The organism is Stutzerimonas kunmingensis (genome assembly GCF_002929225.1).
In the GTDB taxonomy this organism is placed as follows: domain Bacteria; phylum Pseudomonadota; class Gammaproteobacteria; order Pseudomonadales; family Pseudomonadaceae; genus Stutzerimonas.
Window position 1 is genome coordinate 172,201 of record NZ_PISM01000004.1, and the last position, 114,086, is coordinate 286,286.

Genomic DNA, 114,086 nt, shown 5'->3' on the forward strand with positions numbered 1-114,086 from the left:
TCGACAAGGAGCTGGCGAAGAAGATCGTCGCCTACATCAAGGATGCCAAGCTCAAGGTGCAGGCCGCCATCCAGGGTGAGCAGGTACGCGTCACCGGCAAGAAGCGCGACGACCTGCAGGAAGCCATCGCCCTGCTGCGTGGCCACGAATTCGGCATGCCGCTGCAGTTCAACAACTTCCGCGACTGATCCTCCCTCCGCGCCTCGGCGCGTGCATTCCCCCGCTTTCCGTCGGTGCTCGCGCTGCGGGCACCGATCCTCACAAGGAGTAATCCATGGACCTGAGTGTCGACTACCTGGTCGATCTTTCCGAATCTTGGCTGCCTGTGGTGCTGCAATACGGTGCCCAGGTGACCCTGGCGATATTGACCCTGCTGTTCGGCTGGTGGTTGATCAACACCCTGACCGGGAAGGTCGCCAGCCTGCTGCAGCGTCGTCATGTGGATCCGACCCTGCACGGTTTCATCGGCAGCCTCGCCAGCATCGTGCTCAAGGTGCTGCTGCTGGTCAGCGTGGCCTCGATGATCGGCGTGGAGACCACCTCGTTCATCGCCGTGATCGGTGCCGCCGGCCTGGCCATCGGTCTGGCGTTGCAGGGCAGCCTGGCGAACTTCGCTGGCGGCGTGCTGATTCTGCTGTTCCGTCCGATTCGGGTCGGCGAGTGGATCGAAGCCCAGGGCGTAGCGGGCACCGTGCATTCCATCCAGATATTCCATACGGTGCTCAAGTCTGCCGACAACAAGACCATCGTGGTGCCCAACGGCAGTCTGTCCAACGGTCATATCACCAACTACTCCCGCGAACCGCGGCGTCGTGCCGATATCAACGTCGGCATCGATTACGGCGCAGACATCAAGCTGGCGCGGCAGATACTGCTGGACATCGCGCAGGACGAGCGCGTGTTGCGCGACCCCGAGCCGGTGGTATTCGTCACTGGGCTGGGGGACAGCTCGGTCAATCTGTCGTTGCGGGTCTGGGTCGCGACCGGTGATTTCTGGCCGGTGACCTTCGGTTTCACCGAACTGGTGAAGGAGCGTTTCGACGAGGCGGGGATCGGCATTCCGTTTCCGCAGCGCGTGGTGCACCTGGTTCAGAGCTGAGGTCTTGCCTGAACGAAGCGAAGCCGGCATTTGCCGGCTTCGTCGTTTCTGCTTGTCGCCTCAGGAATGTTCGGAGGCTGTTTCGTGCGGCGTGTCGTCCGGCTGCTGGCGGGTTCTGCGCCACTGCCAGACGATCAGAATCAGCGTCGGCACACCAAGCAACGCGGTGACCAGGAAGAAGTCGCTGTAGCCGAGGTGTTCCACCATGACCCCGGAGTAGCCACCCAGCAGACGGGGCAGCAACAGCATGAGCGAACTCAGCAGGGCGTATTGGGTGGCCGAGAACTTCAGGTTGGTCAGGCTGGACAGATAGGCGACGAAGGCGGTGGAGGCGAGGCCGCCGCTGAAGTTGTCGCAGGAGATGGTGACGATCAACATGTTCAGATTCGCGCCCATCTCGACCAGCAGCATGAACATCAGGTTGGTCGCTGCCGAGGCGACTCCGCCGATGAACAGGATCGGCAGGATGCTGAAACGCACGATAAGCAAGCCGCCGAAGGCCGCGCCGAGCAGCGTCATCACCAGACCGAACAGCTTGCTGACGCTGGCGATCTCGTCCTTGGAAAAACCCTGATCGATGTAGAACACGTTGGCCATCACGCCCATCACCGTGTCCGACATTCGGTAGGTGGCGATCAGCCCCAACAGCAGCAGCGCCTGCCAGCGGTAACGCAGGATGAAGTCGGTGATCGGCGTCAGCACCGGCCCCATCAGGATGCGCCCGGGTGCCGACAGGCAGCCCCAGCAGATCAGCAGGTACATGGTGCCGCGTGGCCAGTAGCCGCCCCAGTAGGACTGGAACATGCCGGTGGTGGAGACCATCAGGATGATCAGCACGATCACTGACACCGCCTGGTGGGCGAAGTCGAAGCGCGCCGGGCGCTGGCGTTGCTTGGCTTGGCTGAAGATATGGCGTACCGGTACGAACAGCGCCCGGCCCATCGGCGAAATGCTGCCGAGAATGAACAGCGCATACAGCGTCGCTCGTGGCCAGGCCTGGGCGATCAGCGCGTTGATCATCGCCGGTATCGAGATCAGCAGCACCAGCAGCAGGCCGACTGCAGCGAGCTGGTGATTGAAACTGTAGCGCGAGGGCTCGTTGGGCAGCGGCGCGGCGGCGTCCGGCTCGCGGATCACCAGGCTGGTGATCAACCCGGGAAGGATCAGCAGGGCGAAGGCGAGATAGGTCGTGGTCCAGGCTGCCTGGTTGTAATCGAGGCTGCTCGAGCCCAGCCATTCGGCAAGGAAGAGCGCACCGGCACTGGCGAGCAGCATGGCGATGCGATAGCCAGTCATGTAACTGGCAGCGAGGGTCGCCTGCAACTTGTCCTCGGCGATCTCCAGGCGATAGGCATCGATGGCGATGTCCTGGGTAGCCGATGAAAACGCCACGACCACCGCCAGCGCGATGAGCATCGTGAGGTTGTATTGCGGATTGCACAGGGCCATGCCAACCAAGCCAATGGCGATCAGCGCCTGCGACAGCACGAGCCACGAGCGTCTACGCCCGAGCGCGCCGATCCAGGGCAGTCGCCACTGGTCGAGCATCGGCGACCAGACCCATTTGAATGCATACGCCAGGCTGATCCAACTGGCAAAACCGATGGTTTCCCGTGAGACGCCCGCTTCACGCAGCCAGACCGACAGCGTGGAGAACACCAGAACGGCGGGAAGACCCGCAGCGAAACCCAGCAACAGCAGGGCCAGCGTAGCGGGGCTGGCGTAGGCGGCTAGCGCATCGCGCCAGGTTTCACGGGACATACATCGAGAATCTGTGCAGTTTGGACGAAGCGCGCACTCTAACCGCTGTGCTCCGTCGAATGCCAGCCGTGCCGACGCATGTCCACCCGGTCGTTGATGATGGTCAGCCCTTCGGCCCGCAGGCGCATGCGCTGCTCGTGACCGGCCACCGTGCCGGCCGGCAGGCTGAGGCGTCCGCCGGAGGCGATCACCCGGTGCCAGGGCAGGCTGGTGCCATCGGGCAGCTGAGACATCAACCGGCCAACCCAACGGGCTGCGCGACCGAGTCCGGCCATGGCGGCCAGTTCGCCGTAGCTCACCACCTTGCCGGGGGGTATCTGCGACATCACCAGATAAACGGCGGCACGCCGTGCATCGGCGTCGGCAGCGGGTGGCAGCAGCGGTGGAAGGTCGGTCATGACAGGTGCTCCGGTGCAGGCAGACATACTGCGCGCTGAACTAGCGCTCCATTCGGCGGTCTTTGCTTGCTGTAGCTAAACGCATAGGGATAATGCCAGCCTTTCAACCGCCTTCGACCAGATTTTCAGCACATATATGTTCTCCAGAACCCTGCTTTGCGTGACCCTTTCCGCCATTGCCCTGCCTTCGTTCGCCGACACCGTGTGGTTGAAGAATGGTGATCGCCTGACTGGCAAGATCAGTGTGCTCGACGGCGGCAAGCTGCTAATCGAAACCGAATACGGCGGCTCGATTCCGCTGAAGTGGAGCAAGATTGCCACGCTGGAAAGCGACCAGAAGCTGCTGATCAAGCAGAACGACGTGACCGGCGAGGTCGCTCAGTCGTTGCAGGCAGCCGACGAGGGCAAGGTCGTCATCGCCAACGGTGCCGCGCCGCGCACGGTGGAATTGGCAAGCATCACGCAGATCATCCATCCCAAGCCGTTGATCCAGGATTTCACCTGGAGCGGCAACGTGGATGTGGCAATGGATTACAAGCGTGCCGAAACCGATACCGATGACTATGATGTCTCCTTCGACACCAAGGCGCGGCATGGGCTCTGGCGCCACAACGGCACCGGTAACTACAACCGTGAGTACCGCGACGGCGTCACCGTCACCGACAACTGGGATGCCGAATACGCGCTGGACCGCTTCCTCGACGAGCACTGGTTCTGGCAGGGGCGCCTGAGCTACAAGCGCGACCAGATCGAAGATGTTCGTCGTCAGCGCACTATCGGTACCGGTCCGGGTTATCAGTTCTGGGACAACGAGCTTGGCGCCTTCTCGCTGGCCGGGCTGATCAACCGTAGCGACTACGAGTTTGCCGACGGCGACAAGGAAAACTTCTATCTGGCGGCGATGAAGTGGGACTACAACCGCTATCTGGTGGGCAAGACCTTCGAGCTGTTCAGCACCGGTGAGCTCGGCAAGCCGCTGGAAAATGTCGCCGACTATGCCCTGGATGCCGAGGTTGGCCTGCGTTACAAGGTCACCGACTGGGCGTCGCTGAACATGAAGGCAGAGAAGGACATCATCAGCGGTGCCGACAACGACCTCGACGAGACCCGCTACAGCATCGGGTTCGGTGTGGGCTGGTAAGCGAATTCCGTCCGTTGCGCATATAAAAGAAAGGCAGCCAGATGGCTGCCTTTTCTTTTTGGCGCTGACGACACGCTCAGAGGCGCAGGCCGCCGTCGAGTTCGAGAATGCGTCCGGTGTAATAGTCATTCTCGAAGATGTAGGCCACCGAGTGGGCGATCTCGGCCGGCTTGCCCATGCGCCTGAGCGGGATGCCGGAGGTCATCTTTTCCAGCGCTTCGGGTTTCATGCTGGCAACCATCTCCGTCTCGATGAAGCCCGGCGCCACGCCCGCAACGCGGATGCCGTAACGCGCCAGCTCCTTGGCCCAGACCACGGTGGCCGAGGCCACGCCGGCCTTGGCGGCGGAGTAGTTGGTCTGACCCATGTTGCCGGCGCGGGAGATCGAGGAGATGTTGATGATCGCGCCCTCGCTCTTCAGTTCGACCATCTTCGCCGCGACTTCGCGGGTGCAGAGGAACACCCCGGTCAGGTTGACGTCGATCACCGCCTGCCACTGCGCCAGGCTCATCTTGCTGATCTCGCCGTCCTTGACCTTGAGCAGCAGACCGTCGCGCAGGATGCCGGCATTGTTCACCAGGCCATGCAGGTCGCCGAAGTCCTCGGCCACGCGCGCAACCATATCGCTGACCTGCTCTTCATTGGCGACGTTGCACAGGTAGGCGCGGGCGTCACCGCCAGCGGCCTTGCAGGCCGCGACTGCCTCATCCAGACGCTCCTGATTCAGGTCCACCAGTGCCAGCCGCGCGCCCTTGCTCGCCAGGTACTCGCCCATGGCGCGGCCGAGGCCCTGGCCGCCGCCGGTGATGATGATGACTTTGTCTTGAAGCTGCATGCCTATCTCCATGTGGTCGTTCTGCTGCGGGAACGACGCCCGCCGGGGAAACCGTTATGCTGAGCGCCCGTCGATCCGGACCCGTCTCGAGGAGCCTCAGGTGAGCGCCGAAGCCAGCAAGCATGCCCGACAACTCCTGCTCAAGGAATACCGCGGCGTGCTCTCCACCCATTCCCAGGCCATGCCCGGCTTTCCGTTCGGCTCGGTAGTGCCTTACTGTCTGGACGCCAATGGCTGGCCGCTGATCCTGATCAGCCGCATCGCCCAGCACACGCGCAATCTGAAGGCCGATGGGCGGTGCTCGCTGCTGGTCGGCGAACGCGCCGCCGAGGATGTGCAGGCGGCCGGTCGACTCACGCTGCTTGCCGAAGCCCGTCAGCTCGCCGAGCCCGCTGCAATCGAGTCGGCGGCACAGCGCTACTACCGCTACTTTCCCGAGTCGCGCGACTACCATCGTGTGCATGACTTCGATTTCTGGGTGCTGGAGCCGGTGCGCTGGCGCTACATCGGCGGCTTCGGCGCCATTCACTGGCTGGACCACGTCGCGCTGGCCAATCCCTTCGCGATCGAAAGCGGCGAGGTGGAGCAGGGCATGGTCGAGCACATGAACGATGACCACGCCGCTGCCATCGCCCGCTATGTCGAACAGGCGGGGCTGCCGCAGAGCGCGCCAGCGCAAATGGTCGGGATCGATAGCGAGGGCTTCCATCTGCGTATCGGCCAGGCACTGCATTGGCTGGCGTTTCCGGAGCCATGCGAAACGCCAATGGCGGTGCGCCAGGCGCTGGCTGCCATGGCGCGAGGTTGAGGGGATTCAGTTTCGCTTCAGCCGTGTCGCGCATAATCCGGTTACAGGCCAATTGTCACCCGGGTTGAATTAGACCCCTCCTGCCGCCATCTACAGAGGACTGGAAGCTGATCTTCCGTCAAGGACCATCGATGCGAATCTTCTTTGTACTGTTTCTGTTGTTTCCGCTGGCCGAGCTGTATGTGCTGATCAAGGTCGGCGGCTCCATTGGCGCGCTGGCGACCATCCTGCTGCTGGTGCTCAGTGGCATCGCCGGCATTCTGCTGCTGCGCCTGGCGGGTTTCGCCACCGCCTGGCGCGCCCGCGAACGTCTGGCGCGCGGTGAACTGCCCGAGCGCGAGATGCTGCAGGGGCTGATGATGGCCATTGGCGGTGGCTTGCTGTTCCTACCCGGTTTCATCAGCGATGTGCTGGCGCTGGTTGTGCTTTTCCCACCGACACGCAACTTCCTGTTCCGCCAGATCAATCGGCGGATCGAGGCGCAGGTGCGCCGCCAGCGTGCTTTTGCCGACGATCTGCAGGCGCGCTCCAACCCGCAGCGGCCGAACGTGATCGAAGGCGAGTGGGAGCGCAATGACCGCGACCGCTAGGCTGCTCAGCCGACAATCCGGCATGCCATCAGGCATGCCGGTTTCGTTTGTGGCCATGAAAATTTCATCTGCGCCCCTTGAAATGCACTTGAACGCCCGCATGTAGCGGACACCGCAAGGTCGCTGTCGTGTTCGACAGTCCGTCTTCTGCGGCTCGCATCGCGGGCCGCAACCGGCACAGCCGGATTTGCCCAACCCGCCGATGAAGGTCATCGGCATGGAACAACTCTACTAGGAGAGATCGACAATGAAGCTTCGTCCTCTGCATGACCGCGTCGTGATTCGTCGCAGCGAAGAAGAAACCAAGACCGCAGGCGGCATCGTCCTGCCGGGCTCCGCTGCCGAGAAGCCGAACCGTGGCGAAGTCGTTGCTGTGGGTACCGGCCGCGTGCTGGACAACGGCGAAGTACGCGCCCTGGCCGTGAAGGTCGGCGACAAGGTGGTGTTCGGCCCTTATTCGGGTAGCAACACCGTCAAGGTTGACGGCGAAGACCTGCTGGTGATGAGCGAGAACGAAATTCTCGCTGTCGTCGAAGCCTGATCGCCCCGCGAATCTCCGTAAATAATTCAAGAATTGAGGATCAATCAACATGGCTGCTAAAGAAGTCAAATTCGGCGACTCCGCACGCAAGAAGATGCTGGTCGGTGTGAACGTCCTGGCTGATGCCGTTAAAGCGACCCTCGGCCCGAAAGGCCGCAACGTCGTGCTGGAGAAGAGCTTCGGTGCTCCGACCATCACCAAGGACGGCGTTTCCGTCGCCAAGGAAATCGAGCTGAAGGACCGCTTCGAGAACATGGGCGCCCAGCTGGTCAAGGACGTAGCGTCCAAGGCCAACGACGAGGCCGGTGACGGCACCACCACCGCTACCGTTCTGGCCCAGGCTATCGTCAATGAAGGCCTGAAGGCTGTCGCTGCCGGCATGAACCCGATGGACCTGAAGCGCGGCATCGACAAGGCCACCATCGCCATCGTCGCCGAGCTGAAGAACCTGGCCAAGCCGTGCACCGACTCCAAGGCCATCGCTCAGGTTGGCACCATCTCCGCCAACTCCGACTCCTCCATCGGTGACATCATCGCCGAAGCCATGGAGCGTGTAGGCAAGGAAGGCGTCATCACCGTCGAGGAAGGTTCGGGTCTGGAGAACGAGCTGTCCGTCGTAGAAGGCATGCAGTTCGATCGCGGCTACCTGTCGCCGTACTTCATCAACAAGCCGGACACCATGGTCGCCGAGCTGGACAGCCCGCTGCTGCTGCTGGTCGACAAGAAGATCTCCAACATCCGCGAACTGCTGCCGGTGCTGGAAGCTGTTGCCAAGGCCGGTCGCCCGCTGCTGATCGTTGCCGAAGACGTCGAAGGCGAAGCCCTGGCGACTCTGGTGGTCAACAACATGCGCGGCATCGTCAAGGTTGCTGCAGTCAAGGCCCCGGGCTTTGGCGATCGCCGCAAGGCCATGCTGCAGGACATCGCCATCCTGACTGGCGGTACCGTGATTTCCGAAGAAGTCGGCCTGAGCCTGGAAACCGCTACCCTGGAGCACCTGGGTAACGCCAAGCGCGTCGTGCTGAACAAGGAAAACACCACCATCATCGACGGTGCTGGTCAGCAGGCCGATATCGAAGCCCGCGTTGCGCAGATCCGCAAGCAGGTCGAAGACACCACCTCCGACTACGACAAAGAGAAGCTGCAAGAGCGTCTGGCCAAGCTGGCCGGCGGTGTTGCCGTGATCAAGGTCGGTGCCGGTACCGAAGTCGAGATGAAAGAGAAGAAGGCCCGCGTTGAAGACGCCCTGCACGCGACCCGTGCTGCCGTCGAAGAAGGCGTGGTTCCTGGCGGTGGCGTTGCCCTGGTGCGCGCTCTGCAGGCCATCTCCGAGCTGAAGGGCGAGAACGAAGACCAGAACGTTGGTATCGCACTGCTGCGTCGCGCTGTCGAAGCACCGCTGCGCCAGATCGTCTCCAACGCCGGCGGCGAGCCAAGCGTAGTGGTCGACAAGGTCAAGCAGGGTGAAGGCAACTACGGCTTCAACGCTGCTTCCGACACCTACGGCGACATGATCGAGATGGGTATTCTCGACCCGGCCAAGGTGACCCGTTCGGCTCTGCAAGCTGCAGCGTCCATCGGCAGCCTGATGATCACCACCGAAGCGATGATCGCTGAAGTGGCTGAAGACAAGGCCGCCGGCGGCATGCCGGACATGGGTGGCATGGGCGGTATGGGTGGCATGGGCGGCATGATGTAAGCCGAACGGCCCTTAGCTACAAAAAGAACCCCGCCTCGTGCGGGGTTTTTTTATGCCTGCTGAACAGTGACGTCACAGGCCGTACATACCGTTCGTCCAAAATTGCACAGGAATTAAACAACTGAACTACGGTCAGTTAACTACTCGCTTAATCAAGGGCTTACGCCATGAAGCTGGAAATAGCTCGAGGATTGTTTCTGGTTGGCGCTCTGGGAGTGACCACGCTGTGCGTGGCGGCCTGGAATGAGCCCGGAGCGACGCTGGTGCAGAGCAGCGAAAGCCGCAGCTATTGTCCGGTGCCGCCTGGTGGGCGCCCGCAGTTCGAGGCGATGCGTCCTGATCAGGATTTGCTGTTGTTGCTGTATGGCTTGTCCCAGGGCATGCGGTGAGCTGGAGGCTATCCTCGCAGCCCACACCGCACTCAGCCGGCGCTCGGTACGGCCGCCGCGGACGGGCTTTGGTCGGGCTTGGCCAGCAGGTCATAGACCGCCGGTAGCACGAACAGGGTGAACAGCGTGCCCACCGACATGCCGGTGGCAATCACCAGGCCGATGTCGAACCGGCTGACCGCGCCGGCCCCACTGGCAATGATCAGCGGCACCATGCCGAACACCGTCGCCGCTGTGGTCATCAGCACCGGCCGCAGGCGAATCGCCGCCGCTTCTTCCACCGCTTCGCGTCGACTCAGGCCCTGTTCGCGGCGCAGCTGATTGGCGAACTCGACGATCATGATGCCGTGCTTGCTGATCAAGCCGATCAGCGTCACCAGGCCCACCTGGGTATAGATGTTCATGCTCGACAGGCCAAGGAACAGCGGCACCAGCGCGCCGCAGACCGACAGCGGCACGGTGACCAGGATCACCAGAGGATCGCGGAAGCTCTCGAACTGCGCGGCCAGGACCAGGAAGATCACCGCCAATGCCAGCGCGAAGGTCAGGTACAGCGCGTTGCCTTCCTGGATGTACTGGCGCGAGGCGCCGGCGTAATCGAAGCTGAAACCTTCGGGCGCTTCTTCGCGGGCGATGGTCTGCAGCGTTTCGATCGCCTCGCCCATGCTGACGATCGGAAAGCCCTGGATCATCGCGGCGTTGAGTTGCTGGAACTGCTTGAGCTGAGTCGGTCGGGCGCGATCGTGCACCTGGATCAGCGTCGACAGCGGCAGCATCTGGCCATGCCCATTGCGCACGTAGTAGTTGCTCAGCCAGTCCGGGTTGTCGCGGTAGGCGCGCTCGACCTGGGCGATGACCTTGTAGCTGCGGCCTTCGATGGTGAAACGGTTGATCTCGCCTTCGCCGAGCAGGGTGCTCAGGGTCAGGCCGAGGTCTTCCATGGAGACGCCCATCTGCGCGGCCTTCTCGCGGTCGATCTCGACCACGATCTCCGGCTTGTCGAAGGCCAGGTCCACGTCGAGGAAGGCGAACTTGCCGGACTCCTCGGCGCGCTTGCGGATGCGCTCGGTCACCTGCAGCAGCGTCTCGTAGTCGTTGGCGGTGTTGATCACGAACTGGAAGGGCAGGCCTTCGCCAGTGCCCGGCAGCGAAGGCAGGTTGAAACCGAAGATCTGCAGGCCCGGCAGGCGATCGAGTTTGGCCTGCACCTCGGGAAGGATTTCCATCTGCGAGCGCTCGCGCTCGTCCCAGGGTTTGAGCAGGAAGCCGCCGATGCCGCTCTGCACGCCGTCGAAACCGTTGATCTGGAACCAGGAGTAGTACTCCGGAAAGCTCTTGAAGATCTCCAGGAACTGGTCGGTGTAGGCGTTCAGGTAGTCCAGGTTGGCGGTCTTCGGTGCGCTGGCCATCATGAAGACGATGCCCTGGTCCTCCTCCGGTGCCAGTTCGCTCTCGGTGAACATCAGCAGCACCGGAATCAGCGCCAGCACGAGCACGGCGAACACCAGTACCACCGGGCGGGTATTGAGGGTGCCGTGCAGCGCGTGCTGGTAACGCTGCTTGAGGCGTTCGAACAGTTCGTCCAGGCGATGGGCGAAGCCGCTGGGGTTCTCCTCATGACGCAGCAGCTTCGAACACATCATCGGTGAAAGCGTCAGCGCCACGACTCCGGAAATCAGCACCGCGCCGGCCAGGGTCAGGGCGAACTCCTGAAACAGCGCGCCGGTCAGCCCCTGCAGGAAGCCGATGGGTGCATAGACCGCCGCCAGGGTGATGGTCATGGTCACCACCGGCATGGCGATTTCCCGTGCGCCGTCGATGGCCGCCTGGAACGGTGACTTGCCCTGTTCTATATGCCGGTGGATGTTCTCCACCACGACGATGGCATCGTCCACCACCAGGCCGATCGCCAGCACCATGGCCAGCAGCGTCAGCAGGTTGATCGAGTAGCCCATCGCCTGCATGAAGAACAGCACGCCGATCATCGACAGCGGGATGGTCACCACCGGAATCAGTACCGTGCGCAGCGAGCCGAGGAACAGGAAGACCACGACGATGACGATCACCGCGGCCTCGGCCAGGGTCTTCACCACCTCGTCGATGGAGGCCTGGATGAACTCGGTGGCGTCATAGGCGATGGTCGCCTTCAGGCCCGGCGGCAGCTGTGCCTCGATCTGCGGCATGATCGCGCGCACTTCCTTGATCACGTCCAGCGGGTTGGCGCTGGGTGTGCCCTTGATGCCGATATAGACCGAGGGGATACCGTCGAACGAGCTGATCGAGTTGTAGCTTTCGGCGCCCATCTCCACCCGCGCCACATCACCCAGCAGAACGCGACTGTCGCCCTGCGTGCGCAGCGGGATGGCGGCGAACGCTTCCGGCGTCTTCAGTTCGGTGTCGGCGTTGATGCTGGTGACCACATACTGGCCCTTCACTTCGCCGGCCGCCGAGAGGAAGTTGTACTTGCGCACCGCCTCGTTCACGTCGCTGGCGGAAACCCCGTAGGCCGCGAGCTTCACCGGGTCCAGCCAGAGGCGCATGGCGAACACCTGGTTGCCGAGAATTTCCGCTTCGGCCATGCCCGGCAGCGTCGCCAGCTTGGGCTGGATGACCCGCGACAGGTAGTCGGTGATCTGCGGGTTGCTCAGCTGGTCGCTGTAGAAGCTGATGTACATCAGCGCGGTGGAGTCGGCCGCCTGCTTGTTCAGCACCGGGTCCTCGGCATCCTGCGGCAGCTGGTTCTTCACCGAGTTGGCCTGGCTCAGCAGCTCGGTGTAGAGGCGATCGGTGTCGGCACCGATGCGCGCATAGACGGAGATCACCGAGGCGTTCTGCTGGCTGACCGAGGTCATGTAGTCGACGCCTTCGGCGCTGGCCAGACTCTGCTGCAACGGCTGGGTGATGTAGCCCTGGATGGTCTCGGCGTTGGCGCCGGGGTAGGCGGTGGTCACCGTGATCAGCGCACTTTCCATTTGCGGGTACTGACGGATGGTCAGGCTGTTGAAGGCCTGGATGCCGAGCAGCACGATCAGCAGGCTGATGACGCTCGCCAGCACGGGGCGGCGGATGAAGGGGTCGGTGAACGCCATGGGAAGTCCCTGGAACCTTGTCTGAGTCTGCTGTGCGTCGGCCTGCCGCGTGAGGAACAGGCTTTTTCTATTCGGTCGCCGGCTGCTGAGAGCCTTCCAGCTTGAGCGTGCGGCTTTCGGCGATGGCGACATGGGTGCCGCTGTCCAGCTTGAGCTGGCCGGCGGTGATCACCTGTTCGCCGCCCTCCAGGCCGTCGAGGACGACCGTCAGTCCGTCGCGCCGCTCGCCGGTGGTGACGAAGCGGCGCTCAACCACCAGGTAGGGCTCGTCGCTGCTGACGCCTTCCGGCGGCGTGCCCTCGGTCACCAGCAGCACCGAGTTGCCATACAGGGTGTAGGTGATGGCGGTTTCCGGGACCACCACCTGGGCGGTCTCGGTCGGCAGCAGCACCTGCAGGTCGGCAAACATGCCGGGCAGCAGACGTCCGTCCGGATTGCCCAGTTCGGCGCGCACCTGAACGTTGCGGGTAGTGGTTTCCACCTTCGGGTTCAGCGCGCTGATCACGCCTTCGAAGCGTTCGCCGGGATAGGCGGCGACCTTTAGCTGCACTCGCTGGCCGAGCTTCAGCAGCGGCACATGCTGCTCGGCGAGGAAGAAGTCGACATACAGCGTGGACAGGTCCTGAAGCGTCGCGATTGGCGTGCCGGCGGCAATATAGTCGCCGACATCCACCTGACGGATGCCGATGGTGCCGGAGAAGGGCGCCAGGATGCGCTTCTTCGACAGACTGGCGCGCAGCTGCGCGACGCTGGCCGCGGCCTTCTGCGATTCGGCATTGAGCCGGTCGTACTCACTGCGCGAAATGGCCTGGCGATCCAGCAGGCTACGCGCGCGCTGGAATTCCAGGCGCGACAGGTTGAGGTCGGCTTCGGCGCTGGTCAGGCTGGCCTGCTCCATCTCGCTGTCGAGCAGCACGATGGCCTGGCCCTTGCTGACCTTCTCGCCGGACTGGAACTGCACGTCGGTAATCGTTCCGGCGATCTCGACGCTGAGGTCGATGCCCTGCGACGCCTTGAGCGTGCCGATGGCTGGCAGGCGGCTTTGCCAGTCCATGCGGCGGGCGAGCTCGGTTTCGACGTCGATCGCAGGCTTGGGCGCCTGGAACTGTTGAATCTGCTGATAGATCGAGTTGAATTTGAGCGAGGCAAGAATCGCAACGACGACGACAACCGCGCCCAGCATGAACAGCATGCGGCGCAACATTTTCCGATTTCCTTGGAGATGTGAGCCGGCTGTCTACTGCCGTGATCGAGGCAGCCGTTCGAACGGTCCGGTCGCCAGCTTCGGCGACCTGCTGGCACCTGACTCAGCAGGACCGGAGAGCGAGGAACTTAGCCCCGAAACGAGGCCAAGTAAAGGGGGAGCGGGGCGGAAAGCAGCGCAGGTGTGGGGCGGGCGACAGACTGTCGGCCCGCCCGCAGATCATCAGCCGGCAAGGCGTTGGGTGACTTCGGTAAGTTGCGCCGACAGCCCGTGCAGGTTCTGGCTGGCGGTTTCGGTGCGCTCGACGTTCTGCTGGTTGATGGTGGCGATGGAGGTGATCTCGGTGATGTTGCGCGAAATGTCTTCGGCCACCGCCGTCTGCTCTTCTGCGGCCGTGGCGATCTGGCGGTTCATGTCGCGGATCGCCTCGACCGCTTCGGTGATGCGCTGCAGCATCTGACCGGCCTCGGTCACCTGGCCGAGGCCCTGTTCGCTGCGCGCCTGACCGCTCTCGATGGCGCGTACGGCATTGCTCGCGCCGGTCTGCACGGTGTCGATGATCTGGTGAATCTCGGCGGTGGACTCGGCGGTGCGCTGAGCCAGGGTGCGCACCTCGTCGGCGACCACGGCAAAGCCGCGGCCGGCGTCACCCGCTCGGGCCGCCTCGATGGCGGCATTGAGCGCGAGCAGGTTGGTCTGATCGGCGATCCCACGGATCACCTCCAAGACCTTGCCGATGCGCCCGCTATCACCCTCCAGGCGGCGGATGACGTCTGCCGTGCTGGCGATCTCGTTGCTCATGTCGGTGATGGTGGCGATGGTGCCGCGCATCACCGCTTCGCCCTGCTGGGCGGAATGGTCGGCGGCGTCGGCGGCCTGCGCGGCTTCGGCGGCATGCCGCGAGACTTCCTGAGCGGTCGCGGACATCTCGTGCATCGCCGTGGCGACCTGATCGGTACGCGAGAACTGCTCGCGGGCGCCGTCGGCCATCAGCCTGGCGATGGCGTTCAACTCGCCGCTGGCACTGTCCAGATTCGAGGTGCTCTGCTGCAGGCGGGTGAAGGTGTCGGCGAGGAAGTCGCGCAGCACGTTGGCGGCAGCGGCAAGGCGGCCCAGTTCGTCGCTGCGGCTGGCATCCACGCGGTCGGCGAACTTGCCCTGGCTGAGGCGGGCGATGTGCTCGATCAGGTTGCGAATCGGTTCGATGATCCGGCGATTGACCAGCCACAGGCTGAACAGCGCCACCACCACACTGGCGAGGATCATGATGATCGGGCCGAAGGACGCGGTGCTCTGAGCGTCGGCACGGATGGTCTCCGAGCGCTGCGCGGCGGCGTCGCCCAGCTGTTTGACCAGCTCGCTCAGCTGAGCGCTGGTCGCCCGGTCGATACCGGCTACCGCGGCGTCCCCGGCGAGCGGGTCGCTGTCGGCGGCAATGTAGGCATCCAGGCCCTTGCGATAGGCAACGCCGAGAGTGCGGTGCTCGCTACGCAGGCTCTCGATCTGCTTGGCCAGCTGCGGTTCGTCGGCGGTCAGTACCAGTAGATCGCCCAGAATCTTCTGCACCTTGGCTTCCTGGGCCTCGAACTGGCTCCAGTAGCGGTTGCGAGAGTCCGGCTGTTTGCCACGCAGCAGCACGTTCTTCCATTCCTGGACCTGCACCTTGAACTCGAGGTTGGCCTCGTCGATCAGTTGTACTTCGGCCAGCGGGCCGTCGAGCAGCGCCTGGAAGTGGTCGATGTTGTTGCTGAGCAGGCGAATGCAGGCGAGGGCGATGAGCAGCGTCAGCAGCAGGCTGCCGCCGATCAGCGCGAGGATCTGCGCGCGCAGGGATTTCTGGAGCATGGGCAAAGTCTCGGCATTTGAGAAAACGTAAATGAGCATCCCTGCCGTTGCCCAGCATCATCGGCCGGGGGACGTTTTTCTTGAGCTAGACGATGCGCAGATGGTTGTCCCAGAGCCCCGCCGGCAGGTCCAGCGGTGTGCTGGCGATACGTTCGCCACGGCAGTCGAACAGGCGGCAGCGGCCCTGCCCGGAGCTGACCACGAAGCCCTCGGTGACTGCCGCGACGCCCGCGCAATCGGGCACATGGGCTGCCTGCCGCAGCTCGGCACTGTCCAGGTCCCAGATGAACACCTTGTTGCCGCGCGGCGCGGTGACAGCCAGCAGCCGCAGCTCGTCGTGGATGGCGAGGCTGGCGGTGTACTGGTTCATGATCTGCCGCTGTGCCTCGCCCAGCGGAAAGTGCTGGAAGGCCTGCCCTGGCCGCTTGATCGCCAGCAACGGGATGCGGTCCATGGCATCCCCTTCGTACTGCTGGCCGCTGACCACGGTACCGTCGGCGGCCACGGCGAGGTGACGCACGCTGTTCATCTGCTCCGGCAGCTGTTCCTTGCTGACCAGCGTACCGTCGCGGCGTAGCAGCACCAGGCTCGGCTCCATCGCATCGAGATTCATCATCTCGCGGCTGTCGGCTTCGGTGCGGATCCCGCCATTGGCGATGACCAGGGTTTCGTTGTCCGGCATCCACAGCAGCTGGTGCGGGCCGATGCCATGGGTCGCGTGCTCGCCGACGCGCACCAGCTGTCGGCCTTCCAGTCGATAGACGCCGAGCACGCCACGGCCGGCATCGGCGGTGTCGTTTTCGGTGGTGTAGAACCACTCGCCGTCCTTGTGAAACACCCCGTGCCCGTAAAAGTGGCGGTCGGTCGGCGAGGCCATGACCTGCAGCAGACGCCCGTCACGCGCATCGATCAGGTAGCTCTCGCGGCTCGGGCGACGGCCGACGAACACCGCCAAGGGCAGGTACGGGTGCGGGTAGACGTCATGGCAGCGCTCGGCGACCGGTGTGGCAAATACCTGGCTGCCGTCGAGGCGGTAGCCGACGGCGTAGTGTTGCCCGTCGGCGCCATCACGTGCGGAGAGCAAAACCTGTTGCCCGTCGTGACGCGTCAGTGACCAGCCTGCGATGCCGCTGGCGGCAAGCATGGCGCCGGTCAGGCCAAGCAGGGTGCGGCGCTTCATGATCAGTCCCCGTCGTGCGCGTTGAAGCCGATCTGTACGCCGAGGGCGCGCGCCAGCTCGAGCTGGTGCGGGCGATGCAGTTGGTCGATCCGCTGGTACAGCGCATCGAGCTGCGCCCGACTCTCCTCGTTGGCGAGCATTTCGCCGAACGGCTCGGGCATGGCTTTCAGTTGTTGCAGCAGATCGGCGTAACCGGCGTCGATGCGCTTGGCCAGATCAGCCTGCTCAGCGCCGAGCAGCGCGCGCAGACCGTCCTGGTCGGCACCCAGCCAGAGGCTTTCGGCGCCTTTGACGGTGGCAGCGATATTGCTCAGGGTCGTGTCGCTGCGCCAGCCGTCGGCCTGGTACGGCTGCGGATGGCCCTTGGTCTGGCGGCCGAGCGGCGCGCCGAGCTTCTTCTTCAGGCCGTCGAGGGCCGTGACCTGAACCCGCAGCAGTTCGGCGATGGCTTCGCTCGGTTCGGCATAACGCTCGTTGGGAAAGCTGCGCAACTGATCGGCCATGCCGTCCTTGTCCTGCCATTGCTGCAGGACGCTGGCTGCAAGCTGCTGCTGGTGCTCGCCTATGGCCGTCAGCAAGGGGCAGTAGCGCGTCCTGGTGGCGGGGTCGGCGAGGTCGATGCTGCTGTCGAAAAGGACGTACTCGTAGGCGCTCAGGCCCTGCACCACGACGCTGGCGTTATCCAGATCGGCCTGGGTCAGCTCGGGCTTGGTCTTGAGCAGTGCCGTGACCTGGCGTGCAACGAGGTTCTTCTTGTCCGGCCAGAACTGGACCTGCCAGGCCAGATTGCCTTCGCCCATTGGGCCGATCAGCAGCGGCTGCAGGCCGGCCCAGGCGGTTTGCGCATGCACGAAGGCAGCATGCGCTTCGTCCAGGGTCTGGTTGTCGGCACAGAAGGCGATGGCACTGGCCGCCAGGCGGCGGTCGGCTTCCGACCACTGTTTATAGGCTGGCAACAATACGCCATCAGCCAGGGTTTTGCTGGTCTCGGCCTGCGGGTCGGCGGGCGTGCAGGCGCTCAGCAACAAGGCGGTGAGCAGAGCGCCGCTGGCGATGCGCAGGGTGTTCGAACGGATCATGGTGTCCTCATCGGCAAGGCCGGTTGCAGCGCTTTCGCGCCGGGAAAGCATGGTGAATAGCATGGGCATTCAGAGCGACTCGAGGAAGCTCAGCAGTGCGGTACGTTCGTTCTGGTCGTAGCCGAGCACGATCTGGCGCGCCTTCTCGGCCTCGCCGCCGTGCCAGAGTATGGCTTCGAGCAAATTGCGGGCGCGGCCGTCGTGCAGGAACTGGGTATGCCCGCTGACTGCCTGGGTCAGGCCGATGCCCCACAGCGGTGGCGTGCGCCATTCCCGGCCGTTGGCCTCGAACTCGGCGCGGTCATCCGCGAGGCCTTCGCCCATGTCATGCAGCAGCAGGTCGGTGTAGGGGCGAATCAGCTGATTGGCCAACTCCGGTTCCGCGGCGTCGGCAGCGGTGGTGAACTGTGGCACGTGGCAGCTCTGGCAGCCGGCGCGGTGAAATAGCGTCTTGCCGGCGAGTACCTGTGGGGCGTCGACGTTCCGTCGCGCAGGTACGCCGAGATTGCGGGTGTAGAACAGCACCTGGGCGAGGATGTCGTCGCTGACTTCCGGCTCGCCACCGTCCGGCATCGCGCGACACTCGGTCTGCCGGTCGGTGCAGCTGCTGCCACTGAGCAGGCTGGTGGACAGGCCCATATCGTTGAAGAAGGCGTCGGCGTTCTGCTGGTTGAGGCTCGGCTGTCCTGCCTTCCAGCCGAAGCGGCCAATCACGGTCTGCCGGCTGGTCTGGTCGAAGACCCGGTTCGGGCGGCCGGAGATGCCGTCGCCGTTGCGGTCATCGGGGTCGGCATTGGCCAGCAGCGCTTCTTCGGGAATGGCTTCGAGCAGGCCCAGGCCGATCATCGGTGGCGCGATGCGCAGCGACATCCGGGTATCCGGATGCATGTCACCATAGGCCAGGTCGTTCAGTTCGATTTCCGGCCTGCGCAGCTCGACTTCGGTGCCATCGGCGAAGCGCACCTGCTCGGTCGAATAGCGCAGCCGTACCTTGCCTTCCGGGGCGACGCCGGGAATCGCCATGTCCTGCAGCTGGCCGCCGTAGCTTGGCTCCGGTGCGATGCCACGTTCTCGGACGACTTCGGCATGCTCGGGCCCGGCTGGAATGGACAGCCGTACCAGCATCGACACGGCGCTGGTCGCATCGGGTGCCGGCGGATGGCCGCGGCCGTCCTTGATATGGCAGTTCTGGCAGGCGTTGGTATTCAGCAGCGGGCCAAGACCATCGCGAGCGGTGGTGGATGCCGGGGCGATGACCCAGGGATTTCGGAAGAAGCTGTTGCCGACGCTGAAGTCGAGTCGACGCATCGGTGCCAGATTGGCCGAAGGCATGGAGTAGGCGTTCTGGTCGAACTTCATCACCGTGGTGCTGCCGCCGGAGAGCGCCTCACCAGGTTCGGGCTGGGAGAAAGTCGGTGTTTCAACGTTATCGCAGGCGACCAGGGCCAGAGCCAGCAGCGGGAAGAGGCGGCGAAACAGCGGGCGCATCGGAAGTACCTGCGGGGCGGTGAATTAAGCCGCGCAATCTTAGCAGGCTAATCGTAATGGAATAAGAGGGATTTGCATTTGCGTGCGAGGAGCGCGCGCTCTGGGCCAGGCAGGGGAACAGCGAAAAGCCCGACACGGGCGCAACAGCTGCGCCCGTGTCGGCGCTGATCAGAACTCGTGATCGGCGGTGTCAGGGTTGAGGTCGCTGATGCCGAGGGCACCGGCCGCCTGCTCGATCGCGGCGGTCTGCTTGACCAGTGCGCCGATGGCATCGCGTACTTTCTGCTGGCCTTCGGTGTTGTCCGAGGCGATCAGCTGATCGAACGCTTCGCCGTTCTCAGCACTTTCCACCAGAACCTGCAGCTTGGCTTCGGTAGTTTCCAGGTCGGTCTTCAGCGTGCTGTCCACCTCCGGGCTGACGCCCTGAACCAGCGATGCCAGGCTTGGACCGGTCAACGTAGTGCCGTCGACGCGCTTGTACTCGCCGAGATAGACGTTGCGAACGCCACGGGCATTGAAGAAGTGCGAGTTGTGGGTGTTGTCGCTGAAGCAGTCGTGCTCGTCTTCGGTGGAGTTGGCTTCCAGAGCGACTTTCATGCGCTCGCCAGCCAGTTCGCCGAGGGACAGGCTGCCCATGCCGAAGAACATCTTGCGCAGGCCGTTTTCCGCGGTATCGGCTTCGAGGCTGGCGCGGTAGTTCTCGGCATTCGGCTGCCACTGCTCGACCATTTCCTGCAGGTCGCTGACCAGCAGTTCGGTCGCGACTTTCAGGTAGGTACGGCGGCGGTCGCAGTTGTCGCCGGTGCAGCCTTCGCCTTCCACGTAGTCGGTGTAGGGCCGCTCGCCGGCACCTGGGCCTGTGCCATTGAGGTCCTGGCCCCAGAGCAGGAACTCGATCGCGTGGTAGCCAGTGGCGACGTTCGCTTCGGAGCCGGCCAGTTCGTTGAGGCTGGCCAGCAGCTCGGCGTTGATTTCGCTGGTGTCGACCTTGTCTTCGCCAATCTGCAGTTCGCTGTTGGCGATGATATTGGCTGTGGCGCCCGGGTTGCCGAGGGCGTGCTGGTAGTCGCCCTCGATGTAATCGATCAGGCCCTCATCGAGCGGCCAGGCATTGAGCTGACCTTCCCAGTCATCCACCACGGCGTTGCCGAAGCGGAAGACCTCGGTCTGCATGTAGGGAACGCGGGCCGCCAGCCAGGCCTGACGCGCGGCCTGCAGGGTCTCTTCGCTGGGGTTGGCGAGGAGGGCGTCGACCGCTTCCTGCAGTTTCACGCCGGTGGCGTGGGCATCGCTGAATACCGCCAGCGCCAGATCGGCATAGTGGCTGACGACTGCCTTGGCCGCTTTCTCATCGGGCGCCTGCGCCTTTTCGGCTGGCACGCTTTCGGTAGTGCTTTGCGGGGCGGCAGTCTGGTTCGCGGGGGTCTTGTCCTCACCGCAACCGGCGAGTGAGATGGCCACAGCGAGGAGGCTGGCGGTTGCCCAGATGGGGGTGCGTAGCATGTGCGGGTTCCTTTGCGTGCGAGTGAACGAAGCCGAGGGCTGCTCGGAAGCCGTCAATAATGCGAAAGATTTTCATTTTGTGCAAAGCCAATGCGTGCACAGGCTCTCTCTTCCGTTTAGGTGCAGCCGGTAGAATGGCGGCGTTCTGACGGCCTTTGTCCCTGGAGATGCTATGAGCCTGAGCGCTGTGGTTGTGCTGGTTGTGCTGTTTCTCGTCGCCGCTTACGCGGTGATTCTCTACAACGGGCTGGTGCGTCTGAAGCATGGCGTCGGCAAGGCCTGGGCCAATATCGACGTGCTGCTGCGTCAGCGCCATGAAGAGTTGCCCAAGCTAGTGGAGACCTGCCGGCAGTACATGCAGCATGAACGCAATACGCTGGAGCAGGTGATCAGTGCGCGCAATGCCGTGTCCAGCGCGCGGGAGCAGGGCGATGTGAGTGCGCTGGGGCAAGCCGAAACCGGTCTGCGTGCCGGCCTCGGGCGGCTGTTCGCGCTGGCCGAGAACTACCCCGAGCTCAAGGCCAACGAGAGTTTCCGCCATCTGCAGCAGCGCATCAGCGGACTGGAAAGCGGAATCGCCGATCGCCGTGAGCTGTACAACGAGGCGGTCAACCTGAACAACGTGCGCATCGAGCAATTCCCCGATGTACTGCTGGCGCGGACGTTCGGTTTCAAGGAGGCTGCCCTGCTGCAGTTCAGCGAGGCGGAGAAGGCCGACGTCGATCTCAAGGCGCTGTTCGGCTGAAATGCATCCGGGCCAGGTTTTCACACTCATTCTCGCCGCCGCGCTTAGCGTCGGCGGGGCGTGGATCTGCATCGGTCGCTGGTCGCGTGCCCGTCATTTGCTCGATACCCCGACTTCTCGCATTCGCTCGGCAGCCCAGGGGTATGTCGAGCTGGTTGGTGTGCTACGCGAGCTGATGGTGCCGCAACCGATGGCGCCGCTGACCGGCGAGCGCTGCCTGTGGTGGCGCTACCGTATCGAGGAGTACCGTTCCAACGGCAAGCGCAGCAGCTGGAGTGTGGTCGAACGCGGCGTCAGTGAAGCCTGGCTGCGCCTGGCCGATGCCACCGGCGAATGCCTGATCGACCCGCGTGGCGCGGAGGTCCACCCCGCCTTCCGCAAGGTATGGACCGGCGATCTGCGCCACCCGCGTGGTGTCGCTCCGAGTGGCTGGCTCGGCGTGTTCAGCATCGGCAAGCGTTATCGCTACACCGAGGAACGTCTGCACGAGGGTGAACCGCTTTACGCACTCGGTGATTTCCGCACGAGCGGCGGCGGGCGACAGGGCCTCGACCTGCAATCCGCCAAGCGCGACGTGATCCGTCAGTGGAAGGGGGATTTCGCCGGCCTGCTGCAGCGTTTCGACAGCAACGCCGACGGTCAGCTCGACGAGCAGGAGTGGAGTCGCGTACGCCTGGCGGCGCGCCTCGAGGCGGAAGATCGGCATCGCGAGAGCAGCGCCGCGCCGGCATTGCACCAGCTGGGGCAGCCAAGCGAGGCGCTGCCTTTCGTACTGTCCAGCCACGGTGAGGAAGTGCTCACGCAGCGCTTCTACTGGCAGGCCGCCGGTGGTGCACTGATGTGCCTGGCTGGCGCCGTCTGGCTGGCGTCGCAGCTGGGTGTGACGGCCTGGTAAACCAGCCGGCTCAGCGCTTGCGTTTTTCGGCGATCCAGATGGTATGCCGGGTGCCGCGATTGCCGTGGGCGAACACCTGCACTTCTTCGGCCTTGAAGCCGGCCTTGGCGAGCTTGTCGGAAAAGGCGCGGTCGGCGCTGGCCGACCAGACCGCGAGGATGCCGGACGGGCGCAACGCGCGGGCGCAGGCGTTGAGGCCGTCAGCCGAGTACAGCCAATTGTTGCTCTTCTGCGTGAGTCCCTCGGGACCGTTGTCGACGTCCAGCATGATCGCATCGAAGCCCTGGGCTTGATCCCGCAGTAACTCGGCGACGTCCTGGTTCAGCACCCGGGCGCGGGCATCGCGCACCGGATTGCCGGACTTCTCGCCGAGTGCACCGCGGTTCCACTCGATCACCCCTGGCACCAGTTCGGCGACCAGCACCTCGGCGTCCGGCCCGAGATGGCGCAACGCAGAAGCGAGGGTAAAGCCCATCCCCAACCCACCGATCAGCACGCGGGCCTGCGACCGTGCGGCGATCCGTTTGCAGGGAATCTCCGCCAGCGCGTCCTCTGAGCCATGGGTGCGGGTGTTCATCAGCTGATTGCCGTTTCCGCCCTGGATCTTGATGACGAAGTCATCGCCATATTCGAACAGGCACAAGGCGCCGCCAGTGGGAATGGCGGCGGTATCCAGGAGTACGAAGCGTTTCATCGGGGACTCGTTGTAGGCGCGGGCGATAAAAGGCTGGAAGTGTGGCCCATGTGCTCATGACTGGCCAGCGCCAGGGGGCAAGTGCGGGTGGCGATTCGAGGCGGCGATGCGCGCCAGCGGCGCGCTGTCGGGCTAGCGCAGCTCGGAATTGACTGCCCGATCGAATGGTGTCGACTGGCGCAGCAGCAGGTCGAGATCGCGGGCGGGCAGCGGCTTGCTGTAATAGTAGCCCTGGCCTTCCTGGCAACCTTCGGCGATCAGATAGGCTTCCTGCTCCGGTGTTTCGACGCCCTCGGCGATCACCGTCATGCCGAGGCTTTTGCCCAGCTGGATGACCGCGCGCACGATGGTCGCGCCCTCGTCCTGGCCGATGTCCTGGACGAAGCTCTTGTCGATCTTGATCTTGTCCAGCGGCAGGCTCTTGAGATAACTCAGCGAGGAGTAACCGGTACCGAAATCGTCGATCGCGATCAGCGCGCCGGAGCGCCGCAGGCTGTGCAGGTTGTGCGCTGCCGCGTCGATGTCTTCCATCAGCCCCGTCTCGGTCACCTCCAGTTCGAGGGTTTCGGCTGGCAACTGGTGCTTCTGCAGCAGCTCGCCGATCATCTGCGGTAGCTGCGGGTGGCGCAGTTGTACGGTGGAAAGATTCACCGCAACGCGCAGTCCGGTGTAGCCCTCGGCATGCCACTGCCGCAGCTGGCTGCAGGCCTGATCAAGCACCCATTTGCCGATCTCGATGATGCTGCCGTTCTGCTCCGCCAGCGGGATGAACAGATCCGGTGGGACCAGCTTGCCCTGGGGGTGTTTCCAGCGGATCAGTGCCTCGACGCCGGTGATGCGGTTCTGGCGGTAGTCGACCTGGGGCTGGTAGACCAGATGGAACTCGTTGCGCTTGAGCGCTTCGCTGAGATCCTTTTCCAGCTCCCGACGGGCGCGCATCTCGCTATCGATGCTGGCGACATAGAACTGGTAGCGGTTGCGCGAGCGGCTCTTTGCCAGCGTCATGGTCTGCTCGGCCTTTTGCAGCAGCTTTTCGGTATTGTCGCCATCTTCTGGGTACAGCGTGATGCCGATGGTGGCGCGCAACCGAATCGGGTCGCCGTCGAGCTCGATCGGGGTTTCCAGATCGTCCAGCAGCGCCTGGGCCAACTCGGCGGCATCGTAGGGCTGCTCGATGCCGCTGAGTACGAGGACGAACTGATCGCCGCCCAGTCGTGCCAGCGCACCGAGACGGCCAGCGGAGCCGCGCAGGCGGTCTGCCAGGGCCTTGAGCAGGCAGTCGCCGGCCTGATAGCTGTACTGCTCGTTTACACCCTTGAAGTCGTCAAGCCCCAGACAAAGCACTGCGACGCGCCGCTGCATGCGTCGAGCCTCGTCGAGAATGTGGTCGAGCTGACTTTGCAGCTGCTGCCGGTTCGGCAGACCGGTCAGGGAGTCGTACTGGGTCATGCGATACAGGCTGCTTTCAGCCTCCTGACGCAGGTGCATGTTGTGCTCGATAGAGGCGAGCAAGCCGTTGGCCGTTTCCACCCACAGGCCTAGCTCGTTGCGCTCATGCCCACGGATCATCGGCAACTTGTGCTCGCCGGGCCGGTCGGGGTTGATCCGCGCCAGATGCTCGATGAGCTTGGTCAACGGACGGGTCAGCAGCCACTGGTAGATCAGGAAGAGCACGAAGCCCAGCGTCAGCGCACGCAGGATGCCGACGATGAAGATCACGATGGAGTCGTTGATGAATTCCTGGCCGTATTTGGCGGTGTCCAGGGTTATGCGCAGCTCGCCGTAATATTCGTTGTAAGGCGGTTTGCCGATCAGCGGAATCGAGAACTGTCGGTCGCGGTGGAGAATCGGATCGGTCAGCCAGCGTGTCGGCAGGTCGATAGGTGGTCTGATCTTCAGCGCCAGCATGCCTTCGTCCGGATGGCCGATGGATGCCATGCGAATCGATTCGTGCTGGAAGAGCCCCTCCATAACCTGGGCGCCCATCTCGCGGTCGAGGCTGTAGATCGCCTGAGTGGATGGGTCGCGGGTCATGCGCAGGATGCGTTGGGCATCGGCTTCGATCAACTGGCGTGTCTTGTAGGCACCGAAGATGATCTGTGCGCAGCTGAGCACCAGCCCTACCGCAAGCGCCGATAGCAGGACTACACGCAGGAGCTTACGCGACAGGCTATTGCGCATTTCCAGCTTCAAATGAAGGTCCTTTTCCGTGCCGACGCTCGGTTGCGGAAGTATTGTTAGTCATTCGGCAATCGTCAAAGGCAATTAAACCAGTAAGTCAGCAAGCTCCGACTGTGCCGGCAGTACGTCTTAGGATGCAAGCCCAAAGGCGTAATCCTAAGGAAACATTGCGCGTCGATTACCGATACCGTAAGGCGACTTTTTTCCGGGCTGCAAATGTATAGCGGCAGGCGACACCGAACCCTTAAATGAAAATGCCCGCAACAAGTGCGGGCATTTCGTTAGCGCTGGGTGGCTCAGCCGGCGAAGTTCTTCGCGACGAAGTCCCAGTTGACCAGGTTCCAGAATGCTTCGACGAACTTCGGACGAGCGTTGCGGTAGTCGATGTAGTAGGCGTGTTCCCAGACGTCACAGGTCAGCAGTGGCTTGTCACCTGCAGTCATCGGGTTGCCGGCACCGATGGTGCTTGCCAGGCCGAGGCTGCCGTCGGACTTCTTCACCAGCCAGGCCCAGCCGGAGCCGAAGGTGCCGATGGCGGTCTTGGTGAACTCTTCCTTGAACTTGTCGAACGAGCCGAAGGATGCGTTGATGGCATCGGCCAGCGCGCCAGTCGGCTGACCACCGGCGTTCGGCGCCAGGCAGTTCCAGAAGAAGGTGTGGTTCCAGACCTGAGCGGCATTGTTGAAGATGCCACCGGAAGAGGTCTTGATGATGCTTTCCAGATCCTTGCCTTCGAACTCGGTGCCCGGGATCAGGTTGTTCAGATTGGTCACGTAAGCAGCGTGGTGCTTGTCGTGGTGAAACTCGAGCGTCTCGGCGGACATGTGCGGCTCGAGAGCGTTCTTTTCGTACGGCAGCGGCGGCAATTCGAAAGCCATGATGTATCTCCTACTCAGGTGTCGAGGGTTGATGCGGCCAGCTGGAAGGAGCGTGCGAGGCGTGCCGGCGATACCGGTGAGCAGGAGCGAATGTGCGTCCCACCCTGACCTCTGTCGTTCCCTTCGCTCGCTACATGCTTGCGCAATCTCTGGCCGTTCACGGTCGGCCGAACAGACAGACTGAAGCCTTCCGCTCCATGTCTGCGAGCCAGCGATCATAGCACCCGACCTGCGGCAAAACCACGCGGCAACTGTATGGAATATAGGTTCCAGAGGGGTTGGCGAGGCGAAGCAGCGGATGCAAACAACTGGCTGCGCCTTGCGTGGACCGCGCCGTCGGGCCGGGCGTTCCTTGCGACCTGCAAAAATGGCGCGCGGCCGGTTGTCGTGCGCCAGGGCGTCAGCTGGCGAATGCGAGCTGTGCGGCAATCGCGAACATCATGGCGGCGACGCCGAGGTCGATCAGACGCCAAGTCAGCGGGCGGGCCAGCCAGGGTGCAAGCCAGGCGCCACCGAGCGCAAGGGTCATGAACCACAGTGTCGATGCACTGGCAGCGCCCAGTGTGTAGGCGCCTGGCTCGGGCTGCTGTGCGCCGAGTGAGCCGATCAGTACCACTGTATCGAGATAGACGTGCGGATTGAGCAACGTCACCGCCAGCGCGGCCAACAGCACCGCACGCAGCGGTCGCGGCTGCGCATCAGCGCTGCGCAGGCTCTGTGGCTTGAACGCGCGACGCAGCGCCAGGGTGCCGTACCAGAGCAGGAAGGCGACGCCGCCCCAGCGGGTGATCTCCAGCAGTAGCGGGTTGTCCGCCAGCACCGCTGCCAATCCGAATACACCGACGCTGACCAACAGTACGTCACAGAGGATGCACAGCGCCGCCACTGGCAGATGGTGCTCCCGGCGCAGGCTTTGCGCGAGCACGAACGCATTCTGCGCGCCGATCGCCATGATCAGCCCCGCCGCGACCAGAAGGCCGTTGATATAGCTTTGCCAGATTGCATTCATGCCGCACGCCTCGTCCGATTTACTGGCGAGTCTGGGCAGTGGGGCGCTATAAGAGAAACAAATTCTCTTCAGGGTGCATTAGGAATACTGATGTTCGATTACAAATTACTCGCGGCGCTTGCGGCGGTTGTCGAGCAGGCGGGTTTCGAACGAGCCGCGCAGGCGTTGGGGCTTTCGCAATCGGCCATATCCCAGCGGATCAAATTACTCGAGGCGCGCGTCGGCCAGCCGGTGCTGCTGCGCGATACGCCGCCCCGGCCGACCGAGCTGGGTCAACGATTGCTCAACCATGTGCAGCAGGTGCGCTTGCTCGAGCGGGACCTGCAAGGGCAGGTCCCGGCGCTGGACGAAAATCGCCTGCCCGAGCGATTGCGTATTGCCCTGAATGCCGACAGCCTGGCGACCTGGTGGGCCGGCGCGGTGGCGCCGTTCTGCGCCGAGCATCGGGTGCTGCTCGATCATGTGGTGGAAGACCAGGCGGTCGGACTCAAGCGCATGCGCGCTGGCGAGGTCGCAGCCTGCGTGTGCGCGGCGGAACGGCCGCTGGCAGGCGCGCGCAGTCAGTTTCTTGGGGCGATGCGCTATCGCGCGCTGGCCAGTCCGGTCTTTGTCAGTCGGCATTTCCAGCGACCGGCAGCCGCTGCGGATCTGGCTCGGGTGCCTGCCGTGGTCTTCGGCCCGGATGACCAGCTGCAACACCGCTACATGGCAGCAGTCGGCGGGGGAGAGGCGTTCGTCCATCACCTCTGCCCGTCGTCCGAAGGTTTCGTACGCCTGCTGCAGAGCGGGCTTGGCTGGGGGTTGGTGCCGGAGTTACAGGTGCGCGGCGAACTTGCGCGCGGGGAATTGGTCGATGTGCTGTCCGGACCGCCGATCGACGTGCCTTTGTATTGGCATCACTGGCGTAATGGCGGGCAATTGCTCGACGAGCTGACCCGGCATCTGGTGCGTTGCGCCAGCGACTGGTTACTGGTTGATTGAGCGCTCAGGCGAGTACGCGCTGGCCTCGGTAAATGCGTACCGTGGCGCCGCTGCTGGCCGCGCGTGGTGGAGGTGGTGCCGGCAACCGATCACTGAACGCGGCGAGCTGGCGTCCGAGTTCGCGGGTCAGCTCATCGTTGGAGTTCATGCACCCGGCAAGCATTGCCGTAACCGCATCCGGTTGGTCGAGATGGATGTCGAGTTGCTGCTCATCGCGAAGTCTGCGTCGCAGGCTGCGCATGCAGTCGATAACCGCCTTGTTCAGCTCCATGCTGTGTTCCTCGTGAATTGCCCTAAGGCCCAACATCCCTGTCGGAAGTGTCTATCCGCTGGCAAGAGAGACAGAGCAAGTGGCGTACCAATTTCCGGCGTTGCTGCGCGGTTTTTGCATCTGGCAGGCGAAGCGCCCGGCTGGCGAGGCCTGCAGACTGCCCGTAGGCGATGGTCACCGCTGTGGTGCCTGTTCGCGGGGCTGCCGAGTGCGCCATTCGATGCACCGTGATGCGTATCACAAGCGGCGCACTGCTCTACCACGGTGCATCTGCTCCACCGGCGCGCCGTCACTGATGGGCACGCCCTGAATCGTTATACTGCGCGCTGTATTTCGCACCGCGCCATTGAAGGTACCCCATGCGCAACGATGCTCACGACGAACTGGACAACATTCCCAGCCTGACCGCAGGCCGTGACCGCGTGGAGCCCTATCCGGCGCCGGATCTCGAGCCGATCCGCAGAACCGCCGATGAGCCTGTGGATGACGGGCGCTCCCGCCAGAAACGTCGCCCTGCAAGCACTGCTGGCAAGGTGAGTACGGCGCCGCTGTGGGTCATGGTGCTGGCCTTGCTCCTCAGCCTTGGCGCGCTCGGTTGGTGGAGTTATCAGAAGATCGCCATGCTGGAAATGCAGCTGGTCGCCACCCAGGAAAGCTTCGCGCGTATCAGTGAGGATGCCGCCGGACGACTGCAGGACATCAGCGGGAAAGTCGTTGCGACCGAGTCCAATGTGACTACGGAAAGCGAGGCGGTGAAACTGCGCATCAAGCAGCTTGAGCAACAGGCCATCGATCTTGACCGCAAGCAGCAGGCCTTTGCTACCGAACAGCAGAGTCTGACTGGCAAACAGGGCAATCAGGATCGACGCATGGACGAGCAGGGCAAGCGCCTCGAGCAGCTGGGTGCCGACCTGCAGGCTCAGCAGGGGAGTACTGCGACACTGGCAGAGAGCGTCAAGGCGTTGGGCAGCGAGCAGGCGTCACTCAAAACGACCCTGGACGAGCAGGGCAAGCTGGCCGGACGGGTCGACAGCTTGAGCAAGGACATCGCGGCGCTGAAGCAGGGCGGTAACCAGAGTCAGGCGATCAGCCGGCTGGAGCAGGACATCCTGGTGCTGCGCAGTGAGCTGGACAATCGGCCGGCGCCCGCGCCAAACGCGATCAACACCGCCGAGTTCGACTCCTTCCGGGCTCAGGTCACCCGCACCATCAATTCCATGCAGGGGCAGATCGCCAATCTGCAAGGTCAGCTCGACGGACGTTAACCGCGTAAGAGCCGCCGCGCGTATTCGCGACGGCGGCCTTTGCGCTCTACGAACCTTACAGGTCCCAGGCCAGTGACAGCCCCACTCCGTGGTCGCGGTTATCGTTGCCGCGGTAATGGTAGTTGGCGCGCAGCGCCAGACCGGGCGTCAGGCGGTGCGTCAGGCCCACGCTGAAGCGCGTCTGGTCGCCGGTCGGTACCGCGCCCGGCAGCTCGAAGCTGTTGCCCGACACACTGTTCAGCGACATGCGCAGGTCACGCCGATCCTCGTCCTCGCGCTCCACCTCCCGCGCCACCTCGCCGAATAGCCGCGTGCGTTCGCTCAGCGCATAGTCGCCGAACAGGCCGAGTGAGAGGCGCAGCGAATCCAGTTCCTGATCGTCATAGCTCAATGCAGTGGAGCGCTCGCCCTGCTCGCTGTAACCATCGACTTCGACCTTCTGATAGCTGGCACCGACGAATGGGCCGAACTGGAGTTGATCGCCTGGCTGCATCAGGTTGAAGCCAGCCTTCGCCGCCGCACCCCATAGCGTGCCTTCGGTGTCACCCTTTTCCGTGCGCTCGCTGATGCCAAGGGCGAACGTACGCTTGAGGTCGTGGTAGTCCAGATACCCGGCGCTGAGGCTGAAGTCGGCGAACAGACGCTGGTATTCGTAACGGGCGAAGGCCGTGGCCAGGTAGCTGCGCATGTCGTACTCGGAGTCGTTTCTGCCCAGTTCCAGCGAGTTTTCCGCCAGGCCCAGGCTGACGCCGGCCAGCCACGTCTCACTCAAACGCTGGGTAACACCAAGCGACAGACTCAGGCCCGCTACCGTCACCGCCACCGTAACCGTCGTACTCAGGCCGGTTGTAACCACCCTGGACGAAGGTGCGCCAGGCGCCGACCGCCTGCCAGTCGCCGCGCCGCGCAGACAGTTCGTTGTCCAGTTGCTGCAGGTGAGCGCGCAGTGCCGAGCGGCCCATTTCCGGTAGCAGGGATACTTCCCACGGCGCGGAAATGATCGAGTACAGGTAGTCGGCGCTGATCTGATGAACAGCGGTGGTTGGATGGACGGCGTCGTTGAACAGCAGGCGGTTAGGATCAGGTGCTGTGCCGCCGAGGCTGTAGGTCGGGTCCGGCAGGCAGGTGCCGCCCGACGCATCGAAACACACGGCTGTCTGTGCCACGTTGGGGTCGAAGCCGAAGGCGGCCAGGTCAGCACGTACCTCGGCCAGCAACAGGCGGTTGTTCACCAGCACGTAGTTGCCACCCTGGGCTTGCAGCTGGCTCGCCAGCTCGGTGTTGAACTGGTCGCTTAGAAAGTTGAATGTGGCGGCCTGGCCAGTGATGAAGCCCAGTGGCGTGGTGCCGACGTCCGGCAGATCGGAGACGATGATGTAGCGCGCGCCCGCGGTCTGTAGTGCAGCGACGCCAGCCACCAGATTACCGGCGGCGTCAGCCATCGTGACCGGGTTGGTGCCGAGCTGGAAGATGTCGTTACCGCCGCCGTTCAGGTAGTAGAGAGCATTGCTGTCGACGCGTGGGTTCTCGACCAGATAGCCGGGCCGGGTCCGGGTAGAGCCGCCCGCGGAAACGGTCGAGTCGAGGGTGATCGAATCGAGAATCTGGTCGGTGCGGTAACCGCCGACGGCATAGTTGGTGCCGTCCGGATTGCCTGTGAGGACTGCCGGTAACAGCGGCGTGGAGGGTAACGATTGAAGGCCCAGCATGCTCGCCAGGCGTTGCGTACCGACCTCGCCAATATATTCGCCGGCACCGTAAGTGGGGCCGGTTCGGTTGGTGAAGCGCAAGCCTCCGGTAGGGTTGCCCCCGAGGGTCGGGCTTTGCAGGTCGGGAAAGTTGCCAGCATCGCTCAGCGAGTCGCCGAATACGACGAACTGACTGAACGGGCCGTCATCGGCGATGGCCGCGTCTGTCGCGCAGGTGAGTAGAACGGCTGCCGCAAGCGGTTTGAGGGCGCTCTGCACGGGTAACTCCTTATTGTTCTTTTTGTTTGGATGCATCGCTCGCACATGCGCGGGCGATCCGGCCACGCTATTGGGAGCCGCCAGCGGGTATAAGCGCCCGAAAGGGCGATTTTTCCGAACGGTAGATCGTTCTTAGGAGTTACTTGCAGCTTTGATTTCATTGTCCTGGCTCAAGGGTTTTTGATGGCCAACTGATACCATTCGCCGCGCTTGCGCTTCTGTGGACGCCCAATGCGCCGCCGAACGGTGATGCGTTGAGACGGATATTGAAAAGCAGCGAGCGGCAACCGGAGCCGTCCGCTGTGTAAAGAACCTTCCCTGCCTGGGAGCACAATAATAAATGCCATCGATTCTCGACCTGCTGCGCAGTCGCCTGAGCTCGTTGCTGCCCAGCGAGCTCAAGCCCAGCGAGCTTCGCCATCTGCTGAGCCCGCGACGCCATCCACTGCTGCTCTGCCAGCGCCGCGCGACCCTGATTGTCAACCGCGTTCGCCTGTTCGCCTTTCTGTTCGCAGTGCTCACCCCGCTGTGGAGTCTGATTGATCTGATGGTGTTCGAGCCCAGGCTGTGGGCGGCGCTGGCCGGTTTTCGGATGATGGCGTGCCTGGCGTTCACCTGCCTGCTGCTGTTCTACCGTCCAAGCGGCAATCTGCTCGATGCCTATCGGGCGATCGCAATCCTGTTCGCCATCCCGACGATCTTCTACATCGCCTCGCACACCTTGCTCGGCAGCTATCAACTGGCGCAGTTCTCCGCCGTGGTCGGCGCCGGCTACGCCTTTCTGCCGTTCGTGCTGATGGCCGGGCTGACCATCTTTCCCCTGACCCTGGTGGAGAATCTGGTGCTGTCCAGCCTGTTGTTGCTGGCCCAGGCGCTGGCTGGCTATCTCAGCTGGGCGACGCTGAACTGGCCGTCGTTCGCCGGTGCCTTCTGGCTGCTGATCCTGATCGCCGGCGTCGCCAGCCTGGCCAGCATGAGCCAGCTGGCGTTCATGTTCGCGCTGGTGCGCCAGGCCATCCGGGACCCGCTCACCGGGGTCTTCTCCCGCGGCAGCGGCGAGGAGATCCTCCGGCTGCAGTGGGACAGCGCACAGCGCAAGAATGGTCCGCTGGCGCTGGCATTCATCGACCTCGACCACTTCAAGTCGATCAACGACAACCATGGCCACGAATCCGGCGATCAGGTACTGCGCGAGGCGGCCAGGCGTCTGGTGGCGACGCTGCGTGGCTCCGACAGCCTGCTGCGCTGGGGCGGCGAAGAGTTCCTGCTGATCATGCCGGAGACCGACATGCAGCAGGCGCACATGGCGCTCGAGCGCATCATTGGCCAGGGCCTCGGCGTGCGGCCGGACGGTGCGCCGCTGACGGCGAGCATCGGGCTGGCCGAACGCCGTTGCGATCAGGTCGCGGACTACCGTGACCTGCTGGAGCTGGCGGATAAGCGCATGTACTGCGCCAAGACGAGCGGGCGCAATCGCCTCTGCGCCATGGAGCCGGAGGCTGTGCAGCCGCCCCAGGCATTCGCCGTGGGAGGCTAGTCGTCAGCCATTGGCCAAGCCGAAGACGTGTCGCATGTAGCTGACGAATGCCTCGTCGCGGCACATGGTCTTGCCCGGCGAGTCGGAGATTTTTGCCACCGGCTGACCATTGCAGGCGGTCATCTTGATGACCATGTTGGTCGGCTCCACGCCCGGGATGTCGCAGGTCAGTCCGGTGCCGATGCCGAAACTCGGATTGCTGCGCCCGATCAACGCGCGATGGAGTTCCAGCGCTCTGGCCAGGTCCAGGCCATCGGAGAAGATCAGCTGGCGGGTTTTCGGATCGATACCCAGGCGCTGGTAATGCGCGATGGCCTTCTCTGCCCACAGCAGAGGGTCGCCAGAGTCATGACGCAGGCCGTCGAACAGCTTGGCGAAGTACAGATCGAAATCGCGCAGGAAAGCATCCATGGTGATGCAGTCGGTGAGCGCGATGCCCAATGCCCCACGATATTCGCGAACCCAGCAGTCCAGCGCCGCAACCTGGCTGTCGATCAGCCGCGGGCCGAGTTGCTGGTGCGCCATGATCCACTCATGGGCCATGGTGCCCATCGGCTTCACATTCCGCGTGCGTGCCAGATGCACATTGCTGGTGCCGGCGAACCGGCCGGGAAAATCGCATTGCAGTCGGTCCACCACCATCGCCTGTACGGCAAAGGAGAAACGACGGCGTGTGCCGAAATCCGCCAGGGTGAAGCTGGCCAGTTCGTCGCTGCTGGCCTGGCTGCGTAGCCAGTGCAGCTTCTCATCCAGTCGGTCGCGCGCCTGGGCCAGCGTCACCGCCGGGTAGCGCGCGCGGTTGCGCACCTCGCTGACGATGGCCAGCAGCGGCACTTCGAACAGGATCACATGGAGCCAGGGGCCGCGCAGGTGCATCACCAGCTCGCCGTTCTCGATGCTCACCTGCAGATAACGCAGATCGAAACGGAACAAACCGAGGAAGCGGATGAAGTCGGGCTGCATGTAGGGGATGCGCTCGAGGTAGGCCAGCTCCTCGGTTGTCATCTGCAGCTCGGCAAGCGCCTCGATCTGCTGGCGGATCTCGTCGAGGTAGGGCGTCAGGTCCTCACCGGAGCGGCTGCGGAATGCCCACTCCACCTCCGCGTTCGGATAGTGATGCAGCACCGCCTGCATCATGGTGAGCTTGTAGAAATCGGTATCCAGCAGGCTCTGGACGATTCGTTCGGAAAAGGCGCTGCTGTTCATCGACCGCTCCAGCTTGAAATGCCTGTCGATGATATCGACAAACGGCAAGGGATGCAGGTCATCGTTATAAGTTAGGAATGAATAAAATAACCGCAGATATCAGCTTCTGCTTGGCCGTCGCTTTGCGCAAAAGGCTTATAAATATAATTCTGCCGGCTATATATCGATCGGATAGCAATATCACATTACTTTTGCGATGTCGTTTTTGATTATTCGCTTAACGGATTGAATGAAGAAATGAAGAAGGGCAGGGCCGTACGGCGCCTGCCCTTCTTCATTTCTTCAGCTTTTAGCTGCTGCGGCCACCGCCGTGGCTGTTCTGGCCACCCTTGCGGCCGGCCTCGGAGGCCTTCTCGCGGTCGTTGGCGAAGTTGCCGCCGCTGTTGTGACCACCCTTGCGGCCGGCCTCGGAAGCTTTCTCTCGATCGTTGGCGAAGTTGCCAGGATTACTATTTGCCATGTGTTTTTCTCCTCAATTGGATAGACACGTTCACAAACGGCTGAAAGAGAGAGATCAATCAGCCTCACAGTGTCAGAGGAAGACTTCAGACAAGAGTTTCGGTGAATTCAAAAGTGTAGACGAATGGTTTTCCCCATGTTGCGTATGACTATGGCGGACTGAAATTACAGGCGAAGCGGCAAAGTTGCAGGAACGAATTACGATTATCCGAGAGCGGAATTATCCAACCGCGCCTCAGGCCGCAAGTTTCGTCTTGCGCTCGGCCAGAAGGCGCATCACGTAGCCGATCTTCAGCGCCGTGGGGCCGAGGATGACCAGCGCATGGGCCGCGATGATGCTGCCCATCGCCAGATGTCGATCGAACAGGTAGGCGCCGCTGATGCCCAGCAGCAGGAGCAGTATGCCTGCGACCATCAGCGCATTTGCGGCGCCCATCAAGCGTTGTGGAGAAGCTGAGTGATAAAGCATGACTGAATCTCCTTCGGGGAGAGGCTCGCGCCGGGCGAGCCTCCGAATGGATCAATCGAGTGCCGAAGCGGGACCGAAGAACTCGTAGCGGGTTTGCTGTTCCGGCACACCGAGTGACTTCAGCTGACGGCGGACGGCAGCCATGAAGGGTTTCGGCCCGAGGAAATAGGCGTCCACGTCGCGGTCTTCCGGTAGCCACCTGCCAAGCTGTTGCTCGGTCAGGCGGCCAACGGCATCCGGCGCGGCATCTGCGCCGTCGTGCTCCTCATAGCAGTAGAAACGCTTGAGCTGGGCGTGACGCTCGGCCAGCGCGTCCACGCTGCGGCGGAACGCATGCACGCCGGCATTGCGCGCGCAGTGGATGAAGTGCACTGGTCGTGCGCTGGCCAGAGCCTGTTCCAGCATCGCCAGGGTAGGCGTGATACCGACGCCGCCGCTGATCAGCACCAGGGGCTTGTCGCCCGGTTCGAGGGTGAACTCGCCAGCCGGCGCGAACAGCTCCAGCACGGCACCTTCGGGCATGGCATGCAGCGCGTTTGAGGCGACGCCGCCGGGCTCGCGCTTGACGCTGATGCGGTATTCGCTGCCATTGCTGGCGGCGGACAGCGAGTAGTTGCGGCGCACCTCCTGGCCGTCGACCTCCAGGCGCAGGCCGATGTACTGGCCGGGCAGAAAGTCCATCAACGCGCCGCCATCTTCCGGCTGCAGGTGAAAGGAGGTGATCTCTGCGCTTTCGACGGTCTTGCGCGCAATGCGAAAACGCCGCGCCCCCCGCCAGCCTCCATCCGCCTCGGCCTTGGTCTGGTAGAGATTCTCCTCCTGACCGATAAGGATGTTGGCGAGTTGCTGGTAGGCGGCGCCCCAGGCGTCGATCACGGCGTCGGTAGCGATCTCGTCGCCGAGCACTTCGCGGATCGCCCGCAGCAGGCAGGAGCCAACCAGCGGGTAATGCTCGGGCAGTACCTGCAGCGCGACATGCTTGTTGATGATCTGAGCGACCAGCGGGCCGAGGGCGTCGAGCCGGTCGATGTGTTTGGCATACATCAGCACGCCGTTGGCCAGTGCACGCGGCTGTTCTCCGCTGGCCTGGTGGGCCTGATTGAACAGCGGGCGCACTTCGGGATGTTCACTGAGCAGCAGGTTGTAGAAATGGGTGGTCAAGGCCTCGCCGCCGCTTTCCAGCAGCGGCACGGTGGCTTTGATAAGGGCAGTCTGTTCAGCGCAAAGCATTGCTAACTCCTCTGATGGGAAAGTCGTCCTGTATTCGCGGGGCGAACACGAAACGTTCTGCCATAGAGGCTTTCAACAATCGTTCCAGGTCGAAAATTGACTTGAATCAAGGTTTGCAGGATGTGCGAGGTAAAAAGAACCTTGGCTTTCCATGGTGATATGGACCTTTAATGGTCGAAATCACCTTGGCGGTGACGATCGAACCTCGCCCGCTGGCAGCTTTCTTACCAGGGGCGATCCGCGATATTTCATTCAACAGCAGGAGAGAGGGCCATGGAGATCTATCACATCACTCACGAAGATGACCGCTGGGTGTTACGCGAAGAAGGCGATCAGCGCGCGTTGCTCGAAGCCGGGAATCGACAGGACATTCTCGATGAGACGCGCGACTACATGAAGCTGCGTACTGCGCTGGTGAACGTCCACGGCGACGACGGCAGCATCGAGGAGGAGCATCGCTACCCGCAGGAGCAGAACCCGCTGGAGACCAGGGGCTGACAGCTTGGCCATTGTGCGCTGGGTGGGCTGCCAACCTAGTCGAGGACTTCGATACGCAGCGTGTTGGTGGTGCCAGGTTGGCCGAGCGGCACGCCAGCGGTGATCAGCACCGTGTCACCACTGCCGGCCATGCCCTGGGCGCGCGCCAGCTCGAGGGCGTGGCTGCTGACCTGCTCCATATCGCGCATCGGTGCATCCACCACCGAATACACGCCCCAGGCCACCGTGAGCTTGCGCGCGGTGGCGGTGCTCGGCGTCAGGCTTAGGATCGGCGTGGCCGGGCGCTCGCGCGAGGCTCGCAGGCTGGAGCGGCCTGATTCGGTGTAATTGACCAGCACCGCAATCGGCAGGATGCCACTGATGCGGCGGATCGCGCAGCTGATGGCATCCGGCAGGGTGGCCTCCGCGTTTGGTCGGTGCACGTCGAGTTGGGCCTGGAAGTCTGGGCCGCCTTCGACCTGGCGGATGATCTTGCTCATCATGCTCACCGCTTCCAGCGGGTAGTCGCCCGAAGCGGTTTCCGCCGACAGCATCACCTCGTCTGCACCCTCGGCGACCGCGTTGGCCACGTCGGTGACCTCGGCGCGCGTCGGCGCCGGGGCGAAGCGCATGGATTCGAGCATCTGCGTCGCCACCACCACCGGGCGGCCGAGCTGGCGGCAGATGCGCACGATGTTCTTCTGAATGCGTGGCACATTCTCCGGCGGCACCTCCACGCCGAGGTCGCCACGCGCGACCATGATTGCGTCGGACAGCCGCGCGATCTCGCGCAGGTGCTGCACCGCTGAAGGTTTCTCGATCTTGGCCATGAGGAAGGCGCGCTCACCGATCAGCTTGCGCGCCTCGTGTATGTCCTGTGGGCGCTGGACGAAGGACAGGGCCACCCAATCCACGCCCAGCTCAAGGCCGAACGTCAGGTCGCGGCGATCCTTCTCGGTCAGCGGGCTAAGCTCCAGCACTGCTTCCGGCACGTTGACGCCCTTGCGGTCGGACAGCCCGCCGCCGGCGACCACGCGGGTGTCGATGGCATCGCTGTGGCGCGCGGTGACCGTCAGACGCAGGCGGCCATCGTCGATCAGCAGCTGCATGCCCGGCTCCAGCGCGGCGATGATCTCCGGGTGCGGCAGGTTCACGCGTCGGTTGTCGCCCGGCGTCGGGTCCAGATCCAGACGGAAGGCCTGATCGCGATCCAGCCGCACCTTGCCCTCGGCGAAGCGGCCGACCCTGAGCTTGGGCCCTTGCAGGTCCATGAGGATGCCGATCGGTTGGTTCAACTCACGTTCCACCTCGCGAATCCAGGCGAAGCGTTCGGCATGGTCGGCGTGCTCGCCATGGCTGAAGTTCAGGCGGAACAGGTTGACCCCTGCCGCGACCAGCGCCCGTACATCATCGATGCTGCGGGTGGTGGGGCCGAGGGTGGCAAGTATCTTGACCTTCTTGTCGGGTTTCATGGCGGGCTCGCTGGCAGGTGAGCGTCCTCGGTCTAGGCCGAGGGCGGCAGAATCAGGATGGCGCGGAAATCGTTGACGTTGGTACGCGTCGGACCGGTAACGATCAGGCTGTCCAGCGCGGCGAAGTAGCCATAGCCGTCGTTGTTGGCCAGCGCATCGGCGGCACGCAGGCCCTGTGCTTCGGCGCGGGCGAAGCTGTCCGGGGTCATCAGTGCGCCGGCGTTGTCCTCGGAACCGTCGATGCCATCGGTGTCGCCGGCCAGGGCGTAAACGCCGGGCAGGCCTTGCAGGCTTTCGGTGAGGGCAAGCAGGAATTCGGCGTTGCGTCCGCCACGGCCGTTGCCGCGCACAGTCACCGTGGTCTCGCCGCCGGAGAGAATTACGCAGGGCGCGGCGATCGGCTGGCCGTGCAGCACCACTTGGCGGGCAATGCCGGCATGCACCTTGGCCACCTCACGCGCTTCGCCTTCCAGGTCGCCGAGGATCAACGGGGTGATACCGGCGGAACGGGCTACTTCGGCTGCCGCATCGAGCGACTGCTGCGGCGTGGCGATCAGCTGGAAGTGGCTGCGCGAGAGCATCGGGTCGCCCGGCTTGAGGGTTTCCGAGCGCGGGTCCTTGAGCCAGGCGCGCACGTTGGCCGGCACCTCGATGTGGTAGCGCTCGAGGATCTCCAGTGCCTGCGCCGATGTGGTCGGATCGGCGACGGTCGGGCCGGAGGCGATCACCGTGGCTTCGTCGCCGGGCACGTCGGAAATCGCATAGGTGTATACGCTCGCCGGCCAGCAGGCCCTGGCCAGGCGGCCGCCCTTGATCGCCGAGAGATGCTTGCGCACGCAGTTCATCTCGCCGATGTGCGCGCCGGAACGCAGCAGCGCCTTGTTGATCGCCTGCTTGTCGGCCAGAGAGATGCCCTCGGCTGGCAGTGCCAACAGCGAGGAACCGCCGCCGGAAAGCAGGAAGATCACCCGGTCGCTTTCCTCGAGGTTGCTGACCAGCTCCAGTACGCGGCGTGCGACGCGCTCGCCGGCATCGTCCGGGACCGGGTGCGCGGCCTCCACCACCTCGATGCGGCGGCAGTCGGCGTGATGTTCGTAGCGGGTCACCACCAGGCCGGACAGCTCGCCTTCCCAGACCTGCTCAATGGCTTCGGCCATGGCCGCAGCCGCCTTGCCGGCGCCGATGACGATGGCTCGGCCGCTGCGGTCTTCGGGCAGATGGTCGGCGAGCACATGGCGCGGATGGGCGGCCTCGATGGCGCTATCGAACAGCTGGCGCAGCAGGGCTTGGGGATCGATGGGCATCTCTGGCTCCTTGGGTCTTGTTGCAGAGGCCGATTGCAGACCTTAGGGCTCGGCAATGCAAGCGCTAAGGGTTGAAATCGACCCGCCCGGCAGTCGGGCCGTGACTCCTTGTGCCGGGCGAATCGAAAAGGTGCCGTCCGCAGACGGCGGTTGGCGTTTAGGCGCGCGGGGCCCTGGTCGTGGGGGAGACGCGATGATTCCGACCCCGCGTACCTGCACACCAACCCTTTGAGCATCACTGGTGCCGAGCGTTGCGCTGACCCCACCACCTGGTCTGTCTGTCCCTGAAGATGGGGGCGCAGGCCCGACTCAGTGCGCTCGAAGGCTTTACTCCTTGCGGATCGAGAAATTGGCCATGTGCTCCAGGCCCTTGATCAGTGCCGAGTGGTCCCAGCCGCTGCCGCCGATGGCTGCGCAGGTGCTGAACACCTGCTGGGCGTTGGCGGTGTTGGGCAGGTTGAGGCCCAGCTCGCGGGCACCGGCCAGGGCGAGGTTGAGGTCCTTCTGGTGCAGGCTGATGCGGAAGCCCGGATCGAAGGTGCCCTTGATCATGCGCTCGCCGTGCACTTCGAGAATCTTCGAGCCGGCAAAGCCGCCCATTAGCGCCTCGCGCACCTTGGCCGGGTCGGCGCCGTTCTTCGCGGCGAACAGCAGGGCCTCAGCGACCGCCTGAATGTTCAGCGCGACGATGATCTGGTTGGCCACCTTGGCGGTCTGGCCGTCGCCGTTCTCGCCGACGCGGGTGATGTTCTTGCCCATCGCCTGGAACAGCGGCAGGGCGCGCTCGAAGGCCGCTTCGCTGCCGCCGACCATGATCGACAGGCTGCCGGCCTTGGCGCCGACCTCACCGCCGGATACCGGGGCGTCGAGGTACTCGGCGCCGCTCGCCTTGATCTTCTCTGCGAACTGCTTGGTGGCGCTGGGGGAGATCGAACTCATGTCGATCACCACCTTGCCCGGGCCGACGCCAGCGGCGATGCCCTGGTCGCGGAACAGCACGTCCTCGACCTGCGGCGTATCCGGCACCATGACGATGATGAACTCGGCCTCCTGCGCGACTTCCTGCGGGGTGGCCAGGGCGATGGCGCCGGCCTGCACCAGGTCGGCGGGTGCCTTGTCATGATGTTCGGAAAGGAACAATTGATGGCCTGCGTTCTGCAGGTTGCTTGCCATGGGCTTGCCCATGATCCCGGTGCCGATAAATCCGATCTTAGCCATGGTCGTTTCTCCTCAAATTCTGTTCGGGTCAGATGGCGTTGTGTGTCTTCAGCCAGGTGAGGCCTTCGGCGGTACTGGTGGCCGGCTTGTACTCGCAGCCGACCCAGCCCTGGTAGCCGATGCGATCCAGATGCTCGAACAGGAAGCGATAGTTGATCTCGCCGGTGCCCGGCTCGTTGCGACCGGGGTTGTCCGCCAGCTGGATATGGTTGATGGCCGCCAGGTTGTTCTCGATGGTCCGCGCCAGGTCTCCCTCCATGATCTGCATGTGGTAGATGTCGTACTGCAGGAACAGGTTGGCGTGACCGACCTTGCCGCGAATCTCCTGCGCCTGGGAGGTGTTGTTGAGGAAAAAGCGCGGGATGTCGCGGGTGTTGATCATCTCCATCACCAGGCGAATGCCGGCTTCCTCGAGCTTCTGCGCGGCGTAGCGCAGGTTTTCGATAAAGGTGATTTCCAGCTGGCCGAGGTCGGCGCCACGCGGGGCAATGCCGGCCAGGCAGTTGACCTGGGTGTTGCCCAGCACCTTGGCGTAGGCGATGGCCTGGTCCACGCCGGCGCGAAATTCCTCGACCCGCTCCGGCAGGATGGCGATGCCGCGCTCGCCACCAGCCCAGTCGCCGGCCGGCAGGTTGAACAGCACCTGGGTCAGCTGGTTGGCGTCCAGCCGGGCCTTGATCTCCTCGGCCGGGTGGTCGTAGGGGAACAGGTATTCGACGCCGGTAAAGCCGGCTTCGGCAGCGGCGGCAAAACGGTCAAGGAAATCGACCTCGGTGAACAGCATGGACAGATTGGCGGCAAAGCGGGGCATGGGGTTCTCCTTTTTTGTCTGTAGGGACAATCCGGTGATACTCATGGTGGTTGCGCGGCGCGCAGCCATCCGGGGTGTTGCGTTTGCGGTGGATGTGCTTCGCGACATCCACCCTACGGTTGCACTGCACTGCACTGGCGTAGGGTGGAAAACCGCGAAGCGTTTTCCACGCGTGTGGGTGATGCCTAATCCAGCAATCCAACCGCCGTCGGCGCGTCTTCTCGGCCTTCGGCCAGCGCCTCGAACTCGTTGATGGCGTCGATCTCGGTGCCCATGGCGATGTTGGTCACCCGTTCGAGGATCACCTCGATCACCACCGGCACCTGATGCTCGGCCATCCAGGCCTGCGCCTGTTCGATGGCCGGGCGCAGGTCTTCCTGCTTGAACACGCGCAGTGCTTTGCAGCCCAGCCCCTCGACCACCGCGACGTGATCGACGCCGTAGCCTTCCATGCCGCTCTGGTCGGCATTGATGTTCTCGAAGCCGAGCTGCACGCAGTAATCCATCTCGAAACCGCGCTGCGACTGGCGGATCAGCCCGAGGTAGGCGTTGTTCACCAGGATGTGGATGTAGGGCAGCTTGAACTGCGCGCCCACCGCCAGCTCCTCGATCATGAACTGGAAGTCATAGTCGCCCGAAAGCGCCACCACCTTGCGCGCCGGATCGGCGGCAACCACACCGAGCGCTGCCGGAATGGTCCAGCCGAGCGGGCCGGCCTGGCCGCAGTTGATCCAATGGCGCGGCTGGTAGACGTGCAGGAACTGCGCGGCAGCGATCTGCGACAGGCCGATGGTGCTGACGTAGCAGGTGTCCTTGCCGAAGGCGTTGTTCATGCACTGGTACACCCGCTGCGGCTTCATCGGCACGCTGTCGAAGTTGGTCTTGCGCAGCATGGTGCGCTTGCGCTCCAGGCAGTCGGCGGCCCAGGCGCGACGATCCGGCAGACGACCTGCGGCCTTGCGCTCCTTGGCTACCTCGACAAACAACTCGAGTGCGGCGCGGGCGTCGGAGACGATGCCGTAGTCCGGCGCGAACACCCGGCCTATCTGGGTCGGCTCGATGTCGACGTGAACGAAGGTGCGGCCCTTGGTATAGGTTTCCACCGAGCCGGTGTGGCGGTTGGCCCAGCGGTTGCCGATGCCGAGCACGAAGTCGGATTCCAGCATGGTCGCGTTGCCGTAGCGGTGGCTGGTCTGCAGGCCGCACATGCCGGCCATCAGCGGATGGTCATCGGGAATCGAGCCCCAGCCCATCAGCGTCGGGATCACTGGCACGCCGACGGTCTCGGTGAATTCCACCAGCAGCGCTTCGGCACCGGCGTTATAGATGCCGCCGCCGGCGACGATCAGCGGGCGCTCGGCGGCGCAGAGCATGTCGATGGCTTTCTCGATCTGCTTGCGGGTGGCGGCCGGCTTGTAGACGGAGAGCGGTTCGTAGGTCTCGACGTCGAATTCGATCTCGGCCATCTGCACGTCAAACGGCAGGTCGATCAGTACCGGCCCCGGACGGCCCGAACGCATCACGTGGAAGGCCTGCTGGAATACGCGCGGCACCAACGCCGGCTCACGCACGGTCACGGCCCACTTGGTCACCGGCTTGGCGATGGACTCGATATCCACGGCCTGGAAATCTTCTTTATAGAGCCGAGCACGCGGTGCCTGGCCGGTGATGCAGAGAATCGGAATGGAGTCGGCCCAGGCGGAGTAGAGACCGGTGATCATGTCGGTACCGGCCGGACCCGAGGTGCCGATGCACACGCCGATGTTGCCGGCCTTGGTGCGGGTATATCCCTCGGCCATGTGCGAGGCGCCTTCGACATGGCGGGCCAGAATGTGGCGGATGCTGCCGTCGGCACGCAGGGCGGAATACAGCGGGTTGATCGCGGCACCGGGGATGCCGAAGGCGGTGTCGATGCCTTCCTTGCGCAATACCGCGACGGCGGCGTCGATTGCTCTCATGCGGGCCATGGATCACACCTCTTATTCGATAGTTTTTCTACGTGGCTCAAGCATGCCGCCCTGGATTCGCTGGCGGAATTGGTCGAGACTTCAGTTCTGTCGATATCAGGAGTATCGAATGGATCGCTATACGACCCTGCGCAGCTTCGTGCTGGTGGCCGACTGCGGCAGCTTCGCCGCGGCTGCGCACAAGGAGAACGTCACCCCGGTGGTGATGGGCCGGCGGCTGGATGCGCTGGAGCGGCATCTGGGTGTGAAGCTGATGCACCGCTCGACGCGCGGGCTGTCATTGACCGATCTGGGTGAGCAGTATCTGGAGCGCGCCCGCGGGCTGCTGAAGGATTTCGATGAGGTGGATGCCAGCATCAGCCACGACCGCACTTCGGTGCGTGGCCATCTGGTGGTATCGGCGCCGGCGGCATTCGGCCGGCGACATATCGGCCCGCACGCACCTGCGTTCCAGGCGCGCTATCCGGACCTGCAGCTGTCGTTCAACTTCACCGACAGCGTGGTCGACCTGGTGCGCCACGGTTACGACATGGGCATTCGCATCGGCGAGGTGACCGACCCCAACTATGTGGCGGTGCGGCTGTTTCCGAACAGGCGGGTGGTATGCGGCTCGCCGGAGTACTTCGCCCGCCATGGCACGCCGACGGCATTGGAAGAGCTGACGCAGCACAACTGCCTGGCCTTCAACCTGCAGGGCGGGCAGCAGCGTGGCTGGACCTTCCTGCGCGACGGCAGACAGGTGGCGATCCGCGTGGCTGGCAATCTGGACTGCAATGACGGTGAGCTGCTGTTCGACTGGGTCAAGCAGGGCCTGGGCATCGGCTGGCGCTCGACCTGGGAGATCCAGGCCGAGCTCAAGCGCGGCGAGCTGGTCACGGTACTCGACGAGTACGCGCTGCCGGCCTACGACATCCAGGCGGTGTACCCGCAGCAGCGCTATCTGCCGGCCAAGGTGCGATTCTTCATCGATTACCTGAAGGACATCTACAACGCACCGGGCTATTGGGAGGTGCGCTGAGCGGCTCAGTTGCCGCGGTAGGTGGAGAAGCCGTAGGGGCTCAGCAGCAGGGGGATGTGGTAGTGCTCGACGCTGCCATCGGCTTCGAAGATCACTGGAACTTCGGGGAAAAAGGTGCTGGCCTTCTGCGTGGCGAACCAGTCGCCAGTCATGAAGGTGACGCGGTAGGTGCCTTTCTCCAGCGCCTTGCCTTCGGGGTATAACGCGGTGACCCGACCTTGAGCGTTGGTCTCGCCGCTGTTGAGTGATTTCCAGGTGTCACCCTGACGTTGTTCCAGTGTGACGCGCACATCCGGTGACGGCAGGCCGCTTTCCAGATTGAGCACATGCACACTGAGCGGATTGCCGGCGGCCAGGGTGAGACCGGACAGGCCGCTGAGCATCAAGCCGGCGGCGATTGAACGTAGTGCTTTCATGGGGTTTTCCTTTTCTTCAGTGGGGGGAGGGCAGCAGTTTTTCGATGGCGGCCATGGCGCAGGCCTCGTCGTTCTTGGCACCGCCGGCACCGGCCACGCCGATGGCACCGATCACCTCGTCGCCGACCTTCAGCGGCACGCCACCGCCGAGAAGCAACAATTCATCCAGCGTATTGAGGTTGGCGGCATCCGGCGTCGCGGCGGCGCGTTCAGCGAACAGACGGGTCGGGGTCTTGCTCGACAGCGCGGTGTAGGCCTTGCGCTGCGCCGCAAGGGTGTTGTGCGGGCCGACGTTGTCGTCGCGGCGCAGGGCCACGAGGTTGCCGCCGCGATCCACCACCGCAACCACTGCCGTGCGGTTTTCCGCGTGGCACTGATCCAGCGTGGCCTGGATCAGGCCGTCGGCCAGGGCCAGCGAGACGTTCTGTTGGGTGATCGGTGCTGGCGTGGCGGCGTTGGCGCTTAGGGCCGGGGTAAGTAATGCCAGCGTCAGCAATGACAGTGTGGCTGCGGTACGCATATCGGTTTCCTTGGGTGGCTGAGCTTCGGGGCGCATGGTGCCGATGCCTGCCCGTCAGAACCGTTGCCTGCGCATTACGCTTTTGTAATGGGTCGCAGTGCGGCGACTCCCATAACCTATGCGCCATCAGCGAGGTGATCCGATGCGAATTCTTGTGGTGGAGGACGAGGCCAAGACGGCCGATTACCTCAAGCGTGGTTTGGAGGAGTCAGGCTACCGTGTGGAGGTCGCGCGCAACGGCGTCGACGGCAAACACCTGATCGAGGAGGAGCCGTTCGACCTGGTGATCCTCGACGTCATGCTGCCGGGACTCGATGGTTGGCAGCTGGTGCAGGTGGTGCGCAAGCGTTCGACGCATACGCCGGTGCTGTTCCTGACGGCGCGCGATGCGGTGGAAGACCGTGTGCGCGGGTTGGAGCTGGGCGCAGACGACTATCTGGTCAAACCGTTCTCCTACGCCGAGCTGCTGGCTCGGGTACGCACCCTGCTGCGCCGCGGGCCGCCGCGCGAGGTCGAACGCTTTCACATCGCCGATCTGGAGCTGGACCTGCTGCGCCGCCGCGTTACTCGCCAGGGCGAGCGCATCAGCCTGACCAACAAAGAGTTTGCCTTGCTGCATCTGTTGCTCAGTCGCCAGGGCGAGGTGCTGTCCCGCGCGCAGATCGCCTCGCAGGTCTGGCAGATGAATTTCGACAGCGACACCAACGTGGTCGACGTGGCGATCCGCCGCCTGCGCGCAAAGGTCGACGATCCCTATCCGCTCAAGCTCATCCACACCGTGCGCGGTATGGGTTACGTGCTGGAGACAGCATCGTGAGGCTGTTGCCGCGCTCGCTCAGCCTGCGCCTGGCCATCGCTTTCGCCCTGGTGGCGGTGGTGCTGCTCGGTGCCATCGGCCTCTATCTGTACCGCTCGCTGGACCGGGAAATCAGTTGGCGTGACGATCAGGCACTGCTCGGTCGGCTGGAGCGCATGCAGGCCCTGCTCGAGGACAGCGCCAGCGTCGAGGCGCTTCGGCAGCGTCCCCAGCTTTACGAAAACATGCTGGGTAATCGCGACAGCCTGCTCTGGCTGCTCGATGCTCAGGGGCGCGCGCTGATCGAGATCAACCCGGCGCGGCTGTCCATTCCGACATTGCCGGCCAGCGCTGCAGCGGAGCTGACCGATACAGATGGAGCGCGGCTGGCCTGGCGGCGCCTGCCGGGCGAGGCGGGGCTGACGCTGGTCGCCGGGCGCATGCTCGCTGAGCGTGAGCAGATGCTCGCCGCCTACCGTGTAAAACTGTGGTGGGCGTTGAGCCTCGGCGCGCTGCTGGCGTCAGTGCTTGGCTGGCTGATCAGTCGGCGCGCCTTGCGTCCGGTGCGTCACCTGACCCGACAGGCCTTGGCGATCGACGTGCAGCACCCGCACCTGCGCCTAGACGAATCGGCGATGCCCAGCGAACTGGAGCCGCTGCGTGCCGCGCTGAACCAGATGCTCAATCGCTTGGAACAGGGCTTCGCGCGCCTGTCGCGCTTCAGCGAAGACCTTGCCCACGAGATGCGCACACCACTGGGCAATCTCATGGGGCAGACCCAGCAGCTGTTGCACAAGGACCGCGATTCCGAGGCCTATCACGCGCTGCTGGTGTCGAATCAGGAGGAGTACGAGCGTCTGGCGCGGATGATCGACAGCATGCTGTTCCTCGCCCGTGCCGAGCAGCCGGCTGCGGCCATCGAGCGGCAGCGCTTTGCATTGCCGGCACTGGTCGAGCAGCTGTGCGACTACTTCGAAGGCGTCGCCGAAGAGCGCGGCATTCAGCTGCTCGACGAAACCGAGGGTGAGCTGGTCGGTGACCCTGAGATGATCCGCCGGGCGCTGGCGAACCTGCTGGCCAATGCGTTGCGCTACGGCGCCAGTGACAGCCCGGTGCGCATCGTCAGTGGCTCAGGAGTAGGTTGGCGGTCGGTCAGCGTGATCAATCTGGGACCTCCGATCCCGCCCGAGCATCTGCCGCGGCTGTTCGATCGCTTCTACCGCTGCGACCCATCGCGCGCCGAGCCGGGCGATACCGGCGGCCTGGGGTTGGCCATCGTGCGCTCGATCATGCAGCTGCATGGCAGCGAGGTGAGTGTTCGCAGCGACGCCGGGGTGACCGAATTCACCCTGCGTTTCGCCGAAACGCCGGCCTGATTCCGATCATTGGCACCGGATCGGGACGCCGCACTGCGCTGTCACAGCTAAGGTGGATATAACCGCCTGTGAGAGACGCGCTTGTGGATAGTCTGAAAATCGCTACCTACAACATCAATGGCATCCGTGCACGTCGGGCCAATCTGCTCGAATGGCTGGCGCGCGAGCAGCCCGATGTGGTCTGCCTGCAGGAGCTCAAGGCGCAGGACGCCGATTTTCCCATCGATGACATCCGCGCGGCCGGCTATAGCGCCATCTGGCATGGGCAGAAGTCCTGGAACGGGGTGGCGATTCTGGCCCGCGATTGCGAGCCGCTGGAGATCCGCCGCGGGCTACCGGGCGATCCCGATGACAGCCACAGCCGCTATCTGGAAGCGGCCGTGCAAGGCGTGATCGTTGCCTGCCTCTACCTGCCCAATGGCAACCCGCAGCCGGGGCCGAAATTCGATTACAAGCTGGCCTGGTTCGAGCGCTTCATTGAGCACGCCGCCGGCCTGCTCGCCAGCGGCCACCCGGTGGTGCTGGCCGGCGACTACAACGTGGTGCCGACCGACGAGGACATCTACAACCCGCGCTCCTGGAAGAAGGACGCGCTGCTGCAGCCGGAAAGCCGCGAATGTTTCGAGCGCCTGCTGGCGCAGGGCTGGACCGACGCGTTGCGCGCCAGGTACCCCGACGAGCGCATCTACACCTTCTGGGACTACTTTCGCCAGCACTGGCAGAAGAACTCCGGGCTGCGCATCGACCATCTGCTGCTCAGCCCGGACCTTGGGCCGCGGCTGCAGGATGCCGGCGTCGATCGCTGGGTACGCGACCAGGAGCATGCCAGTGACCATGCGCCTACCTGGATAACCCTGAAAGGTGACGCGGGCGCGGCGGCCGAGCCGGCGAAGTCGAGCAAGCGTGGCAAGACGGGGGCGAGCAGCTAGAGGCAGGCGGTGCGAGGCGGGGCTCGAACGATGCGGCAACGTGCGACGCGGCCGGTTCTGCAAGGCCTTGTGCCAATCGTCGCTGAGACATCGGCAGATCGACGGTCGCGACTAGTATCCGGGCAATCGGCAAACGACATCGCGGGCTCCAGCGGCTCGCTGTCGACGGTATTCATACGGCAGCAATGGCAGCCAGCAAACGGGGAGGGACTCCATGTCTGATGACATACAGCAGGATCAGGTCGATCAACTCGGGATGGCCGATGATCCGCTCTCCATTCTGCGTCGCCTGGAGAGCGCCAACCTTTCATTGAGCGAGATGCTCGTCGAAACCCTGCATGCCGTGCGCACGCATCTGGGGATGGATGTCGCGTTCATCAGCGAGTTTCGCGGCGGCAGCCGGATTTTTCGCTACCTGGACGGCAATTTCGTACCCCTGCAGCTCGAGGTCGGGGCGTGCGATCCTCTGGACGACAGTTACTGTCAACGCGTGCTCGACGGGCGCTTGCCCGAGCTGATTCAGAACGCGGCGACTCTACCGGAGGCGTTGGCCATGCCGGTGACCAAAGCCTTGCCGGTAGGTGCGCACCTCAGTGTTCCGCTGCGCTTCAGCGATGGTCGGCTCTACGGCACCTTCTGTTGCTTTAGTACCACGCCGGACAACAGCCTCAACGAGCGAGATCTGAATACGCTGCGGCTGTTCGCCGACTTCGCCGGCAGATTGCTGGAACGCCATGCGCTCAATGAGATTCGCTATGCCGAGACGCTCACGCGCATTCGCTCGGTGCTCGAGCAACGCGCGTATTCGGTGGTGTATCAGCCCATCGTGCATCTGGTGGAAAACCGCATCGTTGGCCACGAGGCGCTTGCGCGGTTCACCGACGAGCCTGTGCGCAGCCCGGACAAGTGGTTCGCCGAGGCCGGGCTGGTCGGCTTGCAGCAGGAGCTGGAGGTCGCCCTGATCGAGGCGGCCCTGCACGACTTCGATCAGCTGCCGGCAGATAGCTACCTTTCGCTCAATGTTTCGCCGGAAACCATCCTCGCTGGCGCGCTTGGCACGGTGCTCGCCGATCAACCGCTGGCGCGGCTGATGCTCGAGGTGACCGAACACGCATCGGTACAGGACTACTCGCAGCTGGCCGAGGCGCTCGAACCACTGCGCAGCAAGGGGCTACGGCTGGCGGTTGACGATGCCGGCGCCGGCTACGCGAGTTTCCGCCATATCCTCAAACTCAAGCCGGACGTGATCAAGCTCGACAGCAGCCTGATCCGCAATGTCGACAGCGACACCGGCTGCCGCGCGCTGGCCGCCGCGTTGATCCGCTTCGCCGAGGAAACCGGCTGCAAGGTCGTCGCCGAAGGGGTTGAGACCCAGGAGGAACTGGCCATGTTGCGGCGGCTTGAAGTGAACAAGGCGCAGGGCCACCTGATCGGTCGCCCGATGCCATTGCATCACGGGCTCGCCATGAGCCGACAGGCATAGCCGGCGTTGCCGGGGGATGAGCCAGGAGGGTGCCTTCGGGCGGTTTCGCTGAACCTTTATGGTGCGTGGGCAGTCGACTTTATAACGCGGGCGGCAGCGATGCAGCCCTTTCCGAGTCGACTTGTCAGGAGGTACAAGATGGATACGAAAGACACGATTTCAGTGCTCAACGACCTGATTGAAACCAGCAAGGATGGCGAAAAGGGCTTCCTCGAATGCGCCGAAGACCTGCGCGATCCGCAGCTCAAGAGCACCATGAATCAGCGTTCGCGCGACTGCGCCACGGCCGCCGCTGAGCTGCAGCAACTGGTTCGCTCCATGGGCGGCGATCCGGAGACCAGCACCAGTGTGGCTGCCGACATGCACCGTCGCTGGGTCGACCTCAAGTCGATGATCACCGGCAAGGACGACGAGGCCATTCTCAACGAGTGTGAGCGTGGTGAGGATGTCGCGGTTAAGAGCTACCGTAAGGCGCTGGAAAAAGACCTGCCAGCCGAAGTGCGGATCGTGGTCGAACGTCAGTACCAGGGCGTACAAAGCAACCATGATCAGGTGAAGGCTTTGCGCGACGCGGCTCGCGCCCGGAGCTGATGCTTCGCCAGCCGGTCAGGGTTTGAAGAACGCCAGCGCATGCTGGCGTTTTTCGTTTCCGCCGGTCAGTCGGCCTGTGTGGGCTCGGCGATTTCGCAACCCTTGAGTACCAAGCGAATGATGGTGTCGGCCGCCGCATCGTAGTCGGCGTCGTCGAGGCGGTTCTTGCCGGTGACGGTGCTGATCTGCCAGTCGAAATCGGCGTAGGTCTGGGTCGCCGCCCAGATGCTGAACAGCAGGTGATTGGCATCGACCTTCGCCATCAGGCCGTCGTCGATCCAGCGCTGGATGCAGGCGATGTTGTGTGCGGCCTGGGCGTTGAGTTGCGCAGTGCGTTCCGGGGACAGGTGCGGAGCACCGTGCATGATCTCGTTGGCGAACACCTTCGAGGCGCAGGCGTGGTCGCGGGAAATCCTGATCTTGGTGCGGATATAGGCGCGCAGGACCTCGGCCGGATGGCCTGGCTGGTTGAACGGCGCCGAGGCTTCGAGCAAGGGTTCGACGATGCTCTCCAGCACCTCGCGGTAGAGATTTTCCTTGGACTTGAAGTAGTAGTAGACGTTGGGCTTGGGCAGTCCGGCGCGGGCGGCGATGTCACTGGTCTTGGTCGCGGCGAAGCCCTTTTCGGCGAATTCTTCGCTGGCGGCTTTGAGGATCAGCTCTTTGTTGCGCTCACGGATACTGGACATGGGGGCCTTTCGCTGGCTGCCGGCGATACGAACAAGCGCCCGCATGCTAGCACCCTGGTCGCAAGCCCCTCAACCGAAGCGCCGGAGGAGAGGCGAAGGGGCGAGGAGCCCCTTCGCGACAGCACTCAGAAATGCGCTTTGACGATAGCGCTGAAGGTGTTCTGGTCGGTTTTGCCAACGAAGTTTTCGCTGACGAAGCCGCCATTCTCGATGCCGTACTTGTCCGACCAGTAGTCGTACTCGATACCGACGTAGAGCTGCTTCTCGCCCCAGTTCATCGCCTTGCCTAGGTCGTACTTGATCTGCGGGTTGATGTGCAGGTTGGCGTGATATTCCTCACCGCGGGAGTTGCTGTCGTTGTCGACCACCCAGTCGATGAAGCCGTCGAAGAGGATGTCGGAGTTGCCCACCGGCAGGGTGTAGCCCCACACCGGGGTGACCTGCCAGGTGCCGTCGCCTACGCGGTCACCGTCAGTGTCGCGGTGGTAGACGTTCACCGAGACATAGTCGAAGCCGGGCACGTCCAGATCGAAGCCCGGGCCGATCATGTAGGTTTCCACATCGCCTTCGCCGAACTCGTAGGTCATTGCGACCAGCACATCCTTGATCGGGCCGAAGCTCAGGTCGCGCTGGAAGATCTTGCCGAACGACAGGCGCGGCGAGAATTCGCCGTAGAAGGTGCTGTCGTCGTTGCCGTTGTCGTTACCCTTGCCGTTGAAGTGGATCGAGTCGAGAAACAGGAACGTATCGCCATACTTCCAGCCGTTGACGTGCTCGAAGGTGACAGTCTGCTGGATCGGCGCATCGATCTTGTAATCCTTGCCGTACAGGTAGGTCAGGCTGTTGCTGTGCCAGTGGAGCAGACCTTCGGCCATCGCCGGGGCGGTCAGCAGGCTGCCGGCGAGCGCGACGGCGAGGGGAGCGGTCTTCAGTTGCATGTGGATTTCCTTGAAGTGGGTGACGGCTTTTTTTGGGCGCCATTGTCTTTCAAGACTGGCGTGGCGAGAAGCGCACGATGGCGTGATTCTGACCATCAGACGGATCGCCCCGCACAGGAAGTCGTGGCGTTATCCCTGCGTGCCGAATAGTCAGGAATATTCACCGACAGCGTATTCGTGCCGACGGCATCCTCGACCAGCTCCTCGGGGTCGAATACATCGACTTCGCTCGGTTCGCGCGGCAGGAACAGGTTGAGCAGGATGGCGCTGAAGGCGCCGATGGTGATCGGCGAGCCGAAGATGTTCTTCAACACCTCGGGCATCGCGCTCAGCACTTCCGGCACGCCGGCGACACCCAGGCCGAGACCCAGGGAAATCGACACGATGAGCATGTTGCGGCGATGCAGGCCGGCTTCGGCGAGGATCTTGATGCCGGCGATGGCCACGGTGCCGAACATGATCAGTGTGGCGCCGCCGAGCACCGGCTTGGGCATCAGCTGCAGCACACCGCCGACGAAGGGGAACAGACCCAGCAGTACCAGGACCGCGGCGATGTAGTAGCCAACGTAGCGGCTGGCGACGCCGGTGAGCTGGATGACGCCGTTGTTCTGGCTGAAGGTGGTCATCGGCAGGCTGTTGAACACCGCGGCGACCGCCGAGCTGCAGCCATCGGCGAGGATTCCCGATTTGATCCGCCGCAGATACACCGGCCCACGCACCGGCTGACGCGAGATCATCGAGTTGGCGGTCAGGTCGCCGGCGGTTTCCAGCGGGGTGATGAGGAAGATCACCGCGATCGGAATGAAGGCCATCCAGTCGAATGCGAAACCGAAGCGGAACGGTTGCGGCACGCTGAGCAGCGGCAGTTCGCCCAGCTCGGCGAAGTCCACCTTGCCCATGGACCAGGCCACCAGATAGCCCGCGGTCAGCGCGATGATCACCGCCGACAGCCGCAGGATCGCCCAGGGAAAGCGGTTGAGCACCACGATGATGCCGATCACCAGGCCGGCCAGCGCCAGGTTGGGCAGGGCGCCGAGGTCATCGGCGCCGTAGCCGCCGGCGATATCGGTCATCGCCACCTTGATCAGCGAAAGGCCCATCAGGCAGATGATGGTGCCGGTGACCACCGGCGTGATCACCCGGCGCAGCTTGTTGATGCACTGACTGAAGGCGATCTCGACGAACGCGGCGCAGAAACTCACGCCGAACAGCGTGGCGAGGATCTCCTCCGGCGTGCCGCCACGCGCCTTGACGATGAAGCCGGCGCTGAGGATGGCGCTGAGAAAGCCGAAGCTGGTGCCCTGCAGGCACAGCAGTCCGGAGCCGATGGGACCGAAGCGCCGGGCCTGGACGAAGGTACCGAGACCGGAGACGAACAGCGCCATGCTGACGAGGTAGGGAACGTACTGATCGAGGCCAAGCGCGCTGCCGACGATCAGGGTGGGGGTGATGATACCGACGAAGCTGGCCAGCACGTGCTGCAAGGCGGCGAAGGTCGCGGGTAGCGGGCCGGGGCGATCATCGAGTTGATAGATGAGGTCCTGGTTCGCCTGCGGAGCGGTGCCGCTCCTGTTTTCGGTTGCGGTCATTGTTAAGCCTGCCATTTGTTGTTTTACGGTCATGGGCTTGCGAGGCTTCACGGCACCTCTATCGCTGTCCGTCGAAAGCTGTTCGATCGGTCAGGACGCCTGGACTATAACAACCTGTAGACAGGCTGATAAACAATAAATCAGAAAATTGTGCACAATTGGATCGGCGGCAGTTGGCCAAGATCGCGCGAACGCGTCTGGACCAGGCCTCAGCGCGGTGCCTGCAATTCCCGCGAGACATTTTCCGCAAGGCCCGCGCCGGCCTCGCTCATGGTCAGGTAGGTGCGGTCGGCGCCAGCTTCCTGGATGCGCTGGGCGATATCCTCGTACATCGCGTGGGACACGATGAGCCCGCCGAAGCCGCTTTCACGCAGCTTGCGGGTGGAGATGATCTTGGCCTCGGGATCGTTCATCGCCAGGATCACCGCTTCGACCTCGTTCATCTCCAGGCTCTGCCAGAACATCTGGTCCTCGGCGTCGGCAAAGAGGATATGTCGGCCCTCGGCGGTGTTCTTTTCCACCATGACCGGGTCGGAATCGAGGCTGACCAGGGCGAAACCCTTCTCCGCCAGATAGTCGTAGGCGGCGCGCCCGGTACGGCCCATGCCCATGATCAGAATGCGCGCTTCGCCCAGGGACACCGGTTGTTCGTCGGGGTGGCGAATGTTGCGCTCGTAGCGGAGCAGACGCGGCGCCAGGCGTTCGTACAGCGGATGGGCGAAACGGTTGATCTGCGCCGAAACGATGAACGAAAACGCCACGGTGATCGCCAGCGGCATGAGCCACTGCGGCAGCACCACGCTGACGACGATCAGGCCGAATTCGCTGTAGTTGGTCAGGCTGGCGGCGCTGAGAAAGGCGCTGCGGGCGCGCAGGCGGAAGGCGACGAACAGGCCGAAGAACAGCACCGCCTTGAGCGGTAGCAGCAGCGACATGGCGAAGGCGAACCAGAGGGCGTCGGCGTCTGGCAGCCCACCGATGCCGATCTTCAGGAAGAAGCCGACCAGGAACACTTCCTTGATCGCCCACAACGAGTTGGACAGCTCGCTGGCGCGCTTGTGTTTGGCGAGCATCGCGCCAAAGGCCAGCGCTCCCAGTTCGGAACTCAGGCCGACGTATTCGAAGCCGAGACCGCCGGCCACCAGCGCCAGCATCAGGCCCAACAGCACCATCAGTTCTTCGTGGCCACTGTGGTCGAGCAGGCGGAACAGCACGGGGCGCAGCAGCGGCAGCAGGAACACCAGCAAGGCCCAGGCTGAGGGGACCTTGCCCGCGGCGAGGCTCATGACCACCAGAGCGATGAGGTCCTGGATGATCAGCACGCCGATGGCGACGCGGCCGTGAAAGGCGCGCAGCTCGCGCTTGCTTTCCAGCACCTTGGCCGCCAGCACGGTGCTGGAGAAGGACAGCGCGATTGCCAGCAGCATGGCCTCACGCCAGCTGTTATCGAGGATCAGCATGATCGCCGGCATCACCAGCACGCTGGAGATGAAGAAGTGCAGCAGGCTGCCGCCGATGACTTCGCGGCGAACCAGATTGCCGAGCTTGAGCTTGAGCCCCACGGTGAACAGCAGCAGGAGCACGCCCAGATGCGACAGGTGATCGAGAACGATGCTGTCGTCACGGGTCACGCCCACGTAGTCGCCCGCTGCGGCCAGCGCGAAGCCGGCGCCCAGGTAGCCGATCAGCGGCGGCAGGCCGATGAAGCGGGCAAGCAGCCCGAGGGCGAAAGCGAAGGCAATCCAGCTGGCTTCAATCACGGGGCGGCGTCCGGCGTCGAGGGAGGGCGCGGCATTTTAACGGGGTGTCGGCGATTGGGTAGCGTCGGCAGCGATATTCCTTGCGGGAATCTGCTCGCGCGCCGCGCCCTGGAGGCGGGAGTTGCCGTGATGCAGCGCAGCGTTGCCAAACCTTGCCTAGGGAGCCGAGGAGGGATGTGGTGCGGCCAGTGCTCTCAACTGGAACGGTACGTAGAGAGAACGCCGCGCGGGCTGCGCGCGGCGTCTTTGCTCAGTCGATGGACGCGCCCTTGGCGATCCAGTCACCCAGCAGATCGCGCTCGTCCTGGGTCATCTGGGTGATGTTGCCCAGCGGCATGATCTGGCTGGCCACGGTTTGCGCATGGATCTTCGCCGCCTGCTCGCGTATCTGCTCGGCGGTATCGAACATCACGCCCGCTGGGGCCGCGCTGAACAGCGGGCTGCTCGGCTGCGCTGAGTGGCAAACGGTGCAACGCTCGTGAATCACTTCGCTGACCTGGGCGAACTGGCTGGCGCCGCTCTGCTGTGCACTCGTGCTGGCCTGCTCCGGCGAGGTCGCTGCCAGGTTTGGTGCCGGTTGGCGGTTCGGCGCGGTGACGTAGGCCAGGCAGATCATGCCCAGTGCCGCGGCCGGTAGCGCCCAGGCGAAGCGATTACTGTTGTGGCGGGTGTTGAAGTAGTGGCGCGCCAGCACCGACAGCGCGCCGAGCGCGGCGAGGATCAGCCAGTTGTATTCGCTGCCGTAAGTGCTCGGGAAGTGGTTGCTGATCATGATGAACAGCACCGGCAGGGTGAAATAGTTGTTGTGCCGCGAACGCAGCAGGCCCTTGGCCGGCAGCACCGGATCGGGCGTGCGCTTCTGTTCGATGGCGGCGACCAGCGCACGCTGAGCCGGCATGATGATGCGGAACACGTTGCCGACCATGATGGTGCCGATCAGCGCGCCGGTATGGATGTAGGCTGCGCGGCCGCTGAATACCTGCGAATAGCCCCAGCACGCGGCGATCACCAGCACGAAGAGCACCAGGCCGAGCAGGGCGGGGGTCTTGCCCAGCGGCGAGTCGCAGAGCAGGTCGTAGACGAACCAGCCGACGATCAGCGAGCCAAAGCCGATAGCGATAGCCGCCGCAGGGGACAGTTCGCTGCCCGGTGCGATCAGGTACAGGCTGGGGTTGAGGTAGTACACCACCATCAGCAGCGCCACGCCCGACAGCCAGGTGGTGTAGGCCTCCCACTTGAACCAGTGCAGGTTTTCCGGCATCTGCGGCGGCGCCAGCTTGTATTTCTCCAGGTGGTAGATACCGCCACCGTGGATGGCCCAGAGATCGCCCGACAGGCCCTCACGCGGGTTGGCGCGGTTGAGGTTGTTCTCCAGCCAGACGAAATAGAAGGAAGCACCGATCCAGGCGACGCCAACGATCATGTGAATCCAGCGGATACTCAGGTTCAGCCATTCGGTCAGATGGGCGTCCATTTGTCATGCACCTCTTGCGGCCTGCAGGCGGCCGTATTTCTTCTTATTGGAATCGGCTTGAGCGCGGCGCGAACGCAGGCAAGGCAACGCCGAATGAGCCAGCGCAGTAGCGGTCATGTCGATTCCGGTTGGGGGTCGAGGAGGAGTTGCTGATCCTCCGTGAAGAAGTACTCGTCGCAGTTGTTGCCAGAACCGCTGCGATCGACCACCAGGAACTCATCCCGCTTTTCGATCGTCAGCACCGGGTGGTGCCAGACGCCGCGGTGGTAATTGACGCCCTGCCTGCCGTTGCTGCGGAAGGCGCGGACGTGGCCCGGTACAGGTGCATCGCCAAGTGGCGCGACCACGACCAGAAAAGGGTTGCCGAGCAGCGGGATGAAGGCCTGGCTGCCCAGCGGATGACGTTCGAGCATGCGGATGACCAGCGGCATCTCCAGCGCCTCGGCGGCGAAGATGCTGATGATCGCCTGGTCATCGGGTGCGGCGGTCTCGACCGTGGCCAGCTTGTGATAGCGGCGGGTCGAGCCGTTGTTGATCATGAAGTAGTCGCTGCCTTCGGTCTCGATGACGTCGCCGAAGGGGGCGAAGGCTTTCTTGGTCAATGGCTCGATGGTCAGGGTGCGCATGGTGTGCTCGTTCTTTGTTGAAGGATCGTTATTCGCGTGGGGCTGCTCCCCCTCACCCTAACCCTCTCCCCGGAGGGGAGAGGGAACTGGCGCGGAGAAACGGCTGACCTCGTTCCTCCCTCTCCTCTCGGGGAGAGGGGAAACCGCTTCCTACTTCGCCACCTTGCCAAACAACCGCAGCCGGCTCACACCGCCGTCTGGGAAGATGTTCAGGCGCACGTGGGTGATCGGGCCGAGCTTGGCGATCTGCTCGCTGAACTCGTGTTCGGCGTGCATCGACAGCTTCTGGCTCGGCAGCAGTTCGCGCCAGAACAGGCTCTGGGTCTCGATCTGGCTGTCGGTGCCGCCTTTGACGTAAGCCGCCTGGATCGAGCAGCTGTCCGGGTAGTTGCCCTTGAAGTGCAGGGTATCGACGACGATGCGCTCGATCTCGCCCGAATGGCCGAGGGCGACGATGACCCAGTCATTGCCGGGCGTGCGACGGCGGGCGGTTTCCCAGCCGTCGCCCATGTTCTCGCCACGGTTCGGGTTGAGGATGTTGCTCATGCGGCCGAAATGCTCGTCCGAGCAGGCCAGCGCACGACCGCCATTCAGTGCGGCAGCCAGGTCGATCTGCTCGTTATCGCCGACGCTGCTCCAGTCGCGGAACGGGATGCCGTGCACGCGCAGACGCGCCACGCCGCCGTCCGGGTAGATGTTGAAGCGCAGGTGGCTGACCGGCTTGTCGAAGGCGATCTCGTGGTAGTGGTGGCTGTTGCCCTGGAGCTCGACCGCCGGGAGGATTTCCGTCCAGACGGTGTCGTCGCTCGGATCTCCGTCGGCGACGAAGCAGGCTTCCAGCGAGGCGGACGGCGGGTAGTTGCCGGTGAAGTGGCTGGTGTCGATATCCACGCCCTTGATCTGACCCGGCACGCCCAGGCGGATCACCGCATGGTCGTAACCTTCGAAACGCTTGCGGCGCGACTCCCAGCCGTCCATCCACTTGCCGTTGTCATCGAAAACGCCCTCCTTCCATACGGCCGGTGTTGGCTGGAACAACCGGTTGACGTCGGCGAACCAATCGTCGGTGACGGAGATGGCGCGGGTGCCCAGGCGGGCATCGGCCAGGTTGACGTATTTTTCGAAGGGTACGGCGTAAGCTTTCATGGACTCGTCTGCCTTGGATGAGAAGCGGTTTCTGTCATTACTGCCTTTGTTGCGGTTGGTGCTCGTTACATCGCCTGCAGGCGGAACAGGGCGATCTTGTTGATTTCCGCCAGCGCCCGGGCGAATTCCTGTTCGGGATCGTTGTGGATGCGTTCTTCGAATGCGGCGAGGATCTGGTGCCGGTTGCTGCCCTTGACCGCCATGATGAAGGGGAAGCCGAACTTGGCCTTGTAGGCCTCGTTGAGTTCGGTGAAGCGGGCGAACTCCTCCGGCGTGCATTCGTGGATGCCGGCGCCGGCCTGCTCCGAGGTGCTGGAGGCGGTCAGCTCGCCACGCACGGCGGCCTTGCCGGCCAGGTCGGGGTGAGCATTGACCAGTGCCAGCTGAGTGTCATGGTCGGCGGCGAGCATCGCCTGGGACAGGCGGGTGTGCAGCACCTCGATGTTGTCCAGCGTCTCGTCGATGCCCGCTTGGTAGACGGTTTCGGCAACCCAGGGCGAGTGCTCGTAGACGTCGGCGAAGGCGGCAACAAAGGCATCGTGATCCAGCGTCGAGGGTTTGATCGTCTTGAAGGGCGTCATCAGTTGCGCTCCGCAGTAAAGGGGTGAGTGGCGTGCCAGTGGCGGGCGATGTCGACACGACGGGCGAACCAGACCTTCTCATGGCCCTTCACGTATTCGATGAAGCGGGCCAGCGACGCCAGGCGCGCCGGGCGCCCGAGCAGCCGGCAGTGCATGCCGATGGACAACATCTTCGGCGCGCCTTCGCAGCCTTCGGCGTAGAGCACGTCGAAGGCATCCTTCAGATAGGTGAAGAAGTCATCGCCGCTGTTGAAGCCCTGCACCTGGGTGAAGCGCATGTCGTTGGTGTCCAGCGTGTAGGGAATCACCAGATGCGGCTTGTCCGGCGTCGACTCGGGGTCCCAGTAGGGCAGGTCGTCGTCGTAGGTGTCCGAGTCGTAGAGAAAGCCCCCTTCCTCGCGTACCAGGCGCCGGGTGTTCGGGCCGGTGCGGCCGGTGTACCAGCCGAGCGGCCGTTCGCCGGTGATCTCGCCGAGGATGCGGATGGCTTCCTGCATGTGCTCGCGCTCCTGCGCCTCATCCATGTACTGGTAGTCGATCCAGCGGTATCCGTGGCTGCAGATCTCGTGTCCGGCGCCGGCCATCGCCTTGATCAGCTCGGGGTGACGCTGGGCGGCCATGGCGACGGCGAAGATGGTCAGCGGGATGTCGTGCTTGTCGAACAGCTTGAGCAGGCGCCATACGCCAGCACGGCTGCCGTATTCGTACAGCGACTCCATGCTCATGTGGCGCACGCCTTGCAGCGGCTGTGCGGCGACCATCTCGGAGAGAAAGGCTTCGGATTCCTTGTCGCCGTGCAGCACGCAGCGTTCGCCACCTTCCTCGTAATTCAACACGAAGGACAACGCGATACGTGCATCCCCCGGCCAGCGCGGGTGCGGTGGGTTGCTGGCGTAACCGATCAGGTCGCGTGGGTAGTCGGCGCTCACTGGGGTGCTTCCTGTATGGCAGGTCGTCATGGCACGACCGGATGGCTGGATTGTATACAAATTGAATGAGGCTTTGTAAATAGCAATTTTCATCCTTTCGCTATAGCTGGTATCTGCCGTGTCGCGATCAACCATGCTCAGAGCCATCTGCAGCTTGCAGGTAACGGGCCAAACGATGCTTGAAAAACTGTATACAAAAATATCTGCAGATTGTCTTGAGCGATGTGGGGCGGATGGTTATGCTCGGGGCAGTTTCCATTCAACAGAGCGGAGGTGCCCGTGGGCCGATTGACCACACACGTACTCGACGCCGCCCACGGTTGCCCGGGCAGCGGAATCAAGGTGGAGCTGTATCGCGTCGAGGATCAGGCGCTGACCCTGGTCGCAACCCGTGAGACCAATGCCGACGGGCGCTGCGACAGTCCGTTGCTGGAAGGTGCGGATTACCTGTCCGGTGTCTATCAGCTGCAGTTCAGTGCCGGCGACTATTACCGCCGTCGCGGCGTGGCCCTGGCGAATCCTGCGTTTCTCGATGTGGTGGTGCTGCGCTTCGGGATCGATTCGGCGCAGGAGCATTACCACGTGCCGTTGTTGGTATCGCCGTATAGCTATTCGACGTATCGGGGTAGCTAGTCGCTTTTCCCTTCAGTGCTGACTCTTGTGGAGTCCCTTTGCCCGCCGTAATGGCGGGTTTTTTATGGGGTGAGTTTGGTTGGCGTGAGGCGCTCGGCGCTGGTTACAGCGTGCGCATTGCTCGATGCTTTACCTTTCTTTCGTGTCGGCGAGTAGCAGGGGTGGAAAAACGCGCCGCGTTTTCCACCGGGGGTGGCGTGCAGATCTTTGTCTGACGCCCGCTAACGACTAGACAAAGGCTTCGCTAAAGAGCGCTACCGACTCATCAAAGACGCCGCTCCCGCGCCCCCAAACAGCGCCGCGCTGGTCCGGTTGAACCACGCATGCCCTTTCCCGGTGCGCAGGTAACGTGCCGCCCCCTGCGCGCCCAACCCGTAGGCCAGCTTGCAGAGCAGATCGAGCACGGCCCAGGTAAGGATCATCACCAATAGCTGCGGCAGCAAAGGCTGCCCCGCGCTGAGAAACTGCGGCAGAAAGGCAGCAAAGAAGAGAATGTCCTTTGGATTGCTGCCACCAAGGATGAACGCCCGGCCGAACAATCGACTGAAACGTGGGGCGAGGGCGGGGCTTTCGATCTCGTGGGCGGTGGGTGTGCGACGGGCTTCCTTCCAGCTCTGCCAGGCGAGGTAGAACAGGTACAGCGCACCGACCAGCTTGAGCGTGCTGAACAGCCGCTCCGAGGCCATCAGCAACGCGCCTAGCCCCAGCGCCGAGGCGCTGAGCAGGGCGATGGACGCTGTCACACCGCCGAGAAAGGCTGGCCAGGAGCGGCGTACTCCGTAGTTCAGGCTGTTGCTGATCATCAACAGCGACAGCGGCCCGGGGATCAGGATCACCACCAGCGCCGCACCGGCGAACAACAGCCACATCTCCAGGGTCATGACGGCCTCCTATAGCCAATGCAAAAGCCCCACCGCGAAGCAGTGGGGCCGTAGGTGAGCCGGATGCTGCCGGCCCGGTTCAGAGGAACGCGAACTTGGCGATGAAGATCACACACAGCACATACAGGCTGATCGACACCTTGTCGCGCTGGCCAGTCAACAGCTTGAGCGTCGCGTAGGTCAAGAAGCCCAGGGCGATACCGTTGGCGATGGAAAAGGTCAGCGGCATCATCACCACGGTGACGATGGCCGGGATGGTGTCGGTGTGGTCCTTCCAGTCGATATTGGCCAGGCCGCTCATCATCAGCATCGCCACGTAGATCAGCGCGCCGGCGGTGGCGTAGGCGGGAATCATGCCGGCCAGCGGGGCGAAGAACATGGCAATCAGGAACAGCACGCCGACGGTCACTGCGGTCAGCCCGGTGCGGCCGCCGGCGGCGACGCCAGCGGCGCTCTCCACGTAGCTGGTCACTGGCGGGCAACCGACGAAGGCGCCGACCACGCTGGAGCTGCTGTCGGCCTTCAGCGCGCGGGAGAGGTTCTCGATCTTGCCGTCCTCATTGACCAGGTTGGCACGGTGGGCGACGCCCATCAGGGTGCCGGCGGTGTCGAACATGTTCACGAAGAGGAAGGCGAGGATCACGCTGACCATCGCCACGTTGAGCGCGCCGGCGATATCCATGGCCAGCCAGGTCGGCGCCAGGCTCGGCGGCATCGACACCAGGCCGTTGTACTCGACCAGACCAAACGCCCAGCCGATACCGGTGACCACCAGCATGCTCAATAGGATCGCACCGAAGACATTGCGGTGGCTGAGTACGGCGATCATCAGGAAGCATACCGCGGCCAGCAGCGCCGACGGCTCGGCGAACGAGCCCATGGTCAGCAATGTTGCCGGGCTGTCGACGACGATGCCGGCGGTCTTCAGGCCGATCAGACCGAGGAACAGACCGACGCCGGCGCCCATGGCGAAGCGCAGGCTCATGGGGATGCTGTTGAGCAGCCATTCGCGGATGCGCGACAGGCTCATGATCATGAACAGCACGCCGGAGATGAACACCGCGCCGAGCGCGATCTCCCAGCTGTACCCCATCTCGCCGACCACCGTGTAGGTGAAGAAGGCGTTGAGGCCCATGCCTGGCGCCAGGCCCACCGGCCAGTTGGCGTACAGCCCCATCAACAGGCAGCCGAGCGCCGCGCCAATGCAGGTGGCAACGAAGGCAGCGCCGTGGTCGATGCCTGCGTCGGCCATGATGTTCGGGTTGACGAAGATGATGTAGGCCATGGTGACGAAGGTCGTCAGGCCGGCGAGCAGTTCGGTGCGGATGCTGGTGCGGTGTTCGCTGAGCTTGAAGATCCGCTCGAGCGGACCGGTGCGTTGCGGCTGCAGCCCGACGGCCGCCTGTTCCTGCTTGGTGCTGTCCACAAGGTGTTCCTCATCGTTCTTGTTGTCGATCACCCGGAGTGTGAGTACTCCCGAGGGGCGGGTGATGGTGGGCCTCCCGTATCGGTACTTGACCAAAAAGTCAGAAAGGCTTCCCGGATTATGCTTTTGTATACAAGAATTGCAAACAATAAATCGGTGGTCCCGCTGAATGCGCGTGGCCTGTGCGAGCTGACGGATTTGCGCGTAGGAAAACTTGAGGCTGTGAGTTGTGCACAAGGTTAACGGCGTTTCAGCGTATTTATTTGTCCAGCGAACTGCCAGTAGCGGCGCGAACCCAGTAAAGTTCGGCGTTGCCGACACCTCATTTGCGAGCCATCGATGAACGAACAGTTGCAGCCCCTGAAGAAGCCGACCAAGACCGGCAAGACTCGCACCGGGACGCAGGACGATATAGTTTATGCGCACATCTTCGATGCCATCCTCGAGCAGCGTCTGGCGCCGGGGACCAAGCTCAGCGAAGAGGCGCTAGGCGAGATATTCGGCGTCAGCCGCACCATCATCCGCCGCGCGTTGTCGCGCCTGGCCCATGAAGGGGTGGTGCTGCTGCGGCCCAATCGCGGCGCGGTGGTGGCCAGTCCGAGCGTTGAAGAAGCGCGGCAGATCTTCTTCGCCCGTCGTCTGGTGGAAAAGGCCATCACCGAACTGGCCGTGCAGCACGCCAGCGACGCGCAACTCGCCGAGCTGCGGCAGATGGTGACTGATGAGCGTGATTGCTTCGACCGAGGCGATCGCGGGGCGGGCATCCGTCTGTCCGGCGAGTTTCACCTCAAGCTGGCGGAGGCGGCGAAGAACGCGCCGCTGGTGAGCTTCCAGCGCAGCCTGGTTTCGCAGACCTCGCTGATCATCGCCCAGTATGAAAGCGGCAATCGCTCGCACTGCTCGTACGACGAACACAATGAACTGATCGACGCCATCGCTGCCCGCGACAGTGACAAGGCGGTGCGCCTGATGATGCACCACATGGACCACATCGACAGCAAGCTCAACCTCGAGGAAGACAGCGCCTCGGGTGATCTGCATGCGGTCTTCTCGCACCTGGGCCTGGCGAAGAAGAAGCCTCGCACGGCTCGCTAGCGTTGCCCCGCGCGCTGACTCGTTCTGAGTCAGCGCCGTCAGTCATCACCTGCCGCGGTGGCGGCAGAGCCATGCCGGCCTGCCAGCGCCGATCGCCCGCCAGGACCGCACGCTGCAACCCAATTCAGCACTGATCACGGCATCAGTACGCTTCCCGCCTCCGATCCGATGCGCATAGCCGCGCTGTTCAGTGCGTCAGCTTGAATTTATCTCCTTAGTGTTATGTTATAACTATCACATGTTGCGCATTGGCGTCTCTCGTTCCTGTTATCGGAGGCGAGCGGTGCGCATTGTCTGGTTTTGAATCCTGAACACCGAGGTAACGATGATCGAATGCCACGGCCTGCAATGGGGCTCGGGTAGGCCGCTCACGCCGCCATTGGATCTGCAGTTGGCTGCGGGCAGCCTGACCGCTGTCATCGGCAGCAACGGATCGGGCAAGAGCAGCCTGCTCAAGGTAATCGCCGGTTTGGATCGCCCTTTGGTGGGACGTATAGAGCTGGGAGTACCGCTGCTGGGTGGTGTCTCCTATCTGCCGCAACAGCAGCATGTGGATAGGCAGTTTCCGATCCGACTTGCCGAACTGGTGAGCGCCGGTTTCTGGCGCAGCCGGCTCGGGCGTGACGAGCGTCGGGCGCGGCTGCGCCAGACGTTGGCGGACTGGGGCCTGCTCGATCTGCAAACCCAGGGGCTGCATGCATTGTCCGGCGGCGAGCTGCAGCGCGCCTTACTGGCACGGCTGAGCCTGACCGATGCCCAGGTGCTGTTGCTCGACGAGCCCGAAGCGGCACTGGACGATGTCGGCCTGGGCTTGCTCTGGCAGCACATTGAGCGTTGGCAGCGCGAAGCGAGGACGCTGGTAATGGTCAGCCATAACCTAGTCGGGCTGACTCATCTCCACTGTGACGGGTTGCTGATCGCCCGCAGCGGCTGCATCAAGGCGCCGATCCGGCAGTTCATGGCCGAGCGGCAACGGCTCGGGCAGGTCGCTTGACGCCGGATTTGCTCTGGGCGCCGTTCGGCGAGTTCGCCTTCATGCGCCGGGCGCTGTTTGGCGGCGTTGCGCTTGCCTGCAGCGCGGGGCCGCTGGGCGTATTTCTGATTCTGCGTCGAATGAGTCTGATCGGTGATGCCATCGCCCACGGCATCCTGCCCGGTGCAGCGCTGGCATTCTGGCTGTTCGGCCTGAGCCTGCCAGCGCTGACTGCTGGCGGTCTGGTCGCCGGTCTCGGTATGGCTGGCGCGGCGGCGTGGGTCACCCGGCGCACCGGGCTACGCGAGGACGCCAGCCTGGCCGCGCTGTATCCCATATCTCTGGCCAGCGGCGTGCTGCTACTCGGGCTGGCCGGGAGAAAGCTGGATCTGTTGCACCTGTTGTTCGGCTCGGCGCTGGCTGTCGATACGACCACGCTGTACGGCATGCTCGGTACTGCCGGGTTCAGCTTGTTAGTACTTCTGGTGACTTTTCGCGCCTTGGCGCTCGACAGCCTCGATCCGCTGTTCCTGCGCAGCATCAGCCGCTTCGGCCCGCTGGCGCATGCCGCGTTTCTGACGCTGGTGGTGCTCAATCTGGTGATCGGTTTCCAGGCCATCGGCGCCTTGATGGTGGTGGGGCTGATGATGCTGCCGGCTGCCGCAGCTCGGTTCTGGAGTCGTCGACTGCCGGTCCTGCTACCACTCGCTGCGCTGATCGGCGCGGTGTGTGTATGGCTGGGGTTGCTGCTTTCCTTCTACGCAAGTTTGCCCAGCGGGCCGTGCATCGTGCTTTTGGCTGGCGCTTTCTATCTTTTCTCGTTGGTAGCCGGGCCGGTTCACGGCCTGTTGCGCTCGACGTCTTTTCCAATGACCGTTTGAGGTGTTGATCATGCGTTACCTGCTTTTCGCGCTCGCTTTATGGCTCCCGCTCTCACTTCAAGCCGCTGAAAAACTGCAGGTGGTGACGAGCTTCAGCATCCTCGCCGACCTGACCCGCGAGGTCGGTGGCGATCGTATCGAGCTCACCAACCTGGTCGACGCTGATGCCGATGCTCATGTCTACGAGCCCAGCCCGGACGATGCCAAGGCGCTGTTGCGCGCCGACCTGATCATCGCCAATGGCCTGGGCTTCGAACCCTGGCTGGAGCGCCTGCTGGCCAGCAGCGAACCCAAGGGCAAGCGCATCGACGCCAGCGCAGGCGTTGTTCCGCTGATGCTGGATGAAGATGGCGAGGCGGTTCCTGACCCCCATGCGTGGCAGAGCCTGACCAATGCCGAAATCTATGTGCGCAATATCGCCAAGGCACTTGGCGAACTGGACCCGGCCAACCTCGATGTTTACATCGAGCGCCGCGATGCTTACCTGGCGCGCCTGCACGCATTGCTGAAGAAAGCCGACGCGCAGATTGCCGGTTTGCCGGCCAGCCAGCGCAAGGTGGTGACCAGCCATGACGCCTTCGGCTACCTGGGGCAGGCCTGGCAGCTGAAGTTCATCGCGCCGCTGGGACTGTCCACCCATGACGAGCCCTCGGCGGCGGAAGTCGCGGCCTTGATCCGGCAGATACGCAATGAAGGCGTGCGAGCGGTGTTCGTGGAGAACATCCGTGATCCGCGACTGATCCGACAGATCGCCGACGAGGCCGGCGCCAAGGTCGGCGGTACGTTGTATTCGGATGCGCTGGCCAGCTCAGGGCCGGCCAGCACCTATCTCGGGATATTCGAGCACAATCTCGACACGCTGATGGCCGCATTGAAGCCGTAGGGTGGATCACGCTTCATCGATCCACGCGTTCAGTGAGCTCCGTGCGAACCGGTGGTGGATGTGAAAAGCGACATCCACCCTACGGGCCGCGGTTTTGGCTCCGAGCCGTAGGGTGGATCACGCTTCACCGATCCACGCGGTCATCAAGCATGGAGACGACCGTTGATGATCAGGTTTGCGATCAGCTGTTCAGCAACCCTTTCGGTGCACTGAAACCCCGGCGGCGAAGGTCTCCTTCACCGCGCGGTCGTCGCCGAGGATCATCAGGGCGAAGAGCTTTTCCTGCAGGGTCGTCGCCTGGCTCAGGCGATAGTCGATCAGCGGCGTTGCCTTGTAGTCGAGCACGACGAAGTCGGCGTCCTTGCCCGGTTGCAGGTTACCGATCCTGTCGTCCAGATAGAGCGCCCGCGCGCCGCCAAGGGTGGCGAGATACAGCGCCTTGAACGCATCGAGCTTCTGGCCCTGCAGCTGCAGCACCTTGTACGCCTCGTTGAGGCTGGCGAGCTGCGAGAAGCTGGTGCCGCCGCCGACATCCGTACCCAGGCCGACACGCACGCCAAAGCCTTCCACCTTGGCCAGATCGAACAGGCCGCTGCCGAGGAACAGGTTGGAGGTGGGGCAGAAGGCCACGGCCGAGCCGGTCTCGCCGAGGCGTTTGCACTCGTCGTCGCACAGGTGCACGCCGTGGGCGAACACCGAGCGCGGGCCGATCAGGCCGTGGTGGTCGTAAACGTCCAGGTAACCCTTGCGTTCGGGGAATAGCTCCTTCACCCATTCGACCTCCTGCTTGTTCTCGGAGATGTGGGTGTGCATGTACAGGTCGGGGAATTCGGCGAACAGCTTGCCGGCCAGGGTGAGCTGCTCCGGCGTGCTGGTCGGGGCGAAACGCGGGGTGACGGCATAATGCAGACGGCCCTTGCCGTGCCAGCGCTCGATCAGCTCGCGGCTGTCGGCATAGCCGGACTCGGCGGTGTCGGTGAGGAAGTCCGGTGCATTGCGATCCATCAGCACCTTGCCGGCGATCATCCGCAGATTGCGCTTTTCGCAGGCCTCGAAGAAGGCGTCTACCGATTGCTTGTGCACCGTGCCGAACACCAGCGCGGTGGTGGTGCCGTTGCGCAGCAGCTCGCCGAGGAACAGCTCGGCCTGCTCGCGGGCGTGGGCCATGTCGCTGAAGCGGCCCTCGTTGGGGAAGGTGTAGGTTTCCAGCCAATCCAGCAGCTGCGCACCGTAGGAGCCGATGACGCCGACCTGCGGGTAGTGGATATGGGTATCGACGAAGCCAGGGGTAATCAGCGCATCCGGGTATTCGACTATCTCTGTGCCGGCCGCCAGGGTCGGCAGCAGCTCGGCGGCGTGGCCGATCCGCGCGACCTTGCCGTCTTCGACGACCAGCAGGCCGTCCTCGAAGTATTCGTGGGATTGCTCGATGCCCACTTCGCGCGGGTCGGCGAGGCAGTGGAGCAGGGCGGCACGGTAGGCTTTGGTGCTTGGCATGGTGACTCTCGAAATCGTTGTATGAGGGTGATGCGTTGACATGGCAGGCCGCCGCCGGAGGCGCGCCTGCTACGAGGTCGGGTGGTCAGTTGGTCTGGGCGCGGCGCGAAGCGGGGACCAGCATCGGTACCGGCTTTTCTCCGTCCTCGGCTTTCTCGCCACCCTTTTCACCGAAATGCGCGTTGTAGGTGGCGATCACCTCGCCGGCGATGGACACGGCGATCTCCACCGGCAGCTTGCCCTTCACCTCGGCGATGCCCATCGGGCAGCGCATGCGCTGCACGGTCTCAGGCTGGAAGCCGCGGTCCCGCAGACGGTGTTCGAACCTGGCGCGTTTGCTCTTCGAGCCGATCAGCCCGTAATAGGTGAAATCGTTGCGCGAGAGGATCGCGGCGGTCAGCTCCAGGTCTAGCTGATGATTGTGGGTCATGACGATGAAGTAGCTGCCGGCGGGCATGTTATCCACTTCTTCGACCACATCGTCGTTGACCACCTTTTCCACGCCGCGCGGAATCTCGGCGGGGAATTCGTTATCGCGCGAATCGATCCAGCGCACCTTGCACGGCAGGCTGGCCAGCAGCGGCACCAGCGCGCGCCCGACATGCCCCGCACCGAACACGGCGATATGCGCCTGCGGCTGGCCCATGGGCTCGAACAGCAGCACCGTGGCGCCACCGCAGCACTGGCCGAGGCTGGCGCCGAGGGAGAAGCGCTCGAGGCGGGTGTCACGGCTGCGCTTTTCCAGCATTTCATGGGCGATCTGCTGGGCCTTGTACTCCAGGTGGCCGCCGCCGATGGTGTCGTACAGGCGTTCGCGGCTGACCACCATCTTCGAGCCGGCATTGCGCGGCGTGGAGCCACGCTCCTCGATGATGGTCACCAGCACGCAGGGTTCGCCTTGTTGTTGCAGGTCGGCGAGGGCGTCGATCCAGACCGTGTTGCTCATGGTTCTGTCCTTCGTATCGCCCGGTAACGCGTGCAAAGCGCCGCCACCGGGACATTCGTGTTGCGCTAACGGTGGACAAGCACAGCGTTGTCCTCCCTACGTCAGGCCAGCGTCGTCTGCGTTGCCGCAGACTTGCTCGCCGCCTGCTTCAACCTGCGCATCTGTTCCACGCCCCAGAGCACGCGCTCGGGGGTTGCCGGGGCATCGATCTGCGGCTGCGCCCGGTAGTCGGCCAGGCTGGCGACGGCATCCTTGATCGCGCACCAGACCGAGATGCCGAGCATGAATGGCGGCTCGCCCACGGCCTTGGAGTGGAACACGGTGTCTTCGGGGTTCTTGCGGTTCTCCACCAGCTTGACCCGCAGATCCAGCGGCATGTCCGCCACCGCCGGAATCTTGTAACTGGCCGGGCCGTTGGTCATCAGCTTGCCCTTGTCGTTCCAGACCAGCTCTTCCATGGTCAGCCAGCCCATGCCCTGGACGAAGCCGCCCTCGACCTGGCCGATGTCGATGGCCGGGTTCAGCGAGGCGCCGACGTCATGCAGGATGTCGCTGCGCAGCATCCGGTATTCGCCGGTCAGGGTATCGACGATCACTTCCGAACAGGCCGCGCCGTAGGCGTAGTAGTAGAACGGCCTGCCGCGCGCCTGGCTGCGGTCGTAGTAGATCTTCGGTGTGCGGTAAAAACCGGTGGACGACAGCGAAACCTGGCCGAAATAGGCCTGCTGGATCAGCTCATCGAAGCTGATGTACTGGTCGCGCAGGCGCACCTGGCCATTCTTGAACTCAATGTCTTCCTCGAAGATCTGCCACTTGCGCGCGGCGAACTCCACCAGCCGCTGCTTGATGGTCTGCGCGGCATTTTGCGCCGCCTTGCCGTTGAGGTCGGTGCCGCTGCTTGCTGCCGTCGGCGAAGTGTTCGGCACTTTGTCGGTATTGGTCGCGGTGATCTGGATACGCTCGATGTCGACCTGGAACACCTCGGCCACCACCTGGGCGACCTTGGTGTTCAGGCCCTGACCCATCTCGGTGCCGCCGTGGTTCAGGTGGATGCTGCCGTCGGTGTAGACGTGCACCAGCGCGCCGCCCTGGTTGAGAAAGCTGGCGGTAAAGCTGATACCGAACTTCACCGGCGTCAGCGCCAGGCCCTTCTTCAGTACCGGGCTCGCGGCGTTGAACGCGCGGATTTCTTCGCGGCGGCTGGCGTAATCGCTGCTGGCTTCCAGCTCGGCGGTCATCTCCTCGAGCATGTTGTGCTCGACGGTCTGGTAATAGTGGGTGACGTTGCGCTCGGTCTTGCCGTAGTAGTTGCGCTTGCGCACCTCGAGCGGGTCCTTGCCCAGCTCGCGGGCCACGGCATCCATGATCTCCTCGATGGCGACCATGCCCTGTGGGCCACCGAATCCGCGGTAGGCGGTGTTCGAGGCCAGGTTGGTCTTGCAGCGATGGCCGTTGATGGTGGCGTCGCCCAGGTAGTAGGCGTTGTCGGAGTGGAACATGGCGCGGTCGACGATCGAGCCGGAGAGGTCCGGCGAATAGCCGCAGTTGCCGGCCAGGTCGATCTCGATACCGTGCAGCAGGCCGTCGTCATCGAAGCCGACGTCGTATTCGACGTAGAACGGGTGACGCTTGCCGGTCATGGTCATGTCTTCCATGCGCGGCAGGCGCATCTTGGTCGGCCGGCCGGTGAGGTGTGCGATCACTGCGCACATGCACGCCGGGCCGGCTGCCTGGGTTTCCTTGCCACCAAAGCCACCGCCCATGCGACGCATGTCGATGACGATCTTGTTCATCGAAACGCCGAGCACCTCAGCGACGAGCTTCTGCACCTCGGTGGGGTTTTGCGTGGAGGTGTAGACGATCATGCCGCCGTCTTCGGTGGGCATGACCGAGGAAACCTGGGTCTCCAGGTAGAAGTGCTCCTGCCCGCCGATGTGCAGCGAACCCTGCAGCCGACGCGGCGCGCTGGCCAGGGCGGTGGCCGAGTCACCACGCTTGTGGGTGTGGCTGTCGAGCACGAAGTGCTTCTTGTGCAGCGCCTCGACCACGTCGAGCACCGGCTCCAGATCCTCGTATTCGATGATCGCGGCCATGGCCGCCTTGCGCGCGGTTTCCAGGCTGTCGGCCGCGACGGCGATCACCGGCTGGCCGATGTACTCGACCTTGCCGTCGGCCAGCAGTGGATCGCCGGGCAATACGGCGCCGATATCCAGCTGCCCGGGTACATCCTGAGCGGTAATGGCGATGGCCACGCCCGGCACTTCATAACACGGCGCCGTGTCGATGCGGACGATGCGGGCGTGGGCCCGGTCGCTCATGCGCGCATAGATATGCAGCTGGTTGGGAAACTCCAGGCGGTCGTCAACGTATACCGCTTCTCCGGAGACGTGCTTGGGCGCGCTGTCGTGCTTGACGCTGCGACCGACGCCGGTGACCAGGTCCTGGGTGAACAGCGCCGCGATTTCTTCCTGAGTGCGGGTGGTTACGTGGTTAGACATAAGCGGTCACCCTCGTTTCGGTTTTCGGTGCGTGTTGTTCGAGGAAGCATTTACGCAGCAGGTTCTGCGCGACGAGCAAGCGGTATTCGCGGCTGGCGCGAAAGTCGGTCAGCGGCGTGAAATCCTCGGCCAGTGCATCGCAGGCCGCCTCCACGGTTTGCTGGTTCCAGGGCGCGCCGTTCAGGGTCGCCTCGCAGGCCGCGGCGCGTTTTGGGATCGCCGCCATGCCGCCAAAGGCGACGCGGGCATCGGCGATCATGCCATCAGTGATTTTGAGATCGAACGCGGCGCAGACCGCCGAGATGTCGTCGTCCAGCCGTTTGGAAACCTTGTAGGCGCGGAACAGGCGATCCGGCGTGGCGCGCGGCACGATGATCTGCTCGATGAACTCGCCGGGCTGGAGTGCGGTGACCTTGTAGTCGAGGAAGTAATCTTCCAGCGGCAGGGTGCGGCTGACATCGCCCTTGCGCAGCACGACCTCGGCGCCCAGGGCGATCAGCAGCGGAGGGGCATCGCCGATGGGCGAGGCGTTGCCGATGTTGCCGCCCAGCGTGCCCTGATTGCGGATCTGTAGCGAGGCGAAGCGCTGCAGCAGATCACCGAAGTCCGGGTACTCGGCAGCCAGCGCGGCGTAGCAGTCGGTCAGCGGTGCGGCTGCACCGATCTCGATATGGCGGTCGGTGATCTGGACCTGCTTCATCTCGGTGATCTGCCCGACATGGATCATTACCGGCAGTTCGCGATGGAACTGGGTGACCTCCAGCGCCAGGTCGGTGCCACCGGCGAGCAGCCGGGCTTGCGGATTGGCGGCATACAACTCGGCCAGCTCAGCGACCGTCAGCGGCGACAGGCTGCGCTTTTCGCCGTCGCTGAGTTCGGCGGTTTCGCGCGGCGTGATGCGCTGCAGCTGGGCGATGGTCTCGGCTTCGCGGGCATCGAATTGGTCCGGCTGCTTAGCACAGAAGGCCTGTTCGGCGGCTTCGAGGATCGGGCGATAGCCGGTGCAGCGGCAGAGGTTGCCAGCCAGGGCTTCGTGGGTCTGGTGTGGATCGTAGGTCTGCACGCCGTCGCCGCGATTCTTCTGCAAGGCGAACAGGCTCATGACGAAGCCGGGAGTACAGAAGCCGCACTGCGAGCCGTGGCAATCGACCATCGCCTGCTGGACGCTGTGCAGTTGACCCTGATGCTTGAGGTCTTCGACGGTGATCAGTTGCTTACCGTGCAGGGCGCAGACGAAGGTCAGGCAGGAATTCAGGGTGCGGTAGCGCAGGCGTTCGCCCACCAGTTCGCCGACCACGACGGTACAGGCGCCACAGTCGCCGGAGGCACAGCCTTCCTTGGTGCCCGTCTTGCCGCGGTGTTCGCGCAGGTACTGCAGCACCGTGGTGTTGGGGTCGAGAGTCTGCTCGCTGCGCAGCTCACGATTGAGGAGAAACTGGATCAAGGCGGTGCCTCCGACTGTTGTTGTTCTGACGCGCAAATTATCGCTATCTGACTTTTCGGTCAACTTATTCCTGACTCAAAAGTCAATGCGGCATGCGCGCGCAGTCCGGGCGAGGCATATCGATGCGCTCGCCGATGTTTCCATACTGCAATTAAAGCCCGTTCAGACCGGTTCGGCCTCGCCCTGCCGTCGGTAGGCGTAGGTCTCGGCGAAGCGCGAGAGCATGTACCGACTGCAGGTGATGCTGGGGTATTTCGGTGGGTTGTCGTCGCTGTAGCAGCCGGCCAGACAGCTGATTTCGGTGTCTGGATGCGGCTCGGCGAAGAACGGCATCGAATAGCGATCCACGCCCAGCGGGCTGATCACGCGATGTGGCGTCGACTTGTAACGATCATTGCTCCAGCGCGCCATCATGTCGCCGATGTTGACCACGTAGGTGCCTTCAAAGGGTGGCGCGTCGATCCATTCGCTCTTGACGTTCTGCACCTGCAGGCCGCCGGCCTGGTCCTGATAGAGCAGGGTGACGCAGCCGTAGTCGGTGTGCGCGCCGGCGCCTTGCTGATCGGCGCTAGTTGCCGTCTGCCGGGGCGGGTAGTGGATCATGCGGAATACGCTGATCGGCTCGACGAAGCGCTTGTCGAAGAAGTCCCGCTCGATGCCCAGGGCCAGCGCGATGGCACGCAGCAGGGTGCAGGCGAGATCCTGCATGTCGCGGTAATGGCCCTCCATCAGCTCGGTCCAGCCTTCGATCTGGAGCGGATGACGGTTGGGCCCGCGCAGTGGTTTTTCGGCCAGCACTTCGGGGTGATCGGCAGGCATATGGAAACCCATGTCGAAGGTTTCCTTGAGGTCGCACGGCTGGCTCGGGTCTAGCTGCTCGGTAGCGACGGCACCGTAGCCGCGGTGGTGGCGGCTCTTGGTGATGTCGATCTTCAGCTTATCTTCGGCAGGCAGGGCAAAGAACCGCTGGGCATGGTCGGTGAGGGCAGCGATGCGCTCGGCACTGATCGGATGACCCTTGATATAGAAGAAACCCCACTCGCGGCAGGCGCGGTCGATCGCCTCGGCGACGGCCAGATGGCCGGCCTCGTCGGCGTTATAGAGCGGGGTAATATCGATGATGGGCAGTGAATTCATGGCTGACTCCGGTACGGCGCCGCCGGTCTTCTCGTACCGGCGGCTTTCGAGGGCGATGCCCCCTGCGTGCGGTTCGCCAGGTGGCGGGACGGCACGCAGATTCCGCAGTGCGCCGGGCGGGACCGGCGCGGGTAACGCTTACTTCGGCATTTCAGCCTTGACGCCTTCGACGTAGTAATTCATCGAGGCGAGGTCCTTGATGCTGGCGGTCTCGCCCTCGGCGATGCGCACTTCGCCAGCCTGGTCCTTGATCGGGCCGGTGAACGGGTGGAATTCACCGCTCTTGATGCTGGCGATGATCGCTTCGGCTTCGGTCTTCACATCGGCCGGCACCAGATCGCTGATCGGCAGGCTGATGCTGTCCTGTGCCAGCCCGCCCCAGAAGTCCTCGGACTTCCAGGTACCGGCCATTACCGCTTCGGCGGACTTGGTGTAGTGCGGGCCCCAGTCGTTGACGATGGAGGTCAGCACGGCCTTGGGCCCGAAGTGCTGCATGTCCGAGGCGTAACCGACGGAGTAGACGCCACGACGCTCGGCGGCCTGGATCGGCGCCGGGCTGTCGGTGTGCTGGAAGATCACGTCGACGCCCTGGTCGATCAGCGCGTTGGCGGCATCGGCTTCCTTGCCCGGATCGAACCAGGTGTTGACCCACACCACCTTGATCTCGGTGCCGGGGTTGTACTTGTCCAGCGCCAGCTGGATGGCGTTGATGTCGCGGATCACTTCCGGAATCGGGAAGGAGGCGATGTAGCCGACCTTCTTGGTCTTGGTCATCTTCGCGGCGAGGAAGCCGCCTACATAGCGGCCCTCATAGGAACGGGTCAGGTAGGTGCCGACGTTCTTCGCCTGCTTGTAACCGGTGGCGTGCTCGAAGGTGACCTTGGGGAACTGCTTGGCGACCTTCAGTGTGGGGTTCATGTAGCCGAAGGAGGTGGTGAAGATCAGGTCGTAGTCGCTCTTGGCCATGTTGCGGATGACCCGCTCGGCATCGGCGCCTTCCGGCACGTTCTCGACGAAGCTGGTCTTCACCTTGTCGCCCAGTTTTTCTTCCATGTACTTGCGGCCCTGCTCGTGCTGGTAGGTCCAGCCGTGGTCGCCGATCGGGCCGATGTAGACGAAGCCGACCTTCAACGGATCGGCGGCCGACGCCGCGGCGGTCGTCAGTGCGGCGCTGAAGCCGATCGCTGCGGCGAGTGCACGCAGCAGGGTTTTCCGAGTGTTGTTCTGCATGGCGGGTGACGCTCCTGTTTGTCTAGCTACAGAGCCTATGTTGGCTGATAGCTGGTTAGCAAAAAGCTGACCAACTGGACAGATACCTTCTTTGTGTCGGATTGCGGGCGCTTCGACTCGACGCTGATGCCTGGTCGAGGCTTGCGCTGGTGCGCCAGTAATCCACGGCGCCCAGCTTTGGTGCAAGCCTCGATCATTGCCGATTAGCCGTTTACCAGCTGCCGGGCCGCCTGCTGGTGATCGGCGATCAGCCTCTGTACGTCGAGGCCTTCGACCTGGCCGTCGATGACACGCCACTTGCCGCCAACCATCACCCGGTCGGCGCGGTCGGCGGCGCACAGCAGCAGCGCGGCGACGGGATCGTGGCTGCCGGAGAAGCGCAGTTCGTCGAGCTTGAACAGGGCCAGATCAGCCTGCTTGCCGACCGCCAGCTCGCCGATGTCGCTGCGGCCGAGCAGCCGCGCCGAACCAAGGGTCGCCCAGCCTAGGACCTTCTCTGGCGTGATCTTCTCGGCGCCGTAGCGCAGGCGCCCGATGAACAGCGCCTGACGCGCTTCGAGCATCATGTTGGAGGCATCGTTCGAGGCCGAGCCGTCGACGCCCAGGCCGATGATGGCGCCCTTGTCCTCGAGCTCCAGCGTGTGGCAGATGCCGGAGGCCAGGCGCATGTTGGAACTCGGGCAATGGCAGATGCCGACACCGGCCGCGCCCAGGCGGTGGATTTCCACCTGATTGAAGTGGATGCCATGGGCCAGCCAGGTCCGTGGGCCGAGCCAGCCGACGCTCTGCAGGTAATCCACGGTGCGCATGCCGAAGCGTTGTGCACAGAACTCCTGTTCGTCCAGGGTCTCGGCCAGGTGGGTATGCAGGCGCACGTCGCGTGCTTCGGCCAGCTCCGCGCAGGTGCGCATGATGTCGGTGGTGACCGAGAACGGCGAGCAGGGCGCCAGGGCGATCTGGATCTGCGCGCCGTCGCCGCGTTCGTGGTAGCGGTCGATCAGCCGCTCGCTGTCGGCGAGGATGGTTTCGGCGTCCTGCACCACGCTCTTGCAGGGCAGGCCGCCGTTCTCCTTGGACAGGTTCATCGAGCCGCGGGTGAGCATGGCGCGCATGCCCAGTTCGCGGACGGCCTCGACCTGAATGTCGATGGCATCCTCGAGCCCGCCCGGAAACAGGTAGTGGTGATCCGCCGCCGTAGTGCAGCCGGACAGCAGCAGTTCGGCCAGCGCCACCTTGCTCGCCAGCTGCAATGCCTCTGGAGTGAGCCGCGCCCAGACCGGGTAGAGGGTCAGCAACCAGTTGAACAGCGGCTCGTTGACCACCGGCGCCCAGGCGCGGGTGAGGGTCTGGTAGAAGTGGTGGTGGGTGTTGATCAGCCCCGGCAATACCACGTGCTCACGGGCGTCGAAGGTTTCATCCACCGGCAGCGTGGGCGTGGCGCCGGCGGCAAGCAGTTCGGTGATGACACCGTCTTCGATCACCAGTCCGCCTTGGGCTTTCTGGTCGTTGGCAGTGAAGAGGGCGAGGGGATTCTTGATCCAGATTCGATGAGCAGCCATGGCCGGCTTTCTCCTGAATGGTTGAGTTCAGAGTAGCCAGCTCAGTTATGCCCTGTCTGCTGATCCAGGGGGGCGGAGGGGCTGCCTCTGCCGCGGGCCGAAAGATAAGGGATGTCACAGGGGCTGCCAAGGCCTGGCTAGTGGCAACAGTCTTGAATCCGGCACCGAATTCAGCCTGTCGCAGACAAGCCAGACCCATGAGAGCGCGCGGCGATCACCAGGGCAGCGGATTGCCCTGGTAATCCAGATACCGATGCCCGCCCTGACCAATGGCCTGGGTAACCTGCTCGACCATCCCCCGCGTGCTGGTCTCGACATCCAGCGGAGCCTGGTCGCCTCCCATGTCAGTCTTGACCCAACCCGGATGCATCGACAGCACGGTCAGCTTCGTTTCACCCAATCCAGCAACAAAGGTGCGCGTCATGTGATTCAGCGCGGCCTTGCTCGCGCCGTACAGGTCCATGCCCATGCCCGGACCGGTTTCGACGCTGCCGAGGATGGAACTCATAAAGACGATCACGCCCTGCGCAGGATCGACCAGCGGCAGCAACCGCTCGGCCAGGCGCACCGGTGCGACGGCATTGGTGAAGAACAGCTGGCCGACTTCCGTTTGAGTGGCTTGCGTGGCTGGTTTGTCCTGCGGGCCGGCGACGCCGGCGTTGACGAATAGCACGTCGAGTCTGGTACCGGCCAGGCGGGCCGCCAGCTGGTCTACGCTGCCTGCATCGTCCATATCCAGCGTTTCGACGCGCACCTGCGGTATCTGGCTGAGGGCTTCGGCGTGCTGCGGGTTGCGCACCGTGGCGATCACCTGCCAGCCTGCGGCGCAGAACTGTTTCGCCAGGCCGAGGCCCAGACCGCGGGAAGCGCCGATGATGAGTGCTGTTTTTTGCATGCTGCGTCCTCGGTAGGTCATGACTGACCGGCAAGAATAGCGCGGCTGCGACGCGCGCGTGCAGCAATGCTGGGGTGCGACATCTGGTCGTCGTGCGAGTGTTGCAAGCGGTTTCGCGGCGGTGGTCATAGGGGCGCTGTTTCGGCTCTGATGGGCCAGCGTTGCCGGTGTTTCCGGCATCATCGAATCAAGATCAGGGGGATCCAATGCCCGACCCGCAAACACAGTTGAACCGCTGGCATGCTCGGCAGAGCGATGAGGCGTTGCTCGAACTGGAGTCCTCAAGCGCCGGCCTCAGCCACGAACAGGCCCGGCAGCGCCTGCTGCAATACGGTCCCAATCGGCTCGATGAGGCCAAGCCGGCGAGTGTCTGGCAGCGCCTGCTGCGTCATCTCAACAATCTTCTGCTTTATGTGCTGATCGCCGCGGCGCTGGTAACCGGCCTGATGGGGCATCTGGTCGACACCTTCGTGATCCTGGCGGTGGTGGTGGTCAACGTGGTGATCGGCTTCGTCCAGGAGGGCAAGGCGGAAAAAGCGCTGCAGGCGATTCGGCATCTGCTGGCGCCGCACGCGGTGGTGTTGCGCGATGGCCGCCAGCGGGACCTCGATGCCGCCGAGCTGGTGCCCGGGGATGTGGTACTGCTGGCTTCCGGCGACAGCCTGCCGGCGGACGTGCGGCTGCTGCAGGCGCGCAACCTGCGTATCGACGAGGCGGCGTTGACCGGCGAATCGGTGCCAGTCGACAAGCAGGTCGAGGCCGTGGCCGCCGATGCTTCCATCGGTGATCGGCTTTGCATGGGCTATGCCGGCACGCTGGTGACCCAGGGCCAGGCGCGTGCGGTGGTGGTCGCCACGGGCGCGGCGACGGAGATCGGGCGTATCGGGACGATGCTGGAATCGGTCGAACAGGGCACCACGCCGCTGCTGCGCAAGATGTCCGATGTCGGCCGGGCGCTGACAGCCGTGATCCTGGCCGCGGGCGCTCTGCTGTTCCTGTTCGGCACGCTGGTGCGGGGCATGGGCGCCGGTGAGATGTTCATGGCGGCGGTGGGGCTTTCGGTCGCGGCGATCCCCGAGGGGCTGCCGGCGATCATGACCATCACCCTGGCCATCGGCGTGCAGCGTATGGCCAGTCGCAATGCAGTGATCCGGCGCCTGCCGGCGGTGGAGACGCTGGGCTCGGTGACGGTGATCTGCTCGGACAAGACCGGCACCCTGACGCGCAACGAGATGACGGTGCAGGAAGTGATCTGCGCCGGGCAGGCACTGGAGGTCGAAGGCGCGGGCTATGCACCGCAAGGTGCGTTGCTGTTCGAGGGCGTGCCAGTCGAACCGGCGGCGCTGGCAGAACGCACGCTGGCAGCCAGCGCGCTTGCCGAAGCCGCGGCGCTGTGCAACGACGCCAGCCTGCACGAGAAGGACGGACTGTGGGCCCTTGCCGGCGACCCCACCGAGGGCGCGTTGCTGACCCTGGCGATGAAAGCAGGACTGTCGCCGGCCAACCTCCACGTCGACCGTCCGCGGCTGGACGTGATTCCCTTCGAGTCGGAACACCGCTTCATGGCGACTCTGCACGCTTGCGAAGGCGGCAGCGAAGTGCTGGTCAAGGGCGCGCCGGAACGGATCCTGGCCATGTGCGCGCGGCAGCTCGAGGCCGACGGCCAGGAGCGGCTGCTGGATCAGTCGCACTGGCATGAACAGGTCGAGGCGCAGGCGCGGGCCGGTCGTCGCGTGCTGGCCCTGGCGCGGCGCAGGCTGCCGGCCGGCAAGGAGGCGATCGAGCATGCCGACGTTGCCAGCGAGCTGACCCTGCTCGGGCTGGTCGGCATTATCGATCCGCCGCGTGACGAGGCGATCCGTGCGGTGGCACAGTGCCGTGCAGCTGGCATTCGTGTGGTGATGATCACCGGCGACCACGGCGTCACTGCCAGTGCCATTGCCAGACAGCTGGGCATGGGGGATGACATCAAGGCGATCACCGGGCCGGAGCTGGAGCTGATGGATGAAGCGGCCATGCGCCAGGCCGTCGCCGAGGCCCGGGTGTTCGCCCGCGCCAGTCCGGAACACAAGCTGCGCCTGGTGCGTGCGCTGCAGGCCAATGGCGAGGTGGTCGCCATGACCGGCGATGGGGTCAACGACGCGCCAGCGCTGAAGCAGGCAGATGTCGGCGTGGCCATGGGCATGAAGGGCACCGAGGCGGCCAAGCAGGCCGGCGCCATCGTGCTGGCGGACGACAACTTCGCCTCCATCGCCCATGCGGTGGAAGAAGGGCGCACCGTCTACGACAACCTGCGCAAGACTGTGACCTTCCTGCTGCCGATCAACGGCGGCGAGTCGCTGTCGCTGCTGCTGGCGGTGCTGCTCGGCATCGCGCTGCCGATCACGCCGGTGCAGGTGTTGTGGGTCAACATGGTCAGCTCGGTGGCGTTGGCCATGGTACTGGCGTTCGAACCGACCGAGGCGGATGTAATGCAGAGGCCGCCGCGGCGGCCGGACGAGCCGATGCTGTCGCGCTTCGTCATCTGGCGGTTCTTCTTCGTTTCCGCGCTGTTTCTCGCCGGCATCTTCGGCATGTACCAGTGGATGCTGACGCAGGGCGCGACGATTGAGGCGGCGCGCACCGTCGCAGTCAACACGCTGGTGTGCATGGAGGTGTTTTATCTGTTCAGCGTGCGTTATCTGAAGGCGCCTTCCTTCACCGTGCAGGGCGTCAAGGGTACGCCGCGGGTGCTGGTGGCGGTGTTCGGTGTGTTCGCCCTGCAGCTGATGTTCACCTACGCGCCGTTCATGCAGTCGCTGTTCGCGTCCGAAGCGTTGCCGCTGGCGACCGGTGTGCTGGTGGTGCTGGCCGGGGTGGCCGTGATGGTGATTCTGGAGATCGAGAAGGCGCTGTTGCGTCGGATGGGCGTTGGCCCGGCGTGAGTCAGGCTTGCGCAAAGGTCAGAGCGGCGGCAGCTCTTCCATCAGGTCGGTCGTGTACACGCCGGGGATATGCAGCTCGCTCTTGGCCAGCTGCTGGCCTTCCATCTGCGGCTGGGTCACCCAGGTGAGGATGTCGTAGTAGCGGCGAATGTTGGCCACGAAGTGCACCGGCTCGCCGCCGCGGGCATAGCCGTAGCGGGTCTTGCTGTACCACTGCTTCTGCGCCAGGCGCGGCAGCATCTGCTTCACGTCCAGCCACTTGTTGGGGTCCAGCCCCTCGGCTTCGGCGAGTTTGCGGGCGTCTTCGAGATGCCCTCCGCCGACGTTGTAAGCGGCGAGGGCGAACCAGGTGCGATCGGGTTCCTGCACGCTTTCGGGCAGGCTGGCGTGCACCTTGACCAGGTATTTGCCGCCGCCCTGGATGCTCTGCACCGGGTCCAGGCGGTTGGTCACGCCCATGGCGTTGGCGGTGCGCAAGGTCAGCATCATCAGCCCGCGCACGCCGGTCTTGGAGGTGGCCTCGGGCTGCCAGTGAGATTCCTGATAACCGATCGCGGCCAGCAGGCGCCAGTCGATGCCGTGTTTCCTGGCGGTCTCGCGGAAGGCTTTCTCGTAACGCGGCAGACGCTGCTGCAGATGCTTGGCGAAGGCGTAGGCGCCGACGTAGCCGAGCACGTCCACATGACCGTAGTAGCGTTCGCGCAGGCGCTGCAGCGTGCCGTTCTGCTGGGCCTGCTCGAGGAAGGAGTTGGCGGCCTCGAGCAGGCTGTCGTCCTCGCCCTTGGCCACGACCCAGGCCAGGCTGTTCTGCTCGCCGACATCGAAGCCGGCGCGGATGTTGGTGAAGTACACCTGGTTCATGGACATCTCGTTGGATTCCACCAGGGTCAGGTCGATCTGCCCCTCGTCGACCATGCGCAGCAGGTCGACCACTTCCACGGCGTCGGATTCTTCGTAGCGCAGGTCGGGATATTCGGCCTGCAGCGTGGCGAGCTTCTCAGCCTGGCTACTGCCTTTGAGCACGAGGATGCGCTTGCCGATCAGGTCCTTGGGGCTGGTCGGACGGCGCTGGCCGCTGCGGTAGACGACCTGGGTGGTGACGTCCAGATAGGAGCGGGTGAAGCGTGCCAGTTCCCGTCGGCCTTCGCTGGCGACCAGGCCGGCGGCGGCGAGCGCCGGGCCGCCGGGCCGGTTGAGACGGTTGAAAATGTCTTCGATGTTGTCGGCGGTTTCGATCTGCAGCTCGACGCCGAGATTGCTGGCGAAGCGCTTGGCCAGCTCGTACTCGAAGCCGGCTTCGCCGTTGCGGTCCTGGAAATAAGTGGAAGGGCTGTTGCGGGTGATCACGCGCAGTACGCCTTCCTCCTGTATACGCTCAAGCTCGCTGGGCTTCTCGGCGCAGCTGCTGAGCATCAGGAAGAGTCCGGTCGCCAACAGCCAGATGGCGCAGCGCTTGCGGAACACGGTTTGGGCAAACATCGGCGCAGTATACGCAAAGGCGAACCGCCACCATATCTGGACAGCGGTCGGGCTCTCTGCTAAGCGAGCACCTTCCTACGGCAGGGTAATGCTGCCAAACGACCGTGGCGCGCAAGTTCGGCATAATGCCGGCCCGTGCCGCCACCGACTCCGAGAGTTTTGCGAAACATGACCGAGGTTCAGCCCAAGCCCTGGTTCGTCTATCTGGTGCGCGCCGCCAACGGTGCGCTGTACTGCGGTATCAGCGACGATGCGCAGCGTCGTTTCGCCGAGCACCAGCGCGGGCGCGGGGCGCGTTTCTTTCACTCCAGTCCGGCGCAGGCGCTGGTCTATGTCGAGACTTGCGCCAGCAAGGGCGATGCGTTGCGTCGCGAGATCGCCATCAAGCGACTGGACAAGCGTGCCAAGGAACGCCTGGTGAGCCTGGCCAGCCCCGTTGCGTGAATGACGCACCAATCAGCCGGTAGGCTCGGTGGAGCGGAGCGTCTAAGCTGATGCTCTTCCAACGGGGCGACGCCCCATCTCGAGACCTCTGGCGGAGCCTGTCATGCACGAGCTGATCCTGCACCACTATCCCACCTCGCCCTTTGCCGAAAAGGCGCGCCTGATGCTGGGGTTCAAGCAGCTGTCCTGGCGCTCGGTAATGATCCCTCCGGTCATGCCCAAGCCCGACCTGACCGCGCTCACCGGCGGTTATCGACGCACGCCGGTGTTGCAGGTCGGCGCCGACATCTATTGCGACACCGCCCTGATCGCGCGTCGGCTCGAGGCCGAAAAGACCACCCCGGCGCTGTTCCCGGAAGGCCAGGAGTTCACCGCCGCGACGCTTGCCCAGTGGGCCGATTCGGTGCTGTTCCTGAACGCCGTGAGCCTGGTGTTCCAGCCCGAATCCATGGCCGTCCGCTTCGCCCAGGTGCCCAAGGAGTTCGTCCAGATATTCAGCAAGGACCGTGCGCAGCTGTTCTCCAACGGATCGGTCAGTCGCGTTCCGCTGGAGCAGGCTAAGAGTGATTGGCCAACCTTCATGACGCGCCTGCAGCAGCAGCTGGCGCGGGAGGAGGGCGAGTTCCTGTTTGGTGCGGCGCCGTCGATTGCCGACTTCGCCGTCGCGCATTGCCTGTGGTTCCTGCGTGCGACGCCGGTCACCGCGCCGCTGGTGGATGGGTACCCGGAGGTGGCGGCCTGGCTTGGCAAGGTACTCGGCGTGGGCCATGGCTCCAGCAGCGAGCTATCCGCCGAGGATGCGCTGCGCATGGCGCTGGAGGCCGAGCCTGCGCCGCTGCCGGACGAAGCATTCAGCGAGCCGAATGGTTTTCAGGAAGGGCAGAATGTGGCCATCGCCGCAGTGGATTACGGCGCCGATCCGGTCGAGGGTGAGTTGGTCTTCGCCGGTAGCGAAGAGCTGATCCTGCGCCGCAGCGATGACCGCACCGGGGTCGTACACGTGCACTTCCCGCGTGTCGGCTATCGCATCGAGGCGCGCTGAAGGCGCCTCAGCGCGGCGTCGGTGATTCGCCGGCGCGCAGCTTTGGCAGCTCGCGGGCGAGCGTGCGGAAGTAGGCGATGCGCTCGTAGCACAGCGTGAGCTCACCGCTGATGCGGTTGAACCAGGCGTCCGGCGCGCCGCAGGTGGACATGCGCAGGGTCAGGTCGCGGGGCAGCTCGAAGGCATCGCTTGCCTTCGCCGCGACCGCTTCCAGCTCGCCGCCAGCGCGAATCTTTTCCAGCAGTTCGGCACCACCCGGCAGATGTCCGGGGGGAGTGTCGTAGATCACCTGAATGCGGTGCCGCGCCGGTCGCTCGTCGCTGCGGCCGAAGTGCTCGCGAAACCACTGCACTGCGTGGGCCGCCTGTTCGTATTCCTCGGGACAGTACAGCGCGCGTTCCACCGGCAAGCCGCTGACTTCCAGCACCCAGTCGAGCCGATCCGGGTCGCTGCCGTAGGCCAGGCAGGCGATGTTGTAGAAGCGCTGGGCGTCCAGCGCATGGCTGTCCCAGACCGGCACCGGGGAGCCGTCGCGTTCCGCGTGCTGCCATTCCAGACGCCAGTAATCGGCAACATCCATCAGCTTGGCGTAGAAATCGTCGCGGTGCTGTTCCTGCTGCAACAGGAACAGGCCCATGAAGCCGAGCTGGTCGGCGGCGTCTTCCTCACGCCCCAGTACCGGCAGCTGCAGTTCGCTGATCAGCAGGTGCCCCATCTCGTGCATCAGGGTGAACTCGGAGTTGGCGACCGTGAAGCGGACCTCGTCCACCGACAGTTCCGGCGCTGTTTCGCCTTGCTGCGCCTGCGCCTGCGCCAGCAGCGGCAGAAGCAGCAACAGAGCGAAGCGCTTCATGGCGTGCTGTCCAGATCGGCATGGGTGAATGGCGCCGGCCGCGCCGGCCAGTCTAGTGCCAGGCGCTCGAACGCGCGGGCGAGCAGGCTGGCGACGAGCAGGTCGCGCAACCAGCGGTGGTCGGCCGGTATCACGTACCAGGGTGCTTCGCGGCTGTGGCTTTTGCTCAGCACGGCAGCCCATTGCGCCTGCTGCTGGGCGAAGTTGCGGTGGTCCTGCAGATCGCCGAGGGTCAGCTTCCAGCGCTTTTCCGGCTGCTCCAGGCGCCGATGCAAGCGCTGCTTCTGCTCGCCGGCAGACAGCTGCAGGTAACACTTGAGCGGCTGGATACTGGCGGCCGGCAGCTCGCGCTCGAAAGCCAGGATTGCGGACTGGCGCTGCGGGATGTCGGCAGGCGAGCACAGGCCGTCGCGCAGATCGCTGACCAGCGCTTCGTAGTAGCTGCGATTGAATACGCCGAGCATGCCGGGCACCGGCAGCCGCTCCCGGTAGCGCCAGAGGAAGTCGTGGCGGCGTTCTTCTTCGCTCGGCGCCTGGAAGCTGTGCGGCGACAGCCCCAGCGGGTCCAGGCCACCCAGCACGCGGCGGATCACGCCGTTCTTGCCGGAGCAGTCCGGCCCCTGCAGCACGAGCAGCAGGGCGTCGCGGCGGTTGGCCCAGAGCATGGTCTGCTGTACCCGCAGCCATTCCTTCAGGCTTGCCAGCTGCGCTTGAGCCTGTGCTTTGTCCAGGCCGTAGCAGCGTGCCGGATCGCGCGCCAGCGGCGCCGCCGGGTCGCACAGGCAGTCATCGAGAATGGCGTCCGCCAGGCGCATGGCGTGGTCAGTCCTTGCGCCGCTTGAGCTGGTCCTTCAGTTGGGTCGGCAGCTGGCGGATGATCAGCATGTCGCGCGCCTCGTCGTACTCGACCTTCGAGCCCAGCAGATGCGACTCGAAGCTGATCGACAGCCCTTCGGCGCGCCCGGTGAAGCGCTGAAACTGGTTTAGCGTGCGTTTGTCGGCGGGAATTTCCGGCGACAGCCCGTAATCCTTGTTGCGGATGTGCTCGTAGAAGGCGCGCGGACGTTCCTCGTCGATCACCCCGGACAGCTCTTCGAGCGACATGGGTTCGCCGATCTTCGCCTGGCTACTGGCGTAGCCGACCAGCGCGCTGGTCTTCTCCCGTGCTTTTTCCTCGGGCAGGTCTTCGCTTTCGACGTAGTCGCTGAAGGCCTTGAGCAGCGTGCGGGTCTCGCCCGGGCCGTCGACGCCCTCCTGGCAGCCGATGAAGTCGCGGAAGTACTCGGACACCTTCTTGCCGTTCTTGCCCTTGATGAAGGAGATGTACTGCTTGGACTGCTTGTTGTTCTGCCACTCGGAGATGTTGATCCGCGTCGCCAGGTGCAGCTGTCCGAGGTCGAGGTGCCGGGCTTCGGTCACGTCCAGCGAGTCGGTAACGGTGACGCCGTTGCTGTGGTGCAACAGGGCGATGGCCAGGTAATCGGTCATGCCCTGCTGGTAATGAGCGAACAGCACGTGGCCGCCGGTGGACAGATTGGATTCCTCCATCAGCTTCTGCAGATGCTCGACTGCCTGGCGGCTGAATGCGGTGAAGTCCTGATTGCCTTCCATGTACTGCGCGAGCCAGCCGCTGAACGGATAGGCGCCGGACTCCTCGTGAAAGAAGCCCCAGGCCTTGCCCTGCTTGGCGTTGTAGCTCTCATTGAGATCGGCCAGCAGGTTCTCGATAGCCTGGGAGTTGCCCAGCTCCGAGTCACGGGCGTGGAGCACGGCGGGGGTGCCGTCCGGCTTTTTCTCGATCAGATGGACGATGCAGTGGCGGATGGGCATGGTGGTCTCACGGCTGGAATGCAACAGGTTGGGCAGTTTACCCGAGAGCGGGTAGTGCGTGCCTGCAGCCGAAGCTGCGGTCTGGCAGAGTCGATCTGTGTCAAGGACGTCTCGCGGCGTTGGGGTTAGCCTGCCGTACACAAGACGATAGCGGGAGGCGTAGATGAGCGGAACCTTGGACTGGCTGGGTGTGGCGCGCGGTCGTTTCCTGCTGCTGACGCTGAGCTGCGTGGCGCTCGGGCTGGCCTTGGCAGCGCGCGGGAGCGCGGAAGCGATGTCCTACAGTGATGCACTGCTGGTGATGCTCGGCGCCCTGGCCGCCCATGTGGCAGTCAATGCGCTCAACGAATGGGGTGATTACCGCAGTGGGCTGGACCTGCAGACCCGCCGCACGGCATTCAGCGGTGGCAGCGGTACCTTGGTGACCCATCCGCATCTGCTGGGTCGCACATTGCTGCTCGGTCTCGGCAGCCTGCTGACCTGCGCGCTGATCGGCGTGTTGTTCCTGCTGCGCCAGCCGCCGCTGTTGCTCAGTCTGGCGCCGATCGGTCTGGCGGGACTGTTGCTGGTGCTGCTTTACACGCCTTGGCTGACCCGCCACCCCTGGCTGTGCCTGTTCGCGCCGGGCTTGGGCTTCGCGCTGATGGTGCTGGGTACGCGCATCGTTCTCGGCGGCGCGCCGGATCTCGGCGATCTGTGGTTGATCCTGCCCCCTCTGCTGCTCTGCAACAACCTGCTTTTGCTCGGCCAGTTTCCGGACATTGATGCCGACCGCGCTGTCGGCCGGCGTACCCTGCCTATGCATATCGGCTGTACCAACGCCGTGCGCGTGGCGTTTGCGCAGTGGCTGCTGGCCTACGGCGTACTCCTGGCTGTGCTGGCGCAGCCAGGTCTGGCCGGTGGCGCACTCGGCTTGTTGACCTTGCCGTTGGCCCTGCGAGCGGCATGGTTGCTGCGTCGCGAACCGCTGCAGGCGCAGCGCCTGCTGCCGGCATTGGGGCTGAACGCTGCGGTCAGCGTGGCGACGCCGTTGTTGATGGCGGTAGGGTTGCTGGCGCTTTAGCGTTCCGCGAGAGCGGAGGGCACCCGATCGGACACATGGGGTGACGAAAGAAAGGCTTAACTGAGTAAACTGGTCGCCTTTTCTTCGAGGAATGACCCCCATGACCGCTGCATGGCGCAACTCTGCCTGGATTCTCGCTGGTGGCTCGCTGATCCTCGCGATTTCGCTAGGTGTGCGCCACGGCTTCGGTCTGTTCCTGCCGCCCATGAGTGCCGAGTTCGGCTGGGGTCGCGAGGTGTTCGCCTTCGCCATCGCGATACAGAACCTGATCTGGGGCCTGGTGCAGCCGGTGACTGGCGCGCTGGCCGATCGCTTCGGCGTGGCTCGTGCGGTGCTGATCGGCGGCATTCTCTACGCCGTTGGGCTGGCATTGATGGCAGTGTCCGATTCGCCGACGACCCTGACGCTGAGTGCCGGGCTGCTGATCGGACTGGGGCTGTCAGGCACCTCGTTCTCGGTGATCCTCGGCGCAGTCGGGCAGGCGGTTCCGCCGGAGAAGCGCAGCATGGCGATGGGCATCGCCAGCGCTGCGGGCTCCTTCGGCCAGTTCATCATGCTGCCCGGCAGCCTGGGGCTCATCGAGTGGCTGGGGTGGTCCTCGGCGCTTATGGCGCTCGGTTTACTGGTGGCGCTGATCGTGCCGCTCGCGGGGATGATGCGCAGCCCCGCGCGGCCTCCGGCGGCACCCGGAACTCAGCAGTCGCTGGGCGAGGCGCTGCGCGAAGCGGCCGGGCATTCCGGGTTCCGTCTGCTGGCGCTGGGCTTTTTCGTCTGCGGCTTTCAGGTGGTCTTCATCGGTCTGCACCTGCCGGCCTATCTGGTCGATAAGCATCTGCCGGCGCAGGTCGGTACCACGGTGCTGGCACTGGTCGGGCTGTTCAACGTCGTCGGCACCTACACTGCGGGCTGGCTGGGCAGCTGCTACTCCAAGCCAAAGCTGCTGGCCGGGTTGTATCTGATTCGCGGTGTGGTGATCAGTGTTTTCCTGCTGGCGCCGCTGAGTGTCTGGAGCGCGTACGCATTCGGCATCGCCATGGGCTTGCTGTGGCTGTCCACGGTGCCACTCACCAACGGTACGGTGGCGACCATGTTCGGCGTGCGCAACCTGTCGATGCTCGGCGGTATCGCCTTCCTTTTCCATCAGCTGGGCTCGTTCTTTGGCGGCTGGCTGGGCGGCTGGCTGTACGACCGTACCGGCAGTTACGACCTGGTCTGGCAGATCGCGATCGCGCTGAGCCTGATGGCGGCGGTACTCAACTGGCCGATTCGTGAGCAGCCGGTCGAGCGCCTGCGCGAGGCGCAGGTCAACTGATGCGGCCGCTCTGGCTGGGTGTGAGCGTCGCCCTCGTGCTGGGTCTGCTGATGCTGGCCTGGTGGGGCTGGCAGCGTGGCGGCCTGGCGCTGCTGCAGATGGGCCTGGGCACCTGCTGATTCCAGCTGGCCTGCGATCTCGTAATTCCTTCTTTTCCGCGTGGCCGGTTTATCCGGTCGCGCCGAAGCTGTCATGCCCGCAATACCGATCTCATGGCCTCGCTCTGCAGTTCGAAAGCGGCGACGAACGTGACGGAATCAATTCGGTATTCATCGCTCCAAAGCGAAGCGGCGTAGAAGACGTTAAGAACAAATCGCCGGTTCTTAGCAGCAACCTATCGGCTTTTGTGCGTACGCCCGCGATCGAGTGGCAGCCTGGAAATCCCGTTCTAAGCTCGGCTGTCGCATAACCGTCATCAACAGTTGGTAAATACCTGCGGCACGCAGTCAATGGAGCAACAAGCAATGTCCACCCTTACCGAACTCGCCCAACAAATCGCCAAGCTCTATCCGTTGAAGGACAAGCGTGTAGGCAAGCGTTATCGCGTGGTAGGCGAGCTGGCCGGGATGACCGAACTGGAAGAGATCAACGGTGAACCGCGCTATATCCAGACTATGGCGCTGAAGAACAAGCAGCTCTGGGACGTGGCGGTCTAAACCTTTCCGTTGACGCCTGCCTGAATTTCACCCTTTCGCCCAGCGCTCGGCGCGCCAACTCGCCTGCTCGGTTTGACTCAGGAAGGTCCAGGCGACGAAGCGGCTCTTCTTCTGCCCCTGAGCCATGTCCAGCGTGTGCATCTGGCGGGCACCGAGGCGTTTCAGCCGCGCCTCCAGCGGCGCCACGTTGGCGCCCTTCGATACCAGCGTACTGAACCAGTAGACCTGTCCGGCGAACGCGACGCTTTCCTCCGCCATGCGCGCGACAAAGGCCGCTTCGCCACCTTCGCACCAGAGCTCCGCCGCCTGACCGCCGAAATTGAGCGCGGGTAGTTTGCGGCTCGGGTCGAGCTTGCCGAGGTTACGCCACTTGCGCTGGCTGCCACTGCTGGCTTCGGCCTGTGACGCATGGAAGGGCGGATTGCACAACGTCAGGTCGAAGCGATCCTCCGGCAACACCATGCCCTTGAAGACGTGCTTCGGCGCCGCCTGCTGTCTCAGCTCGATGGCCTTGGCGAGGCCATTGGCCGAGACGATGGTGCGTGCCGAGGCCAGAGCGGTGGTGTCGATATCACTGCCGGTGAAGTGCCAGCCATACTCCCGATGGCCGATCAGCGGGTAGATGCAGTTGGCCCCGGTACCGATGTCCAGTGCGTGAATGGCGGTGCCGCGGGGAATGGCGCAGGCATCGTTCTGCCCGAGCAGATCGGCCAGTCCATGCAGATAATCGGCGCGCCCTGGCACCGGCGGGCACAGGTAGCCTGGCGGAATGTCCCAGTGCTGGATTCCATAGAACTGCCTGAGCAGCGCGCGATTGAACACCCGCACCGCATCCGGGTTGGCGAAGTCGATGCTTTGCTTGCCGTAGGGATTGAGGATTACGTACTCGACCAGCTCCGGGCAGCCAGCAATCAGCGCCGGGAAGTCGTAGCGGCCGGTATGGCGGTTGCGTGGATGCAGTACGGCCTTGCCGGTTTCGGCACGGCCGGGCTGCGGAGTCGAGGACGGGGATCTGCGCGGCATCTGATCAGCGGGAGGTTGGCGGCTGGGGCGCGCATTGTCCCACAACCGCTGCCCGCGGATAGGTCTCGTTGCTAACGGCGGCGCGGCACCATCAGCATCCAGAACAACCCCCAGAGCAGCGCCCCCGCGCCGAGCCAGAAGGCGCTGTGCAGGCTGCCGCCCATCCCCATCCAGATACTGGTCAGCCAGGGTGCGGCGAGCTGGGTCAGGCCGTAGAGTGCGATCAGCGCCGCCGACAGCCGCGGTCCCTGGTGTGGATGCAGTGTCCGCGCCAGACGCTGGGTCAGCAGCACGGTGCCGAGAAAGGTGCCGCCGACCAGTACCGCACAGAGCAGGATGCCGACCGCGCCGGGCAGCAGCAGCGCGGCCAGTACGCCGAGCAGTTGGGTGAGGTAGCTCAGGCGCAAGGCGATGTCGTCACCCATGCGCACGCCGAGACGATTCCACAGCCAGGGCGCCGGCAGCGTCGCCAACGCCACCACCAGCCAGCTGCCACCGATGAGGAAGTCACCGGGCTCCACCTGCAGACGCGCGACCATCGGCAGGAAAGTCATCGGCAGGATGTAGCCCATGCCGGCGCCGGCGTAGGAAAGAAACAGCGGTGTGCTGGAGCGATCGAGCAGTTTGCCACTGGGTGGCTCCTCCGCAGAATGGGCCTTTTCCTCGTCAGGCATGTCCAGCCGCGACAGCTGCCGCCAGCCCCACCAGGCCAGCGGTATCGAAAGCAACGCCGCCGGCCACCAACGCTCGGCTCCCAGCAGGTACCCGTCGCTCAGGCTCACCAGCAAACTGGAGAGAATCAGCCCGACGCAGACACCGAGATAGACAAGGCCACTGGAGGAAACGCGCTGCTGTCGCGCCAGCCATTCGAGGATCAGCGAGGGCGCCTGGACGAACACCAGGCCGTTGCTGATGCCGTTGGCAAGGCGCAAGGTAGCCAGCGCATCGGCGGACTCGGCCTGGGTCTGCAGCAGGCTGCTCAATACGTGCAGCCCTAGCGCCCAGGGCAGCGTACGGCGGATCTGCGCGACGCGATGCCAGCGCACCGCGAGCAGGGCGCCGATCAGATAGCCCAGGTAGTTCCAGCTGGCGATGCTTGCGCCTTCCTGCACGGTCAGCAGGCCGTCCTCCACCAGCCAGGGCAGCAGCGGGGTATAGACGAAGCGGCCAAGGCCATGGACGACCAACAAGAGAACGGCACCGGCCAGCAGGACCGGAAACAGGGCGACACGCTGAGGCATGGAATCTGTTCTTCTTAGAATGAGAGCTGGAGCTTAACGGCTGGCCCTTTCAGCCGCCATGCCACTTTTCGCTGGCTACCCGTCGGTGGGTGTCCCGAGGCAGCCGGCATTCATAGCGGAAACAGCAGCGGCACGAGCAGCACCGAGACGATCATGACCAGCGCGGTAAAGGGCACGCCAACTCGGACAAAGTCGGCGAAGCGGTATTGCCCGGGACCGAGCACCAGGGTGTTCACCGGCGAGGAAATCGGCGTCATGAACGCGGCGGAGGCCGCCAGCGCGACGATCATGGCGAACGGGTAGGGCGAGGCGCCCAGCTGCTCGGCGGTGGACAGCGCAACGGGTGCCATCAGCACAGCCGTCGCTGTGTTGGAGATGAACAGCCCGATCACGGCGGTCAGCAGAAACAGGCTGGCGAGCAGGGCATGCGGTCCGGCGTCGCCGAGCAGGCCGACCAGCCCCGATGTCGCCAGGGCGATGCCGCCGGTTTTCTGCAACGCCAGGGCGAACGGCAACATGCCGACGATCAGTACCAGGCTTTGCCAGTGAATCGCCTTGTAGGCGCTCTCCATGTCGATGCAGCGGAACAGGCCCATGACCAGGCAGCCAATCAGCGCCGCCAGCACGTTGGGCACCAGGCCGCTGACCATCAATGTCACCATCACCGCCAGCCCGAGCAGCGCGAACGGTGCCTGGTTGGCCGCGGGCGCCACATCGTCCACCTCGGCCGGCAGGCTCAGCACGAGGAAGTCGCGGCTCATACCCTGCAGACGGTGAATGTGCTTCCAGCTGCCGGCCACCAGCAGCGTATCGGCTGGCTTGAGCTTTTCATCCACCAGCAGCCCCTGCAGGGCTTGGCGATTGCGGCGCAGACCGACCACGTTGAGCTTGTGCCGGCTGCGAAAACCCAGTTGCTGGATGGTCTTGCCCGGTAGGCGCGATTCCGGTGGCAGCGCCACTTCCGCCAGCCCCAGCTCGCGACCGTGCACCGAATAGTAGGAGGTGCTGAGTTGCAGGGGTTCGAGGCCCAGCTCCTGATAGGCGCCGAGCAGGCCGATGGCCGGGCTGGCCAGATCGACCAGCAGCACATCGCCGACGAACAGTTCGGTATTGCCCGTCGCGATCAGCAGAAGGTTGCGAAAGCGGTCATGGCGTTCCACGGCGATCACGTTGATGCCGTACTGGGTTCGCAGCTTCAGCTCGTCCAGCGCCTGGTTGGCGAGAATCGATCCCGGCATCACCCGCAGTCGCCGCTCGCGTTCTTCCAGTCGATACTCCCGCGCCAGATCCGCCAGCGTATGGCGATGTTCTGTCGTTTCGCTGCGCTTGTCGCTGCCCAGCCAGCGGCGCGCCAGCAGCATATAGCCGACGCCGAGCAGCAGAATCGCCAGGCCGATGGGGGTGAAATCGAAGAAGGAGAAGCCGTCGAGCCCGGCGCGGCGCAGTTCGCTGTTGATCACCAGGTTCGGCGGCGTCGCCACCAGCGTCAGCATGCCGCTGATCAGGCCGGCGAACGCCAGCGGCATCATCAGCCGCCGTGGCGAGACCTTCATGCGATTGGCGATGCCGAGCACCACGGGAATGAAGATCGCCACCACGCCGGTCGAACTCATCACCGAGCCGAGCGCCGCGACGGCCAGCATCAGCAGAATCAGCAAGCGGGTCTCGCTGCTGCCGGCGGTACGCATCAGCCAGTCGCCCAGGCGATAGGCGATGCCGGTGCGCACCAGGCCGTCGCCGATGACGAACAGGGTGGCGATCAGCACCACGCTCGGATCGCTGAAACCGGCCAGTGCCTCCTGCACGCTGAGCACACCAGTGAGCGGCAGCGCGACCATGGCCAGTACCGCCACCACGTCCATGCGTGGCTTGTTCAGCGCGAACAGGCCGATGCAACCGGTGAGCAGGCCGAGAACCAGCAGCAGGTCGCCACTCATGGTCGATCAGGGATATTCGAGAATGGATTTGATACGCGGCAGGTTGCGCTCGATCCAGCCCTTGTCGATGGCACCCCAGTCGCGGATGGCGTAGTGGCCGGCATTGTGGCGTTCGCCGTCGTCCTGCTCGAAGCTGCAGTCGATGTCCAGCTCCGCGAGCGCGGCAAGGGTGTCCTGGGCGGTGCGCCGCGGCATGCCGGTCGCGGCCATCAGTGCAGGGACACTGCAGGCGGTGCCGCTGTCGATCAGCCAGGCGACGTAGAGTCGGCGATAGAAACTGGTTTTGGTCTTGCTGACGGTCATGGAAGGTCCCTGGCCAGGTCGTCTGTGGGGGCAGCGACCTGGCCAGGCTCGCTGCGGTTTAGCGCAGGGCGAGCATGCCGATGTAGGTCGCGGCGCCCGCAGTGTAACCGAGGAAGGCCAGCAAGCTGACGCGCTTGACGTACCAGGTGAAGCTGATCTTCTCCATGCCCATCGCCGCGACGCCTGCTGCCGAGCCGATGATCAAGGTGCTGCCGCCGGTACCGGCGCAGAAAGCGAGCATCTCCCAGAAGTTGCCATCGACGACGAACTGCGACAGCCAGCTGGTCTCCTCGGGGCTGGCAGAAGCCAGTACGGCAGGGCTGACCAACGGATACATCTTCATCGCACCGGCCACCAGCGGCACGTTGTCGACCACGGCCGAAAGCAGGCCGATGGCGTAGGTGATCGGGTAGATGTGGCCGAGCGATTCGCGCAGGGCGGTCGCGACCTGGGTCAGGTGGCCCGCGGTAGCGAGACTGGATACGGCCAGCAGAATGCCGAGGAAGAACAGCACGCTGGGCGTGTCCACCTTGCGTAGAACGCCGACTACCGAAAGCGGGTGCTTGTCTTCGGCATTCTTGTTGCGGTGGATGAACTCGGTGGTTACCCAGAGCACGCCGAGACCGAAGAGGATGCCCATGTAAGGCGGCAGGTGGGTCACGGTCTTGAACACCGGGACGAAGAGCAGGGCAGCGAGGCCAAGACCGAGTACCAGGTTGCGCTCGAATACGGTAGTGGTCGGCGGGTGCTTCTCGGCCAGGTGAGCACGAGGACGCGGGCGTGGTGCCTCGCCGCGCAGACGGAAGCTGAGAATGATCAGCGGCACCAGCAGGCACACCAGGCTTGGCAGGAACAGGCCGGTGATCACGCCGGAAGCGCTGATCTGGTTGCCGATCCAGAGCATGGTGGTGGTCACGTCACCGATCGGCGACCAGGCACCACCGGCGTTGGCGGCGATTACCACGACGCCGACGAACAACCAGCGCTCGGGACGGCCACGGATGAGCTTGCGCAGCAGCGAGACCATGACGATGGTGGTGGTCAGGTTGTCCAGTGCTGCAGAGAGGAAGAAGGTGAGGAAGCCGATGATCCACAGCAGGTGCACGCGCTTGCGGGTCTGGATGCGGTCGGTGATTACCTTGAAACCTTCGTGGGAGTCGATCAGCTCGACGATGGTCATCGCGCCGAGCAGGAAGAAGAGAATCTCCGAGACTTCTCCCAGATGATGACGCAGCGATTCGATCACCACCGCCGAGGAGTCCCCGGGGTTGTGGCTGCCGGGTTGCAGCAGCGGAAGTATCTGGTCGGCGCCCAGCACCAGAATGGTCCAGGTTACAACCGCGGTCAGGATCGCGGCAGCGGCCTTGTCTATCTTCAGGGGATGTTCAAAGGCTATGCATAGATAGCCTATGACGAACACGACAGCCATGAGTGCATACATCGGAGGGACTCCATCTTGAGGAACCTTGCCGGGGCATGCGGGTGTGTCGACGCAGCCTCAGCGGCTGGCAGGGGAACGATTCGCTAGCGAGGTGAAACAAATCGGGGCGGTGGACTGCCCTGGGAGACGGTTGCGCGTTCGGCGAAATACGTGGGGCATTGCGCTTCGCAGCAGGGGGCTCACTTCACATCGTCGAGCTGTTCGTCTTGGCTTTAACGGCCTGCCAGTTTGTAAAGGGGTGTTTCATGTGCGGCATAGTGTATCAGCGTTGCCGGTAATAACTTGTCATCAATCAAGATGACCTCCTTAAGCAAAAAGGCCAGCACCTTTCGGGTTGGCCTTTTGCGTTTACCGCGTCCTGATCAGAGCGTGGCGATGCGGTCGCGCTGCTCCTGCAGCCTGGCTTTGGCCTGTTCGGCCTCGGCCAGTTTGGCGCGTTCCTTGTCGATCACCTCGGCGGGTGCCTTGTCGACGAAACCGGCGTTCGACAGCTTTCCGCCGACGCGCTTGACCTCGCCGTCCAGCCGGGCGAGTTCCTTGTCCAGGCGAGCCAGTTCGGCATCCTTGTCGATCAGGCCAGCCATCGGCACAAGCACCTGCATGTCACCCACCAGCGCGATGGCCGACAGCGGTGCTTCTTCGCCGTCGTTGAGCAGGCGCACGCTTTCCAGCTTGGCCAGTTTCTTCAGCAGCGGCTCGTTGTCGGTCAGGCGGCGTTGATCGGTAGCCGAGGCGTTGCCCAGCACCACGTCGATGCGCTTGGCCATGGAGATGTTCATCTCGCCGCGGATCTGGCGGATGCCCAGCATGAAGGCCTTGAGCCACTCGATATCGCCTTCGGCGGCTTCGTTGATACGCTCCGGGTTGAACTCCGGCCACGGCTGCAGCATCAGCGTCGGACCGGACTTGCCGGCGAGCGGCGCGACGCGCTGCCAGATTTCCTCGGTAATGAACGGCATGAACGGATGCGCCAGGCGCAGCGCGGTTTCCAGCACGCGCACCAAGGTGCGGCGGGTGCCGCGCTGGCGTTCGGCGCTTGCGGTCTCGTCCCACAGCAGCGGCTTGACCAGCTCCAGGTACCAGGCGCAGTACTCGTCCCAGATGAACTCGTACAGCGCCTGAGCGGCCAGGTCGAAGCGGAATGCCTCCAGCTGTCGATTCACTTCGCTCTCGGTACGCTGCAGCGCGGAGATGATCCAGCGATCCACCGACGAGAGCTCGACGGGCTCGCCGTTGACCCCCGTGTCCTTGCCCTCGGTGTTCTCGAAGACGAAGTTGGCGGCGTTCCAGATCTTGTTGCAGAAGTTGCGGTAACCCTCGACGCGGCCCATGTCGAACTTGATGTCGCGGCCGGTTGAGGCCAGCGAGCAGAAGGTGAAGCGCAGGGCGTCGGTGCCGTAGCTGGCGATGCCTTCGGGGAACTCGGCACGGGTCTGCTTGGCGATCTTCTCGGCCAGCTTGGGCTGCATCATGCCGCTGGTGCGCTTGGTCAGCAGTTCATCGAGGGTGATGCCATCGACGATGTCCAGCGGGTCGAGCACGTTGCCCTTGGACTTGGACATCTTCTGCCCCTGACCATCGCGTACCAGACCGTGCACGTAGACGGTCTTGAACGGAATCTGCCCGGTCAGGTGAGTGGACAGCATGATCATCCGGGCGACCCAGAAGAAGATGATGTCGAAGCCTGTGACCAGCACGTCGGTGGGGTGGAAGGTCTTCAGGAACTCGGTCTGCTGCGGCCAGCCGAGTGTGGAAAAGGTCCACAGGCCGGAGCTGAACCAGGTGTCCAGGACGTCCTCGTCCTGACGCAGTTCGACGTTGTTGCAGAGGTTGTACTTGCTGCGTACCTCCACTTCATCGCGGCCAACGTAGACGTTGCCGGCTTCGTCGTACCACGCAGGAATGCGATGGCCCCACCAGAGCTGACGGCTGATGCACCAGTCCTGGATGTCGCGCATCCAGCTGAAGTACATGTTCTCGTACTGCTTGGGCACGAACTGGATTTCGCCGCTTTCGACGGCGGCGATGGCCTTCTCGGCCAGCGGTTTGGTGGAAACGTACCACTGGTCGGTCAGCCACGGCTCGATGATGGTGCCGGAGCGATCACCGCGGGGGACTTTCAGCGCGTGGTCGTCGATCTTTTCCAGCAGGCTCATGGCGTCGAACTCGGCGACGATGGCCTTGCGCGCATCGAAGCGGTCCATGTGCGCGTAGCCGTCCGGCAGGTTGGCATCGATCTTGTCGTTCGGCGTCCCGTCGATGTTGAACACCTGGGCCTTGGCGAGCACCGCGGCGTTGCGGTCGAAGATATTGATCAGCGGCAGGTGATGACGCTTGCCGACCTCGTAGTCGTTGAAGTCGTGCGCCGGGGTGATCTTCACGCAGCCGGTGCCGAACTCGAGGTCGACGTAGTCGTCGGCGACGATCGGGATCAGGCGGTTGACCAGCGGCAGCATGACGTGACGGCCGATCAGGCTCTTGTAGCGCTCGTCCTCCGGGTGCACGGCGATGGCGGCGTCACCGAGCATGGTTTCCGGACGGGTAGTGGCGACCACCAGGTAATCCAGGCCGTCTGCAGTCTTGCAGCCATCGGCCAGCGGATAACGTAGGTGCCAGAGATGACCTTTCTCGTCATGGTTCTCGACTTCGAGGTCTGAGATCGCGGTGTGCAGCTTGGTGTCCCAGTTGACCAGGCGCTTGCCGCGATAGATCAGGCCGTCCTCGTGCAGGCGGACGAAGGCTTCCTTGACCGCCTCGGAGAGGCCGTCGTCCATGGTGAAGCGCTCGCGCGACCAGTCCACCGAGGAGCCCAGACGACGGATCTGTCGGGTGATGGTGCCGCCGGATTCTTCCTTCCACTGCCAGACCTTCTCGAGAAACTTCTCGCGTCCAAGGTCATGACGCGAAACGCCCTGCGCGCCGAGCTGGCGCTCGACCACCATCTGCGTGGCGATACCAGCATGGTCTGTACCTGGCTGCCACAGGGTGTTGCGGCCCTGCATGCGGCGCCAGCGGATCAAAGCATCCATGATGGCGTTGTTGAAGCCGTGACCCATGTGCAGGCTGCCGGTGACGTTCGGCGGCGGGATCATGATGGTGTAGGGCTCGCCGGAACCTTGCGGGGCGAAATAGTTGTTCGATTCCCAAGTCTGGTACCAGGAAGTCTCGATGGCGTGCGGCTGGTAGGTCTTGTCCATGCGGCGGGACCCTTAAAACGGCTGGTCGGAAAAACGGGCAAGTATAAAGGCAAACGGCCGCGAGATTTCGCGGCCGTGCTTATTAACTGCGCATTGTCGCGGATGACTCAGGAGCGAGGCGGGGGCGTGCGTACCAGGCGCTCGATTCGGCTCTCGAGGCGACGCTTGAGTTCCGCCTCGATCTGCGGCACGAAGTCGTCGATCACTTCCTGCAGGATCAGATTGGCCGCGGTGCGCAGCTCGTGGTCGATGTGCCGTTCGGCCAGGGAGCGAAACGCGCTACGCACGCTGGTTTCCCGCGGCTCGTCGTCGCTGGCGCTCGCGGCCGGAACGGCTGGCGCTGGCTCGACGATATCGGACAGCAGCGGAATGCTGTCCGGGTCCAGCGCTGCGCCGGCCGGAGCCTCGTCTGGAAAATCGTCACCGAGCAGGGCGCGAATGGACTCGAGATCGCTCAGCAGTTCGGCGGGTTTGTTCGGGGCTTTCGGTGTCATCTCAGAAGTTTCCGGGGCTTGAGCATCCCGGCGGCTGCCAGGGGTTTTCCCTTGCTGTCGAATGGTTGGTCTTAAAGCTCGACCCGTTTCGGATCATAGCCCTGGCGTCGATACAGGCGGAAATTCTCCCGGCAGGCGGTCAGCAGTTGCGGTTCCTGGTTGACGATCTCGATGACCCGGCTGAACTGGTCGATGTGCGACGAAAGCGTCGATGCCAGGTTGATCAAGAGGCCCTGCGTGAATTGAGGTGCCTGGTCGACACCGATCACCACCGGGGCCTTCGGGTCGTCGACGTGCTGCTCGTGGGGAATGAAGCGCTCGGCGCGAAAGTCCCAGAGTAGCTCGTCGACTTCGCTCGACTGCGTTTCATCGACGCAGCGAATGAATACCTGCATGCCGTGTTGCCATCCCTTGGCCGCCAACTGACAGGCCGCCCGCAGGCGGCCGGTCGGGTTGGCGTCGGGCAGGACGTAGAAATCGATCCGCGTCATGGGCGTGCTCCGCTCTGGCCGGGCAGCGCAAGGCGGCTCTGGCCCGAGGGATCAGGCGCGACGGCCAGGTGCATCTCAGTTGACCCGGTCCAGCAGGTACTGGGTCAACAGCGGCACGGGCCGGCCGGTGGCGCCTTTTTCCTTGCCGCCGCTGGTCCAGGCGGTGCCGGCGATATCCAGGTGCGCCCAGGCGAACTTCTTGGTGAAGCGCGAGAGGAAGCAGGCAGCCGTGATGGTGCCTGCCTTGGGGCCGCCGATGTTGGCGATATCGGCGAATGGACTGTCCAGCTGTTCCTGGTATTCGTCGAACAGCGGCAGCTGCCAGGCGCGGTCGGCAGCGTTCTCGCCAGCCTGCAGCAGTTGCTGCACCAGGGCATCGTTGTTGCCCAGCAGACCGGAAGTGTTGCTGCCCAAGGCGACGATGCAGGCACCGGTCAGCGTGGCCACGTCGATCACCGCACGCGGTTCGAAGCGTTCGGCGTAGGTCAGCGCATCGCACAGCACCAAACGGCCCTCGGCATCGGTGTTGAGGATTTCCACGGTCTGACCGCTCATGGTGGTGACGATGTCGCCCGGGCGGGTGGCGCCGCCGCTGGGCATGTTCTCGGCACAGGCCAGCAGGCAGACCAGGTTGATCGGCAGCTGCAGCTCCAGTACGGCCTTGAGTGTGCCGAGTACGCTGGCGGCTCCGCCCATGTCGTACTTCATCTCGTCCATGCCCTGGCCCGGCTTGAGGCTGATGCCACCGGTATCGAAGGTGATGCCTTTGCCCACCAGGGCATACGGCTGCTCGCCCTTCTTGCCGCCGTTGTACTGCATGACGATGATGCAGCCGGGCTGGTCGCTGCCCTGGGAAACCGCGAGGAAGGCGCCGGCGCCGAGATCACGCAGCTTCTTCTCGTCGAGCACGTCGACCTTCAGGCCCTTGTAGGCCTTGCTCATCTGCTTTGCCTGTTCGGCGATGTAGGTCGGGTGGCAGACGTTCGGTGGCAGGTTGCCGAGGTCGCGGGTAAAGGCCATGCCACTGGCGATCGCCGAGGCTTCGCGGGTCGCGCGTTCCACGTCGGGCTGCTCGCTCTTGTCACACAGCAGGACGATCTTCTGCAGAGCGCGCGGGTCGGCTTTCTTGCTCTTGAAGCGATCGAACACGTACTGGCCGTCGGCAAGGATTTCCACCAGCAAGCGAGTGCGGCCGTAATTGTCGCGGCCTTTGATCTGAACATCCTGCATGGCGAAGGCCGCATCGGCACCGCCGAGACCCTTGATTGCGGCAAGTGCGGCATTGGCGATCTTGCGCCACTGGCGGTTGTCCAGTTCGTCGACCTTGCCGATCCCGACCAGCAGTACGCGCTCAGCCTTGAGGCCGGGCAGGCCATGCAACAGCAGGGTCTGACCCGCTTTGCCCTGGATGTCGCCACGCTTGAGCGCAGTGCTGAGCGCGCCGCCGCTGGCGCTGTCTACGCTCTGCGCGACGCTGCCGAGAAGGCAGTCATCGCCGAGCGGCAGAACCAGGGTGGCGGTCTTCTGGGTGGAGGCTTTGGCGCTTTTGACAACAAATTCCATGACGTGGTGTCCCCAAGACAAAGAGTCGGGTTTGCAGGATAATGCCGGGCTTATTTTTCCGGTGGTTCGCCTGTTCGGTCGTTGCTAACGACTGCGCTAGGCTAGAAACGTTGCAATCGTCGATGCTTCGGCGATTGTTTCGGCGCTGCGGTCCGCGTCCGCTCGGTGCGTCATTACCCAATTTCCAACGGCCCGCTCCGGCGGGCCGGCAACTGGCGGCTAGTTTGAGCGTTGCCGCCAGAGCCTGACAACCCTGGAGTGTCTGGTTTGATCGTCTTTCGTTACCTGTCCCGAGAGCTGCTGGTCACCATGAGCGCGGTCAGTGCCGTGCTGCTGGTGATCATCATGAGTGGCCGTTTCATCAAGTATCTGGCGCAGGCTGCGCAGGGACTGCTCGACCCAGGGGTGCTGTTGCTGATCATGGGCTTTCGTCTGCCCGGCTTTCTGCAGCTGATCCTCCCGCTCGGACTGTTTCTCGGCATTCTGCTGGCCTACGGGCGCCTCTATCTGGAAAGCGAAATGACCGTGCTTTCGGCCACGGGCATGAGCCAGCGCCGGCTGCTGGTCTACAGCCTGGCGCCCGCCGCCCTGGTGGCGGTCGTGGTGGGCTGGCTGAGCCTGGGGTTGGCGCCGCAGGGCATCGCCGAGGTGGACCGTATCCTCAATCAGCAGGACTCCCTGACCGAGTTCGACACGCTGCTGCCGGGGCGCTTTCAGACGTTGCGCGGCGGTTCACGGGTAACCTACACCCGCGAACTGTCGGCTGATCGCAGCGAGCTCGGCGGGGTGTTCATCTCCGAAACCAATGTTTCGCGTCAGACCGGAAGGGAAAGCGGACTGTCGGTGCTGGTTGCCGAGAGCGGACGGCAGGAAGTCCAGCCCGATGGCAGTCGCTATCTGATTCTGGAAAACGGCTATCGCTATGACGGCAACCCAGGGCAGGCCGGTTACCGCGCCATCCAGTACGACACCTATGGCGTGCTGCTTCCCAAGCCGGAGGTGAGCGTGGAACTGAGCGAACGTGAGGCGCTGCCGACTCGGGAGCTGCTCGGCAGCGACAACATCCGTCATCGCACCGAGCTGCAGTGGCGCTTCTCATTGCCGTTGCTGGTGTTCGTCGTCACCGTGCTCGCGGTGCCGCTGGCCAAGGTGAATCCGCGACAGGGGCGTTTTCTCAAGCTGCTGCCGGCGATCCTTTTGTACATGACCTATCTTGCGTTGCTGATCGCCGTGCGCGGTGCGCTGGACAAGGGGCGAATCCCGATGGCGCTGGGCCTTTGGTGGGTGCACGGGCTGTTCCTGGCGATAGGCCTGTTGATGCTGTACTGGGAGCCGATCAGGCTGCGGATGAAGAAGGGCAGTGCGCAGCGGGAGGTGGCTCGTGGTTAAGCTGGATCGCTACATCGGAGTCCATGTCTTTCTCGCGATTCTGACTGTCCTCGGCATCATCGTGGGTCTGGCTCTGCTATTCGCGTTCATCGATGAATTGAGTGATGTGGAAGGCGGCTACGGGCTGGGCGATGCCCTGCAGTACGTGCTGCTGACGTCGCCTCGGCGTCTGTATGAAATGCTGCCTATGGCGGCACTGATCGGTTGTTTGATCGGCCTTGGCACGCTTGCCAGCAGCAGCGAGCTGACCATCATGCGCGCGGCTGGTGTCTCGCTGGGGCGCATCGTGGTGGCGGTGATGAAGCCGATGCTGGTGCTGCTCATTGCCGGCATTCTGATCGGTGAGTACGTTGCGCCAGCGACCGAGGACATCGCTCAGGCGCGGCGCTCCCTGGCGCAGGGCGCAGGCGAGGCGCAGAGCAGCAAACGCGGCCTGTGGCACCGGCAGGAGAACGAGTTCGTGCACGTCAACGCCGTGCAGCCCGGCGGCATGCTGGTGGGGGTGACACGTTATCGCTTCGATGACGAGCGCCGCCTGTTGTCGTCCAGTTTTGCCCGTCGCGCCAGCTATCAGGCTGATCACTGGCTGCTCGAGAATATCTCGACCACCCATTTTCGCGGCGATCACACCGAGGTGGTGCGCACGCCGCAGGAACGCTGGGATGTTCAGCTGACGCCGCAGCTACTCGGGACGGTGGTGATGGAGCCGGAAGCGCTATCGATCACCGGCTTGTGGCGCTATATCCACTACCTGGGCGAGCAGGGGTTGAACAACGGTCGTTACTGGCTGGCATTCTGGACCAAGGTGCTGCAGCCGGCCGTCACCGTTGCGCTGGTGCTGCTGGCGATCTCGTTCATCTTCGGGCCGCTGCGCTCGGTCACGCTTGGTCAGCGCATCTTTACCGGCGTAGTGGTCGGCTTCGTATTCCGCATTATTCAGGATTTGCTCGGGCCGGCTAGCCAGGTGTTCGGCTTCTCGCCGTTGCTTGCGGTGGTGCTGCCAGCGGGCATCTGTGCACTCATCGGTGCCTGGTTGCTGCGTCGGGCGGGATGACGGGTGCCTCCGGCGTGAACCGCGGGAGGCGCTGTCGACAAGGTTTGGGTCAGTGTTGGTTCGGTGCGCAGAGCAAAGTCACTTCTTGTGAATGTTCTTCGGTAGCTGCACGGCCTGGCTCTCCGAGTACATGTCGTGCCAGGTGCGGTTCTGTTTGTCGAGCAGCATCCACCAATAACCCATGCCCAGGCACAGCAGCGAAACCAGTGCGATCAGAAAACGCAGAAGCGCCTGCCAAAGATCGATGGCGGTTCCGTCTGCATTCTGGATCCGGATGCCCCAGACCTGCATGCCCAGCGTTTGGCCGCTGTGGGTCCAGAATTTGGCGAAAAAGCCGAACAGGCTGAACAGCAGCAGCGTCGAGAGCAGGGGGTCGATGTCCAGGCGGCCGGCATCCGCGAGCTGCTGCAGCTGTTCACTGCCGTAGAGCAGGCGCAGCAGCACTTGCTGATAGAGCAGTGTCACTACCATCATCAAGGCGATGCACAGCAGGCTGTCATAGAACATTGCAGCAAGCCGACGTACCAGGCCGGCGGCGGGAAACTGGCCCTGCGGGCTGAGCAGGTGTCTGCGCATTGGGTGTCTCGATCAAAGAGGTGGGCGGCGCATTCTACGGAATTGCGCGCATAAAAAAGCCCCTGATGTTGCCATCAGGGGCTTTTCGGAGAAGAGGCTTAGCCCAGGATCTGAACCTGGTCTGCCTGCATGCCCTTTTGACCTTGCACTGCGACGAAACTGACTTTCTGGCCCTCTTTCAGGCTCTTGAAGCCGTTGCCTTCGATCGCGCGGAAGTGCACGAACAGATCCGGACCGCTCTCGGGAGTGATGAAACCAAAACCTTTCTCGTCGTTAAACCACTTGACGGTACCGTTCTGACGATTCGACATGTCTTTGTATCCTTGAAACTCAAAAGTAGAATTGCCCCCGCAGAGCAGGAAGCTGGAACTGGTTGCAAGGAGTAAGAGAGTCGAGCGGAGTAGCGGATCTGAAGATCTACTGCACCAGGTCACGATTCAACAGCGACCCATGCAAACACAGTGGGCACACTCTACGATAACTCGCCAGGGAATGCCAACCCCTCGGAGCCATAGAATTTGCCTGTCCAGGCGGCGCCATTTGGCGCTTTTTGACGTGGCTTTGACTCGCCTTATTCGCTGTTGCGAGAGAGGCAATGCCACGAGTCGACTGCATCGATATCGAGTGTCAGTCTGAGGGAAAGCGATGTAGCTGACGTTGCTTGCCGTGCTGCCGATCCAGATTGTCCGGATGCTTGCATGCGGCCTGGTGCGCTTTGAAGCTTCGCTACGGCGTTAGACTTGCAGGCGATCCGGTTGCCCGTTTCGCTAAGCATGCAGCTTGGCTGCGTTGTAGCAATTCACTGATGGTGCCTCGAGAGAGACTCGAACTCTCACGTTGTTACCAACGGCGGATTTTGAATCCGCTGCGTCTACCGATTCCGCCATCGAGGCACAGTGGGCGCGCAGTATAGGGATGCGCGACGGGGTGGTCAATCGCTTGGCGTGGTCAGGTCGACGTGTTTCGGATAAGATTTGCGCCCTTTCCGCGTCCCGACCTCCGATCCATGCAAGTTGCCGATTTTTTCTTCCAGCTGCCCGATGCCCTGATCGCACGACATCCCCTGGCGGAGCGGCGCGCCAGTCGTCTGCTGGTGCTCGAAGGCGAAACGGGAAAGCTTTCGCATCGCAACTTCGCCGATCTGCTGGACCATGTGCGGCCCGGCGATCTGATGGTGTTCAACAATACCCGGGTGATCCCGGCGCGCCTTTTCGGTCAGAAAGCTACCGGCGGCAAGCTGGAAATCCTTGTCGAAAGGGTAGTCGGCAATCGCAGCGTTCTGGCGCATGTCCGTTCCAGTAAGTCGCCCAAGGCCGGATCGAAGATCCTGCTCGATGGCGGCGGCGAAGCAGAAATGATCGCCCGGCATGATGCGCTGTTCGAACTCGAGTTCGGCGAGGATGTTCTGCCGTTGCTCGAGCGCATCGGGCACATGCCATTGCCTCCTTATATAGACAGGCCTGACGACGCCGCCGACCGCGAGCGTTACCAGACCGTCTACGCGCAGCGCGCCGGTGCCGTGGCTGCGCCGACCGCAGGACTGCACTTCGATGAGGCGCTGCTGCAGACGCTGCGTGAGTCTGGCGTGGAAACGGCCTACGTTACCCTTCATGTCGGCGCCGGCACCTTTCAGCCGGTGCGCGTGGAGCGTATCGAAGAGCATCACATGCATCGCGAATGGCTGGAGGTCGGCCAGGATGTCGTCGATGCGGTGGCGGCCTGTCGCTCCCGTGGTGGGCGCGTGATCGCTGTCGGTACTACCAGCGTGCGTTCGCTGGAGACGGCGGCGCGCGATGGTGAACTCAAGCCGTTCAGTGGCGACACCGATATCTTCATCTACCCAGGCAAGAGCTTTCATGTGGTGGATGCACTGGTCACCAATTTCCATCTGCCTGAATCCACGCTGCTGATGCTGGTTTCCGCCTTCGCCGGTTATCCGGAGACCATGGCGGCCTACGCCGAAGCGGTGGCTCAGCGTTATCGCTTCTTCAGTTACGGCGATGCCATGTTCATCACCCGCAATCCCGCGCCGCGCGGCCCCGAGGAAACCCAATGACTCGCTCCTGCCACATGTCCTTCGAGCTGCTTGCCACCGATGGCAAGGCGCGCCGCGGACGTCTGACCTTTCCGCGCGGCACCGTCGAGACGCCGGCATTCATGCCAGTGGGCACTTACGGTACCGTCAAAGGCATGCTGCCACGGGACATCGAGGCGATCGGAGCGCAGATCATTCTGGGCAACACCTTCCATCTCTGGTTGCGGCCCGGCACTGAAGTGATCAAGCGCCATGGGGACCTGCACGACTTCATGCAGTGGCAGGGGCCTATCCTCACCGACTCGGGCGGCTTTCAGGTGTTCAGCCTGGGGGCGATGCGCAAGATCAAGGAGGAGGGCGTCTACTTCGCCTCTCCGGTAGATGGCGCAAAAGTCTTCATGGGGCCGGAGGAGTCGATGCAGGTCCAGCGTGACCTGGGCTCGGATATCGTGATGATCTTCGATGAATGCACGCCTTATCCCGCTGACGAAGACGTGGCGCGGCGTTCGATGGAGCTGTCGCTGCGCTGGGCCAAGCGCTCGAAGGTCGCCCATGGCGACAGTCCGGCTGCGCTGTTCGGCATTGTTCAGGGCGGTATGCACGAATCTTTGCGCATGCGCTCGCTGGAGGGGCTTTGCGAGATCGGATTTGACGGCCTGGCGATTGGCGGCCTTTCGGTTGGCGAGCCGAAGGAAGAGATGATCCGTGTGCTGGATTTCCTTCCGCCACAGATGCCAGCGGATAAGCCACGCTATCTGATGGGGGTGGGTAAGCCGGAGGACCTGGTCGAGGGTGTGCGGCGCGGCGTCGATATGTTCGACTGCGTGATGCCAACGCGCAATGCGCGAAATGGGCATCTTTTCGTTGATAGCGGTGTGATCAAGATCCGCAACGCCGTTCACAAACACGACGATTCTCCGCTGGATCCGAGCTGTGACTGTTACACCTGCAAACATTTCTCCCGCGCTTATCTGCATCATCTGGATAAATGCGGCGAAATGCTGGGTAGCATGTTGAATACCATCCATAACCTGCGGCATTACCAGCGGGTTATGGCTGGTTTACGCGACGCCATTCAACAGGGTACATTGGCGGCCTTTGTCGACGCCTTTTATGCCAAGCGCGGTCTGCCAACGCCGCCGCTTGCGTGACGTGCCAGAACAAAACAATCCTTTCTGCAACAGGAGTGCTACATGAGCTTTCTGATTCCCGCCGCCTATGCCCAGGAGGCTGCTGCTGGTCCTGCTGGTACTGGTTTCGAGTGGGTTTTTCTAGTCGGTTTTCTGGTCATCTTCTACCTGATGATCTGGCGCCCCCAGTCCAAGCGTGCCAAGGAACACAAGAACCTGATCGCCGGCCTGCAGAAGGGCGACGAAGTGGTCACTTCCGGCGGTATCGCTGGCAAGGTCACCAAGGTCGCCGATGACTTCGTGGTGATCGAGGTGTCTGACAACGTTGAGCTGAAGTTCCAGAAAGTGGCGATCGCCGCAACATTGCCCAAGGGCACACTGAAAGCCATCTGAGCTGACTTCATTCAATATCGACGGGGCGCGCAAGGCGCCCCGCGTTCATTAAACGGGCTGCGTCATGCTCAATAGATTCCCTCTCTGGAAATACCTGCTGATTCTGGCAGTGCTCGCGATCGCCTTTATTTACTCTGCTCCCAACCTCTATCCGGATGACCCGGCGATTCAGGTTACCGGTGCCAGCACATCGCAGGAGATCGGCGAGGCAGACCTCGAGCGCATCAGCAAAGCACTCGTGGATGGCGGTATCGCGGTCAAGTCTGCGTCCCTGGACGAGCAGGGCCGAGGTGGCCTTGTGCGTCTCGAGCGTCAGGATGATCAGTTGCCGGCAAAAGATATCGTGCGCCGCGCGCTCGGCGACGCCTACGTAGTTGCGCTCAATCTGGCGCCTACGACTCCCGACTGGTTGCGCAATCTTGGCGCAAGCCCGATGAAGCTTGGTCTGGATCTCTCCGGTGGTGTGCACTTCCTCCTGGAAGTGGACATGGACAAGGCAATTGAAACGCGCCTGAACGTCTCCGAGGGTGAGGTCAAGAGTCTGCTGCGCAAGGAGCGTGTGCGATACCGCAGTCTGCCGAATCTGAAGGATTCCGTGCAGTTGGGCTTTGCCGATGAGGCTACCCTGGATGCAGCCCAATCGCTCATCCGCAAGGAATTTACCGACTTCGAGCTGACGTCCGCAGAGCGCAACGGCCAGTACGTGCTGCGTCTGACGCTGACCGAAGCCAAGCTGGCGGAAATTCGCGAGTACTCGATCAAGCAGAATCTGACCACGGTGCGTAATCGCGTCAACGAACTCGGCGTGGCTGAGCCGTTGGTTCAGCGCCAAGGTGCCAATCGGATCGTCGTCGAGCTGCCGGGTGTGCAGGATACGGCCGAGGCCAAACGTATCCTCGGCAAGACGGCGAACCTTGAGTTCCGCCTGGCTGCCGATTCAGATGCATCGCGTGCTTCCACCGAAACCTTCGAGTTCCGCGAAGAGGGCCGCCCGCCGGTTCAGCTTGAGCGCACACTGATCATTACAGGTGATCAGGTGACCGACGCCCAGGCCAGCTACGACGAGAATGGCCGTCCGCAGGTGAATATCCGGCTCGATGGCCATGGCGGCGATCTGATGAATCGCGCCACGCGCAACAATGTCGGGCGCAGCATGGCCGTGATCTTCATCGAGCAGCGGCCGATGACTCGCTATGTGCGGCAGACGGTTGATGGTGTTGAGCAGGAAGTGCGCGTCGAGACCTTCCAGGAAGAAAAGAAGATCATCAGTCTTGCAACTATCCAGTCGCCACTCGGCAGCCAGTTCCGCATCACCGGCCTCGATGGCCAGGGCGAGTCGTCAGAGCTGGCGTTGCTGCTGCGCGCCGGTGGTCTGGCGGCGCCGATGTACTTCGCAGAAGAGCGCACCATCGGCCCGAGCCTGGGCGCTGAAAACATCAAGCTGGGCGTCCAGGCAGCCATGTGGGGCTTCCTCTTCGTCGCCATCTTCATGGTGCTGATCTACAAGTTCTTCGGTGTGTTGGCGACCATTGCGCTGCTGTTCAATATGGTCGTGCTGACAGCCCTGATGTCGATGCTCAATGCCACGCTGACCCTTCCGGGTATTGCCGGTATCGTGTTGACCATGGGTATGGCGGTGGATGCCAACGTGCTGATCTTCTCGCGAATCCGCGAGGAGATCGCCAATGGCATGTCGATCCAGCGCGCCATCCATGAAGGCTTCGATCGGGCCTTCTCGGCGATCGTCGACGGCAACCTGACCACTCTGCTGGTCGGCGGCATCCTGTTCGCCATGGGGACCGGCCCGATCAAGGGCTTCGCGGTCACCCTTTCGATCGGCATTCTGACGTCGATGTTTACCGCAATCATCGTGACGCGCGCCATGGTCAACCTGATCTACGGTGGCCGCGATCTCAAGAAGCTGTGGATTTAAGGGGCTAGCACGATGAAACGCGTAATCAATTTCATGGGTGTCCGCCATGTGGCCTTCGCCCTGACCGTGGTGCTGACCGTTGCGTCACTGGCGAGCCTTGTGGTCAAGGGGCTCAACTTCGGGTTGGACTTTACTGGCGGTACACTGATCGAGCTCGGCTATGAGCGCCCGGTTGAACTCGAGCAGGTGCGTGGGCAGCTTGAGCAGTCCGGGTTTGGCGACGCTGTAGTGCAGAGCTTCGGTGCGACTACTGACGTGCTGGTGCGCATGCCGGGCGACGATCCTCAGCTGGGAGAGCGCATCGCTGATGCATTGCGCGGCGCTGACAGTGCGAACTCGGTGAGCGTCAAGAGAGTCGAGTTCGTCGGGCCTGCGGTAGGTGAGGAGCTGCGCGACCAGGGTGGCCTGGGCATGCTGCTCGCGCTGGGTGGTATTCTGGTCTACGTGGCCTTTCGCTTTCAGTGGAAGTTCGGTCTCGGTGCCGTGCTGTCGCTGTTCCACGATGTGATCGTCGTTCTCGGGGTATTCTCCTTTTTCCAGATATCGTTCGATCTCACCGTGCTGGCCGCTGTGCTGGCGGTTATCGGCTATTCGCTGAACGACACAATCGTCATCTTTGACCGGATCCGCGAGAACTTCCGCATGCTGCGCAAGGCGGAGCTGCTGGAAAACATCAATATTTCCACGACGCAAACCTTGCTGCGCACCATGGCAACTTCGGTATCCACGTTGCTGGCTGTCGGTGCGCTCATGGTCTTTGGTGGCGAGAATCTGTGGGGCTTCTCGTTGGCGCTGTTGATCGGCGTTGGGGCAGGCACGTACTCGTCGGTCTATGTCGCTGGCATGCTGCTCGTCTGGCTGAAGCTCACCCGTGACGACCTGATTCCACCAGTGGTGGAAGAGGAAGCGGACGAGCGCCCCTGATCTTCTTCGAACTTCCGCAGCGTAAAGGAGTCCAAGGCTGCGGAACGGGCGCAGCCCGAAGGAAGAGGAAGTCACAGTGAACAAGTCCATGTTGGTCGGCACGGCGCTCGGAGTGGTGGTCGCCACGGCTGGCGGCGCTTTCGCTACTTATAGTCTGGTTGATCGCGGGCCGAAATTCGCCGATGTGCTGGCGGTGGAGCCGATCAAGGAAACCATTCGGACTCCGCGAGAGGTTTGCAAGGATGTCGCGGTGACTCGGCAGAAACCAGTGCAGGATCAGCATCGCATCGCAGGTACAGCAGTGGGTGCGGTGGTTGGTGGCTTGCTCGGCAATCAGGTTGGTGGCGGTACCGGCAAGAAAATTGCGACGGTCGCCGGTGCGGTCGGTGGCGGTTATGCAGGCAATCAGGTGCAGGGCCGCATGCAGGCCAGCAGCACCTATACCACTACCGAAACACGTTGCAGCACGGTAACCGATTCGCACGACAAGATCGTCGGCTACGACGTGAAGTACGACCTCGCCGGCAAGGTGGGTCGCGTACGCATGGATCGCGATCCGGGTAGCCAGATCCCGGTGCAGGATGGACAGTTGTCGCTATCGCAGCAGTGAGTTGAGCGATTGTGCAGCAACAAAAAAACGCCCCGTTGGGGCGTTTTTTTATGCCGCTATCGTTCTCAGCGCTTGAGAGAAGGTGTCAGGTGCGGCTGGATGGTGGTCAGTACCGCCTTGAAGCATTTGGTGTTGCCGGCAACGATCTGACCCTTCTCAAGGAAGTCATGGCCGCCGCTGAAATCGCTCACCAAGCCGCCGGCTTCCTGGATCAGCAGTGCGCCTGCCGCCATGTCCCATTCGGAAAGGCCAAACTCCCAGAACGCATCAAAGCGGCCTGCAGCGACATAAGCCAGGTCGAGGCTTGCGGCGCCGGCACGACGTAGGCCGGAGGTCTGGCCGACCAGGCTGCGGAACATCTTCAAGTAGCTGTCCAAGTTGTCCATCTGGCCATCCTTGAACGGAAAGCCGGTGCCGAGCAGTGCGCCGTCCAGGCTCTTGCGTGCGCTAACGCGCAGGCGGCGGCCGTTCAGGGCGGCGCCACGGCCGCGGCTGGCGGTGAATTCTTCCTGGCGTACCGGGTCCAGCACGACCGCGTGTTCCAGGCGCCCGCGGTACTTGCAGGCGATGCTGACGGCGTAGTGAGGAATGCCGCGGACAAAATTGGTGGTTCCATCCAGCGGGTCGATGATCCACAGGTAATCGGCGCCGTCCCCGCTGCCTTCGAGCAGTCCGCCTTCCTCGCCCAGGATGCCGTGATTCGGGTAGGCCTTGCGCAGCGCATTGACGATGCTCTGCTCTGCGGCCTTGTCGATTTCGGTGACGTAATCCTTCGCTTCTTTCTCGTTGACCGAGATTGCATCCAGGCGATCGGTGGAACGGACAATCAGTTCGCCGGCGCTGCGGGCGGCGCGCAGCGCGATATTCAGCATGGGCTGCATGGATCAATTACCTGGTCATTAAAGAAAGCGCGAAATTCTATCAGGAAAGCGCCGGCGCATGTAGCGTCACGGTGGTGGTTGCAGGGGGCGGCAGATGGCGGATCGGGAGCCGCTTCCTGTAAGCTTTCTGCTCGCTTTCAAGCAGAGAATTATTGTGTCGCTGCAGAACATTCGTGTCGTGCTGGTCAATACCAGTCATGCCGGCAACATCGGTGGTGCGGCTCGTGCCATGAAGAACATGGGGCTTTCGCGCCTGGTATTGGTCGATCCCGAGGATTTCCCGAGTCCCAACGCCGTGGCCAGGGCGTCCGGTGCAACCGACATTCTCGATAGTGCACGGGTCGTTGCAACGCTGGAAGAGGCGCTGGCTGGTTGCAGTCTGGTGCTCGGAACCAGCGCTCGTGATCGGCGCATTCCCTGGCCGTTGCTCGACCCTCGGGAGTGCGCGTCGGTTTCCGTGGAGCAGTCTGCCGGGGGCGGCGAGGTCGCATTGGTATTCGGTCGCGAGTACGCGGGGCTGACCAATGAGGAGTTGCAGCGCTGCCAGTACCACGTCCATATCCCGTCTGATCCACAGTTCAGTTCATTGAATCTCGCTGCGGCCGTGCAAGTGCTTACCTACGAGGTGCGCATGGCCTGGTTGGCTGCCGAGGGGCGGCCAATCAAGGTCGAGAAACTGGAAACCACGGCGATGCTGGATGCCCAGCCCGTGACTGTCGATGAGCTGGAGAATTACTTCGGTCATCTTGAGCGGACTCTGGTGGATATCGGCTTTCTCGATCCGACCAAGCCCAGGCATCTGATGCCCCGATTGCGTCGGCTCTACGGGCGCAGCGGTATCAGCAAACTGGAAATGAATATCCTGCGCGGTATTCTCACCGAGACACAAAAGGCTGCCCGCGGCGAGCCTCACAAGCGGAGAAGTGATTGATGTTCGAACGCATGCGCGAAGACATTCAAAGCGTTTTCCATCGCGATCCGGCGGCACGCAATGCGTTCGAAGTTCTGACCTGTTATCCGGGGCTGCACGCCATCTGGATTCATCGCCTGTCCCATTGGCTGTGGGTGCATGAATTCAAGTGGCTTGCGCGGATGTCTTCGAATCTGGGGCGCTGGCTGACAGGGGTCGAGATCCATCCGGGCGCCAGGATTGGCCGGCGATTCTTCATTGATCACGGGATGGGCATCGTCATTGGCGAGACCGCGGAAATTGGCGATGACGTGACGCTCTATCACGGCGTGACACTCGGAGGCACCAGCTGGAATAAGGGCAAGCGCCATCCGACGCTTGAAGACGGTGTAATCGTGGGGGCGGGCGCGAAGATCCTCGGGCCGTTCACCGTC

At 63.5% G+C, this 114,086-nt stretch carries 102 protein-coding genes, 1 tRNA gene and 1 pseudogene (2 of these 104 only partly in view); 41 read left to right on the top strand and 63 right to left on the bottom strand.

The features are described 5' to 3' along the window. Together CW305_RS01840 and CW305_RS01845 are read left to right on the top strand one after the other, a co-directional pair. A protein-coding gene (locus CW305_RS01840) for a YajQ family cyclic di-GMP-binding protein (protein ID WP_003299849.1) crosses the window boundary here: on the top strand, positions 1-188 show its final stretch. Its footprint begins 292 nt before the window's first position; the window shows 188 of its 480 coding nt (coding positions 293-480); its start codon lies off the left edge, out of view; its stop codon occupies positions 186-188. A gap of 86 nt (positions 189-274) precedes the next feature. After that, a complete protein-coding gene (locus CW305_RS01845; RefSeq protein ID WP_104096957.1) occupies positions 275-1,099 on the top strand; it encodes a mechanosensitive ion channel family protein in 825 nt (274 codons plus the stop codon). 60 nt (positions 1,100-1,159) lie between these two features. Here the strand turns inward: CW305_RS01845 and CW305_RS01850 are convergent, their stop codons facing one another. Together CW305_RS01850 and CW305_RS01855 are read right to left on the bottom strand one after the other, a co-directional pair. Then, positions 1,160-2,860, bottom strand: coding sequence for an AmpG family muropeptide MFS transporter (locus CW305_RS01850; RefSeq protein WP_014819369.1), 1,701 nt, complete (start codon positions 2,858-2,860; stop codon positions 1,160-1,162). A 38-nt stretch (positions 2,861-2,898) separates the two neighbouring features. Further along, the gene (locus CW305_RS01855) at positions 2,899-3,258 is read right to left on the bottom strand and encodes an MGMT family protein (RefSeq protein ID WP_104096958.1); all 360 of its coding nucleotides are present in this window, start codon (positions 3,256-3,258) and stop codon (positions 2,899-2,901) included. Between the two features lie 136 nt (positions 3,259-3,394). Here CW305_RS01855 and CW305_RS01860 point away from each other — a divergent pair, with 136 nt between their 5' ends. After that, positions 3,395-4,399, top strand: coding sequence for a DUF481 domain-containing protein (locus CW305_RS01860; protein ID WP_104096959.1), 1,005 nt, complete (start codon positions 3,395-3,397; stop codon positions 4,397-4,399). Positions 4,400-4,475: 76 nt separating this feature from the next. Here CW305_RS01860 and CW305_RS01865 read toward each other — a convergent pair whose 3' ends face one another. After that, positions 4,476-5,234, bottom strand: a complete 759-nt coding sequence (locus CW305_RS01865; protein WP_104096960.1) for an SDR family oxidoreductase — start codon at positions 5,232-5,234, stop codon at positions 4,476-4,478. A 100-nt stretch (positions 5,235-5,334) separates the two neighbouring features. On the opposite strand from CW305_RS01865, the gene CW305_RS01870 reads away from it, so the two are divergent. The 5 genes from CW305_RS01870 (at position 5,335) to CW305_RS01895 (ending at position 9,261) form a co-directional block, all read left to right on the top strand. After that, positions 5,335-6,042, top strand: a complete 708-nt coding sequence (locus CW305_RS01870; RefSeq protein ID WP_104096961.1) for a HugZ family pyridoxamine 5'-phosphate oxidase — start codon at positions 5,335-5,337, stop codon at positions 6,040-6,042. A 131-nt stretch (positions 6,043-6,173) separates the two neighbouring features. Then, entirely contained in the window at positions 6,174-6,632 is a 459-nt protein-coding gene (locus CW305_RS01875; protein WP_014819374.1) for an FxsA family protein, read from the top strand. A 247-nt stretch (positions 6,633-6,879) separates the two neighbouring features. Next, positions 6,880-7,173, top strand: coding sequence for a co-chaperone GroES (locus CW305_RS01885; protein ID WP_003294630.1), 294 nt, complete (start codon positions 6,880-6,882; stop codon positions 7,171-7,173). Between the two features lie 49 nt (positions 7,174-7,222). Further along, on the top strand, positions 7,223-8,872 hold the full coding sequence (gene groL / locus CW305_RS01890; RefSeq protein ID WP_003299861.1) for a chaperonin GroEL: 1,650 nt from the start codon (positions 7,223-7,225) through the stop codon (positions 8,870-8,872). Positions 8,873-9,039: 167 nt separating this feature from the next. After that, on the top strand, positions 9,040-9,261 hold the full coding sequence (locus tag CW305_RS01895; protein ID WP_036998941.1) for a hypothetical protein: 222 nt from the start codon (positions 9,040-9,042) through the stop codon (positions 9,259-9,261). A gap of 32 nt (positions 9,262-9,293) precedes the next feature. Here CW305_RS01895 and CW305_RS01900 read toward each other — a convergent pair whose 3' ends face one another. From CW305_RS01900 to CW305_RS01930, 7 genes are all read right to left on the bottom strand, one after another. Continuing rightward, on the bottom strand, positions 9,294-12,350 hold the full coding sequence (locus CW305_RS01900) for a multidrug efflux RND transporter permease subunit (RefSeq protein WP_104096963.1): 3,057 nt from the start codon (positions 12,348-12,350) through the stop codon (positions 9,294-9,296). 67 nt (positions 12,351-12,417) lie between these two features. Beyond that, complete coding sequence (locus CW305_RS01905; protein ID WP_103457707.1) at positions 12,418-13,554, bottom strand: efflux RND transporter periplasmic adaptor subunit; 1,137 nt, start codon at positions 13,552-13,554, stop codon at positions 12,418-12,420. 222 nt (positions 13,555-13,776) lie between these two features. Next, a complete protein-coding gene (locus CW305_RS01910) occupies positions 13,777-15,399 on the bottom strand; it encodes a methyl-accepting chemotaxis protein (protein WP_104096964.1) in 1,623 nt (540 codons plus the stop codon). Positions 15,400-15,484: 85 nt separating this feature from the next. Beyond that, positions 15,485-16,579: a DUF1513 domain-containing protein gene (locus CW305_RS01915; RefSeq protein WP_104096965.1), complete on the bottom strand. Its 1,095-nt coding sequence runs from the start codon at positions 16,577-16,579 to the stop codon at positions 15,485-15,487. A 2-nt stretch (positions 16,580-16,581) separates the two neighbouring features. Continuing rightward, positions 16,582-17,658 (bottom strand): imelysin family protein, encoded by a 1,077-nt coding sequence (locus CW305_RS01920; RefSeq protein WP_104097407.1) that lies wholly within the window; start codon positions 17,656-17,658, stop codon positions 16,582-16,584. A gap of 69 nt (positions 17,659-17,727) precedes the next feature. Beyond that, complete coding sequence (locus tag CW305_RS01925) at positions 17,728-19,146, bottom strand: di-heme oxidoreductase family protein (protein WP_104096966.1); 1,419 nt, start codon at positions 19,144-19,146, stop codon at positions 17,728-17,730. Between the two features lie 168 nt (positions 19,147-19,314). Continuing rightward, positions 19,315-20,649 (bottom strand): imelysin family protein, encoded by a 1,335-nt coding sequence (locus CW305_RS01930; RefSeq protein WP_104096967.1) that lies wholly within the window; start codon positions 20,647-20,649, stop codon positions 19,315-19,317. 172 nt (positions 20,650-20,821) lie between these two features. Here CW305_RS01930 and CW305_RS01935 point away from each other — a divergent pair, with 172 nt between their 5' ends. Then, on the top strand, positions 20,822-21,394 hold the full coding sequence (locus CW305_RS01935) for a LemA family protein (protein WP_014819382.1): 573 nt from the start codon (positions 20,822-20,824) through the stop codon (positions 21,392-21,394). A gap of 1 nt (position 21,395) precedes the next feature. After that, entirely contained in the window at positions 21,396-22,289 is an 894-nt protein-coding gene (locus tag CW305_RS01940; RefSeq protein WP_104096968.1) for a GIDE domain-containing protein, read from the top strand. Positions 22,290-22,299: 10 nt separating this feature from the next. Here CW305_RS01940 and CW305_RS01945 read toward each other — a convergent pair whose 3' ends face one another. The 4 genes from CW305_RS01945 to CW305_RS01960 form a co-directional block, all read right to left on the bottom strand. After that, positions 22,300-22,983, bottom strand: a complete 684-nt coding sequence (locus CW305_RS01945; protein ID WP_104096969.1) for a spermidine synthase — start codon at positions 22,981-22,983, stop codon at positions 22,300-22,302. A gap of 132 nt (positions 22,984-23,115) precedes the next feature. Then, positions 23,116-25,176, bottom strand: coding sequence for a putative bifunctional diguanylate cyclase/phosphodiesterase (locus tag CW305_RS01950; protein WP_104096970.1), 2,061 nt, complete (start codon positions 25,174-25,176; stop codon positions 23,116-23,118). Between the two features lie 284 nt (positions 25,177-25,460). Beyond that, positions 25,461-26,042: a superoxide dismutase gene (locus tag CW305_RS01955; protein WP_003294652.1), complete on the bottom strand. Its 582-nt coding sequence runs from the start codon at positions 26,040-26,042 to the stop codon at positions 25,461-25,463. Between the two features lie 400 nt (positions 26,043-26,442). Continuing rightward, positions 26,443-27,051, bottom strand: a complete 609-nt coding sequence (locus tag CW305_RS01960; RefSeq protein WP_014819387.1) for a LysE/ArgO family amino acid transporter — start codon at positions 27,049-27,051, stop codon at positions 26,443-26,445. 90 nt (positions 27,052-27,141) lie between these two features. Here CW305_RS01960 and CW305_RS01965 point away from each other — a divergent pair, with 90 nt between their 5' ends. After that, positions 27,142-28,032, top strand: a complete 891-nt coding sequence (locus CW305_RS01965) for a LysR family transcriptional regulator ArgP (protein WP_104096971.1) — start codon at positions 27,142-27,144, stop codon at positions 28,030-28,032. Between the two features lie 4 nt (positions 28,033-28,036). Here CW305_RS01965 and CW305_RS01970 read toward each other — a convergent pair whose 3' ends face one another. Further along, complete coding sequence (locus CW305_RS01970) at positions 28,037-28,303, bottom strand: hypothetical protein (protein WP_023444113.1); 267 nt, start codon at positions 28,301-28,303, stop codon at positions 28,037-28,039. 359 nt (positions 28,304-28,662) lie between these two features. Between CW305_RS01970 and CW305_RS01975 the strand changes: the two genes are divergently transcribed. Then, positions 28,663-29,568 carry a hypothetical protein gene (locus CW305_RS01975; protein WP_023444114.1) on the top strand — a complete coding sequence of 302 codons (906 nt, stop codon included), beginning with the start codon at positions 28,663-28,665 and terminating at the stop codon, positions 29,566-29,568. Positions 29,569-29,623: 55 nt separating this feature from the next. Here the strand turns inward: CW305_RS01975 and CW305_RS01980 are convergent. Then, positions 29,624-31,535 (bottom strand): annotated as a pseudogene (locus CW305_RS01980) (autotransporter domain-containing protein). A 340-nt stretch (positions 31,536-31,875) separates the two neighbouring features. Here CW305_RS01980 and CW305_RS01985 point away from each other — a divergent pair. Continuing rightward, positions 31,876-33,072, top strand: coding sequence for a GGDEF domain-containing protein (locus tag CW305_RS01985; protein WP_104096972.1), 1,197 nt, complete (start codon positions 31,876-31,878; stop codon positions 33,070-33,072). A 3-nt stretch (positions 33,073-33,075) separates the two neighbouring features. On the opposite strand, the gene pncB is transcribed toward CW305_RS01985, so the two are convergent. The 4 genes from pncB to hmpA all read right to left on the bottom strand — a co-directional run bounded on the left by pncB (position 33,076) and on the right by hmpA (position 36,436). After that, the gene (pncB, locus tag CW305_RS01990; RefSeq protein ID WP_104096973.1) at positions 33,076-34,278 is read right to left on the bottom strand and encodes a nicotinate phosphoribosyltransferase; all 1,203 of its coding nucleotides are present in this window, start codon (positions 34,276-34,278) and stop codon (positions 33,076-33,078) included. 289 nt (positions 34,279-34,567) lie between these two features. Next, complete coding sequence (locus tag CW305_RS01995) at positions 34,568-34,738, bottom strand: con-10 family general stress protein (protein ID WP_003299895.1); 171 nt, start codon at positions 34,736-34,738, stop codon at positions 34,568-34,570. Positions 34,739-34,972: 234 nt separating this feature from the next. Next, positions 34,973-35,206, bottom strand: a complete 234-nt coding sequence (locus CW305_RS02000; RefSeq protein ID WP_014819394.1) for a hypothetical protein — start codon at positions 35,204-35,206, stop codon at positions 34,973-34,975. A 51-nt stretch (positions 35,207-35,257) separates the two neighbouring features. Further along, positions 35,258-36,436: an NO-inducible flavohemoprotein gene (hmpA, locus tag CW305_RS02005; RefSeq protein ID WP_014819395.1), complete on the bottom strand. Its 1,179-nt coding sequence runs from the start codon at positions 36,434-36,436 to the stop codon at positions 35,258-35,260. 273 nt (positions 36,437-36,709) lie between these two features. On the opposite strand from hmpA, the gene CW305_RS02010 reads away from it, so the two are divergent. Continuing rightward, on the top strand, positions 36,710-36,934 hold the full coding sequence (locus CW305_RS02010) for a DUF2188 domain-containing protein (RefSeq protein WP_014819396.1): 225 nt from the start codon (positions 36,710-36,712) through the stop codon (positions 36,932-36,934). 35 nt (positions 36,935-36,969) lie between these two features. On the opposite strand, the gene pyk is transcribed toward CW305_RS02010, so the two are convergent. From pyk to gcl, 5 genes are all read right to left on the bottom strand, one after another. Further along, the gene (pyk, locus tag CW305_RS02015; RefSeq protein WP_104096974.1) at positions 36,970-38,385 is read right to left on the bottom strand and encodes a pyruvate kinase; all 1,416 of its coding nucleotides are present in this window, start codon (positions 38,383-38,385) and stop codon (positions 36,970-36,972) included. 32 nt (positions 38,386-38,417) lie between these two features. Further along, positions 38,418-39,689 (bottom strand): glycerate kinase type-2 family protein, encoded by a 1,272-nt coding sequence (locus CW305_RS02020; RefSeq protein WP_104096975.1) that lies wholly within the window; start codon positions 39,687-39,689, stop codon positions 38,418-38,420. Positions 39,690-40,016: 327 nt separating this feature from the next. Further along, a complete protein-coding gene (locus tag CW305_RS02025) occupies positions 40,017-40,907 on the bottom strand; it encodes a 2-hydroxy-3-oxopropionate reductase (protein ID WP_104096976.1) in 891 nt (296 codons plus the stop codon). A gap of 28 nt (positions 40,908-40,935) precedes the next feature. Continuing rightward, positions 40,936-41,718 (bottom strand): hydroxypyruvate isomerase, encoded by a 783-nt coding sequence (hyi, locus tag CW305_RS02030; RefSeq protein WP_104096977.1) that lies wholly within the window; start codon positions 41,716-41,718, stop codon positions 40,936-40,938. Positions 41,719-41,903: 185 nt separating this feature from the next. After that, a complete protein-coding gene (gene gcl / locus CW305_RS02035; RefSeq protein ID WP_104096978.1) occupies positions 41,904-43,685 on the bottom strand; it encodes a glyoxylate carboligase in 1,782 nt (593 codons plus the stop codon). A 109-nt stretch (positions 43,686-43,794) separates the two neighbouring features. Here gcl and CW305_RS02040 point away from each other — a divergent pair, with 109 nt between their 5' ends. Then, on the top strand, positions 43,795-44,703 hold the full coding sequence (locus CW305_RS02040) for a LysR family transcriptional regulator (RefSeq protein WP_014819402.1): 909 nt from the start codon (positions 43,795-43,797) through the stop codon (positions 44,701-44,703). Positions 44,704-44,708: 5 nt separating this feature from the next. Here CW305_RS02040 and uraH (CW305_RS02045) read toward each other — a convergent pair whose 3' ends face one another. After that, positions 44,709-45,119, bottom strand: a complete 411-nt coding sequence (uraH, locus tag CW305_RS02045; RefSeq protein ID WP_104096979.1) for a hydroxyisourate hydrolase — start codon at positions 45,117-45,119, stop codon at positions 44,709-44,711. Between the two features lie 16 nt (positions 45,120-45,135). After that, a complete protein-coding gene (locus tag CW305_RS02050; protein ID WP_104096980.1) occupies positions 45,136-45,639 on the bottom strand; it encodes a GlcG/HbpS family heme-binding protein in 504 nt (167 codons plus the stop codon). A gap of 142 nt (positions 45,640-45,781) precedes the next feature. Between CW305_RS02050 and CW305_RS02055 the strand changes: the two genes are divergently transcribed. The 5 genes from CW305_RS02055 to CW305_RS02075 all read left to right on the top strand — a co-directional run bounded on the left by CW305_RS02055 (position 45,782) and on the right by CW305_RS02075 (position 50,814). Next, positions 45,782-46,456, top strand: coding sequence for a heavy metal response regulator transcription factor (locus CW305_RS02055; protein WP_058065212.1), 675 nt, complete (start codon positions 45,782-45,784; stop codon positions 46,454-46,456). Then, positions 46,453-47,811 carry a heavy metal sensor histidine kinase gene (locus CW305_RS02060; RefSeq protein ID WP_104096981.1) on the top strand — a complete coding sequence of 453 codons (1,359 nt, stop codon included), beginning with the start codon at positions 46,453-46,455 and terminating at the stop codon, positions 47,809-47,811. The genes CW305_RS02055 and CW305_RS02060 overlap by 4 nt, the downstream gene beginning before the upstream one ends. 83 nt (positions 47,812-47,894) lie before the next feature. Further along, positions 47,895-48,740 carry an exodeoxyribonuclease III gene (gene xth / locus CW305_RS02065; RefSeq protein WP_104096982.1) on the top strand — a complete coding sequence of 282 codons (846 nt, stop codon included), beginning with the start codon at positions 47,895-47,897 and terminating at the stop codon, positions 48,738-48,740. Between the two features lie 214 nt (positions 48,741-48,954). Beyond that, entirely contained in the window at positions 48,955-50,223 is a 1,269-nt protein-coding gene (locus CW305_RS02070; protein ID WP_104096983.1) for a sensor domain-containing phosphodiesterase, read from the top strand. 138 nt (positions 50,224-50,361) lie between these two features. Next, a complete protein-coding gene (locus CW305_RS02075; protein WP_104096984.1) occupies positions 50,362-50,814 on the top strand; it encodes a PA2169 family four-helix-bundle protein in 453 nt (150 codons plus the stop codon). Positions 50,815-50,879: 65 nt separating this feature from the next. Here the strand turns inward: CW305_RS02075 and CW305_RS02080 are convergent, their stop codons facing one another. The 9 genes from CW305_RS02080 to puuE all read right to left on the bottom strand — a co-directional run bounded on the left by CW305_RS02080 (position 50,880) and on the right by puuE (position 60,546). Further along, positions 50,880-51,503, bottom strand: coding sequence for a TetR/AcrR family transcriptional regulator (locus CW305_RS02080; RefSeq protein ID WP_103457817.1), 624 nt, complete (start codon positions 51,501-51,503; stop codon positions 50,880-50,882). Positions 51,504-51,628: 125 nt separating this feature from the next. After that, positions 51,629-52,441, bottom strand: a complete 813-nt coding sequence (locus CW305_RS02085; RefSeq protein WP_103457726.1) for an outer membrane protein OmpK — start codon at positions 52,439-52,441, stop codon at positions 51,629-51,631. A gap of 95 nt (positions 52,442-52,536) precedes the next feature. Beyond that, complete coding sequence (locus CW305_RS02090; protein WP_181003985.1) at positions 52,537-54,030, bottom strand: uracil-xanthine permease family protein; 1,494 nt, start codon at positions 54,028-54,030, stop codon at positions 52,537-52,539. 209 nt (positions 54,031-54,239) lie between these two features. Further along, positions 54,240-55,790, bottom strand: coding sequence for a cation:proton antiporter family protein (locus tag CW305_RS02095; protein WP_104096985.1), 1,551 nt, complete (start codon positions 55,788-55,790; stop codon positions 54,240-54,242). Positions 55,791-56,040: 250 nt separating this feature from the next. After that, positions 56,041-57,264 carry a urate hydroxylase PuuD gene (locus CW305_RS02100; RefSeq protein ID WP_014819414.1) on the bottom strand — a complete coding sequence of 408 codons (1,224 nt, stop codon included), beginning with the start codon at positions 57,262-57,264 and terminating at the stop codon, positions 56,041-56,043. A 113-nt stretch (positions 57,265-57,377) separates the two neighbouring features. Then, positions 57,378-57,890 carry an ureidoglycolate lyase gene (locus tag CW305_RS02105; protein ID WP_104096986.1) on the bottom strand — a complete coding sequence of 171 codons (513 nt, stop codon included), beginning with the start codon at positions 57,888-57,890 and terminating at the stop codon, positions 57,378-57,380. A gap of 150 nt (positions 57,891-58,040) precedes the next feature. Continuing rightward, a complete protein-coding gene (alc, locus tag CW305_RS02110; RefSeq protein WP_014819416.1) occupies positions 58,041-59,036 on the bottom strand; it encodes an allantoicase in 996 nt (331 codons plus the stop codon). 65 nt (positions 59,037-59,101) lie between these two features. Continuing rightward, a complete protein-coding gene (gene uraD, locus CW305_RS02115; protein WP_104096987.1) occupies positions 59,102-59,617 on the bottom strand; it encodes a 2-oxo-4-hydroxy-4-carboxy-5-ureidoimidazoline decarboxylase in 516 nt (171 codons plus the stop codon). Next, positions 59,617-60,546 (bottom strand): allantoinase PuuE, encoded by a 930-nt coding sequence (gene puuE / locus CW305_RS02120; protein ID WP_104096988.1) that lies wholly within the window; start codon positions 60,544-60,546, stop codon positions 59,617-59,619. The genes uraD and puuE overlap by 1 nt, the downstream gene beginning before the upstream one ends. A gap of 222 nt (positions 60,547-60,768) precedes the next feature. Here puuE and uraH (CW305_RS02125) point away from each other — a divergent pair, with 222 nt between their 5' ends. Further along, positions 60,769-61,179 (top strand): hydroxyisourate hydrolase, encoded by a 411-nt coding sequence (gene uraH, locus CW305_RS02125; protein WP_181063843.1) that lies wholly within the window; start codon positions 60,769-60,771, stop codon positions 61,177-61,179. Positions 61,180-61,433: 254 nt separating this feature from the next. Here uraH (CW305_RS02125) and CW305_RS02130 read toward each other — a convergent pair whose 3' ends face one another. Then, entirely contained in the window at positions 61,434-62,060 is a 627-nt protein-coding gene (locus tag CW305_RS02130; protein ID WP_104096990.1) for a LysE family translocator, read from the bottom strand. A 79-nt stretch (positions 62,061-62,139) separates the two neighbouring features. After that, entirely contained in the window at positions 62,140-63,486 is a 1,347-nt protein-coding gene (locus CW305_RS02135) for an NCS2 family permease (RefSeq protein ID WP_104097408.1), read from the bottom strand. A gap of 339 nt (positions 63,487-63,825) precedes the next feature. Between CW305_RS02135 and CW305_RS02140 the strand changes: the two genes are divergently transcribed. The 4 genes from CW305_RS02140 (at position 63,826) to CW305_RS02155 (ending at position 67,318) form a co-directional block, all read left to right on the top strand. After that, positions 63,826-64,581 carry a GntR family transcriptional regulator gene (locus CW305_RS02140; RefSeq protein WP_041013162.1) on the top strand — a complete coding sequence of 252 codons (756 nt, stop codon included), beginning with the start codon at positions 63,826-63,828 and terminating at the stop codon, positions 64,579-64,581. A 325-nt stretch (positions 64,582-64,906) separates the two neighbouring features. Continuing rightward, complete coding sequence (locus CW305_RS02145) at positions 64,907-65,575, top strand: metal ABC transporter ATP-binding protein (RefSeq protein ID WP_104096991.1); 669 nt, start codon at positions 64,907-64,909, stop codon at positions 65,573-65,575. A 41-nt stretch (positions 65,576-65,616) separates the two neighbouring features. Next, positions 65,617-66,435, top strand: coding sequence for a metal ABC transporter permease (locus CW305_RS02150; protein WP_181063854.1), 819 nt, complete (start codon positions 65,617-65,619; stop codon positions 66,433-66,435). Between the two features lie 10 nt (positions 66,436-66,445). Further along, positions 66,446-67,318: a metal ABC transporter substrate-binding protein gene (locus tag CW305_RS02155; protein WP_104097409.1), complete on the top strand. Its 873-nt coding sequence runs from the start codon at positions 66,446-66,448 to the stop codon at positions 67,316-67,318. A 189-nt stretch (positions 67,319-67,507) separates the two neighbouring features. Here the strand turns inward: CW305_RS02155 and guaD are convergent, their stop codons facing one another. From guaD to CW305_RS02195, 8 genes are all read right to left on the bottom strand, one after another. Next, the gene (gene guaD, locus CW305_RS02160; RefSeq protein ID WP_104096993.1) at positions 67,508-68,815 is read right to left on the bottom strand and encodes a guanine deaminase; all 1,308 of its coding nucleotides are present in this window, start codon (positions 68,813-68,815) and stop codon (positions 67,508-67,510) included. Between the two features lie 85 nt (positions 68,816-68,900). Further along, positions 68,901-69,761, bottom strand: coding sequence for a xanthine dehydrogenase accessory protein XdhC (gene xdhC, locus CW305_RS02165; RefSeq protein ID WP_104096994.1), 861 nt, complete (start codon positions 69,759-69,761; stop codon positions 68,901-68,903). Between the two features lie 101 nt (positions 69,762-69,862). Beyond that, positions 69,863-72,259, bottom strand: coding sequence for a xanthine dehydrogenase molybdopterin binding subunit (gene xdhB, locus CW305_RS02170; protein WP_104096995.1), 2,397 nt, complete (start codon positions 72,257-72,259; stop codon positions 69,863-69,865). After that, positions 72,252-73,703 (bottom strand): xanthine dehydrogenase small subunit, encoded by a 1,452-nt coding sequence (xdhA, locus tag CW305_RS02175; protein WP_104096996.1) that lies wholly within the window; start codon positions 73,701-73,703, stop codon positions 72,252-72,254. Before xdhA ends, xdhB begins: the two co-directional genes overlap by 8 nt. Positions 73,704-73,865: 162 nt before the next feature. Next, positions 73,866-74,840, bottom strand: a complete 975-nt coding sequence (locus CW305_RS02180) for a 2-oxoglutarate and iron-dependent oxygenase domain-containing protein (protein WP_104096997.1) — start codon at positions 74,838-74,840, stop codon at positions 73,866-73,868. A gap of 138 nt (positions 74,841-74,978) precedes the next feature. Next, positions 74,979-76,070: a BMP family ABC transporter substrate-binding protein gene (locus CW305_RS02185; protein WP_104096998.1), complete on the bottom strand. Its 1,092-nt coding sequence runs from the start codon at positions 76,068-76,070 to the stop codon at positions 74,979-74,981. A 203-nt stretch (positions 76,071-76,273) separates the two neighbouring features. Beyond that, a complete protein-coding gene (locus CW305_RS02190) occupies positions 76,274-77,629 on the bottom strand; it encodes an 8-oxoguanine deaminase (protein WP_104096999.1) in 1,356 nt (451 codons plus the stop codon). 214 nt (positions 77,630-77,843) lie between these two features. Then, positions 77,844-78,524, bottom strand: a complete 681-nt coding sequence (locus tag CW305_RS02195) for an SDR family oxidoreductase (protein WP_104097000.1) — start codon at positions 78,522-78,524, stop codon at positions 77,844-77,846. 206 nt (positions 78,525-78,730) lie between these two features. Between CW305_RS02195 and CW305_RS02200 the strand changes: the two genes are divergently transcribed. After that, the gene (locus CW305_RS02200) at positions 78,731-81,448 is read left to right on the top strand and encodes an HAD-IC family P-type ATPase (RefSeq protein ID WP_104097001.1); all 2,718 of its coding nucleotides are present in this window, start codon (positions 78,731-78,733) and stop codon (positions 81,446-81,448) included. A gap of 18 nt (positions 81,449-81,466) precedes the next feature. On the opposite strand, the gene mltF is transcribed toward CW305_RS02200, so the two are convergent. Beyond that, positions 81,467-82,927 (bottom strand): membrane-bound lytic murein transglycosylase MltF, encoded by a 1,461-nt coding sequence (gene mltF, locus CW305_RS02205; protein WP_104097002.1) that lies wholly within the window; start codon positions 82,925-82,927, stop codon positions 81,467-81,469. Positions 82,928-83,095: 168 nt separating this feature from the next. Here mltF and CW305_RS02210 point away from each other — a divergent pair, with 168 nt between their 5' ends. Together CW305_RS02210 and CW305_RS02215 are read left to right on the top strand one after the other, a co-directional pair. After that, positions 83,096-83,371 (top strand): GIY-YIG nuclease family protein, encoded by a 276-nt coding sequence (locus CW305_RS02210; RefSeq protein ID WP_003284707.1) that lies wholly within the window; start codon positions 83,096-83,098, stop codon positions 83,369-83,371. A 103-nt stretch (positions 83,372-83,474) separates the two neighbouring features. Continuing rightward, positions 83,475-84,413, top strand: a complete 939-nt coding sequence (locus CW305_RS02215; RefSeq protein WP_041013175.1) for a glutathione S-transferase family protein — start codon at positions 83,475-83,477, stop codon at positions 84,411-84,413. 7 nt (positions 84,414-84,420) lie between these two features. On the opposite strand, the gene CW305_RS02220 is transcribed toward CW305_RS02215, so the two are convergent. The 3 genes from CW305_RS02220 to yejK are packed head-to-tail and all read right to left on the bottom strand — an operon-like array spanning position 84,421 to position 87,096. Continuing rightward, on the bottom strand, positions 84,421-85,266 hold the full coding sequence (locus CW305_RS02220; RefSeq protein ID WP_104097003.1) for a DUF4344 domain-containing metallopeptidase: 846 nt from the start codon (positions 85,264-85,266) through the stop codon (positions 84,421-84,423). Then, positions 85,263-86,081, bottom strand: coding sequence for a polyphosphate kinase 2 family protein (locus CW305_RS02225; RefSeq protein ID WP_104097004.1), 819 nt, complete (start codon positions 86,079-86,081; stop codon positions 85,263-85,265). Before CW305_RS02225 ends, CW305_RS02220 begins: the two co-directional genes overlap by 4 nt. A gap of 7 nt (positions 86,082-86,088) precedes the next feature. Beyond that, positions 86,089-87,096: a nucleoid-associated protein YejK gene (yejK, locus tag CW305_RS02230; RefSeq protein ID WP_041013178.1), complete on the bottom strand. Its 1,008-nt coding sequence runs from the start codon at positions 87,094-87,096 to the stop codon at positions 86,089-86,091. 163 nt (positions 87,097-87,259) lie between these two features. On the opposite strand from yejK, the gene CW305_RS02235 reads away from it, so the two are divergent. The 3 genes from CW305_RS02235 to CW305_RS02245 all read left to right on the top strand — a co-directional run bounded on the left by CW305_RS02235 (position 87,260) and on the right by CW305_RS02245 (position 90,127). Further along, positions 87,260-88,159: a prenyltransferase gene (locus CW305_RS02235; RefSeq protein ID WP_104097005.1), complete on the top strand. Its 900-nt coding sequence runs from the start codon at positions 87,260-87,262 to the stop codon at positions 88,157-88,159. A gap of 100 nt (positions 88,160-88,259) precedes the next feature. Then, a complete protein-coding gene (locus CW305_RS02240; protein ID WP_014819440.1) occupies positions 88,260-89,471 on the top strand; it encodes an MFS transporter in 1,212 nt (403 codons plus the stop codon). A gap of 464 nt (positions 89,472-89,935) precedes the next feature. After that, complete coding sequence (locus CW305_RS02245) at positions 89,936-90,127, top strand: hypothetical protein (protein ID WP_003298204.1); 192 nt, start codon at positions 89,936-89,938, stop codon at positions 90,125-90,127. Positions 90,128-90,154: 27 nt separating this feature from the next. Here CW305_RS02245 and rlmF read toward each other — a convergent pair whose 3' ends face one another. The 9 genes from rlmF to CW305_RS02290 all read right to left on the bottom strand — a co-directional run bounded on the left by rlmF (position 90,155) and on the right by CW305_RS02290 (position 101,817). Then, positions 90,155-91,150: a 23S rRNA (adenine(1618)-N(6))-methyltransferase RlmF gene (gene rlmF, locus CW305_RS02250; protein WP_090522139.1), complete on the bottom strand. Its 996-nt coding sequence runs from the start codon at positions 91,148-91,150 to the stop codon at positions 90,155-90,157. Positions 91,151-91,221: 71 nt separating this feature from the next. Further along, complete coding sequence (locus CW305_RS02255; protein WP_044315831.1) at positions 91,222-92,391, bottom strand: YbfB/YjiJ family MFS transporter; 1,170 nt, start codon at positions 92,389-92,391, stop codon at positions 91,222-91,224. Between the two features lie 110 nt (positions 92,392-92,501). Further along, positions 92,502-94,328, bottom strand: coding sequence for an SLC13 family permease (locus tag CW305_RS02260; protein WP_044315832.1), 1,827 nt, complete (start codon positions 94,326-94,328; stop codon positions 92,502-92,504). Positions 94,329-94,334: 6 nt separating this feature from the next. Then, the gene (locus tag CW305_RS02265; RefSeq protein ID WP_014819444.1) at positions 94,335-94,631 is read right to left on the bottom strand and encodes a winged helix-turn-helix domain-containing protein; all 297 of its coding nucleotides are present in this window, start codon (positions 94,629-94,631) and stop codon (positions 94,335-94,337) included. A gap of 58 nt (positions 94,632-94,689) precedes the next feature. Continuing rightward, positions 94,690-96,072, bottom strand: coding sequence for a sodium:proton antiporter NhaD (nhaD, locus tag CW305_RS02270; RefSeq protein ID WP_014819445.1), 1,383 nt, complete (start codon positions 96,070-96,072; stop codon positions 94,690-94,692). 362 nt (positions 96,073-96,434) lie between these two features. Further along, a complete protein-coding gene (locus CW305_RS02275; RefSeq protein WP_104097006.1) occupies positions 96,435-99,269 on the bottom strand; it encodes a valine--tRNA ligase in 2,835 nt (944 codons plus the stop codon). Positions 99,270-99,376: 107 nt separating this feature from the next. After that, entirely contained in the window at positions 99,377-99,763 is a 387-nt protein-coding gene (locus CW305_RS02280; RefSeq protein ID WP_023444163.1) for a hypothetical protein, read from the bottom strand. A gap of 71 nt (positions 99,764-99,834) precedes the next feature. Beyond that, complete coding sequence (locus CW305_RS02285; protein ID WP_104097007.1) at positions 99,835-100,254, bottom strand: DNA polymerase III subunit chi; 420 nt, start codon at positions 100,252-100,254, stop codon at positions 99,835-99,837. 75 nt (positions 100,255-100,329) lie between these two features. Then, entirely contained in the window at positions 100,330-101,817 is a 1,488-nt protein-coding gene (locus tag CW305_RS02290) for a leucyl aminopeptidase (RefSeq protein WP_090522127.1), read from the bottom strand. A gap of 267 nt (positions 101,818-102,084) precedes the next feature. Here CW305_RS02290 and lptF point away from each other — a divergent pair, with 267 nt between their 5' ends. Together lptF and lptG are read left to right on the top strand one after the other, a co-directional pair. Then, positions 102,085-103,206, top strand: a complete 1,122-nt coding sequence (lptF, locus tag CW305_RS02295; protein ID WP_104097008.1) for an LPS export ABC transporter permease LptF — start codon at positions 102,085-102,087, stop codon at positions 103,204-103,206. Further along, the gene (gene lptG / locus CW305_RS02300) at positions 103,199-104,260 is read left to right on the top strand and encodes an LPS export ABC transporter permease LptG (RefSeq protein WP_104097009.1); all 1,062 of its coding nucleotides are present in this window, start codon (positions 103,199-103,201) and stop codon (positions 104,258-104,260) included. The genes lptF and lptG overlap by 8 nt, the downstream gene beginning before the upstream one ends. 78 nt (positions 104,261-104,338) lie before the next feature. On the opposite strand, the gene CW305_RS02305 is transcribed toward lptG, so the two are convergent. The 3 genes from CW305_RS02305 to CW305_RS02315 all read right to left on the bottom strand — a co-directional run bounded on the left by CW305_RS02305 (position 104,339) and on the right by CW305_RS02315 (position 105,729). Continuing rightward, entirely contained in the window at positions 104,339-104,836 is a 498-nt protein-coding gene (locus tag CW305_RS02305; RefSeq protein WP_014819452.1) for an RDD family protein, read from the bottom strand. A gap of 98 nt (positions 104,837-104,934) precedes the next feature. Beyond that, on the bottom strand, positions 104,935-105,147 hold the full coding sequence (locus CW305_RS02310; protein WP_003298189.1) for a cold-shock protein: 213 nt from the start codon (positions 105,145-105,147) through the stop codon (positions 104,935-104,937). A 495-nt stretch (positions 105,148-105,642) separates the two neighbouring features. Then, positions 105,643-105,729, bottom strand: a tRNA-Leu gene (locus tag CW305_RS02315). A 113-nt stretch (positions 105,730-105,842) separates the two neighbouring features. On the opposite strand from CW305_RS02315, the gene queA reads away from it, so the two are divergent. The 6 genes from queA (at position 105,843) to CW305_RS02345 (ending at position 111,861) form a co-directional block, all read left to right on the top strand. Continuing rightward, positions 105,843-106,892 carry a tRNA preQ1(34) S-adenosylmethionine ribosyltransferase-isomerase QueA gene (queA, locus tag CW305_RS02320; RefSeq protein ID WP_104097010.1) on the top strand — a complete coding sequence of 350 codons (1,050 nt, stop codon included), beginning with the start codon at positions 105,843-105,845 and terminating at the stop codon, positions 106,890-106,892. A gap of 14 nt (positions 106,893-106,906) precedes the next feature. Then, positions 106,907-108,022: a tRNA guanosine(34) transglycosylase Tgt gene (gene tgt / locus CW305_RS02325; protein WP_023444168.1), complete on the top strand. Its 1,116-nt coding sequence runs from the start codon at positions 106,907-106,909 to the stop codon at positions 108,020-108,022. Between the two features lie 42 nt (positions 108,023-108,064). Next, entirely contained in the window at positions 108,065-108,394 is a 330-nt protein-coding gene (gene yajC / locus CW305_RS02330) for a preprotein translocase subunit YajC (RefSeq protein WP_003296020.1), read from the top strand. A gap of 64 nt (positions 108,395-108,458) precedes the next feature. After that, positions 108,459-110,327: a protein translocase subunit SecD gene (gene secD / locus CW305_RS02335; RefSeq protein WP_014819455.1), complete on the top strand. Its 1,869-nt coding sequence runs from the start codon at positions 108,459-108,461 to the stop codon at positions 110,325-110,327. Positions 110,328-110,339: 12 nt separating this feature from the next. Further along, positions 110,340-111,251, top strand: a complete 912-nt coding sequence (gene secF / locus CW305_RS02340) for a protein translocase subunit SecF (protein ID WP_104097011.1) — start codon at positions 110,340-110,342, stop codon at positions 111,249-111,251. 76 nt (positions 111,252-111,327) lie between these two features. Beyond that, positions 111,328-111,861, top strand: a complete 534-nt coding sequence (locus tag CW305_RS02345) for a glycine zipper 2TM domain-containing protein (protein WP_014819457.1) — start codon at positions 111,328-111,330, stop codon at positions 111,859-111,861. A gap of 65 nt (positions 111,862-111,926) precedes the next feature. On the opposite strand, the gene suhB is transcribed toward CW305_RS02345, so the two are convergent. Continuing rightward, a complete protein-coding gene (suhB, locus tag CW305_RS02350) occupies positions 111,927-112,742 on the bottom strand; it encodes a type III secretion system regulator SuhB (protein ID WP_023446554.1) in 816 nt (271 codons plus the stop codon). A gap of 94 nt (positions 112,743-112,836) precedes the next feature. Between suhB and trmJ the strand changes: the two genes are divergently transcribed. Both trmJ and cysE read left to right on the top strand, forming a co-directional pair. Continuing rightward, positions 112,837-113,673 carry a tRNA (cytosine(32)/uridine(32)-2'-O)-methyltransferase TrmJ gene (trmJ, locus tag CW305_RS02355; RefSeq protein WP_245890963.1) on the top strand — a complete coding sequence of 279 codons (837 nt, stop codon included), beginning with the start codon at positions 112,837-112,839 and terminating at the stop codon, positions 113,671-113,673. After that, positions 113,673-114,086 carry the 5' portion of a serine O-acetyltransferase gene (gene cysE, locus CW305_RS02360; RefSeq protein ID WP_042928298.1) on the top strand. It continues 363 nt past the right edge of the window, so the window shows 414 of its 777 coding nt (coding positions 1-414); its start codon is at positions 113,673-113,675; its stop codon lies beyond the right edge, outside the window. Before trmJ ends, cysE begins: the two co-directional genes overlap by 1 nt.

Bases quoted from the DNA above. Each gene is read 5' to 3' on its own strand.
- CW305_RS02190 (WP_104096999.1), bottom strand. From the start codon at position 77,629: ATGGCTGCTCATCGAATCTGGATCAAGAATCCCCTCGCCCTCTTCACT.
- CW305_RS01885 (WP_003294630.1), top strand. From the start codon at position 6,880: ATGAAGCTTCGTCCTCTGCATGACCGCGTCGTGATTCGTCGCAGCGAA.
- CW305_RS01960 (WP_014819387.1), bottom strand. From the start codon at position 27,051: ATGAATGCAATCTGGCAAAGCTATATCAACGGCCTTCTGGTCGCGGCG.
- CW305_RS01965 (WP_104096971.1), top strand. From the start codon at position 27,142: ATGTTCGATTACAAATTACTCGCGGCGCTTGCGGCGGTTGTCGAGCAG.
- CW305_RS01935 (WP_014819382.1), top strand. From the start codon at position 20,822: ATGAGCCTGAGCGCTGTGGTTGTGCTGGTTGTGCTGTTTCTCGTCGCC.
- CW305_RS02145 (WP_104096991.1), top strand. From the start codon at position 64,907: ATGATCGAATGCCACGGCCTGCAATGGGGCTCGGGTAGGCCGCTCACG.
- CW305_RS01905 (WP_103457707.1), bottom strand. From the start codon at position 13,554: ATGTTGCGCCGCATGCTGTTCATGCTGGGCGCGGTTGTCGTCGTCGTT.
- CW305_RS02200 (WP_104097001.1), top strand. From the start codon at position 78,731: ATGCCCGACCCGCAAACACAGTTGAACCGCTGGCATGCTCGGCAGAGC.
- CW305_RS02085 (WP_103457726.1), bottom strand. From the start codon at position 52,441: ATGCAACTGAAGACCGCTCCCCTCGCCGTCGCGCTCGCCGGCAGCCTG.
- CW305_RS02180 (WP_104096997.1), bottom strand. From the start codon at position 74,840: ATGAATTCACTGCCCATCATCGATATTACCCCGCTCTATAACGCCGAC.
- yajC (WP_003296020.1), top strand. From the start codon at position 108,065: ATGAGCTTTCTGATTCCCGCCGCCTATGCCCAGGAGGCTGCTGCTGGT.
- CW305_RS02130 (WP_104096990.1), bottom strand. From the start codon at position 62,060: ATGACCCTGGAGATGTGGCTGTTGTTCGCCGGTGCGGCGCTGGTGGTG.
- CW305_RS01860 (WP_104096959.1), top strand. From the start codon at position 3,395: ATGTTCTCCAGAACCCTGCTTTGCGTGACCCTTTCCGCCATTGCCCTG.
- CW305_RS01975 (WP_023444114.1), top strand. From the start codon at position 28,663: ATGCGCAACGATGCTCACGACGAACTGGACAACATTCCCAGCCTGACC.
- alc (WP_014819416.1), bottom strand. From the start codon at position 59,036: ATGAAAGCTTACGCCGTACCCTTCGAAAAATACGTCAACCTGGCCGAT.
- secF (WP_104097011.1), top strand. From the start codon at position 110,340: ATGAAACGCGTAATCAATTTCATGGGTGTCCGCCATGTGGCCTTCGCC.
- CW305_RS02155 (WP_104097409.1), top strand. From the start codon at position 66,446: ATGCGTTACCTGCTTTTCGCGCTCGCTTTATGGCTCCCGCTCTCACTT.
- uraH (WP_104096979.1), bottom strand. From the start codon at position 45,119: ATGAAAGCACTACGTTCAATCGCCGCCGGCTTGATGCTCAGCGGCCTG.
- CW305_RS02225 (WP_104097004.1), bottom strand. From the start codon at position 86,081: ATGCGCCTGGCGGACGCCATTCTCGATGACTGCCTGTGCGACCCGGCG.
- CW305_RS02105 (WP_104096986.1), bottom strand. From the start codon at position 57,890: ATGCGCACCCTGACCATCGAGCCATTGACCAAGAAAGCCTTCGCCCCC.
- CW305_RS02100 (WP_014819414.1), bottom strand. From the start codon at position 57,264: ATGGACGCCCATCTGACCGAATGGCTGAACCTGAGTATCCGCTGGATT.
- gcl (WP_104096978.1), bottom strand. From the start codon at position 43,685: ATGGCCCGCATGAGAGCAATCGACGCCGCCGTCGCGGTATTGCGCAAG.
- CW305_RS02240 (WP_014819440.1), top strand. From the start codon at position 88,260: ATGACCGCTGCATGGCGCAACTCTGCCTGGATTCTCGCTGGTGGCTCG.
- CW305_RS02185 (WP_104096998.1), bottom strand. From the start codon at position 76,070: ATGCAGAACAACACTCGGAAAACCCTGCTGCGTGCACTCGCCGCAGCG.
- CW305_RS01855 (WP_104096958.1), bottom strand. From the start codon at position 3,258: ATGACCGACCTTCCACCGCTGCTGCCACCCGCTGCCGACGCCGATGCA.
- suhB (WP_023446554.1), bottom strand. From the start codon at position 112,742: ATGCAGCCCATGCTGAATATCGCGCTGCGCGCCGCCCGCAGCGCCGGC.
- CW305_RS01995 (WP_003299895.1), bottom strand. From the start codon at position 34,738: ATGGCAAATAGTAATCCTGGCAACTTCGCCAACGATCGAGAGAAAGCT.
- CW305_RS01850 (WP_014819369.1), bottom strand. From the start codon at position 2,860: ATGTCCCGTGAAACCTGGCGCGATGCGCTAGCCGCCTACGCCAGCCCC.
- CW305_RS02080 (WP_103457817.1), bottom strand. From the start codon at position 51,503: ATGTCCAGTATCCGTGAGCGCAACAAAGAGCTGATCCTCAAAGCCGCC.
- CW305_RS01985 (WP_104096972.1), top strand. From the start codon at position 31,876: ATGCCATCGATTCTCGACCTGCTGCGCAGTCGCCTGAGCTCGTTGCTG.
- CW305_RS01895 (WP_036998941.1), top strand. From the start codon at position 9,040: ATGAAGCTGGAAATAGCTCGAGGATTGTTTCTGGTTGGCGCTCTGGGA.
- CW305_RS01915 (WP_104096965.1), bottom strand. From the start codon at position 16,579: ATGAAGCGCCGCACCCTGCTTGGCCTGACCGGCGCCATGCTTGCCGCC.
- guaD (WP_104096993.1), bottom strand. From the start codon at position 68,815: ATGCCAAGCACCAAAGCCTACCGTGCCGCCCTGCTCCACTGCCTCGCC.
- CW305_RS02305 (WP_014819452.1), bottom strand. From the start codon at position 104,836: ATGCGCAGACACCTGCTCAGCCCGCAGGGCCAGTTTCCCGCCGCCGGC.
- CW305_RS02235 (WP_104097005.1), top strand. From the start codon at position 87,260: ATGAGCGGAACCTTGGACTGGCTGGGTGTGGCGCGCGGTCGTTTCCTG.
- CW305_RS02070 (WP_104096983.1), top strand. From the start codon at position 48,955: ATGTCTGATGACATACAGCAGGATCAGGTCGATCAACTCGGGATGGCC.
- CW305_RS02055 (WP_058065212.1), top strand. From the start codon at position 45,782: ATGCGAATTCTTGTGGTGGAGGACGAGGCCAAGACGGCCGATTACCTC.
- CW305_RS02215 (WP_041013175.1), top strand. From the start codon at position 83,475: ATGCACGAGCTGATCCTGCACCACTATCCCACCTCGCCCTTTGCCGAA.
- CW305_RS02310 (WP_003298189.1), bottom strand. From the start codon at position 105,147: ATGTCGAATCGTCAGAACGGTACCGTCAAGTGGTTTAACGACGAGAAA.
- yejK (WP_041013178.1), bottom strand. From the start codon at position 87,096: ATGCCCATCCGCCACTGCATCGTCCATCTGATCGAGAAAAAGCCGGAC.
- pyk (WP_104096974.1), bottom strand. From the start codon at position 38,385: ATGAAACCCGACAAGAAGGTCAAGATACTTGCCACCCTCGGCCCCACC.
- CW305_RS01940 (WP_104096968.1), top strand. From the start codon at position 21,396: ATGCATCCGGGCCAGGTTTTCACACTCATTCTCGCCGCCGCGCTTAGC.
- tgt (WP_023444168.1), top strand. From the start codon at position 106,907: ATGTCCTTCGAGCTGCTTGCCACCGATGGCAAGGCGCGCCGCGGACGT.
- CW305_RS02010 (WP_014819396.1), top strand. From the start codon at position 36,710: ATGGAGATCTATCACATCACTCACGAAGATGACCGCTGGGTGTTACGC.
- CW305_RS02150 (WP_181063854.1), top strand. From the start codon at position 65,617: ATGCGCCGGGCGCTGTTTGGCGGCGTTGCGCTTGCCTGCAGCGCGGGG.
- CW305_RS01865 (WP_104096960.1), bottom strand. From the start codon at position 5,234: ATGCAGCTTCAAGACAAAGTCATCATCATCACCGGCGGCGGCCAGGGC.
- CW305_RS01955 (WP_003294652.1), bottom strand. From the start codon at position 26,042: ATGGCTTTCGAATTGCCGCCGCTGCCGTACGAAAAGAACGCTCTCGAG.
- CW305_RS02050 (WP_104096980.1), bottom strand. From the start codon at position 45,639: ATGCGTACCGCAGCCACACTGTCATTGCTGACGCTGGCATTACTTACC.
- CW305_RS02260 (WP_044315832.1), bottom strand. From the start codon at position 94,328: ATGAGTGGCGACCTGCTGCTGGTTCTCGGCCTGCTCACCGGTTGCATC.
- uraH (WP_181063843.1), top strand. From the start codon at position 60,769: ATGTGGGGCGGATGGTTATGCTCGGGGCAGTTTCCATTCAACAGAGCG.
- CW305_RS02210 (WP_003284707.1), top strand. From the start codon at position 83,096: ATGACCGAGGTTCAGCCCAAGCCCTGGTTCGTCTATCTGGTGCGCGCC.
- uraD (WP_104096987.1), bottom strand. From the start codon at position 59,617: ATGACGCCCTTCAAGACGATCAAACCCTCGACGCTGGATCACGATGCC.
- CW305_RS01845 (WP_104096957.1), top strand. From the start codon at position 275: ATGGACCTGAGTGTCGACTACCTGGTCGATCTTTCCGAATCTTGGCTG.
- CW305_RS02245 (WP_003298204.1), top strand. From the start codon at position 89,936: ATGTCCACCCTTACCGAACTCGCCCAACAAATCGCCAAGCTCTATCCG.
- pncB (WP_104096973.1), bottom strand. From the start codon at position 34,278: ATGAACAGCAGCGCCTTTTCCGAACGAATCGTCCAGAGCCTGCTGGAT.
- CW305_RS02275 (WP_104097006.1), bottom strand. From the start codon at position 99,269: ATGGACAAGACCTACCAGCCGCACGCCATCGAGACTTCCTGGTACCAG.
- CW305_RS02285 (WP_104097007.1), bottom strand. From the start codon at position 100,254: ATGACGCGGATCGATTTCTACGTCCTGCCCGACGCCAACCCGACCGGC.
- rlmF (WP_090522139.1), bottom strand. From the start codon at position 91,150: ATGCCGCGCAGATCCCCGTCCTCGACTCCGCAGCCCGGCCGTGCCGAA.
- hyi (WP_104096977.1), bottom strand. From the start codon at position 41,718: ATGCCCCGCTTTGCCGCCAATCTGTCCATGCTGTTCACCGAGGTCGAT.
- CW305_RS01920 (WP_104097407.1), bottom strand. From the start codon at position 17,658: ATGATCCGTTCGAACACCCTGCGCATCGCCAGCGGCGCTCTGCTCACC.
- nhaD (WP_014819445.1), bottom strand. From the start codon at position 96,072: ATGTATGCACTCATGGCTGTCGTGTTCGTCATAGGCTATCTATGCATA.
- xdhC (WP_104096994.1), bottom strand. From the start codon at position 69,761: ATGAGCAACACGGTCTGGATCGACGCCCTCGCCGACCTGCAACAACAA.
- CW305_RS01925 (WP_104096966.1), bottom strand. From the start codon at position 19,146: ATGCGCCCGCTGTTTCGCCGCCTCTTCCCGCTGCTGGCTCTGGCCCTG.
- CW305_RS02025 (WP_104096976.1), bottom strand. From the start codon at position 40,907: ATGGCTAAGATCGGATTTATCGGCACCGGGATCATGGGCAAGCCCATG.
- CW305_RS01945 (WP_104096969.1), bottom strand. From the start codon at position 22,983: ATGAAACGCTTCGTACTCCTGGATACCGCCGCCATTCCCACTGGCGGC.
- CW305_RS02140 (WP_041013162.1), top strand. From the start codon at position 63,826: ATGAACGAACAGTTGCAGCCCCTGAAGAAGCCGACCAAGACCGGCAAG.
- CW305_RS02220 (WP_104097003.1), bottom strand. From the start codon at position 85,266: ATGAAGCGCTTCGCTCTGTTGCTGCTTCTGCCGCTGCTGGCGCAGGCG.
- CW305_RS02000 (WP_014819394.1), bottom strand. From the start codon at position 35,206: ATGCTTTATCACTCAGCTTCTCCACAACGCTTGATGGGCGCCGCAAAT.
- CW305_RS01930 (WP_104096967.1), bottom strand. From the start codon at position 20,649: ATGCTACGCACCCCCATCTGGGCAACCGCCAGCCTCCTCGCTGTGGCC.
- CW305_RS02195 (WP_104097000.1), bottom strand. From the start codon at position 78,524: ATGCAAAAAACAGCACTCATCATCGGCGCTTCCCGCGGTCTGGGCCTC.
- groL (WP_003299861.1), top strand. From the start codon at position 7,223: ATGGCTGCTAAAGAAGTCAAATTCGGCGACTCCGCACGCAAGAAGATG.
- CW305_RS01970 (WP_023444113.1), bottom strand. From the start codon at position 28,303: ATGGAGCTGAACAAGGCGGTTATCGACTGCATGCGCAGCCTGCGACGC.
- CW305_RS02040 (WP_014819402.1), top strand. From the start codon at position 43,795: ATGGATCGCTATACGACCCTGCGCAGCTTCGTGCTGGTGGCCGACTGC.
- xdhB (WP_104096995.1), bottom strand. From the start codon at position 72,259: ATGTCTAACCACGTAACCACCCGCACTCAGGAAGAAATCGCGGCGCTG.
- secD (WP_014819455.1), top strand. From the start codon at position 108,459: ATGCTCAATAGATTCCCTCTCTGGAAATACCTGCTGATTCTGGCAGTG.
- queA (WP_104097010.1), top strand. From the start codon at position 105,843: ATGCAAGTTGCCGATTTTTTCTTCCAGCTGCCCGATGCCCTGATCGCA.
- CW305_RS02280 (WP_023444163.1), bottom strand. From the start codon at position 99,763: ATGACACCGAAAGCCCCGAACAAACCCGCCGAACTGCTGAGCGATCTC.
- hmpA (WP_014819395.1), bottom strand. From the start codon at position 36,436: ATGCTTTGCGCTGAACAGACTGCCCTTATCAAAGCCACCGTGCCGCTG.
- CW305_RS01900 (WP_104096963.1), bottom strand. From the start codon at position 12,350: ATGGCGTTCACCGACCCCTTCATCCGCCGCCCCGTGCTGGCGAGCGTC.
- CW305_RS01910 (WP_104096964.1), bottom strand. From the start codon at position 15,399: ATGCTCCAGAAATCCCTGCGCGCGCAGATCCTCGCGCTGATCGGCGGC.
- CW305_RS02265 (WP_014819444.1), bottom strand. From the start codon at position 94,631: ATGACCGTCAGCAAGACCAAAACCAGTTTCTATCGCCGACTCTACGTC.
- CW305_RS02020 (WP_104096975.1), bottom strand. From the start codon at position 39,689: ATGCCCATCGATCCCCAAGCCCTGCTGCGCCAGCTGTTCGATAGCGCC.
- CW305_RS02090 (WP_181003985.1), bottom strand. From the start codon at position 54,030: ATGACCGCAACCGAAAACAGGAGCGGCACCGCTCCGCAGGCGAACCAG.
- CW305_RS02290 (WP_090522127.1), bottom strand. From the start codon at position 101,817: ATGGAATTTGTTGTCAAAAGCGCCAAAGCCTCCACCCAGAAGACCGCC.
- CW305_RS02255 (WP_044315831.1), bottom strand. From the start codon at position 92,391: ATGCCTCAGCGTGTCGCCCTGTTTCCGGTCCTGCTGGCCGGTGCCGTT.
- CW305_RS02075 (WP_104096984.1), top strand. From the start codon at position 50,362: ATGGATACGAAAGACACGATTTCAGTGCTCAACGACCTGATTGAAACC.
- mltF (WP_104097002.1), bottom strand. From the start codon at position 82,927: ATGTTTGCCCAAACCGTGTTCCGCAAGCGCTGCGCCATCTGGCTGTTG.
- trmJ (WP_245890963.1), top strand. From the start codon at position 112,837: ATGGCGGATCGGGAGCCGCTTCCTGTAAGCTTTCTGCTCGCTTTCAAG.
- CW305_RS01875 (WP_014819374.1), top strand. From the start codon at position 6,174: ATGCGAATCTTCTTTGTACTGTTTCTGTTGTTTCCGCTGGCCGAGCTG.